The 110,083-nt window shown below is 70.3% G+C and carries 113 protein-coding genes, 2 tRNA genes and 3 pseudogenes (1 of these 118 cut by a window edge); 25 read left to right on the top strand and 93 right to left on the bottom strand.

What is annotated here, in order from left to right; all coding sequences use genetic code 11:
* From ABH941_RS13405 to ABH941_RS13370, 8 genes are all read right to left on the bottom strand, one after another.
* Positions 1-1,422: the 5' portion of an ABC transporter substrate-binding protein gene (locus ABH941_RS13405; RefSeq protein WP_370129231.1), read on the bottom strand. The gene continues 318 nt to the left of window position 1, outside the view; 1,422 of the gene's 1,740 nt are visible here — the first part of the coding sequence; its start codon is at positions 1,420-1,422; the stop codon falls past the left edge of the window.
* A 298-nt stretch (positions 1,423-1,720) separates the two neighbouring features.
* A complete protein-coding gene (locus ABH941_RS13400) occupies positions 1,721-2,782 on the bottom strand; it encodes an ABC transporter ATP-binding protein (RefSeq protein ID WP_370129230.1) in 1,062 nt (353 codons plus the stop codon).
* Positions 2,779-3,939: an ABC transporter ATP-binding protein gene (locus ABH941_RS13395; RefSeq protein ID WP_370129228.1), complete on the bottom strand. Its 1,161-nt coding sequence runs from the start codon at positions 3,937-3,939 to the stop codon at positions 2,779-2,781. Before ABH941_RS13395 ends, ABH941_RS13400 begins: the two co-directional genes overlap by 4 nt.
* Positions 3,936-5,021 (bottom strand): ABC transporter permease, encoded by a 1,086-nt coding sequence (locus ABH941_RS13390; protein WP_370129227.1) that lies wholly within the window; start codon positions 5,019-5,021, stop codon positions 3,936-3,938. Before ABH941_RS13390 ends, ABH941_RS13395 begins: the two co-directional genes overlap by 4 nt.
* Positions 5,022-5,024: 3 nt before the next feature.
* Positions 5,025-6,014, bottom strand: coding sequence for an ABC transporter permease (locus tag ABH941_RS13385; protein WP_370129226.1), 990 nt, complete (start codon positions 6,012-6,014; stop codon positions 5,025-5,027).
* Between the two features lie 12 nt (positions 6,015-6,026).
* The gene (locus tag ABH941_RS13380) at positions 6,027-7,157 is read right to left on the bottom strand and encodes a LacI family DNA-binding transcriptional regulator (protein WP_370129225.1); all 1,131 of its coding nucleotides are present in this window, start codon (positions 7,155-7,157) and stop codon (positions 6,027-6,029) included.
* 461 nt (positions 7,158-7,618) lie between these two features.
* Positions 7,619-7,912 (bottom strand): hypothetical protein, encoded by a 294-nt coding sequence (locus tag ABH941_RS13375; RefSeq protein WP_370129224.1) that lies wholly within the window; start codon positions 7,910-7,912, stop codon positions 7,619-7,621.
* 211 nt (positions 7,913-8,123) lie between these two features.
* On the bottom strand, positions 8,124-9,611 hold the full coding sequence (locus ABH941_RS13370) for a glycoside hydrolase family 1 protein (RefSeq protein WP_370129223.1): 1,488 nt from the start codon (positions 9,609-9,611) through the stop codon (positions 8,124-8,126).
* A gap of 346 nt (positions 9,612-9,957) precedes the next feature.
* Here ABH941_RS13370 and ABH941_RS13365 point away from each other — a divergent pair, with 346 nt between their 5' ends.
* Complete coding sequence (locus tag ABH941_RS13365; protein WP_370129222.1) at positions 9,958-11,001, top strand: LacI family DNA-binding transcriptional regulator; 1,044 nt, start codon at positions 9,958-9,960, stop codon at positions 10,999-11,001.
* Between the two features lie 137 nt (positions 11,002-11,138).
* Positions 11,139-12,107 (top strand): slipin family protein, encoded by a 969-nt coding sequence (locus ABH941_RS13360; RefSeq protein WP_370129221.1) that lies wholly within the window; start codon positions 11,139-11,141, stop codon positions 12,105-12,107.
* A gap of 660 nt (positions 12,108-12,767) precedes the next feature.
* Here ABH941_RS13360 and ABH941_RS13355 read toward each other — a convergent pair.
* Both ABH941_RS13355 and ABH941_RS13350 read right to left on the bottom strand, forming a co-directional pair.
* Positions 12,768-13,067 carry a hypothetical protein gene (locus ABH941_RS13355; protein ID WP_370129220.1) on the bottom strand — a complete coding sequence of 100 codons (300 nt, stop codon included), beginning with the start codon at positions 13,065-13,067 and terminating at the stop codon, positions 12,768-12,770.
* The gene (locus ABH941_RS13350; protein ID WP_370129219.1) at positions 13,064-13,318 is read right to left on the bottom strand and encodes a hypothetical protein; all 255 of its coding nucleotides are present in this window, start codon (positions 13,316-13,318) and stop codon (positions 13,064-13,066) included. Before ABH941_RS13350 ends, ABH941_RS13355 begins: the two co-directional genes overlap by 4 nt.
* An 88-nt stretch (positions 13,319-13,406) precedes the next feature.
* Here ABH941_RS13350 and ABH941_RS13345 point away from each other — a divergent pair, with 88 nt between their 5' ends.
* On the top strand, positions 13,407-14,177 hold the full coding sequence (locus tag ABH941_RS13345) for a GntR family transcriptional regulator (RefSeq protein WP_370129218.1): 771 nt from the start codon (positions 13,407-13,409) through the stop codon (positions 14,175-14,177).
* A 48-nt stretch (positions 14,178-14,225) separates the two neighbouring features.
* Here ABH941_RS13345 and ABH941_RS13340 read toward each other — a convergent pair whose 3' ends face one another.
* The 12 genes from ABH941_RS13340 to ABH941_RS13285 all read right to left on the bottom strand — a co-directional run bounded on the left by ABH941_RS13340 (position 14,226) and on the right by ABH941_RS13285 (position 25,660).
* Positions 14,226-14,498, bottom strand: a complete 273-nt coding sequence (locus ABH941_RS13340) for a hypothetical protein (protein ID WP_370129217.1) — start codon at positions 14,496-14,498, stop codon at positions 14,226-14,228.
* Complete coding sequence (locus tag ABH941_RS13335) at positions 14,498-14,824, bottom strand: hypothetical protein (protein WP_370129216.1); 327 nt, start codon at positions 14,822-14,824, stop codon at positions 14,498-14,500. The genes ABH941_RS13340 and ABH941_RS13335 overlap by 1 nt, the downstream gene beginning before the upstream one ends.
* A gap of 37 nt (positions 14,825-14,861) precedes the next feature.
* Complete coding sequence (locus tag ABH941_RS13330) at positions 14,862-15,704, bottom strand: hypothetical protein (protein WP_370129215.1); 843 nt, start codon at positions 15,702-15,704, stop codon at positions 14,862-14,864.
* Between the two features lie 2 nt (positions 15,705-15,706).
* Positions 15,707-16,492, bottom strand: a complete 786-nt coding sequence (locus ABH941_RS13325; RefSeq protein ID WP_370129214.1) for a hypothetical protein — start codon at positions 16,490-16,492, stop codon at positions 15,707-15,709.
* 66 nt (positions 16,493-16,558) lie between these two features.
* Complete coding sequence (locus ABH941_RS13320) at positions 16,559-17,014, bottom strand: hypothetical protein (RefSeq protein ID WP_370129213.1); 456 nt, start codon at positions 17,012-17,014, stop codon at positions 16,559-16,561.
* A gap of 78 nt (positions 17,015-17,092) precedes the next feature.
* On the bottom strand, positions 17,093-20,305 hold the full coding sequence (locus ABH941_RS13315) for a hypothetical protein (protein WP_370129211.1): 3,213 nt from the start codon (positions 20,303-20,305) through the stop codon (positions 17,093-17,095).
* Positions 20,306-20,307: 2 nt separating this feature from the next.
* On the bottom strand, positions 20,308-23,763 hold the full coding sequence (locus ABH941_RS13310) for a hypothetical protein (protein ID WP_370129209.1): 3,456 nt from the start codon (positions 23,761-23,763) through the stop codon (positions 20,308-20,310).
* A 21-nt stretch (positions 23,764-23,784) separates the two neighbouring features.
* Positions 23,785-23,907 carry a hypothetical protein gene (locus tag ABH941_RS13305; protein ID WP_370129207.1) on the bottom strand — a complete coding sequence of 41 codons (123 nt, stop codon included), beginning with the start codon at positions 23,905-23,907 and terminating at the stop codon, positions 23,785-23,787.
* An 11-nt stretch (positions 23,908-23,918) separates the two neighbouring features.
* Positions 23,919-24,371, bottom strand: coding sequence for a hypothetical protein (locus ABH941_RS13300; RefSeq protein ID WP_370129206.1), 453 nt, complete (start codon positions 24,369-24,371; stop codon positions 23,919-23,921).
* Positions 24,368-24,814, bottom strand: coding sequence for a phage tail tube protein (locus ABH941_RS13295; RefSeq protein ID WP_370129205.1), 447 nt, complete (start codon positions 24,812-24,814; stop codon positions 24,368-24,370). The genes ABH941_RS13300 and ABH941_RS13295 overlap by 4 nt, the downstream gene beginning before the upstream one ends.
* A 65-nt stretch (positions 24,815-24,879) precedes the next feature.
* Positions 24,880-25,299, bottom strand: a complete 420-nt coding sequence (locus ABH941_RS13290; protein WP_370129203.1) for a minor capsid protein — start codon at positions 25,297-25,299, stop codon at positions 24,880-24,882.
* Positions 25,292-25,660 carry a hypothetical protein gene (locus ABH941_RS13285; protein ID WP_370129202.1) on the bottom strand — a complete coding sequence of 123 codons (369 nt, stop codon included), beginning with the start codon at positions 25,658-25,660 and terminating at the stop codon, positions 25,292-25,294. The genes ABH941_RS13290 and ABH941_RS13285 overlap by 8 nt, the downstream gene beginning before the upstream one ends.
* Before the next feature lie 77 nt (positions 25,661-25,737).
* On the opposite strand from ABH941_RS13285, the gene ABH941_RS13280 reads away from it, so the two are divergent.
* On the top strand, positions 25,738-26,166 hold the full coding sequence (locus ABH941_RS13280) for a hypothetical protein (protein ID WP_370129201.1): 429 nt from the start codon (positions 25,738-25,740) through the stop codon (positions 26,164-26,166).
* A 13-nt stretch (positions 26,167-26,179) separates the two neighbouring features.
* On the opposite strand, the gene ABH941_RS13275 is transcribed toward ABH941_RS13280, so the two are convergent.
* The 7 genes from ABH941_RS13275 to ABH941_RS13245 are packed head-to-tail and all read right to left on the bottom strand — an operon-like array spanning position 26,180 to position 30,022.
* Positions 26,180-26,500 (bottom strand): hypothetical protein, encoded by a 321-nt coding sequence (locus ABH941_RS13275; protein ID WP_370129200.1) that lies wholly within the window; start codon positions 26,498-26,500, stop codon positions 26,180-26,182.
* Positions 26,497-26,919: a hypothetical protein gene (locus tag ABH941_RS13270; RefSeq protein WP_370129199.1), complete on the bottom strand. Its 423-nt coding sequence runs from the start codon at positions 26,917-26,919 to the stop codon at positions 26,497-26,499. Before ABH941_RS13270 ends, ABH941_RS13275 begins: the two co-directional genes overlap by 4 nt.
* Before the next feature lie 14 nt (positions 26,920-26,933).
* On the bottom strand, positions 26,934-27,446 hold the full coding sequence (locus ABH941_RS13265) for a hypothetical protein (RefSeq protein WP_370129197.1): 513 nt from the start codon (positions 27,444-27,446) through the stop codon (positions 26,934-26,936).
* A 10-nt stretch (positions 27,447-27,456) separates the two neighbouring features.
* The gene (locus tag ABH941_RS13260; RefSeq protein WP_370129196.1) at positions 27,457-28,023 is read right to left on the bottom strand and encodes a hypothetical protein; all 567 of its coding nucleotides are present in this window, start codon (positions 28,021-28,023) and stop codon (positions 27,457-27,459) included.
* Positions 28,020-28,310, bottom strand: coding sequence for a hypothetical protein (locus ABH941_RS13255; RefSeq protein WP_370129195.1), 291 nt, complete (start codon positions 28,308-28,310; stop codon positions 28,020-28,022). Before ABH941_RS13255 ends, ABH941_RS13260 begins: the two co-directional genes overlap by 4 nt.
* 7 nt (positions 28,311-28,317) lie before the next feature.
* Positions 28,318-29,337 carry a major capsid protein gene (locus tag ABH941_RS13250; protein WP_370129194.1) on the bottom strand — a complete coding sequence of 340 codons (1,020 nt, stop codon included), beginning with the start codon at positions 29,335-29,337 and terminating at the stop codon, positions 28,318-28,320.
* A gap of 19 nt (positions 29,338-29,356) precedes the next feature.
* On the bottom strand, positions 29,357-30,022 hold the full coding sequence (locus ABH941_RS13245; RefSeq protein WP_370129192.1) for a hypothetical protein: 666 nt from the start codon (positions 30,020-30,022) through the stop codon (positions 29,357-29,359).
* Between the two features lie 102 nt (positions 30,023-30,124).
* On the opposite strand from ABH941_RS13245, the gene ABH941_RS13240 reads away from it, so the two are divergent.
* Together ABH941_RS13240 and ABH941_RS13235 are read left to right on the top strand one after the other, a co-directional pair.
* Positions 30,125-30,337, top strand: a complete 213-nt coding sequence (locus ABH941_RS13240; protein WP_370129191.1) for a hypothetical protein — start codon at positions 30,125-30,127, stop codon at positions 30,335-30,337.
* Positions 30,338-30,346: 9 nt separating this feature from the next.
* The gene (locus tag ABH941_RS13235; protein ID WP_370129190.1) at positions 30,347-30,538 is read left to right on the top strand and encodes a hypothetical protein; all 192 of its coding nucleotides are present in this window, start codon (positions 30,347-30,349) and stop codon (positions 30,536-30,538) included.
* Here ABH941_RS13235 and ABH941_RS13230 read toward each other — a convergent pair.
* From ABH941_RS13230 to ABH941_RS13210, 5 genes are read right to left on the bottom strand one after another with little or no spacing between them, the layout of a single operon-like run.
* Positions 30,535-31,656, bottom strand: coding sequence for a phage minor capsid protein (locus tag ABH941_RS13230; RefSeq protein ID WP_370129189.1), 1,122 nt, complete (start codon positions 31,654-31,656; stop codon positions 30,535-30,537). The genes ABH941_RS13235 and ABH941_RS13230 overlap by 4 nt on opposite strands.
* Before the next feature lie 36 nt (positions 31,657-31,692).
* The gene (locus ABH941_RS13225) at positions 31,693-33,294 is read right to left on the bottom strand and encodes a phage portal protein (RefSeq protein WP_370129188.1); all 1,602 of its coding nucleotides are present in this window, start codon (positions 33,292-33,294) and stop codon (positions 31,693-31,695) included.
* Positions 33,275-33,505, bottom strand: a complete 231-nt coding sequence (locus tag ABH941_RS13220; RefSeq protein WP_370129187.1) for a hypothetical protein — start codon at positions 33,503-33,505, stop codon at positions 33,275-33,277. Before ABH941_RS13220 ends, ABH941_RS13225 begins: the two co-directional genes overlap by 20 nt.
* Positions 33,505-34,791, bottom strand: a complete 1,287-nt coding sequence (locus ABH941_RS13215) for a PBSX family phage terminase large subunit (protein ID WP_370129185.1) — start codon at positions 34,789-34,791, stop codon at positions 33,505-33,507. Before ABH941_RS13215 ends, ABH941_RS13220 begins: the two co-directional genes overlap by 1 nt.
* Complete coding sequence (locus ABH941_RS13210; RefSeq protein ID WP_370129184.1) at positions 34,778-35,281, bottom strand: helix-turn-helix domain-containing protein; 504 nt, start codon at positions 35,279-35,281, stop codon at positions 34,778-34,780. The genes ABH941_RS13215 and ABH941_RS13210 overlap by 14 nt, the downstream gene beginning before the upstream one ends.
* Positions 35,282-35,371: 90 nt before the next feature.
* On the opposite strand from ABH941_RS13210, the gene ABH941_RS13205 reads away from it, so the two are divergent.
* The gene (locus ABH941_RS13205) at positions 35,372-35,734 is read left to right on the top strand and encodes a hypothetical protein (protein WP_370129183.1); all 363 of its coding nucleotides are present in this window, start codon (positions 35,372-35,374) and stop codon (positions 35,732-35,734) included.
* Between the two features lie 597 nt (positions 35,735-36,331).
* Here ABH941_RS13205 and ABH941_RS13200 read toward each other — a convergent pair.
* The 5 genes from ABH941_RS13200 to ABH941_RS13180 are packed head-to-tail and all read right to left on the bottom strand — an operon-like array spanning position 36,332 to position 38,342.
* Entirely contained in the window at positions 36,332-36,946 is a 615-nt protein-coding gene (locus tag ABH941_RS13200; protein ID WP_370129182.1) for a hypothetical protein, read from the bottom strand.
* The gene (locus ABH941_RS13195) at positions 36,939-37,475 is read right to left on the bottom strand and encodes a hypothetical protein (RefSeq protein ID WP_370129181.1); all 537 of its coding nucleotides are present in this window, start codon (positions 37,473-37,475) and stop codon (positions 36,939-36,941) included. Before ABH941_RS13195 ends, ABH941_RS13200 begins: the two co-directional genes overlap by 8 nt.
* Entirely contained in the window at positions 37,472-37,627 is a 156-nt protein-coding gene (locus ABH941_RS13190) for a hypothetical protein (protein WP_370129180.1), read from the bottom strand. The genes ABH941_RS13195 and ABH941_RS13190 overlap by 4 nt, the downstream gene beginning before the upstream one ends.
* The gene (locus tag ABH941_RS13185; protein WP_370129179.1) at positions 37,624-37,800 is read right to left on the bottom strand and encodes a hypothetical protein; all 177 of its coding nucleotides are present in this window, start codon (positions 37,798-37,800) and stop codon (positions 37,624-37,626) included. The genes ABH941_RS13190 and ABH941_RS13185 overlap by 4 nt, the downstream gene beginning before the upstream one ends.
* On the bottom strand, positions 37,797-38,342 hold the full coding sequence (locus ABH941_RS13180; protein WP_370129178.1) for a hypothetical protein: 546 nt from the start codon (positions 38,340-38,342) through the stop codon (positions 37,797-37,799). The genes ABH941_RS13185 and ABH941_RS13180 overlap by 4 nt, the downstream gene beginning before the upstream one ends.
* 145 nt (positions 38,343-38,487) lie before the next feature.
* Between ABH941_RS13180 and ABH941_RS13175 the strand changes: the two genes are divergently transcribed.
* On the top strand, positions 38,488-38,745 hold the full coding sequence (locus tag ABH941_RS13175) for a hypothetical protein (protein WP_370129177.1): 258 nt from the start codon (positions 38,488-38,490) through the stop codon (positions 38,743-38,745).
* Positions 38,746-38,876: 131 nt separating this feature from the next.
* Entirely contained in the window at positions 38,877-39,203 is a 327-nt protein-coding gene (locus ABH941_RS13170) for a hypothetical protein (protein WP_370129176.1), read from the top strand.
* A 16-nt stretch (positions 39,204-39,219) separates the two neighbouring features.
* Here the strand turns inward: ABH941_RS13170 and ABH941_RS13165 are convergent, their stop codons facing one another.
* The 22 genes from ABH941_RS13165 to ABH941_RS13060 form a co-directional block, all read right to left on the bottom strand.
* Positions 39,220-39,963: a hypothetical protein gene (locus ABH941_RS13165; protein ID WP_370129175.1), complete on the bottom strand. Its 744-nt coding sequence runs from the start codon at positions 39,961-39,963 to the stop codon at positions 39,220-39,222.
* A 226-nt stretch (positions 39,964-40,189) separates the two neighbouring features.
* Positions 40,190-40,351: a hypothetical protein gene (locus ABH941_RS13160; protein ID WP_370129173.1), complete on the bottom strand. Its 162-nt coding sequence runs from the start codon at positions 40,349-40,351 to the stop codon at positions 40,190-40,192.
* Positions 40,352-40,354: 3 nt separating this feature from the next.
* Positions 40,355-40,933, bottom strand: a complete 579-nt coding sequence (locus tag ABH941_RS13155; RefSeq protein ID WP_370129171.1) for a hypothetical protein — start codon at positions 40,931-40,933, stop codon at positions 40,355-40,357.
* A 31-nt stretch (positions 40,934-40,964) separates the two neighbouring features.
* The gene (locus ABH941_RS13150; protein WP_370129169.1) at positions 40,965-41,234 is read right to left on the bottom strand and encodes a hypothetical protein; all 270 of its coding nucleotides are present in this window, start codon (positions 41,232-41,234) and stop codon (positions 40,965-40,967) included.
* Complete coding sequence (locus tag ABH941_RS13145; RefSeq protein WP_370129167.1) at positions 41,227-41,505, bottom strand: hypothetical protein; 279 nt, start codon at positions 41,503-41,505, stop codon at positions 41,227-41,229. The genes ABH941_RS13150 and ABH941_RS13145 overlap by 8 nt, the downstream gene beginning before the upstream one ends.
* Positions 41,505-41,882 (bottom strand): hypothetical protein, encoded by a 378-nt coding sequence (locus ABH941_RS13140; protein WP_370129165.1) that lies wholly within the window; start codon positions 41,880-41,882, stop codon positions 41,505-41,507. Before ABH941_RS13140 ends, ABH941_RS13145 begins: the two co-directional genes overlap by 1 nt.
* A complete protein-coding gene (locus ABH941_RS13135; RefSeq protein WP_370129163.1) occupies positions 41,875-42,285 on the bottom strand; it encodes a hypothetical protein in 411 nt (136 codons plus the stop codon). The genes ABH941_RS13140 and ABH941_RS13135 overlap by 8 nt, the downstream gene beginning before the upstream one ends.
* Positions 42,286-42,288: 3 nt before the next feature.
* Complete coding sequence (locus ABH941_RS13130; RefSeq protein WP_370129161.1) at positions 42,289-42,504, bottom strand: hypothetical protein; 216 nt, start codon at positions 42,502-42,504, stop codon at positions 42,289-42,291.
* Positions 42,505-42,605: 101 nt separating this feature from the next.
* On the bottom strand, positions 42,606-43,079 hold the full coding sequence (gene ssb, locus ABH941_RS13125) for a single-stranded DNA-binding protein (protein WP_370129159.1): 474 nt from the start codon (positions 43,077-43,079) through the stop codon (positions 42,606-42,608).
* Between the two features lie 23 nt (positions 43,080-43,102).
* Positions 43,103-43,288 carry a hypothetical protein gene (locus tag ABH941_RS13120; protein WP_370129157.1) on the bottom strand — a complete coding sequence of 62 codons (186 nt, stop codon included), beginning with the start codon at positions 43,286-43,288 and terminating at the stop codon, positions 43,103-43,105.
* Positions 43,285-44,607 (bottom strand): AAA family ATPase, encoded by a 1,323-nt coding sequence (locus ABH941_RS13115; RefSeq protein WP_370129155.1) that lies wholly within the window; start codon positions 44,605-44,607, stop codon positions 43,285-43,287. Before ABH941_RS13115 ends, ABH941_RS13120 begins: the two co-directional genes overlap by 4 nt.
* Positions 44,607-45,452: a hypothetical protein gene (locus ABH941_RS13110; protein ID WP_370129153.1), complete on the bottom strand. Its 846-nt coding sequence runs from the start codon at positions 45,450-45,452 to the stop codon at positions 44,607-44,609. The genes ABH941_RS13115 and ABH941_RS13110 overlap by 1 nt, the downstream gene beginning before the upstream one ends.
* An 83-nt stretch (positions 45,453-45,535) precedes the next feature.
* Positions 45,536-45,772, bottom strand: a complete 237-nt coding sequence (locus tag ABH941_RS13105; protein WP_370129151.1) for a hypothetical protein — start codon at positions 45,770-45,772, stop codon at positions 45,536-45,538.
* Positions 45,773-45,822: 50 nt separating this feature from the next.
* Positions 45,823-46,182, bottom strand: coding sequence for a hypothetical protein (locus ABH941_RS13100; protein ID WP_370129149.1), 360 nt, complete (start codon positions 46,180-46,182; stop codon positions 45,823-45,825).
* Positions 46,179-47,651 (bottom strand): UvrD-helicase domain-containing protein, encoded by a 1,473-nt coding sequence (locus ABH941_RS13095; RefSeq protein ID WP_370129147.1) that lies wholly within the window; start codon positions 47,649-47,651, stop codon positions 46,179-46,181. The genes ABH941_RS13100 and ABH941_RS13095 overlap by 4 nt, the downstream gene beginning before the upstream one ends.
* Before the next feature lie 73 nt (positions 47,652-47,724).
* Positions 47,725-48,912, bottom strand: coding sequence for an AAA family ATPase (locus tag ABH941_RS13090; RefSeq protein ID WP_370129145.1), 1,188 nt, complete (start codon positions 48,910-48,912; stop codon positions 47,725-47,727).
* A gap of 60 nt (positions 48,913-48,972) precedes the next feature.
* Complete coding sequence (locus tag ABH941_RS13085; RefSeq protein WP_370129143.1) at positions 48,973-49,878, bottom strand: hypothetical protein; 906 nt, start codon at positions 49,876-49,878, stop codon at positions 48,973-48,975.
* Positions 49,878-50,222, bottom strand: coding sequence for a hypothetical protein (locus tag ABH941_RS13080; protein WP_370129141.1), 345 nt, complete (start codon positions 50,220-50,222; stop codon positions 49,878-49,880). The genes ABH941_RS13085 and ABH941_RS13080 overlap by 1 nt, the downstream gene beginning before the upstream one ends.
* Entirely contained in the window at positions 50,219-50,410 is a 192-nt protein-coding gene (locus ABH941_RS13075; RefSeq protein WP_370129139.1) for a hypothetical protein, read from the bottom strand. Before ABH941_RS13075 ends, ABH941_RS13080 begins: the two co-directional genes overlap by 4 nt.
* Positions 50,407-50,844, bottom strand: a complete 438-nt coding sequence (locus tag ABH941_RS13070) for a hypothetical protein (RefSeq protein WP_370129137.1) — start codon at positions 50,842-50,844, stop codon at positions 50,407-50,409. Before ABH941_RS13070 ends, ABH941_RS13075 begins: the two co-directional genes overlap by 4 nt.
* Positions 50,845-50,920: 76 nt before the next feature.
* Positions 50,921-51,178, bottom strand: coding sequence for a DNA-binding protein (locus tag ABH941_RS13065; RefSeq protein ID WP_370129135.1), 258 nt, complete (start codon positions 51,176-51,178; stop codon positions 50,921-50,923).
* Positions 51,175-51,462, bottom strand: coding sequence for a helix-turn-helix domain-containing protein (locus tag ABH941_RS13060; RefSeq protein WP_370129133.1), 288 nt, complete (start codon positions 51,460-51,462; stop codon positions 51,175-51,177). Before ABH941_RS13060 ends, ABH941_RS13065 begins: the two co-directional genes overlap by 4 nt.
* Before the next feature lie 283 nt (positions 51,463-51,745).
* Between ABH941_RS13060 and ABH941_RS13055 the strand changes: the two genes are divergently transcribed.
* Complete coding sequence (locus tag ABH941_RS13055; protein ID WP_370129131.1) at positions 51,746-52,186, top strand: XRE family transcriptional regulator; 441 nt, start codon at positions 51,746-51,748, stop codon at positions 52,184-52,186.
* A 372-nt stretch (positions 52,187-52,558) separates the two neighbouring features.
* Here the strand turns inward: ABH941_RS13055 and ABH941_RS13050 are convergent, their stop codons facing one another.
* The 4 genes and pseudogenes from ABH941_RS13050 to ABH941_RS13035 form a co-directional block, all read right to left on the bottom strand.
* Entirely contained in the window at positions 52,559-53,842 is a 1,284-nt protein-coding gene (locus ABH941_RS13050; protein WP_370129129.1) for a tyrosine-type recombinase/integrase, read from the bottom strand.
* A 107-nt stretch (positions 53,843-53,949) separates the two neighbouring features.
* A tRNA-His gene (locus tag ABH941_RS13045) sits at positions 53,950-54,025 on the bottom strand.
* Positions 54,026-54,167: 142 nt separating this feature from the next.
* Positions 54,168-54,770 carry an oligoribonuclease gene (orn, locus tag ABH941_RS13040; RefSeq protein ID WP_370129127.1) on the bottom strand — a complete coding sequence of 201 codons (603 nt, stop codon included), beginning with the start codon at positions 54,768-54,770 and terminating at the stop codon, positions 54,168-54,170.
* A 757-nt stretch (positions 54,771-55,527) separates the two neighbouring features.
* Positions 55,528-56,485 (bottom strand): annotated as a pseudogene (locus tag ABH941_RS13035) (GlxA family transcriptional regulator); the annotation flags it as partial.
* Between the two features lie 763 nt (positions 56,486-57,248).
* Here ABH941_RS13035 and ABH941_RS13030 point away from each other — a divergent pair.
* The gene (locus tag ABH941_RS13030) at positions 57,249-58,103 is read left to right on the top strand and encodes a GNAT family N-acetyltransferase (protein WP_370129124.1); all 855 of its coding nucleotides are present in this window, start codon (positions 57,249-57,251) and stop codon (positions 58,101-58,103) included.
* Here ABH941_RS13030 and ABH941_RS13025 read toward each other — a convergent pair.
* Positions 58,019-58,804 carry an HAD family hydrolase gene (locus ABH941_RS13025; protein WP_370129122.1) on the bottom strand — a complete coding sequence of 262 codons (786 nt, stop codon included), beginning with the start codon at positions 58,802-58,804 and terminating at the stop codon, positions 58,019-58,021. The two genes, ABH941_RS13030 and ABH941_RS13025, sit on opposite strands and share 85 nt — an antisense overlap.
* Positions 58,805-59,436: 632 nt before the next feature.
* Here ABH941_RS13025 and ABH941_RS13020 point away from each other — a divergent pair.
* Positions 59,437-59,904 carry a universal stress protein gene (locus tag ABH941_RS13020; RefSeq protein WP_051724919.1) on the top strand — a complete coding sequence of 156 codons (468 nt, stop codon included), beginning with the start codon at positions 59,437-59,439 and terminating at the stop codon, positions 59,902-59,904.
* A 76-nt stretch (positions 59,905-59,980) separates the two neighbouring features.
* Here ABH941_RS13020 and ABH941_RS13015 read toward each other — a convergent pair whose 3' ends face one another.
* Genes ABH941_RS13015 through ABH941_RS13000 form a run of 4 tightly spaced genes read right to left on the bottom strand, consistent with a single transcriptional unit; the run spans position 59,981 to position 66,036 of the window.
* Positions 59,981-61,168: an acyl-CoA dehydrogenase family protein gene (locus ABH941_RS13015; RefSeq protein WP_134004783.1), complete on the bottom strand. Its 1,188-nt coding sequence runs from the start codon at positions 61,166-61,168 to the stop codon at positions 59,981-59,983.
* A 43-nt stretch (positions 61,169-61,211) separates the two neighbouring features.
* A complete protein-coding gene (locus ABH941_RS13010; protein WP_370129484.1) occupies positions 61,212-62,192 on the bottom strand; it encodes a hydroxymethylglutaryl-CoA lyase in 981 nt (326 codons plus the stop codon).
* Between the two features lie 14 nt (positions 62,193-62,206).
* Positions 62,207-64,348: a biotin carboxylase N-terminal domain-containing protein gene (locus ABH941_RS13005; RefSeq protein WP_370129119.1), complete on the bottom strand. Its 2,142-nt coding sequence runs from the start codon at positions 64,346-64,348 to the stop codon at positions 62,207-62,209.
* Positions 64,349-64,377: 29 nt separating this feature from the next.
* On the bottom strand, positions 64,378-66,036 hold the full coding sequence (locus ABH941_RS13000) for a carboxyl transferase domain-containing protein (RefSeq protein ID WP_370129117.1): 1,659 nt from the start codon (positions 66,034-66,036) through the stop codon (positions 64,378-64,380).
* A 95-nt stretch (positions 66,037-66,131) separates the two neighbouring features.
* Here ABH941_RS13000 and ABH941_RS12995 point away from each other — a divergent pair, with 95 nt between their 5' ends.
* From ABH941_RS12995 to ABH941_RS12980, 4 genes are all read left to right on the top strand, one after another.
* Positions 66,132-66,731, top strand: coding sequence for a TetR/AcrR family transcriptional regulator (locus ABH941_RS12995; RefSeq protein WP_370129115.1), 600 nt, complete (start codon positions 66,132-66,134; stop codon positions 66,729-66,731).
* Between the two features lie 141 nt (positions 66,732-66,872).
* On the top strand, positions 66,873-70,838 hold the full coding sequence (locus tag ABH941_RS12990) for an ABC transporter ATP-binding protein (protein ID WP_370129113.1): 3,966 nt from the start codon (positions 66,873-66,875) through the stop codon (positions 70,836-70,838).
* A gap of 180 nt (positions 70,839-71,018) precedes the next feature.
* The gene (locus tag ABH941_RS12985; protein ID WP_370129110.1) at positions 71,019-72,596 is read left to right on the top strand and encodes a restriction endonuclease; all 1,578 of its coding nucleotides are present in this window, start codon (positions 71,019-71,021) and stop codon (positions 72,594-72,596) included.
* A 25-nt stretch (positions 72,597-72,621) separates the two neighbouring features.
* Positions 72,622-73,080 (top strand): DUF6278 family protein, encoded by a 459-nt coding sequence (locus ABH941_RS12980; RefSeq protein WP_370129108.1) that lies wholly within the window; start codon positions 72,622-72,624, stop codon positions 73,078-73,080.
* 6 nt (positions 73,081-73,086) lie between these two features.
* Here the strand turns inward: ABH941_RS12980 and ABH941_RS12975 are convergent, their stop codons facing one another.
* Positions 73,087-74,019: a hypothetical protein gene (locus ABH941_RS12975; protein WP_370129106.1), complete on the bottom strand. Its 933-nt coding sequence runs from the start codon at positions 74,017-74,019 to the stop codon at positions 73,087-73,089.
* A gap of 329 nt (positions 74,020-74,348) precedes the next feature.
* On the opposite strand from ABH941_RS12975, the gene ABH941_RS12970 reads away from it, so the two are divergent.
* The gene (locus ABH941_RS12970; protein ID WP_370129104.1) at positions 74,349-75,137 is read left to right on the top strand and encodes a ZIP family metal transporter; all 789 of its coding nucleotides are present in this window, start codon (positions 74,349-74,351) and stop codon (positions 75,135-75,137) included.
* On the opposite strand, the gene ABH941_RS12965 is transcribed toward ABH941_RS12970, so the two are convergent.
* Both ABH941_RS12965 and ABH941_RS12960 read right to left on the bottom strand, forming a co-directional pair.
* Positions 75,134-76,087 (bottom strand): LysR substrate-binding domain-containing protein, encoded by a 954-nt coding sequence (locus ABH941_RS12965; protein WP_370129102.1) that lies wholly within the window; start codon positions 76,085-76,087, stop codon positions 75,134-75,136. The two genes, ABH941_RS12970 and ABH941_RS12965, sit on opposite strands and share 4 nt — an antisense overlap.
* A 68-nt stretch (positions 76,088-76,155) precedes the next feature.
* Complete coding sequence (locus ABH941_RS12960) at positions 76,156-76,944, bottom strand: serine protease (RefSeq protein WP_370129100.1); 789 nt, start codon at positions 76,942-76,944, stop codon at positions 76,156-76,158.
* Positions 76,945-77,094: 150 nt separating this feature from the next.
* On the opposite strand from ABH941_RS12960, the gene ABH941_RS12955 reads away from it, so the two are divergent.
* A complete protein-coding gene (locus ABH941_RS12955; RefSeq protein WP_370129098.1) occupies positions 77,095-78,069 on the top strand; it encodes an EamA family transporter in 975 nt (324 codons plus the stop codon).
* A 76-nt stretch (positions 78,070-78,145) separates the two neighbouring features.
* Here ABH941_RS12955 and ABH941_RS12950 read toward each other — a convergent pair.
* From ABH941_RS12950 to ABH941_RS12935, 4 genes and pseudogenes are all read right to left on the bottom strand, one after another.
* Positions 78,146-78,406 (bottom strand): annotated as a pseudogene (locus ABH941_RS12950) (MarR family winged helix-turn-helix transcriptional regulator); the annotation flags it as partial.
* A 119-nt stretch (positions 78,407-78,525) separates the two neighbouring features.
* Entirely contained in the window at positions 78,526-78,981 is a 456-nt protein-coding gene (locus tag ABH941_RS12945) for an N-acetyltransferase family protein (RefSeq protein WP_370129096.1), read from the bottom strand.
* Positions 78,982-79,037: 56 nt separating this feature from the next.
* On the bottom strand, positions 79,038-79,526 hold the full coding sequence (locus ABH941_RS12940) for a glutathione peroxidase (RefSeq protein ID WP_134004817.1): 489 nt from the start codon (positions 79,524-79,526) through the stop codon (positions 79,038-79,040).
* A 99-nt stretch (positions 79,527-79,625) separates the two neighbouring features.
* On the bottom strand, positions 79,626-80,408 hold the full coding sequence (locus ABH941_RS12935) for a VOC family protein (RefSeq protein WP_370129093.1): 783 nt from the start codon (positions 80,406-80,408) through the stop codon (positions 79,626-79,628).
* Between the two features lie 185 nt (positions 80,409-80,593).
* Between ABH941_RS12935 and ABH941_RS12930 the strand changes: the two genes are divergently transcribed.
* Entirely contained in the window at positions 80,594-82,825 is a 2,232-nt protein-coding gene (locus ABH941_RS12930; RefSeq protein WP_370129092.1) for an ATP-dependent RecD-like DNA helicase, read from the top strand.
* Positions 82,826-82,990: 165 nt separating this feature from the next.
* Positions 82,991-84,280 carry a citrate synthase gene (locus tag ABH941_RS12925; protein WP_370129090.1) on the top strand — a complete coding sequence of 430 codons (1,290 nt, stop codon included), beginning with the start codon at positions 82,991-82,993 and terminating at the stop codon, positions 84,278-84,280.
* 250 nt (positions 84,281-84,530) lie between these two features.
* Here the strand turns inward: ABH941_RS12925 and ABH941_RS12920 are convergent, their stop codons facing one another.
* The 3 genes from ABH941_RS12920 to ABH941_RS12910 all read right to left on the bottom strand — a co-directional run bounded on the left by ABH941_RS12920 (position 84,531) and on the right by ABH941_RS12910 (position 88,062).
* Positions 84,531-86,837, bottom strand: a complete 2,307-nt coding sequence (locus tag ABH941_RS12920) for a heavy metal translocating P-type ATPase (RefSeq protein ID WP_370129088.1) — start codon at positions 86,835-86,837, stop codon at positions 84,531-84,533.
* A 24-nt stretch (positions 86,838-86,861) separates the two neighbouring features.
* Positions 86,862-87,074 carry a heavy-metal-associated domain-containing protein gene (locus ABH941_RS12915; protein ID WP_370129087.1) on the bottom strand — a complete coding sequence of 71 codons (213 nt, stop codon included), beginning with the start codon at positions 87,072-87,074 and terminating at the stop codon, positions 86,862-86,864.
* Positions 87,075-87,261: 187 nt separating this feature from the next.
* The gene (locus ABH941_RS12910; protein ID WP_370129086.1) at positions 87,262-88,062 is read right to left on the bottom strand and encodes an SGNH/GDSL hydrolase family protein; all 801 of its coding nucleotides are present in this window, start codon (positions 88,060-88,062) and stop codon (positions 87,262-87,264) included.
* A gap of 149 nt (positions 88,063-88,211) precedes the next feature.
* Between ABH941_RS12910 and ABH941_RS12905 the strand changes: the two genes are divergently transcribed.
* The 3 genes from ABH941_RS12905 to ABH941_RS12895 all read left to right on the top strand — a co-directional run bounded on the left by ABH941_RS12905 (position 88,212) and on the right by ABH941_RS12895 (position 90,905).
* A complete protein-coding gene (locus ABH941_RS12905; RefSeq protein ID WP_370129085.1) occupies positions 88,212-89,399 on the top strand; it encodes a PP2C family protein-serine/threonine phosphatase in 1,188 nt (395 codons plus the stop codon).
* 58 nt (positions 89,400-89,457) lie between these two features.
* Positions 89,458-89,727 (top strand): GlsB/YeaQ/YmgE family stress response membrane protein, encoded by a 270-nt coding sequence (locus ABH941_RS12900; protein WP_370129084.1) that lies wholly within the window; start codon positions 89,458-89,460, stop codon positions 89,725-89,727.
* 89 nt (positions 89,728-89,816) lie between these two features.
* Entirely contained in the window at positions 89,817-90,905 is a 1,089-nt protein-coding gene (locus tag ABH941_RS12895) for a hypothetical protein (protein WP_370129083.1), read from the top strand.
* A 252-nt stretch (positions 90,906-91,157) separates the two neighbouring features.
* Here ABH941_RS12895 and ABH941_RS12890 read toward each other — a convergent pair whose 3' ends face one another.
* Both ABH941_RS12890 and ABH941_RS12885 read right to left on the bottom strand, forming a co-directional pair.
* Positions 91,158-92,126 carry an aldo/keto reductase gene (locus tag ABH941_RS12890; protein WP_370129082.1) on the bottom strand — a complete coding sequence of 323 codons (969 nt, stop codon included), beginning with the start codon at positions 92,124-92,126 and terminating at the stop codon, positions 91,158-91,160.
* 82 nt (positions 92,127-92,208) lie between these two features.
* Complete coding sequence (locus ABH941_RS12885) at positions 92,209-93,207, bottom strand: hypothetical protein (protein WP_370129080.1); 999 nt, start codon at positions 93,205-93,207, stop codon at positions 92,209-92,211.
* A gap of 146 nt (positions 93,208-93,353) precedes the next feature.
* On the opposite strand from ABH941_RS12885, the gene ABH941_RS12880 reads away from it, so the two are divergent.
* Positions 93,354-93,806 (top strand): MarR family winged helix-turn-helix transcriptional regulator, encoded by a 453-nt coding sequence (locus ABH941_RS12880; protein WP_370129079.1) that lies wholly within the window; start codon positions 93,354-93,356, stop codon positions 93,804-93,806.
* A 153-nt stretch (positions 93,807-93,959) separates the two neighbouring features.
* On the opposite strand, the gene hrpA is transcribed toward ABH941_RS12880, so the two are convergent.
* From hrpA to ABH941_RS12835, 9 genes are all read right to left on the bottom strand, one after another.
* Positions 93,960-98,165 carry an ATP-dependent RNA helicase HrpA gene (gene hrpA / locus ABH941_RS12875; RefSeq protein ID WP_370129078.1) on the bottom strand — a complete coding sequence of 1,402 codons (4,206 nt, stop codon included), beginning with the start codon at positions 98,163-98,165 and terminating at the stop codon, positions 93,960-93,962.
* Between the two features lie 29 nt (positions 98,166-98,194).
* On the bottom strand, positions 98,195-98,680 hold the full coding sequence (locus ABH941_RS12870) for a GNAT family N-acetyltransferase (protein WP_370129077.1): 486 nt from the start codon (positions 98,678-98,680) through the stop codon (positions 98,195-98,197).
* A gap of 44 nt (positions 98,681-98,724) precedes the next feature.
* Positions 98,725-99,705: a zinc-binding alcohol dehydrogenase family protein gene (locus ABH941_RS12865; protein WP_370129075.1), complete on the bottom strand. Its 981-nt coding sequence runs from the start codon at positions 99,703-99,705 to the stop codon at positions 98,725-98,727.
* A 111-nt stretch (positions 99,706-99,816) separates the two neighbouring features.
* Positions 99,817-101,619: a bifunctional 3'-5' exonuclease/DNA polymerase gene (locus ABH941_RS12860; protein WP_370129483.1), complete on the bottom strand. Its 1,803-nt coding sequence runs from the start codon at positions 101,617-101,619 to the stop codon at positions 99,817-99,819.
* Positions 101,620-101,777: 158 nt separating this feature from the next.
* On the bottom strand, positions 101,778-102,926 hold the full coding sequence (locus tag ABH941_RS12855; protein ID WP_370129074.1) for a MerR family DNA-binding transcriptional regulator: 1,149 nt from the start codon (positions 102,924-102,926) through the stop codon (positions 101,778-101,780).
* A 73-nt stretch (positions 102,927-102,999) separates the two neighbouring features.
* Positions 103,000-103,662, bottom strand: a complete 663-nt coding sequence (locus ABH941_RS12850; RefSeq protein WP_370129072.1) for a hypothetical protein — start codon at positions 103,660-103,662, stop codon at positions 103,000-103,002.
* The gene (locus tag ABH941_RS12845) at positions 103,659-104,081 is read right to left on the bottom strand and encodes an acyl-CoA thioesterase (RefSeq protein ID WP_370129070.1); all 423 of its coding nucleotides are present in this window, start codon (positions 104,079-104,081) and stop codon (positions 103,659-103,661) included. Before ABH941_RS12845 ends, ABH941_RS12850 begins: the two co-directional genes overlap by 4 nt.
* Before the next feature lie 100 nt (positions 104,082-104,181).
* Positions 104,182-105,846 (bottom strand): energy-dependent translational throttle protein EttA, encoded by a 1,665-nt coding sequence (gene ettA / locus ABH941_RS12840; RefSeq protein ID WP_134004853.1) that lies wholly within the window; start codon positions 105,844-105,846, stop codon positions 104,182-104,184.
* A gap of 89 nt (positions 105,847-105,935) precedes the next feature.
* Positions 105,936-106,472 carry a single-stranded DNA-binding protein gene (locus ABH941_RS12835; protein WP_370129069.1) on the bottom strand — a complete coding sequence of 179 codons (537 nt, stop codon included), beginning with the start codon at positions 106,470-106,472 and terminating at the stop codon, positions 105,936-105,938.
* A 448-nt stretch (positions 106,473-106,920) separates the two neighbouring features.
* Here ABH941_RS12835 and ABH941_RS12830 point away from each other — a divergent pair.
* Positions 106,921-106,996: transfer RNA gene (locus tag ABH941_RS12830), tRNA-Arg, on the top strand.
* A gap of 961 nt (positions 106,997-107,957) precedes the next feature.
* Here ABH941_RS12830 and ABH941_RS12825 read toward each other — a convergent pair.
* Positions 107,958-108,761, bottom strand: a pseudogene (locus ABH941_RS12825) (recombinase family protein); the annotation flags it as partial.
* 102 nt (positions 108,762-108,863) lie between these two features.
* Positions 108,864-109,715: a replication-relaxation family protein gene (locus ABH941_RS12820; RefSeq protein ID WP_370129067.1), complete on the bottom strand. Its 852-nt coding sequence runs from the start codon at positions 109,713-109,715 to the stop codon at positions 108,864-108,866.
* Positions 109,716-110,083: the final 368 nt, after the last annotated feature.

Below are 110,083 nucleotides of genomic sequence, written 5' to 3'. Positions count from 1 at the left end.
CAGGATGAACTGCAGCCGCTGGAAGGCGGTGACGCCCTGACCCCAGTGCAGGGCGGCGTCGTACTTCCCGGTGGTGATCGCGGCGTTCCAGGTGTCGTAGGTGAAGGCGCCGTTGTCGTTGATGTCAAAGCCCTGTGCGTTCAGGCCCTTGACCATCGCCTGGGCGTCGCACCAGTAGTCGCTGAAGGAGTTCGGGTCGATGATGGTGAACTTGATCGTCTTGCCGCCCTTGGTCCACTTCCCGCCGGTCTTGGTGTAGCCGTCGGCGGTGAGCAGGGAGGTGACCGTGGCCGTGTCGGCGTTCGCCTTGAGGTCGTTGGTCGTGGCCGAGGAGACCGAGGCCTGGTCGGGACCGGTGGCGATCAGCCCGCCCGAGGAGGTGGCCGGGTTCTCGTAGTTGGTCTCGCACTGGGTGGCCAGGGACTGCCGGTCCAGCGCGGCGCTGATCGCCTTGCGCACCTGCAGGTCGGCCAGGGCGGGAGCGGTGCCGCTCTTCTCGTTGAGCAGCAGCGAGACCGTGTTCCCGGCCGGGAAGTACGGAGCGGTGCTCTGGAAGAGGTGGTTGTGGGCCGCGTCCTTGGCGACGAAGACGTTCTGGACGTTGTTGATGTCGTTGCCGGCGAGGTCGATCTGGCCGGAGGCCAGGGCCAGGGTCGCGGCGTCGTTGGTGGCGTAGGCCGGGAAGGAGATCTCCTGGACCTTCGGTGCGCCGCCCCAGTAGCTGGGGTTCGCCTTGAAGGTGACGTTCTGGGAGCTGAACTTGTCGACCAGGTAGGGGCCGGTGCCGATGGCCTGCGCCGAGGTGATCTGCGCGGTGGCCGGGTTGCTGATGCTGGACCACAGGTGCTGCGGCACGACGACCTGGTTGCCGATGGCGACGAAGTTGGACGCCTGCGGGGTGGAGAAGTTCATCACCAGCGTGTTCGGGTCCGGCGTGGTCATGCTGGTGGTGGCGGGAACGCCACCGGTGTTGGCGGCAGCGGTCTTCTGCAGCAGGTCGAAGGTGAACTTGACGTCTGCCGAGCTGAACGCCTGCCCGTCACTCCACTTGACTCCGGACTGGAGCGTGATGGTGAGGGTCTTGTTGCCGTTGGACCAGGCGTAGCTCTTGCCGAGCCACGGGATCGGCGCCTGGTCGGACTTGAGGCTGTTGAACATGAACAGCGGTTCGTAGGTCAGCGAGACGGCGTTCTCGTTGGCGCCGAAGGCGTTGCCGTCGAACGGGTTGAAGTCCTCGTCGAAGGACGGGACCGGCTTGTCCTCGACGACCAGCGTCTTGGCCTTGGCGGAGCCCGTGCTGCTGCCGGAGGCGCTGTTGCTGCTCCCCCCGGAGCCGGTGGCGCCGGAGCTGGTGCAGGCGGTGAGGCCCAGGCCCACGACGGCCACCAGGGCCAGGCCCTTGATGGTGGTGTTGCGACTCATTGCGTACGCTCCTTGTGTCCGGCCGACGAGGTATCGGCCAGTGGTGAGCGGCCATGACGTCTTCCGCCATGGCGTGACGGGTCTTGTTCTGGGTGGTTCCGAGCGAGATCGCGTGTGTTGCTGCTGTTGCCTGGTACGGCGGTTCGGGCGTGGTCCCGGGCGAGTTGCACCTCGTCCGGGATCTGGCCCGACGGCGCCGGGGCGGAAGGTGGGCCCCGGCGCCGGCCGGGTCTGGCTGGGTCTCCCATGTCGTCGACTCCTCGTTGAGTACGAACTACGAACCTGGTCAGGTTCTGGGTCAGTCGGCGGCGGTGTCCGCCGGGGCCGGGGGCGCGTGCTCGGGGCTGTGCAGCCAGCAGGCGGCCACCTGGTCGGTGGCGACCGGCAGCGGCGGCGGCGCGGCCTCCTTGCAGATCGCCATGGCGAAGGGGCAGCGCGGGTGGAACCGGCAGCCGCTCGGCGGGTTCACCAGGCTCGGCGGGGCGCCGCGGCCGCGCAGCACCGGCGGCTCGGTCCTGGCCGGGTCGGGTGCGGCGCTCAGCAGCAGCTGGGTGTACGGGTGCGCGGGCGAGTCGGTGATCTGCGTGGCCGGCCCGGACTCGACGACCTGCCCGGCGTACATCACCAGTGCGGTGTCGGCCAGATAGCGGGCCGAGGCGATGTCGTGGGTGACGTAGAGGATGGCCAGGCGCTCGCGTTCGCGCAGCTCGTCCAGCAGGTTGAGGACGCCCAGGCGGATCGAGACGTCCAGCATGGAGACGGGCTCGTCGGCGAGCAGCACCCGGGGCTCGACCGCGAGGCCGCGGGCGATGGCGACGCGCTGCCGCTGGCCGCCGGAGAGCTCGTGCGGGTACGTGTCGATGAAGCGCTCGGCCGGGCTGAGCGAGACCCGCTCCAGCAGCAGCCGGGCCTTGGTGTCCAGGTCGTCCCGGCTCGCCCGCTTGTGCAGCTTCAGCGGCCGTTCCAGGTGGTAGCGGACGCTGTGCACGGCGTTCAGCGAGGAGAAGGGGTCCTGCAGCACCAGGTGCACCAGCCGGGTGTACTCCCGGCGGGCCCTGGCGCTCCGGCCCACCGGCACGCCGTCCAGCAGCAGTTCGCCGGAGGTCGGGGCGATCAGCTGGGTGAGCAGCCGGGCCAGGGTCGACTTCCCGGAGCCGGACTCGCCGACCACGGCGGTGACCGTGGCCTCGGGAAGGGCCAGCGAGATGTCCTCCACGGCGTGGACGACCTGGCGGCTGCGGCCCGGTCCGAACTGGTGCACCGGGAAGTGCTTGGTGAGGTGCCGGGCCTCCAGGGCGGGAGTGCCGGGGCGCTTCGGCCCGTGGACGACGGTGGTCGCGTCGCTGAGGGTGGGCGTCACTGGTCGCTCCCATGGGTGTCGTCGGTGCCGGGGACGCCGTTGTCGGCCAGGGTGCGCCGCAGCGGTGCGGGCGGCTCCTGGAGTCCGTCCTGCAACCAGCAGGCGGCGACCCGGGATTGGCCGTCCGGACGGCCCGCGTCGGCTGCGGGCGGCACCAGTTGCGGTATCTCGGTGCGGCAGCGGTCCAGGGCGTAGGGGCAGCGCGGGTGGAAGGCGCAGCCGCCGGGAAGGGCGGTGAGCGAGGGCGGTGAACCGGGGATGCCCTCCATCCGGACCTTGTCGCCGTGCAGCGCCGGGAAGGAGTTGAGCAGGCCCAGGCTGTAGGGGTGCCGCGGGGCGTGGAACAGCTCGTCCGCGCCGGCGCGCTCGACGATCCGCCCCGCGTACATGATGGCGATGGAGTCCGCGAGCTCGATCAGCAGGGACAGGTCGTGGGTGATGAAGACGATGGCGAAGCCCAGCCGCTCCCGGAGCTGCATCAGCTCCTCCAGGATCTCCCGCTGGGTGACCACGTCCAGGGCCGTGGTCGGCTCGTCCATGATCACCACCTGCGGTTCCAGGGCCAGCGCCATCGCGATCATCACCCGCTGCCGCATCCCGCCGGAGAGCTCGTGCGGGTAGCTGCGGAGCCGGTCGGCGCTGATGCCGACCATGCGCAGCAGCTCCACCGCCCGCTCCCGGCGCTCGGCCGGGCTCATCTGCCTGCGGTGCGCCTTGAGCACATCGGTGAGCTGGGCGTCGATCCTGGCGACCGGGTTGAGCGCGTGCATCGCGCTCTGGAACACCACGGCCAGCTGCGACCAGCGGATCTGACGGAGCTTCGCCATGTCGGCGGCGAGCAGGTCGACGATCTCGGTGCCGGCCGGCACCACCTCGTTGGGCGCGGCCTGCGGGCGGTTGTGGAACAGCACGTCGCCGCCGCTGATCACCCCGGGGGCGCGCAGCAGCCGGGTCAGGCCGTAGGCCAGGGTGGACTTGCCGGAGCCGCTCTCGCCGGCCAGGCCGAGCACCTCACCCCGGCGCAGGGTCAGCGTCGCGTCGGTGACGGCGCGGACGGCGTTGGGGCCGACGCCGTAGTCGATGCAGAGGTCGCGGACCTCAAGGACGATGTCGGCCGTCGCGGCACGCGGTGCCGGGACTGCGGTGGGCGCGCTCACTGGGACGTTCCTTCCGAGGCGGCGGCGACGGGGGTGGGGAGGCCGGCCGAACCGGCGGCGGCGCGGTGTGCGGGTCCCGGGTCGGCGGGCCCGGCCGTGCGCAGCACCGGGGTCAGCCCGAGGGTGTACTTCACGCCCTTGCGGTTGTCGCGGGCCGAACGCAGCCGGGGGTTGATGATCTCGTCGATGCCGAAGTTGAGCAGGGCCAGGGCGATGCCGACCAGGGCCACGCAGGCGGCCGGCGGGACGTACCACCACCAGTAGCCGCCGAGGATCGCGCTGTCCTGCTGGGCGGTGTTGAGCATGGTGCCCCAGGTGGACGTGGCCGGGCTGATGACGCCCAGCCAGGACAGCGAGACATAGGTCCCGATGCCGTAGATCACCGTGAAGATGAACGAGGAGGCGAGGATCGGCAGCAGGTTCGGCAGGATCTCGAAGACGATGATCCTCGGCTTGCGCTCGCCGATCACCCGGGCCGAGTCCACGTAGTCCTGGTTGCGCAGGGCCATGGTCTGCGCCCTGAGCACCCGGGCCCCCCAGGCCCAGGCGGTGAGGGCGATGACGGTGCCGATCAGCAGCGGGTTGTCGGTGTCCGCGGGCGGCAGTGGCGTCATCACCACCATCAGGATCAGCAGCCCGGGCAGGGCCAGGAAGATGTTGGACAGGATCGAGAGGACCTCGTCCACCCAGCCGCCGACATAACCGGCGGTGACCCCGATCAGCACCGACAGGAAGGTGGCGAGCAGGCCGGCCACAAAGGCGATCAGCAGGGTGTCCCGCCCGCCGGCCAGCACCTGCGAGAGGATGTCGTGCTGCTGCTGGTCGGTGCCGAGGAGGAACTTCCCGGACGGCGGCAGCGGGGTGCTGCTGGTGGAGTTGGCCTGCCAGTCGGCGGTGTGCGGCGCGATCATCGGGCCGAAGACCGCGATCAGTGCGAAGACGAAGAGGATCGTGGCGCCGACGACGACCTTGGGCGTCAGCGGTATTCGGGAGCCGCGCCGGGCACGGGCCGGCTTGACGGCGTCGACGGGCCCCGGGGCGCCGGGGGCGCCCGGTCCGGAGGTCACGGTGGGAGCAGCCATCGGTCAGGCCTCCTTGCGGGCACGCGGGTCGAGGATCACATAGGCGATGTCCGCCAGGAGGTTGGCCGCGAGCACCGTGAAGGTGACCACCAGCAGGATTCCCTGCATCAGCGGGTAGTCGGCGTCGAGGACGGCCAGGTAGACCTGGTAGCCGATACCGGGGTAGGAGAACACGATCTCGGTGACGATCGAGCCGGTGACCACCAGGCTGATCGACAGGGCGAAGTTGGAGATGGTCGGCAGGATCGCGTTGCGGGCCGCGACCGCGATCACCTTCCACCGGGGCAGCCCCTTGGCCGCCGCGACCAGGACGTAGTCCTCGTCCATGGTGGTGATCATCATATTGCGCATGCCGATGATCCAGCCGGCGATGGAGGCCAGCGCGACCGTCGCGGCCGGCAGTACCCCGTGCTCCACCACGCTGGTGACGAACGGCCCGTTCCAACCCTGCGTCAGATTGGAGTTGCGGCCGGTGTCGTAGCCGTTGGCATAGGGGAAGAGCTTCCAGTAGAAGCCCCCGGTGATCAGCAGCAGCGAGGCCAGGATGAAGTAGGGGACCGCCTGGAAGAAGGTCGCCGTCGGCAGCAGCGCGTCCAGCAGACCGCTGCGGCGCCAGCCGACGACGATCCCCAGCAGGGTGCCGAGCAGGAAGGCCACGACGGTGGCCGAACCGACCAGTCCGATGGTCCAGGGCAGGTCCTTGCTCAGGATCTGGGTGACGGCCACGGACTTGGACGTGGAGTGCCCCAGGTCGCCCTGGAACAGATGGCCCAGGTAGGTCATGTACTGCGAGAAGGTGCTCTGCTTGCTGTTCAGCCCGTACTGGTCGGCCAGGGCCTGCAGTTGCTGCGGGGTGATGGTGGTGGTCTGCATCTTCGCGAGCAGCGCCTGCAGGGCGTTGCCCGGGAGCATCCGGGGGAGGAAGAAGTTCAGCGTGACGGCGGCGAACGCGGCCAGCACGTAGAAGCCGAGTCGGCGCAGGATGGTGGTCATCGTCGGCTCCTCTCAGGAGATCTGGCGCCACACGGCGGGACGGGAGTCGGGCGGGCAGCCGCAGCTCTCGCGGCGGACCAGGCGGGTCGGCAGGACGAAGTCCTGCGGAGTGTTGCTGTCCTGTACGGCATCGCTGTCTTGGGGGGCATCGGCAGAGATCATGCTGTGGAGGACCTCGAAGGCTTTGGCGCCGATCTCCTGGATGGGCTGGCGCACGGTGGTCAGCTGGGGTCGGAGGTGTCGGGCGAAGGGCAGGTCGTCGAAGCCGGTCACGGCGACGTCCCCGGGGACGTCGAGGCCGTGCTCGGCGAGGGCGTAGATGACGCCCAGCGCGGTCTGGTCGTTGGCGCAGGCGATGGCGCGCGGCAGGGTCGCCCCCAGGGCGATCAGGCCCCGGACGATCTGCACACCGCTGCCGGCCGAGTAGTCGCCCTGCCAGGCGGGGCCGGTCAGGCACTCGCCGCCCAGCGCGTGGACCTCGGAGGCGAAGGAACGGCCGCGGACGATGTTGTCCGGGCTGTCGGCGTGGCCGGCGATGTAGGCCAGCCGCCGGTAGCCGTGGTCCTGCACCAGATGGCGCGCCATCTCCCGCATGCTGGTGGCGCTGTCACCGCGGACGTTGGAGACCGGTCCGCCCTCGGCGCCGGCCAGGGTGACCACCGGCACGGTGCGGGCGATGCTCGCGATCCCGGCGGGGGAGAGCACCTGGTCGTGCAGGATCAGCCCGTCGCACTTGCCTGCGATGGTCAAGATCCGGTTGGGCAGGGTGTGTTCGTCGATGTTCACCGAACTCACCAGGAGGTCGTATCCGCGACGCTGCGCCACGATCTCGATACCCCGGTTGATCTGGTCGCCGAACAGCAGGCTCTCGGACTCGTCCTCGAACATGCCGCCGTCGTCGGTGCCGTACACCCGGCGGAAGACCACGCCGACCACCTGCTTGAGCCGGCTGCTCAGGGCGCGGGCGGCTCCGTCCGGGACGAAGCCCAGCTCGCTGATGGCCTTGAGGACCCGGTCGCGGGTGGCCGGACGCGGATTGTCACGCCCGTTGAGGACCCGGGACACGGACGCGATGGAGACCCCGGCACGACGGGCGACATCGTAGATCGTCGGCGTCGCGCCGGAGCTGGGTCGTGCGTCCATCGGGGCTGTCCTCTGGTTCCTGGGGGTGTGACCGGGGGGCTGGCGTAAGCGCTTACTGGAAATGTTCTGGGTTGACCGTAGGGCGGGGGTGGAGCTGCCGCAAGAGTGGATGTCGCTGCCGTTACGTTGATGTGACTTTTCTTCAGGAAGTGTGGCCACTGCTGGTCTTCTGTGTTCATCAAATGAACAGACGGGACGGGTTTTCCGGTGCCGGACTGAGCTGGCCCGGCGTCACATACAGGGCCTTGACCAGCTTCGATCGTCGATATGCGAGCTTTGTTGCGCCATTTCGAACGATCCCTGCCCGTTGAAGCCATGAAGATCCGAGCCGATTCCCGCGACTCGTTCGACATGCCTGGGCGGACTCCCTGCCCGGCTGTGCACGAAGCACGGCCGCGTTGCTCCGATGCGTCTGGAAGCGCTTACTGAAGCGATCAGCAGCACTGGCCGGAGGGCATGCCTCAGTGCCCGCGCGGCAGACCCCGGTGCTTGTAGACGGCGATGCCGGTGAGCACGAGTCCCAGCGCGATCGGGACGACCCCGGGCGTGCCGTCGCCGGGATCGGCGGCGTCCTCACTGGCCGGCGGATGCGGTCGGGCCGGGCGCGCGGGGGTGGCGACGTGGCCACCGGCCGGACCGGTGTCGGACATTGCGGGGCCGGAGAGGGTGGACAGCCCGCCGAGCCAGCACAACAGCAGAGCGGTGGTTGCCGCGCAGCGGCGCAGGAGCGTTCGCGGTCCGCGGGAGAGCTGCATGGTCGGTCGGACTCCCCGGGAAGGCTGCGTCGGACAGGAGTGCGCGCCGCTGTCGACACGCCCACCGGTGCAACGACCGTCCCCGCCGGGCGTTACTGCCCGTCGGGGCACGGCGTCCTGGGGCACGGCGTCTTCGGGAACGCCGTCTTGGGGAACGCCGTCGTGGGCGGCACCGACCCTCGGCGGTGCCGCCCACGCATCCCGGTCGGGGTCAGGGTTCCGATCGGGAGATCGCGCCGCGCCGGATCGTCTCCGTGTACCAGTGGGCACTGGCCTTGGGGATCCGGCGCTGGGTGGAGTAGTCGACGTACACCGCGCCGAAGCGCTTGCCGTAGCCGTACGCCCACTCGAAGTTGTCCATCAGCGACCACAGGAAGTAGCCGCGGATGTCGGCGCCGTCCCTGATGGCGGCGTGGATCGCGGCCAGATGGCCATGGATGTAGGCGATCCGCTCCGGGTCGCGGACCTCGCCCTCGGGGTTGACGTAGTCGTCGAAGGCGGCGCCGTTCTCGGTGATCATCAGCGGGAGCCCGGGGTGGTCCCGGGTCAGTCCGGTCAGCAGGTCGTAGAGGCCGGACGGGTCGATGCTCCAGTTCATCGCGGTGAGCCGGCCCGGGGGCTGGTGGAACATCACGTCCTCGGAGCCGGGCCAGGGCGAGTGCGCGCTGATGCCGTGGCCGTCGTTGCGCGCGTGCCTGGACGAGCCCTGGTCCCCGCTGGCGGAGACCACCGTCGGGTTGTAGTAGTTCACCCCGAGGACGTCGATCGGCGCGGAGATCGCGGCGAGGTCGCCGGGGCGCACCAGTTCGTCCCAGTCCACCAGGTGCCCGGTGTCCTGGCGCAGGTCGGCCGGGTAGGCGCCGTCCAGGATCGGACCGAGGAAGACCCGGTTGCCCACGGCGTCGATCCGCCGGGCCGCGTCCAGGTCGCGGTCGCTGCCGGTGAGCGGGCGGACGGCGTGCAGATTGAGGGTGATCGACAGGTGCGCGTTCGAGGCCGCGGGCAGGGCGGAGCGCAGCGCGGCGACGGCTCGGCCGTGGGCCAGGTTGAGGTGGTGCGCGGCGCGCAGTGCGTCGGTCGGGTCGGTGCGCCCCGGCGCGTGCACCCCTGAGCCGTAGCCCAGGTAGGCGCTGCACCAGGGCTCGTTGAGCGTGGTCCAGTGCCGGACCCGGTCGCCGAGGGCGTCGCCGAGCAGGGTCGCGTACTCGCCGAAACGCTCGGCGGTGTCCCGGGCCGGCCAGCCGCCCGCGTCCTCCAGTTCCTGGGGCAGGTCCCAGTGGTAGAGGGTGGCGACCGGGGTGATCCCGGCGGCGAGCAGTTCGTCGGTGAGTCTGCGGTAGAAGTCGAGTCCGCGTTCGACCGCGGGGCCGCGTCCGGTGGGCTGGACCCGGGACCAGGACACCGAGAAGCGGTAGGAGTTGAGGCCCAGCCGGCTCATCAGGGCGACGTCGTCGCGGTAGCGGTGGTAGTGGTCTGCGGCGATGTCGCCGGTGTCGCCGTTGCGGACCCGGCCGGGGGTGTGACTGTAGGTGTCCCAGATGGAAGGGGTCCGGCCGTCCTCGGCCGCCGCTCCCTCGATCTGGTAGGCGGCGGTCGCGGCGCCCCAGAGGAATCCGCTCGGGAAGTGGAGTAGTCCGTCGTCTGCGCTGACGGGCCCGGTACGGGGCGAGGCAGCGGGGAGGGGGTGGACTGCGGTCATGCGGGAGCGCTCCCAGGGGTAGGTGCGGTTCGCGAGGGGAGTACGAGGCGCTGTCGGAATCTGCCGGGCCCTCGTGGGCGTCGGAGCTCAACTGCGGTCCAGTTGCGGGCGAGGATGCAAGCGCGGGCGCCGATGCGGGAGGTACGGCCAGGATGGTGCAACAGCCTGGGAGCGCTCCCATTGCTCTGTCGACATGGTCGTGCTTGGATGAGGGAGTGTCAAGCAGTTGGGACAAAGGCCGCTGCGCGACCGGGACGTCGGCCTCCGCTCCCGTCCTCAGGGACTGATTCCGTGCGAGCTCAGGGACTAGTGTGCGACGCGAACAGAGCGGAACGGAGGACGCACCATGACCCACGTCGGCGAGAGGCCCGCGCGCCGGGGACCGGCCAGGCCCACCCTGGAGGCCGTCGCCCAGCTGGCCGGTGTCGGCCGCGGCACCGTCTCCCGCGTGGTGAACGGTGCCCCCGGGGTCAGCGACCAGGCCCGCGCCGTCGTCGAGCGCGCCATCGCCGAGCTCGGCTACGTACCCAACCGGGCCGCCCGGACCCTGGTCACCAGCCGCACCGACGCGATCGCCCTGGTCATCCCGGAGACCGAGACCAGGCTCGCCTCCGAGCCCTTCTTCGCCGAGATCATCCGCGGTGTCGCCAGCGAACTCTCGGACACCGAGATGCAGTTGCTGCTCATCCTGGTCCGCACCGCGCAGGAGCGCGAACGGCTCGCCGCCTATCTCAGCGGCCACCGGGTGGACGGCGTGCTGATGGTCTCGGTGCACTCCGAGGACCCGCTGGTCGACCTGCTCGAACGCACCGGCCTGCCGGCCGTCCTCGGCGGCCGGCGCTCCGAACTGGAGTCGCTGAGCTACGTCAACCCGGACAACTTCGGCGGCGCCTGGGCCGCGGTGCGGCACCTGGCCGGCCTCGGCCGCACCCGGATCGCCACCATCACCGGGCCGCTGGACATGGAAGGGGCGCGCAGCCGTCTGGACGGTTACCGGCGGGCCCTGGAGGAGGCGGGCCTGCCGGAGGACGAGACGCTGCTCGGGCAGGGCGACTACAGCGAGGAGTCCGGCGCTCGCGCGATGCAGCAGCTGCTGGACCGCCGACCGGAGCTGGACGCGGTGTTCGGGGCCTCGGACCTGATGGCCGCCGGAGCCATGCGGGTGCTGCGCCAGTCCGGTCGGCGCATCCCTGAGGACGTGGCCGTGGTCGGCTTCGACGACTCGGCGGTGGCCCGGCACACCGATCCGGCGATGACCACCGTGCGCCAGCCCAGCGAGGAGATGGGCCGGGCCATGGCCAGGCTGCTGCTGGAGGAGATCGCGGCCCCGAGCAGGACGCACCGGCAGATCATCCTGACCACCGAACTGATCCGCCGCGAGTCCGCCTGAACGCGGGCGCGGCCCTTGTCCTGCACGGCTCCGCGGGCACTGCTGCGGTCGGCCTGTTCCGGCCGGGACGACCGGCGAGTAGCGTGGAGTGTGGCTCTCTGTGAGCGCCTTCCTCTTGTCGACATGGGGTGACCGCGATGATCGTGGTGGATGTACTGCTCGGTGTGCTCGGGGCAGGGGCGCTGTGGCTGGCCACCGGCGTCCGGGTGGTTCAGCAGGTCGAACGAGGGGTCGTCTTCCGTTTCGGGCGGGTCCGCCGGGCGATCCGGCAGCCCGGGATCACCCTGCTGGTGCCGGTCGCCGACCGGCTCCGCAAGGTCAACGTCCAGATCATCACGATGCCGATCCCGGCCCAGGAGGGGATCACCCGGGACAACGTCACCGTGCGGGTCGACGCGGTCGTCTACTTCAAGGTCGAGGACCCGATCCTGGCCACGGTCAACGTACAGAACTACACCTTCGCCATGTCCCAGGTGGCACAGACCTCGCTGCGCTCGATCATCGGCAAGAGCGAGCTGGACGACCTGCTCACCAACCGCGAGCCGTTGAACCAGGGCCTGGAACTGATGATCGACAGCCCGGCCGCGGGCTGGGGCATCCACATCGACCGGGTGGAGATCAAGGACGTGGCGCTCCCCGAGTCGATGAAGCGCTCGATGTCACGGCAGGCCGAGGCGGAACGTGAGCGCAGGGCACGCATCATCACAGCCGACGGCGAGTTCCAGGCGTCCCGGAAGCTGTCCGACGCGGCAGCGATCATGAGCAGCACCCCGGCCGCCCTGCAACTGCGTCTGCTGCAGACGGTGGTGGAGGTCGCCGCGGAGAAGAACTCCACTCTGGTGCTGCCCTTCCCGGTGGAGCTGCTCCGCTTTCTGGACGGCGCGACTCCCGACTCCTCCAAGTCCCCGCCGCTGGTCTCCGAGGCCGCGAGGGCGGCCGCCGCCGCAGCGGCAGCCCTGGTGGAGAAGGATCTGACGGAGCAACTGAACGGCAGTGTGCCGCCGGTGCCGGAGATCCCGGAGGCCGACGTGGCGGATCTGGAGCTGGAGAGCGGTCACCCGTTCGCGAGCGGTGAGCCGCAGGAGCCGCAGTCCAAGGACAACTGACGGCCCGTAGGAGTGAGAAAAACCGCAGCCCCTGACCTCTTGCGAGGTCAGGGGCTGCGGCCCATGGGGTGAGTGACGGGACTTGAACCCGAAGTTTGAACATATCTTGACCTGCGGAAACGTCCCTATCAGGGCATGAGCATCCGACGTGATCCGATGTCATCCTCTGTCGGGCGATGTCCTCAGTCAGATGTGTGGTCGGCGGCCACACGCTCCGCCGAGTCGCGGATGTCTTCCCCGGCACTCGCGATATACGGACCGAGCCCCTACCGGGTGAGGGTAGAGGCTCGGCCTGCGCACCGCGGTGTCGCCCGGGGGGGAGGACTACCGAGGCACGCGCTCGGGGCCGCGGCGGTGCGGCGGGGTGGAGCGGGCCAGCGGTCAACGGATGACGAGCGACGTCCGGGCGGGCTCGGGTCTAGGAGCGCTCCCACTGCGGCGGCGGCACGGGGTCACTCGCATATGAATTCGAACATACGAGCGATCATAGAGGCGGCCCTCCGCTTCGGGGTAGTGCGCCTTGGGTGATCGTCTCAAGAGTTTCCGTGTATTGCGCAAGCTTTTCTCAAGACGACCCCATGTCCCCTGTGTCGAGGCCAAGTTGGCTGTGAGACGGCTATGAATCGGCGCACAGGGGCGAACGCGAGCATCACGCGCACCTCACTCGCGCGCCCCCTCGCGAAGCGCCCGCAGCAGCCTGGCTGCATCCCCCTTCGCGATGATCGCGCCGACCTCCTGCGCGACCGCCGGCCGATCCAACTCCGCCTGCAGGCGCCAGCCCATGCAGCGGCGGCAGTAGCGCGACACCGGGGCGTTCGGATAGCCCTCGTCCTCCACCTCCGTCACGCGTCCATCGGCCGGCTGATAGGCGGCCGGGCAGATGTGACAGGTGCCCTCGATCCATATCAGGGCGTTCAGCTGCTGCAGCACCTCAGGGGAGAGGTATCTGCTGTCGGTCATGACTGCCCCTTCGGTTCTTGGACTTCGGCCCACAGCACGACAGCACCGGTCTCACCGCCGCTGCCCCAGTCATCGCCGCGCTGGACCACCGCCAGGGCGGCTCGGAACGCCGCGATGGTGCACTCCTCGGGGATGGGGGCGGAGATGCGCACCCGAGCCGGTCCGACCGTTTCCACGTCCGGCTCGACCCCTGCGGCGCCCTCGATCGCGGCACGTAACCGATCAGCGCGCGCACTGAGCTGCATCTCCACCCCCTGCTAGCACGGTGTAACTGTGCCAATACAGTAACCCCAGGGTCGATACTCTGTCATCACCACCAGGCCGTGCTAGGGAGTACGAGTGACCGACGCAGAGACGACCCCGCCGTACCTCCAGGTCGCCGACGCGCTGCGCAGCCGGATTGCTACCGGCGCACTCCCACCCGGCGCGCGCCTCCCCTCCCTCACCGAGATCACCGCAGAGACCGGCTACAGCGGCACCGTCGGACAGCGCGCCTACGCTGTGCTCGTAGACGAAGGCCTCGTCATCTCCCGTGCCGGGTCAGGGCACTTCGTCCGCAGCCAGGAGCCGCCGACGGTCATGTTCCGTCGCCAGCGCGTCCAGCCCGGTGAGGGCTCGCCCGTCGCGCAGCTGCTCGCTGAGCAGGGAGTGGAGGGCACCTGGCGGCACGAGAGTTCGACCGCCCGCGCCGATGAGTCTGTGGCAGCGCGCCTCGAAATCCCTGTCGGCGACGGCGTCATGCACACCCGATACACCTACCTGGCCAACGGCGAGCCGGTGCAGCTCGCCGAATCCTGGGAGCCGCTGGACGTAACTGGTGCCTCACTGGTCGCGCTGCCCGAGGCTGGCCCCTATGCCGGCATTGGCGTCGCTGACCGCATGGCCGTGATCGGCATCAACGTCGGGGTGCCGGTCGAACGGGTCCGTGCCCGCGCAGCCACCCGGGCCGAGGCCCAGCAGCTCGGCTGTCCGCCAGCCGCGCCCGTGCTGGCCATCGATCGCACGTACTTCGACCAGGCCACGGCGCGCCCGGTGGAGGTCGCCGACATCGTGCTGCTCGGCTCCAGGTGGGTCAGCGAGTACGGCCACCGCCCCGCACCGCAGGCATGACGAATCGCCCCCGCCCGGCCGAAGCCAGACGGGGGCGAGGGGTTGAACTCATCGGCCGGTCGACTGCCACCACACCGACACCAGGCCGCCGATCCCGCACAGTGCCCCAAGGGCAGGCAGAGGCCATCGGGCCCGCTTCAGCGACTCGACATCGGACCGGAGCGGCGCCAGCTCCGTACTGGTCACCGCTGCCTGCTCCAGCGTGCGGAGGCGCTGCTCATGGTCGGCCAGGCCAGCCCCAGCGCTGTCGAGCTTCGTCTCAACCCTGGTGAGTACGACCAGGAGATCAACAGTGGTGGGCGCCTGGGCTGGCGTCCCCATCAGGCCGAACCGGCGGGCGCGGCCGGCTGGCGTGACCAGAACGCCTGAAGCCTGGCGCTGAGCCCGACGGGCTTCCAGAGTCCGAAGTGGCTGAGCACACCGGTGCCGAAGGTAACCACGGAGAGGATGGCCGCCGTGCCGAGGCGGAAGCCGCTCGGGTGATCGGCCACCTCCAGAACGAAGCCGTTCGCAGTGGAGAGCGCGAGCAGGAGCACGGCCTTGATGCCGGAGCTGGTCACCTTCGTGGTGACCAGGCCGACCAGGACCGGCAGGATCACCGCGGTGACCAGGCCGAGCCAGTATGCGAGATCAAGAGTGGGCTGCATGGGACATCCGATCATCCAGAAGGAGTTGGGGCGGCGGTCAGTGGACGGTGAAGCCGTGCTTACTGCCGAGCTTGATCAGGCTCGCGCTGCCGGGGATACCGTTGGCGTCGGCACCGGAGTAGCCACAGCGCCGCTGCCACGCCGCATAGGCGGACACCGTCAGGCTGCCGAAGCTGCCGTCCACCCACTGGCTGGCGAGTAGCACCTCGGCCTGGAGCGCCTTCTCGACCGGCAGGCAGTCGGCGCGGTGCAGCGCGGACCCCTGCGGCGCGGCCGGGTCGTGCTTCGCCGCGGCGATGACGTTGGCCAGCGACACGCTGACGGTCGGGGACGGTGCGGGCGACCAACGCCAGGACGTCACTGCGGTGCCGCCGCGAGGGTCCTTGGGGTCGGCGGTCGGCGGGCACTGGCCGTCCGGGAACCGCGGCGCCATGTAGCCGGTCACGTAGGAGTCCGCCCGGGCGTGGGAGTGCGACCAGACGCCGTTGCCCTGGCCGTTGTCGACCGCGCCGGTCTCCAGCGAGTTGCCGCCCTTGGTGTAGACGTTGGTGGCGTCGAAGCCGATGACGATCTCGGTGTGCGCGCCGTTGCCGAAGTCCACCAGGGCGCCGATACTCGGGTACTCGCTCCACTGGCCGTGCGCCTTGGCCCAGTCCGCCATGACCCCGACGCTGGCGGTCTTGGGCACGATGGCGTCCAGGCCGACGTCGTGGAACATGTCCCAGTCGAACTCCATGCACCAGGACACGCCGTCCCAGCCGTACTCCTTGCCGAACTGCGTGCGGTTGTCCCAGCCTTCGCCGGACACCCACGTCTCGTAGATGCGCTCAGGGATCGACTCGACGTGGTCGACCAGGGTGCGCCACTGTGCAGTGGTCATGATCAGCTCTCCGTTCCGGCGCCGAGGCGGCGGCCGGTCACGGCCCGGTACGCCGCCGCAAGGGCGGTCGCGTCCAGGCCCAGCTTGTTCTTGCCGGTGTGCGGGTCGAAGTCGTCAGCGCTGACGATGACCCACGCCTCGCTGAAGTACTTACGGAAGAACTCCCAGCTCATCGCCTGCACGGCACCCCACGTGACGGCCTTGAGCCCGTCCGCGTCGTAGCCCCCGACAGTGACGCAGTGCCCGCCCTCGATCGGCGACCCCGGCGCCACGGTCCACGGCTCGCCAGCGTTGAACTGCTGCATGGCGGACTCCGGCACCTCGAACCCGCAGTACAGCTGACCGAAGGCGCTGATGGCCCGCTCGACCTCCACCTTGGACCGGACGTTGACCTTGGCGAACGCGAGCGGCTTCTCGCCGAGGAAGCCGAGCTTCTGCCAGGTCTCCAGCACGGTCTGGCAGACCGCGCCCTGATCCGAGTTGGGGTCGCCCGGCCGGTAGCCGAAGTTCTCGTAGAACGAGACGACCTCGGCCGTGGTCACCTCCAGCAGGGTGCCCTGGTTGGACCAGACGTCGCCGATGCGCTTGTGGCCGACGCCGGCCACCGTGCAGTCGCCGAGCTGGTCGTTGCCGAGCATCCCCCAGCCATACGGCGGTACGTCGGACAGCCAGTCCGAACTTGCGGGCGGGGGCGGCAGCTTGCTGTCGAGGACGTCGGCGAGCTTGATGTGGGGGCGGTTGTCGTCGTGCGGGCGACGGCCGCCGCGGAACGTGATGGGCTGACGCATGGTGCTCCCTCTTGTGGCTGGGCATGAAAAAACCCCAGGCCATTCGGTCCGGGGCGGCGGGTGGTCTTAGTTGCTTTCCCACCTGGCTTCGAAGGTGGTGAAAGCGGGCACGGTATTCAGCGGAGTGGTGCCGGAATTCTGGTCGACGTAGGCCTCTACGTAATCCGTGGTCCCGTTGAAATACACCATCGGCGCGACTACTTGAATGACGGTATTGAAGGCCGATCCGGAAGTCGCAACGCTGACCTGTTTGATGATGTTTGCCGACCCGTTACGGCAGATCTCCGCCATCCGGGCCCCGGTCGCATTGGGGACGAAACCCGCGGTCACCGTGATGCTGTAGTAGCCAGCCCGCTGCGGCGTGAGCCGCGTCGGCTGGCCAGACGCCCACATGCCCGTCGTGTCCAGGGTCGGCGTCGGCCAAATCAGGGCGGTGACTGCACTACTGGTGAGACCCTGCACAGCGGTTTGCGTGAGTGATGCGGCAGGCCGGGCCAGCAGAAAATTGATGGCCGTGACCATCACATTGAGGAGCGAAGCCAGAATTCGCTGACCGGCAGACCAGGCACTCGCTGGCGAAATTGAACTCATGAGTCCCCGTCAGTAGGAGGTAATGGCGGGCTGATAGAGGCGCACATCGGTGCCTGCGGCCTGCGGCTTGACGATTCCGTTGACCGCCCGGGTCACATCCATCTGCTGTGGGCTCGTCGCGTTGGTGCTGGTGGGCACCAGGCGGATCGCGGAGACATAGGCGATGGCCGACGATGCGGGCGTGCTGCCGAAGCGGAACCGCGGTCCGGCCTGCGACGTGGAAGCCGGGGCCGTGAGGACCTGCTGCAGCATCGTCCAGGTGCCGGCGGCAACCACCGTGGCGGAACCCAGACCGCTGGACAGGAACACGCCGCTGGCGTCGTACCAGTCGACGCACGCGCGCAGGTCAGACCAGCCGCCAGGACTCAGGACCCAGCAGGACGCCGTATAGGTCGCGCCTGGAGTCAGCGAGCCGACACCCGTCAGCGCTCCACCGACTCCGCCCGACGCCGAGGTGCCGTTCGGCGTCACCAGCAGCGACGCCACTGCGCGGGAGACCGGCGGCACGAACGCCGTCGTCCGGGCGATCGTCGCGTTGCTCGGCGACCAGCCCGAAGCATCCGTGAGCAGGAACGGGTTGCCGCTCAGGTTGTGGCCGACGGTCGTCACGGTCATCTGCTCGCCACCGACCATCACATCGAACGGCAACTCCGTCGGATCCGTCGTCCAGAGCAGCCCGGAAGGCGTCGCCACAGACATCGAGGTGGCCGCCGCCGTGATGCCCGACTGCAGGGTGCTGCCGTCCGTATCCCCGCGCCCCAGCAGCAGATCGTCAAGTACTCCCACGATCCACGGGCCGGACGGAGTGGCGTTGAAGACCATGTCCCAGGTGATCGAGCCGACGGTCTCCGAGTAGCCAAGCACCTGCTGGGAGATCGCACCAACGCCCTCCCAAGACGGGAGATTGGTGATGGCGAGGCCGTCCCAGCAGTCCAGCGACGCCGCCTGAGCCTGCTGAGTAGCCCCCAGGCGCTGCATGTTGACCGGCACACTCGGATACCGGGACTCATCCCACGTACCCAGGTGCACAAGCCATCCGGCGGCGTCCAGGGCCTGCGCATCCGTGAACAGGCTCAAGGTCTTCGAGTCGTCATACGGCCCGACCCCGGCGAACGGCGGCGCGATCGACAGGGGCCCGGTCTTCTGCTGCACCCGCGCCCAACTGCCGCCGCTGCGCGTCACGGTCATGTCGTTCTTCAGATTCGCGTCGTCGTCGGTGGGTTCCAGTGGCGGCGCGATACCGGGCTGCGTGTAGTCGAGCGTCAGCGCGGCAGCCTGGTTGTAGGCCGTGGAGCAGCTGCGGTACGCCAGGCCGATCTGTTCGCGCTGCTCGTACAGGATCCCCATGTCGGCGTCGGCCGCGGCCTGGAGGAGCGACATGAAGTTGTCGATGCCCTGCGGACCGAGTGCTGCGCTGGCGCCGGGGGCGCTGGTGGCCAGCATCGGGATCTGTTCCTCGGCGCAGAGCCGTGCGATCCGGTCCACAGCCTGCTCGCCGGCCCAGCCGACGATGGCGCTGTTGGAGTTGGTGTAGGCGTCCGAGCTGCTGGCGATGGACAGGTGGCCCACCGCGGTGTCGCCGAGCGCGGCATCCTCGGCGACACGGACCGTCGTCGCCACCCCGAGGGTGGCGCTGGCCAGCGTGCCCGTGAACACCGAGCCGTTGGTGACACCGAGGGTCGACGTGGCGATGTTGATCGCGTACAGGGACCAGTCGACGCCGCCTGTGCTGTTGTTCGACAGCCGCAGGTCGAGCAGCAGCTGAGTGCCGTTGACGACGCCGTAGGAGACGCCGCCAGTGTCCGTGAGCAGGGTGCCGATGCTGGAGTAGGCCCGCAGGTACAGCAGTCCAGCCGTGTCCAGCAGGATCGTCCACAGGGCCGCTGTGCCCCTGTTGGTGATGCTCAGGAGACGCTGCACGCCTGGTACTCCCGCCGAGGCGGCGCACAGGAACATTCGGGCGTAGATCGTGCCGGTATCCGTGTAGGTCGGCACGGTGCCGGTCAGGACGCCGGTGTTCATGGTGGGCAGGGCATCGGATGCGGCCCAGCCGGTGTACTGCGCCGGCGAGATCGCCCCCGCGATGGTCATTGCCGGGGCTCCGGGCAGGGCGGACGCAATGCTGGTGGCCTGGGCGCCATCCTCCATCGGCCAGTACGCCACCACCTGGGTACGGCTCGGTGCCGTCATATCGCGGCAGACCGCCGAGCGCAGGGGTGTTGAGCCCTGGCGGAGGCGCCGCAGGATGCCGGCACCCGCCACGGGCACCCACACGTCCGTGCCGGACGCCACCCAGCGCGAGGGCCACTCCGCCACCTCGGCGACCACGCGGGTCATGCGGGTGGTGATCTCGCCCCAGCCGCCGATCGTCCACGGCAGGCCGGAGCCGTCCGTGAACGAGGTCGTGCCCGCGGCCTGCGCGCTGAAGATCGGGTTGGCGACCAGGGTGCCGGCGATGCCGTTGCGCACCTCGGCGCCGTAGACGTCACCGATGTAGGGCGTCGTGCTGAGGGAGGAGTCGCTGTTGCCGATGCGCAGGTTGGCCGTTCCGGCGAACACCGAGGTTGTGCCGCCGGTGGTAACGGAGGTGCTGGCGAGCGTCCACGGGCCGGCGAGGGACGTGGCCCAGTAGAGCGAGGCCGTCCAGCCGCCGGAGCCGTTGTTGACCTGCAGAGTGACTCGGACTGCGGCGTGGCGGGGCATCGTCGCCGGCAGGGCGAGCTGCACGCCGTTGCTGGCCACGCCGTCCGTGGACCAGTTGAGGATGAGCGACCCGTTGCCAAGGGTCAGCTGCCAGCAGCGCTGACTGGCGTTCCGGTTCCAGCGGGACATGAGCATGGTGTGGCCGGAGGTGTACCACTGTCCGGCCAACTCGCAGCGCAGGTCCAGGTCACCGGTGATGTGCAGCGCTGCGGTGTCGGGTGTGGATGCGCCGTCGGCCGCCCCGCCGGGCAGGTGCAGGCGGAGGTCGGTCGACGGAAGCGAAACCCGCATCTGGCTGTTGCGCCCGAACTGCCCGAAGTAGGGCCCCACCGGGTTCTTCGGCGAGTACTTGCCGAGCTTGTTGCGGATGGACAGGGCCAGCCGTGCGGGGTCCGTGGTGGATCCCTGCGCGGACTGGCCCCGGCTGATGGCGATGAGGTCGCGCAGCAGGATGTCGTTGGTGATGTCCACCCAGGCGCTGCCGACGGCCAGTTCGACCTTGACGGGGATGGTGCCCATGCTCATCCCCTCCCGGCCACGCCGAGGGCCGCTTGGACGTTGCCCCCCAGGCTCTTGACCGTCTTGCGGATGGGGTCGAGCACGATCTCGCCGAGCACCTTGTCGCCGATGGACAGGTGGACGTGCATCGGCTGCGACGCAGCGGCCGAGCCGCCGGACCGGGCGACGTTGCCACCCACCGAGCCGCCGCGGCCCAGCAGACCCGGCGTCAGACCCGGCAGGCCCGCGGTGATGCCGCCGAGCTGCTTGTGCAGCGCGGGTACCTGCGAGTCGATGCCGGCCATGAAGCCGCGCAGCACCAAGGCGCCATTGGCGGACAGGATCTTGGCGTCTGTGGCTGGCGGACCCTTCCAGCTCGGCAGCAGGTTCGTCAGTGACGACAGGGTGTTCTTGACGTCATCGAATCCTTGCTCGATCCCGTGGATGAAGCCCTTGATGATGGAGCCGCCAGCCCCCAGCAGCAGGCTGCCGAGGTCGCCGAGGGCGTGCAGCAGCATGGACGGCAGGTTGCGCATCCACGTGATCGCGGGCTGCATCCACGCCACGATTCGCGCCGGGAGGGCAACGAAGATGCTGGCCAGGAAGCTGATCCAACCGGAGATGGCTTGCTTGACGTAGCCGAGGGCCTGCGAGAAGTGGCCTTGCAGGAGCGCGGCCAGGGCCGAAATCGCGGGAATGATCACACCCGAGATGTATTTGGCCAGGGTGCCGGACAAGATCGTCGCCAGCTTGCCGACGATGCCGATGACCGGCGTGATGATCGGGACCAGCACGGACAGGCCCTTGCCGATCAGCACGGCCAGCTGCTGAATCACTGGGGCCACGGCCACGAGCAGCGCGGCGAACGTCCCGGACAGGATGCCCAGACTGGGGGACAGGGCGACGACCAGCTGAGTCAGCACGGGGAGCAGGGCGCCGGTCAGCGTCGTGATGATCGTCACCAGGGGCGTGATGATCGTCGGCAGCTGGGCCAGGATCGGCGCCAGCAACGACATGAGCGCGCCGCCCAAGGCCGCTACCAGCGGGGCCAGTTGACGGAAGATCGTTCCGACTCCGGCGAGAATCGGGGTCAGCCCAGCAGCCAGCAGGCCGATCAGGCGACCGGCTATCGGCAGCAACGGGGCTACAGCGACTAGGAGTTGACCCACGGCCTGAGCCGCAGCCAGCAGCACCGGACCCAGGGCGGCGATGATCGGCGACAGCCCGGCACCCAGTGCGGCGATCAGCGTCTGGACCGGTGGACCCAGGGCAGTGAGCACCGGTGCGATGACGCCGAGGGCGGACATGAGCAGCGGAGCAGCCTGCGTGGCCAGCGCGTTCATCACGCCGAACAACGCCTTGAGCGCGGACAGGACGGCCGGGCTGGCGAAGGCCTTCGCCAGGGTGCCGCTGATCGTCTTGAGGACGTCCAGGAACGAGCCGCCGCTCGCCGAGGTCGCCTTGAAGACGCTCATGAGGATCGAGCCGACGTTGACGCCGACGCTGATCAGTTCCTTGATCAGTGACACGGCATCGCTGATCGCGGTCTGGAGACCGCCCGAGGCGAACGCCTTGCCCAGGGATGCGCCGATCGAGGCCGCGCCGGAGGCCACCGAGGCGGTGAGCTTCTGGAACGTCGGCCCGGCCGCGGCAGCCAGCTGCCCGAAGGCCGTGACTACCAGGCCGGGGATGCCGACCAGGTTATGCAGGCCGGCCGAAGCGCTGCCCATGGCCTGTCCCAGGACACCGGAGCTGGCCAGGTTCCGGGCAGCGCTGAGGACGCCGAGGCCCATGGCGTTCATGGCCCCGGCGGAGGAGACGAGGTTGGCGCGCAGGACGGGCAGTACGGACGTGGCTGTCGAGGCCAGGGCCCCCGCCAGGCCGAGGAACAGGCGCTGCTGGACGTCCAACTGGAGGCTGTGCCAGGCCGGTTTGAGGGCGATGACCTCGCGCACGAACGCCTGCGCCGACGGGGCCAACTTGGACATGGCGGTCGCGAGCGCGTTGGCAGCCCCGCCGCTGCTGATCATGGACTGCCGAAGGGCTTCCTGGGCCTTCTGAATCGACTCCAGGCCCTGCTGTGCCGTGCGGGCCATGGCCTGCTGCGCGAGCTGCACAGCCTGGACCTGGTCCCGGATGTTCTGCTGCGACTTGGCAACCTGGGACTGCGCGGAGACCACTGCGGCCGAGCCGTTCACCCCGGCCTTGTTCGCCGCCGCAGTGTCCGACTGGAGCCGCTGGACCGTGATGCCCTGCTCTTTCAGGTGCTGCTGGGCCTGGTCGTAGGCGAGCTGGTCCTTCTGGATCTGCTCGGCGGTGACCGCGCCGCCCTTCATCCGGTCGCCGTTGAGCTGGGCGAGCGCGTCCTGGACGTCCAGGACGGCCTGACGCTGTGCCTGCTGGGCGTCGATCAGGTTGTTGTTCTGGTCCTGGAGATCACGCGCCGCCTGCACCCGGGCGGCGTTGAGGGCCTTCTGGGCCTGCGTCGCCTGGATCTGGGCATCGGTCAGGGCGCGTTCGGCGCTGGTGACCGTGCGCGCCGCCGCGGCGTTGGCGACGGCAGCCTGCGCGGTTGCGTCCCGGACGGCGCGCTGGGCGTCCGCGAGCTTCTGGGCGGAGTTGGCTGCGGCTCCGGCGGAGCTGCTGGTGTCGGCGAAGGCGGCCTTGAGCGCCGAGCCGATACCCGCTGCGCCGATCTTGATGGCGGCCCCGGCCTGGGCGACCGCCAGCACCGCCGTGGTCGCAACCGCAGCCGCGGGGACGATGTTGACCAGTGCGCTGATCAGGCCAGCGATCGCAGGCGTCGCGCCCACGATCATGCCGGTCATCGAGGTGGCCATGCCGCCGACGGCGGAGAGCGCACTGGCCAGCATCCCGAGGGCTGAGGACGCCCTGCCCGGCCCGTCGTTGTTGCCGACGTCACGCTCAGCCGCAGCAACAGCCACCAGGCCGGCGACGGCCGTTGGAGCGTTGGTGTTGATCTGGACGTTGGCGCGGGCGTGGTCGAGGTCGGCGACCGCGCGCCGAGTCGTCTCCAGGGTCACCAGCGCGTCGGCCGCGTTGGTCTGCACCCGGATGTCCGGGTGCGAGTCAACGAGGGACTGGAGTCCGGCGCGGATCTCCGTGATCTCCCGGTCGACGCCCTCCACCGGGGCGTCGACGTCGATCGTGGCGGACAGCCGCCGGATGCGGTCCACCAGCCGGGCCACGTCGGCATCGGCGGGGCGGCTGTTGGCGTCGACCGCGATCTGCGGGTGCAGATCGGCCAGCGACGCATCCAGGTTGGTGCGGATGCCGGCGCCGATGGCCTGCCCGATCTGGGCCGACTGCCGGATGACATCGCCCTGCGTGTTCCGCAGGGTCCCGTTGATGTCGCGCCGCAACCCGGCGACCGCCAGCTCTGCCCGGGAGATGCCGGCCGCGGCCCCGCTGTCGTCCAGGTCGAACGTGGCCACCAATTCGCCGACGGTCATGCTCATTGCCGACCACCACCTCTCTGGTCAGCTGTGCAATGCGCCCGCGATCTTGTCGGGGTCGTCCACGACGGAGATTTCGTCCCCGGCCATCTGCCGCCAGACGGAGTCAGCGGACAGCCCGCCGAGCAGCACGTAGAAGCTCCGCACGGATAGGGCGGCTATCGCCTTCGGCGCGAGCCGGTACTCCCGGCGGAAGTCCGCTTCGACTGCCCACCACCAGCGCCGGACCGCCCGTTCTGTGCGGCTCGCCTCTGCTCCCGGTTCGGCGCTTGTGGGTTTCCCTCGGCCCGCTGCATGAGTTCGTATGCCTCGCGGAACGTCAGGTCGTGGCCCTTGGCCCGGGCGATGCCCCAACCGAGGGCGGTCAGGAAGCCGCGGGCGGTCATCCCTCCGTCCAACCACTGCTGGTAGACGTCCTCGCCGAACAACTCGTTGACCAGGACGGCGACGTCTTCCTCGCGGTCGGAGTCCTGGAACCGCTTCAGGCGCTGTTCGAAGTCCATGGACACGTCGACAGGCACGCGGACGGTCACGCCAGCGATGACCTCGGTCTCTGCCGAGCCCTGGACCTCGGCCCAGAACGCATCCCAGGACTGGTGCTGCTCGGTCACGGGCGGACCGCCGTGCCGGACGCACCGGTGCGCTTCAGGGTCACGGACCACGACACCTTGTCGTTGTCGCCGCCACCCTCGTCACCCATGGCGGCGGTCGCCTGCCACACCACGTAGTTGGCATCGCCCGGAGCGGCGAACCGGAATGTGCCGATCGAGGCGTCGCCGACCTGGTCGGCCAGGGTCTCGACCAGCAGCTGACCCGGGTCGAGCGCCCCGGTCGCCGGGTCCTTGAGGCGGAAGCCCTGCAGCTTCATGTTCTTGCCGCGCTGCATGATCTCCGACTCTTCGTTGCCCTGGCTGGCAAAAGTCGTGAGATCGGTCTCCTTCATGTCCGTGCCCCGGGTGAAGGTGTTCAGCCCGTTGATCTGCACGTATGTACCGCCAACGGGGTCGAGCATCTGGAAAATGACGTCGCGCGCGTTGTACTTGGTAGCGGCCATGGGGGTTCCTCCGGGCATGGCTCATGGCCCGTCCGCGTACGCGGCAGGCTCGGGGTGATCGGGGGTCAGACGCGGTGCGCGGTGATCGAGCGGATCTCCAGCGCGTAGTTCGTCACGTGCTCGAACCGGCGCTGGTCGTCCTGGCCCATCAGCGTCGGCGTCTGGATCGCATTGCAGGACAGCAGCAGCGTGCCGTCCGGCAACGTCAGTGGGCCGAGGCCCTGCAGCTCGTTGTAGAGGGCGGTCGCCCGAGTGCGGGAAGTGCGCGGGTCAATGTCCCCACGCACCCTGACCTGCAAGTTGGTGTAGTCGTAGCCGAGGCGGCTGTCGGGCTGCTGGCCGCCGTACAGCGACAGCACCACGGCAGAGTCCGGGGCCGCCGGCATCGTCTCGATGAAGCAGTCCCCAGTGACGCCGGTCGGCTCGTACTCGACCAGGCCTGCGGCCATGAGGTGCTGCGCGAGGCCGTCCAGGAGATCAGCCAAGGCGACCCCCGAGGAATCCCTCGCGCCTGATCGTCTCGGCGACGATGGCGAGCATGACCGCGCGCTCGGTATTGAGCGGCTGCTCAAGGTACTTGGCCTGCCTGCCGGGCAGGTGCTTCCAGGTCAGCTCTTCGTGCTGGCGGACGGCATACACGGTGTCGTAGGAGATGGTGCCGGCGGCGTTGGTGCCGTCCATGGTGACCTTGCCGGATCGCTCCAGCGTGCCCTCATCGAGCGGGACCAGCTTGTTGGCCACACCTAGGGTGTGCTCCAGGGCGAGCTGCACGCCGTGCGCCGACGCGCGCTTCGTACTCCGCAGCCACGCGCGGCCCTGCCAGTTGAAGCTGCCGGACTGGGTCACCAGGCGCCTCCTCAAGGGTCCTTCTGGGTGGTCTACTAATGGGTCTGTCCCTCGATGGAAATTGGAGAAGCATGGACATGCGCGATGAGGCCAGGCTGATGCTCACCCAGAACCTGGCAGCGAGGGCTGAGGCCATCGACAGCTACCTGCAACCCGGCGAGACACTACTCGCAAGTAGCGCAGGCGATCTCCATCGTGTGGCACCTCCGCTGGCAGATGACGCGACCACCGAAGAGGTCCTTGACAGCATCTTTATTCCTGACGGTGACTTCGTCCTCACCGATGCGAGGCTCATATATCGGGACTCTCGAAGCAACGTCGCAGTGATGCCCCTTGAGTCTGTGACCCGATGGCACCAAAAGGTGTCGCGGGCCTACAACCCATCAAGGCGCATTCTCGACATCGACTTTCATTTGTCTGACGGCAGGGTGTACCTCGTTGTCACTGGAAAGGTATTTGCCAAGCAGATCCGCAAGGCAGGGAAAATACGTCGATCCTTCTGGTAGGCGCACCATTGGCCTATTGCAGCTGGAGTTCCAGGTGATCCGGTGTGCCGAGGTTTCCGCCGTCGCGGCGCAGGGCGTTGATGACCGCGGTCACCGTGCCGTCCGCCAGCGTGATCCGGGACAGGGCCGGGGCGTTGGTGCCGAGCGCGCAGATCGCCTGCGAGCTGGACGTCACCTGTGTCCCGTTCGGGCCGGCCACGCGCTTGGTCTGCTCATCCACGAAAGCGGGCACCCCGGGCACCGCCGGGCCGTACTTGGGCCCATAGGCGCTGTCACCCAAGTACGGCTCGATGGTGATCCGATGCTGCAGCAGCGTCTTCGGGAAGCGGCTCACCAGCGAGCCACCCCCAGGCGGAAGACGTGCGGTGACAGCTCGGCCGAGAGCAGCACGTCCCCGACCTCCGGCGCGATCTCCCGGGCGGCCGACGCCGAGGCACCGACCGCGGTGGGGGAGCGCCGCTGGAGCTTGACGGAGCCGATCTGGACGTCGTCCCAACCGGCGCCCAGCGCGCCCTTACTGTCGCCGAGTTCATCCCACCAGTCGACCTGCGCGCACACGGCGTCGCGCATGGCTGCGGCGACGTCCGGGTCCGTCGGCAGGCCGGTGATGGGGTCGACGTCGTAGACGTACAGCCGGAACAGGTCGGCGTCCAACAGGCGTGATGCCCGCTGGAGCAGGTTGTCCGCGCTGTCCGGTGCAGCGCTGCCGGTGTAATTGACCAGGTCCGTGGCGGTGGCGTAGACGCGGGCCATGGGGGCACCTCCCGTCAGACGCTGGCGCCGATGAGCACTACGTCGTAGGTGACCGGGGTGCCTGCACCGCCGTTGAGGACGTGCAGCAGGTCGGCCGTTGACGGGGTGACCGCATAGGCGGTGACGTCCGGTGCGATCAGGGCGAAGGTGCCGCCGGGGCGGACGGTAACCGTGTGCGTCGCGGCCCCGCACCAGCTCACGAACCCGTTCGCCGCTGCGTTGCCCACCACCACGTTGTTGGTATTGGCCGCACTCGCACGGAAGATCATCGCCTTGATGCGGGCGAAGGTGATCGTGGCGCCAAAGGCATCGGTGAGGGTCCCAGCGAGGTCGAGATCCTCCGCGGCGGAGAGCGCCAGCGTCCGCGTGGCGGCGTACATCTTGTCGGCCTGGTTCGCGCCGGTGCCGGAGCCGAGCGGCGTGATCTGCGAGAAGGCCAGCCCAGCCTGCGGGGTGGCCAGGCCGGACGGCCCGAACAGCGTGGCCATCGCCGCGACGGTGAGCTGAAGGTTGGACAGAGAAGGCATGACGGTCCTCTCAGGTCGCGACGACCAGCGGGACCTGCCGCTGGAAGGCCGGGGAGGCGACGGTGGCGGGCGCGGTGGTCGTCAGGGCGGATCCGGACGTCTGCGCGAGGTTGACCTCGCCGGTCAGGAACGGCCGCGCACCGGTGGCGCCGACCAGGGTGGGCACGGTGGCTGCGGCGACCATGATGTCGACCAGGTACAGGCCGCTGGCGGTGATCTTCACCGGGGTGGCCAGGGCCAGGGTCTTCACGGTGTCCGCAGCCCACGCGGCGGCACCCTGGTCCGCGGTCTGGCCCAGCAGGGTCGACCCGGCCGGGTTGTGGAGCGCGAACCAGCTGTGCGTGGGGGTCACGGCCGCGGTCCCGCCGGAGATGGCCGTCAGGTTGGAGACGGTGTCCCCGGCGTTGAGCCACAGCGGCACCGTGGTCATCACGCCGGAGGTCAGCGCTGCGACGTCGTCACCGGTGCGCGGCAGGTTGGCCCGGTGGAACACGTTGTCCGGGTCGGGGCGGTCGATGACGTTGAGGTAGCCGAGGGCGTTGCGGACTACGCCGCGGTATGCGCCGAGGGTCGTCACTTGGATGCTCCCTTCGCGGGGTCGGACGGGGTGGCGGCGGCGAGCTGGGCCTTGAGGTCGGCGTTCTCGGCCTCCAGTTCGGTGACGCGCGCGGCGTCGCCCGCACCGACGGTCTCCTCTGCGGGGAGGTCGGCGATGTCCTCCACCAAGTAGCCCTGACCGCGGAAGTAGATCAGCGCGGCGTCGTTGTCGTCGTCGCTGACGAAGGCGTGGCCCTTGACGAAGCTGATGGCGCCGACGTCGCCGGTGAATCCGGGAACGGGCGTGGTGACTCGGAATGTGGTCATGGTCGCCTCACTGGACCTTGACGCCGCGGAGTACGGCGCTGCTCTTGGTGTTCTTCAGGACGGCTGCCAGGGGGCCGATCTCGACCTCGCCGGACTTCACGGCTCCGGCGACGGTCCAGTTCGGCAGCCAGGTGCGGACCAGGCTGCGGCCGGCCACAGCGGCGCCGTGGAAGGCGTCCAGGCCGAAGGTGACGGCGTAGATGTCGGTCAGGCCACCGGAGGTGATGGGGATGATCGGCGAGGATCCGTCGTAGCGGTCACCGATGTCGACCAGCACCCAGTCGCCGTACATCTCGATCTGACGGCCGAGGTCGTCCTTGGCGTTGGTGTAGAGCGCGGCCCAGCGGGCGAGCGCACGCACGCGCGTGATGCTCTTGGTGTTGCCGATGATGGCCTTGCGGCCGGGCGGCAGGGATCCGGGGGCGCCCTGGTCGCCGGAGCCGGTGTGCGACGGGACGACGGTGGACAGCAAGTCGTCGAACTCGTCCAGGCGGGAGTTGGCCAGGGCCTGGGTGTTGACGGTGGCCGCGGTCCAGTCCGCGCTGCCGGAGACGTACCCGGCGGACTTCTCGGTGGTGGAGCCGACCAGGGCCTTGGACAGGCCGTCGAAGCCGGTCGCGTCCACGGCCGTGTCGCCGAGGATGATCTCCTGGCCCAGGCGGACCGGGATGGTGGTGAGGAGCTGCTGCATCTGGAACGTCAGCTCGTTGGTGGCCGCAGAACCGAGGTCGGCAAGGACGCGGTCCAGGCTGAAAGCCCCGCCGAAGGGCTTCAGGTCGACGGTGTAACGCTGCCGCGCGGCCTGGTTGGTCGGGAACTCCTGGTTGTACGTACGGAAGGCGGCCGGGGCCGCAGCGGTCAGCCGGGTGTAGCCGTAGGTGAGGGATCCTCCGCCCGTGCCCGGCGTCACGACGTCGTCCCAAACCATCTGGTCGAACAGCCAGCTGTAGCGACGCAGGTTGTCGATGACGGCGTAGTCGATGTCGTTCTGCGAGTTGATCTGTGCCTGCGCAAGGGTTACGGGCATCGGATCCTCCGAACTGGCCTTACTGGCCGTAGTGGGCGCCGAGTGCGGCGCCAAGTGAGGTTGGTCGGGTGCGCTGCCCATCGGGGCCGCCGGGGATCGGCGGACCGGATGCGCCGGGGGCCGCGGCTGCGGCTGCGAGCTTGGGGTTTGCCTTGACGGCGTCGTTGATGGCCTTGGTCACCGCGGCGGTGTCCTTGGGGTCGACGTCGGCGAGGGCGTTGAGGAAGGTCCGGGAGTCGAGCAGGGCTTCGGGGTCGGCTCCGGCCTTGGCGGCTGAGCGGAAGACGGCGAGCTCAACCGCGGCGGTGCGTGCCTCTGCCTCGGCGGCCGTGCGGCCTTCTGCCTTGGCTGCGGCAACTGCCTTCTCCTGCTCGGTCATCGCGGCCTGCTGGATCTTCTCCAGCTCGGTCTTCGCGGTGCCGTTCTCCTTGGCCCTGGCCTCCCACTTGCGGGCTTCGGCCTTCCAGTCGGTGCTGTCGGGCGCCGGTGGAGTCGGCGGGGTGACGACCGGAGGCGTGGGTACCGGCGGGGTGATGACTGGCGGAGCGACCGGCGGGGTGACGACCGGGGTGGGCTCCGGTGGTGTCGCGCCGCCCGCGATGGCGTGGATCGGTGCGCCGTTGCGGCGGTAGCCGAGCACGGTCATCGCGGCGTGGGTCGCCAGAGGGTGCTTGTAGTGCTGCATGGTGGTTCTCCCGTGCGGGTTTCCCGGCGTGCCCGTGCGGGCGGTGCCGGACGTCGGTGGGGTCGGCGCGCGGAGGGCCGGAAGCGGATCTACCGTCGAGATATGGCGATCTCAGATGAGGAAAAACAGCTGATCGATGCAACGAGGATGGAGATCCTCAGGGGGATCCAGGCCGCCGCGAAGAGCGTCAACGGAGCGGAGGGCGAGAGTGCGAAGGCGTTTGCCGACGCCTACATCACCCTCTCGGGGCGGGGCGCACCGGGGCGGGGCGCAGTACCCAGCGCCAGCAGCCGGGCCGATCCACGGGAAGGATGAGTCGCGGGTATGAACACTGACGAGCTGCTGGAACGCATCAAGGGCGCCCAAGCGAAGGCCGACGAGCGAGCCGCAACCGTTGACGAGCAGATCGATGACCTACCCGAAGGCAGCAACCCAGGTGCGAGAGTGGGCCTAGGGATTGCGCGCGACATGTATCGGGTGGTCTCCGAAATACTCAGCGAGATCGTTAAGGACTAGCGTGCGGCGCCGATCTGCTCGCGCTGCGACTTGCGCCGGAGGCCGGTCTCGGCGGTGAGCTGCCGGATCCTGGCCTGATAGGCGCGGACCTTCGCGTTGGCCTTGGCCCGTGAGCTGTCGTCCATGGCGACGGCGCTGCGACGCTTCCAGGCGCGCACCTGGCGCTCCAGGCGCCGCTGCTCCTGGGTGTCCTCGTAGGTCGCGCCCTGCGGGTGCGGCGGGGACTGCGGCCGGGTGGTGACGCCGGGCAGGTAGGCGGACAGCGAGTGCCGACAGTTGGGATGGAACAGCCCGCTCGCGCGCGCCTCGGTGAGGCTGCCAGCGACGTGAACAGGCACGGTAGGCGGCGGCCGGAACAGCCTGCTCGGCGCGGCGATGTCCGGGAGCCGCAGCGTCTGCGGGCCGTCGGCGCCGTTGATCACAAGGATTTCGCCCTCCCACGGGCGGCACAGCGGGCACTCCAACGGCGAATCGGACACGATGACCAGCTGTTGCCCGATGGCGAGCAGACTGTCCGTGTGGCCCTCGATCGCGGCGCGGCCCGTGATCGTGCGCACGGCCATCTCGGCGTAGCTGGCCATCTCCCAGTTGCGGCCGGCGGAATCCGTGAAGCCGGAGATGCCCTGATCGGCGAACTGGTCGAGCGCCCGCTGACTCGCCTGCCGTCGGGTGAGGCCACCGAGCAGCACAGACGATGAGGCGCGGTTGATGACGTTGCGGTAGGCGTCGGTGACGGCCCGGGTGATGCGCGCGTACACCGGGCGCGTATCGGCGACCGCCGACGCGGCCAGCCGGTCCACCGTGCTGGCGTTCGGCAACGCTCGGGCGGCCGCATGGCGGAGGCCCTCCGGGAGCGCGCCGAGCTCGGCCACAGCCGCCTGCCCGCCACGCCGGTACGCCTCCGCCACAGCTCGACCAATCGCGCCGTCCGCATCCTGCATCAGGGCATTGGAGACCTCCTCCACCGCAGCCCGAAGGTTGCCGATCGCAGCGAACTTGAGCTCGGCCCAGTGCGGTGAATCGATGCCGGCCGCGAGCGCCCGCCGGAGCTTCTCCAGGAGCGCCAGCTCGGCATCCTCGTACAGCACGGCGACCGCGCGTGCGAGGTCGTAGGCCATGTCTGGGCTGGCGGGCATCGACTCGCCCCCTACCGGTCAGTCGTCCTGCGCGTCCGCTGTGGGGTTGGCGGGGGCGGGCGGCGCGTTCGGATCCGGCGGCGCGTTGGGGCCGGGCGGGAACGGCGTCGGGCCCTCGTTGCCGATCTGCGTCGGGTCGGACAGCGTCACCGTCTTCTCGTCCTTGATGCGCAGCACCTCGGCGGCAACGTCGTCGTCATCCCAGTCCGGATTGACCAGGCGCACCCGGGTCTCGATGCTCGCGGCCTCGGCCATGGCCAACAGGTTCGCAGTGGTCGCCATGGTCTGCGGATCCTCGGAAATCGAATCCTGGAACGCGATGTCGGGCAGATCCGGGTCGATGCCGGTCTTGAAGAGGAACCGCTCGACCACGAGCAGGGCCTCGGCGATGTTGCGGATCGCCGAGCCCCAGTACAGGGCCTTGCGGGACCGGGTGACCATGGAGCGGCGCTCGCGCGAGCGGATCTCCGTCGCGGTGATGGCCTGGCCGTCGGCAGCCTCGCCGAAGGTGGCGGCGCTGTATCCGGCTTGCCGGACGATCTGTTCGACCAGGGCCTTGGCGGTGTCGGAGTGCTCCTGGACACGGATGGCGAACTGGTTGATCGTCAGGCCGGATCCGCTGTCGGTGGGTCGCACCAGCATGTCGAGCCCGGCGTAGATCTCGCGGTCCTCGTCCCAGCTCGCGCCCTTGCCGGGGCCGTGCGACTGGAGGTAGCTGTTCGGGGTGATCACGCGGCCCTTGCCGAGCCGGATGTCCCGCAGCCACGAGCTGTACGTCTCGTCCAGGGCGTCCATCATGCCGGTGACGCCCTGGAAATCACTCTGGCCCCAGTAGGCCATGGAGGGGATGTGCCGCCAGCCGCGGGCCGGGCGGACGTTGGGGACGTACTCGGCGGTCATCACCCCGGCGGGCAGGGTGATGACGGGCTGGAGGTTCTTCGTCTCCTGGTAGTCCGTCAGGCGCTTGGGCTTGCCGAGCTGGCTGGGGCTGCCGACGTAGACGCCGTGCAGGATGAAGCCGGGCTCGCGGCATTCCAGGTGCCGAACGACGGTCGCGCCGTCGATGCTGAGGATGCGCCAGAAGATGACGCTGACCAGGTCGCCGTAAGAGAACGTCGGCACAGCGCAGTCCGCGTGAACGATGTCGATCCAGCAGTTCCGGCGGAGCTTGTCGTCCCAGACGACGCGCATGTAGGCGCCGCCGAGGCCGGCGCAGACTTCCCCGCCTTCCAGCAGGGTGGCCTGGAGGCCGTTGTTCATGAGGTCTTCGAGGCGCTGCTGTGCCTTGGTGTTCTTGGTCTTCTCGACCGACAGCTTGGGCGGTTCGGAGAACAGCAGGTCGGCGCTGGTGCGGGCGACGTCGCCCGCCAGCGGGATGTGCAGCTTGGTGCGCTTCTCGCCGAAGGGTGTGGGCTGGCCCCACCACCAGCGGGCGAAGCGGCCGAGGACGCCGTTGCGGTACTGCGACGGCCGGTCCTGGGGGCCGCGGGTGCCGCGCAGGTAGTAGCGCTCTTGGAGGATGTCGGGGTCACCGGAGTACCAGGCGGACCAGTCCTTGAGGTCGGTCTCTGCGGCGCCGTCGATTGGCGGCCAGAGCATGTCACTCGTGGGCAGGGGCATCGTTCACCCCCTGCTCAATGTGGGCGGCTGCGGAGCGCAGGAGCGCGGCCAGTTGCGGCCGAACGTCATCAGAGCGGGCACTGACGCTGATGGTGTACCGATCGCCGGGGACCGGGGTGGCGTCCACGTCGATCTCCAGGTGACCGATCTCGTATTCGATCTCGCTGACCCGGAGGTGCACGGGCACTCGGATCGGTCCAACTGCGGCCATCAGGCGGCCACCTCCAGGTGAGGGATGTAGGGCCGCCAGAGGGCCTCGGTGGTGCGGGTGCCGTAGCGCAGGGCGTCGCAGCTGTGGTCGTCCTTCTTGATCGGCTTGTCCTCGCCCTTTTCGGCTGCAGCGTCGTCCCACGAGTAGCCGGGCAGCTCATCGATGAGCCCGGTGCACGACTCGTGGACGTGCAGCCGGTCCGCGGCGAACAGTGAGGCCACGCCGCGGATGCCGTCGATCACGGAGTTGTCGGCGGGGGTGACGTTGCCGACCTGGTCACGGAACAGCTGCTCGATGAACGATGCGGCCGAGGGGTCGACCACGGTCCATTCCGGCTGCACGCCGATGATGTTGGTCTGCGGGTGCGGCGTGCCGGCCAGCCAGCGGCGCCGGGCCTGGCTGTACTCGGCGTCCGTCATCTGGCGGCGCGCCTGCCGGGAGTCGTGCCGGTACTCGCTGACCACGTACAGCCGCTGGACGTCGTCCGCCCCGGTGCCGAGTCCGATCAGTAGGTCGGAGAAGGGGTTGACGGTGCCGTAGTCGATCGCGTCGCACAGCCACCGGTCGATGCGCGGCAACTGCTGCACGACGTGGCGTTTCTCGTCGAACGCCTCGTAGATGGCGCCTTCGGATTGGACCCAGTGGCCGAGGATGTACCGCCGGTACCAGAGCCCGGTGTAGGCGCGCTTCATGCGGGCGACGTACTCGGCGGGGAGCGCCGGATTGTCGTCCAGGGTGAAATGCCAGGTGCGGATTCCCAGCTCAAGTGCCCTGTTGAGCCAGTCCTTTTTGACCCAGTGGGCGGGGTTGTCGGGGTTGGTCGTGGCAAAGATCTTTGCGCCTGCGATGGACTGCCGGTCGACCAGCCTGCTGAAGAAGTCCTTCGGCATGAGGGTCAGCTCGTCCACGTAGGCGCCGGCGCCGGTGAGGCCGCGGAGCCTGCCCTCGGCGCGGGCGTCGTTGGCGGTGATGACTTCGATCTGCCGGCCGAGGATGCTGGCGACGCTGGAGCCGCGGGTGTAGCTGACCAGCTTGGCCACCTGGGGGCCGACGACGGCCGGATCCATCAACGGGCCGAAGACGTTGCGCGAGACCGTGTCGTAGGTGCGGCCGGTGACGGTGAGATCGCCGCCGCGCGGTGCGGTGGCCACGTACATGAGCCACCGGAGCAGCGAAGAGATCGTCTTGCCGGAGCGGACCGAGCCTTCCCAGATGTTCAGCCATGCGTCGGCCTGCGCGATGGACTGTGCTTGCTTCGGGGAGAGCAGCCCCTCAGCCGTCGCCATGGTCGGCCCGCAGCCGGTCGAGCAGACCGCCGAGCAGCGAGCCGACGGCGTCGGCGCCGTTCTCGTCCTTGACCGGCTCCAGCTTCAGCGAGCGGTCGACCGCCGTTGCGACGGTGGACATGATCGCGCGCTTGTCGCTGAACGGCGGCTCCGGGTGGATTACCTGCTCGTAGGTGTTCTCCTTGCCGCCGAAGGCGTAGACCTTGGCTGGCTTCCAGAGTTGCTCGCGGAGGCGTTCGGCGTCGGACTGGAGGTCGAGGGCGAGCTTGGCGCGACGGGCGGCGAGGTCGGTGAGCTTGGCCTCGGTGGCTGCGGCGACCTCGGGTCCGCGCTCGAAGGTGAGGCCCTTGGCGGCGACCACCTTGGAGACGGTCTCGCCGGAGCGGCCCACGGCGCGGGCGATGGCGTTGCGGCTCTCGCCTGCTCCGTGGCGGCGGAGGATCTCGGTGCGGTCGGCTTCGGTGACGGGGCGCGGCTTCGGTCGGGGCATCGGTCACCTCCGATCGGCTGACGTGCTGACCTGCAGTCGGTAGCGTGGCGAGACTGCCGTCAGTGGGGCGGCCGATCGGTGGGGGTGCCGATGAGCAAGTCGAGCTTGCCTGAGGACGCGGCGAAGGCGTTGCGCGATGGCAACAACGTCTTCGTGTGCCGGATCAACCAGGGCGTGTTCCAGATGAGCGGAAACACCGCGCTGTACGGGATCGCGGAGGTGATGGACAAGATCCAGCGCGCGGGGTGGGTGCTGGACAAGGTGTCGTGGGTCGAGGACCGGCGCGATCACCCGTCGGCGTTCTGTGTGTTCCAGCGGGCGCAGCAGCAGCCGGTTATGCCGCCTCCGCAGTACGCGCACGGGACGGTGCCGCAGCAGCAATGGCAACCGCAGCCGCCTGCGCCGCAGGGCTGGTCCCAGCAGCCGCAGCCGCAGGGATGGGAGCCACGCTGACGAGTCGTCCGGCTTTGCTGCGGGTCTTCGCCTCGGCGCGGGCGGCGGTGAGCTGGCGGTAGAGCGGCCGGCCGCGTTCGTCCAGGCCGTCAGCGGTGATGTGGCCACGCCTCCGCCACTGGCGGACCGCGGCGGTGGTGACGCGGCAGAGGTCGGCGACTTCGCGAGTTGAGAGCATGCCGTCCGTGGCCATGGTCACCTCCGTGGAGATCGGCTGCGGCGCGGGCAGGGTGCGTGCTCCTGCGCCGTCCGGACGCTGCATCGGCGGTCCGCGCCGCAGCCGGGTATGCGAAAGGCCCGACCGGTGTGGTCGGGCCTTTGTGACGTGGGCGCACTGGTGGTGCTGGCAGCAGCGTGACACAACACATGATCACACGCAAGCACATAGGTGCTAGCAGGTCAGCACGGCGTGCAGGCGTGCCCATAGTTCGGGTCGTACCAGAACCCGCAGTCGGGGCACTGGGCGCGATTCTCCAAGTTGTGCAGCGCGGCGGCGAGACGTCGAAGAGTCGTCAGCATCGGGGCAGTCCTCGGGTAGTTGAGAGGGGTAGTTGACCCGGTAGTTCACGGGGTAGTTCTAGGGCTGACCTGCGACGACTACCAGTCCTGGAGGAGCTCGTCTGGGACGACCGGGGGAGGGGTCTCGGCGGCACTCGCAGGGAGGTCCGAGAGGTGGATGCCGATGCGGGTCTTGCCGGAGGCCTTGAGGGAGTCGCGCACGGGCACGCCGTGAGCCTCAACCCAGCGGCGGAACTCGGACAGGTCCATTTCGAGGTCGCCGTCGAGGGACCAGACGGCGTGCAGCTGGTCGAGGTGGACGCCCTGCCGCTCTCCGGCGAGGTGCCGCACGCTGTCGATGAGGAGCTGCCGGATCTCGGCCGGGCTCGGCATCGGGCGCGCGGTGACCGGCTGCGCGGCATCCTCGGCCTGCTCATCCTCGGCGGCCTCGGGCAACTCCGTCTCCTCCAGCCGCGCCTTGGCGTGGCCGTAGCAGAGCAGGGCGATGATCTCCGCCGCGCCGACCCACGGCCAGTGCGTGCCGAGGGCGTAGGCGGACCAGAGGCCGAAGGCGGTCGTAAGGCTGCGGCTGACCATCCTGCCGAGGCGTCTGCGGCCGTCCTCCTTCTCCCAGATCCAGCGCACACGCCCGGCTGTCTGCCGGGTGCCGATGAAGGCCCGGGTGACGGTCTGCTCCCAGTCGTCGTCAGCCATGGCCGATCACGATCCAGTTCCCGCCGATGTTGAAGATCGGAGCGATGATCACGCCTGCGATGCCGGCGAGTCCGGCGGTCGGGCCGAGAGTGACGCCTGCGATGTAGCCGCAGACCATCTCGACCTTGATCCGCCAGCCGTGGCACCACCACCAGATCAGGCAGGCGACCAGCAGCACGACCAGGAGCACGGCGCCGCCCTGGCTGAGCATCTGGATGCCCTGGCGGGTGACGCCGGGCGAGTTGGCTCCGGCGAGGGTGCTGAGCAGTTGGTCGCCGAAGCGGTTGCTGCTCTTGGCGACTCCTTCGGCGGTCTTGCCCATGAGTCCGCCAGTGGCGAGCGCGGACAGGGTGCCGAGAGTCATGGTCCACAAGAACGGACCGAGGGGTGCGATCTTGCGCTTGCCGCCCTCGCCGCCCTTCCCTGCACCCGACTTGCGGCCGTGCTTGCGGTACCAGAACACGCCGCGTCCGGCGACCATGAGCAGGCCGACCAGGACGGAGCCGGCGGTGACGTAGTGGCTGCTCATCCCAGCACCTCCCAGACGAGCAGGCCGATGATGCCGACGTAGAACCAGCCGACCAGGGTCCAGCGCGCGGCCTCGCGGATGCGAGGCACGGTGATGCTGACGGTGATGCCGGCCCCGGCGATGATCCAGGCGCAGATCAGGTCGCGGATCACAGGACACCGCCGAGGCCGAGCGAGATGAGGCCGGTGAAGTACCAGCCGGCGAGGACGTAGTCCAGGAAGTGCAGCGTGCGGCTGTAGTCGTCAGGGTGCAGGCCGAGGGTGCCGGCGGTGACGAGCGTGACCGCGCCGACCGCGCACCACAGCTCGAACGCGGTGTTGGTCACGGCTGCTGGCCTCCGCCCTGGCCGAAGCCGAACGGCTGTTGCGCGGGCTGTTGCGGCTGTTGCGCCTGCGTCTTCGCTCGCTCGCGGGAGAGGATGGCGCGGACGCTGCCGGGGGTGAGGTCGAGCTGGTGGTGCGCCGCGATGTGCTGGGCGATGTCGCGGGCTGTTGCGCTGTCGCTGAGCACGGTTGTTGCGGCGAGGACGGCGGCGGTTGCGGTGAGGGGTTGCGGGTCGGTTGCGGGGTGTGCGGGCGTGGGCGCAGCGGGCGCAACAGTGGGCGCAACAAGCGGGCCAGGAGCGGTCTGTGCAGCGGCCTGCGGGGCGTTGGCGAGGGCGTCAAGTTGCGCCTGCACCCACGCGTCGGCCAGCACCGCAACATCGTCCAAGGCGGTGGCGAAGGCCTGCGCTGCCGGGTCGAGGCTGAGCCGGTCTGCGACGTGCCGGGCGAGGATGCCGAGGGTGTGTGCGGAGAGCACGTCCGACTCGGGGGCGCGTGCCGGTGGGCTGTCTGTGCTGGTGGGGTGAGCGTCGGTACGCTCCATGGGTCTGTCCTTCGTGGCTTAGCGGCTGGAGGACGGGCTGGCCCCGGTCGGCGTTGCGAGCGCCGCCGGGGCCACTTCATCGGTGCAGGTTCGAGCGTAGCCACCTTGTTGCCACTCGGCAACAAGGTGCGGGAGGATGACCGGAGTGGCTGACGAGGAAAGGGAGCCGGAGTTGATCTCGCTGCGGGCGGCTGCGCGTCGGCTGGTTGCCGAGGGCCTGGTGGAGCACATCTCGCATCAGCGGCTGTCCAAGATCGCGGGCAGCGATCCGGCATTCCCTGCGCTGATCCGGGTCGGCTCGTCCGCGGCGGTCGACTGGCACGCCCTGGGTGACTACTGGCGATCCCGAGTCACGCAGCCAGGCCGGCGTACGGATCTCGAAGTCGAGGGTGGATCCGGGTAGCGTTCGAGCGCAGTGCGGCCCCGGGTCGGACCGAACCGGGGCCGCTGTCGTGCTTCCGCATGCGTCATCGGCCGCGCGGCGAGACGATGATGATGCGGCTACAGGCGCTGATGCTTGGAAGGAGCTCTCCTATGGATGAGATCACCTTGATCAGCTTGTGTGACTTCTTCGATGAATACGGGTATGGCAGAAGCGGTGCTGCCTACAGCGCCGTAAACCGTCGAATTCGCAAAGGAGACTACCCGGTATATGCCCGCACATCGCACATGCGCTTCATTGAGCCAGCAGTGGCGAAGCAGATAGTTAAGGAAGTCCCGCCTCTAGTTGATCAAGAGGTCTATCGGCAAGAGGTCGAAGCGGTGGAGCATTTGGATGGGCGTACTGACTCCCCTGCTCTGATTGACGCGATGCGGGAACTGCTGGATCAATTCGCACCGCCTAAGTCAAAGGGCGAGTAGCTCAGTCCTTGGGGGGTCATGGCTTCGCCGTCGTACCAGGGGCGCCGGCCGGGCGGCGGGGGATATACCCGACGCCGGTCACTGCGTCCGAGGCTGCCGATATGCGGAATGTGTCGTACTGCCAGGAGTCGTGAGCAAGGCCGTCCCCAGGCCGGTTTGCCGCCAGGTGCTCTTGTAGGTGGCGAACGAAGACCGGTTCCGTCTTGCCGTCGACTACGGAGGACACCGGATGGATTTCTACCATGGCCAGGTTGGCGGGTAGGGCCGGGTCGTTCCACATGGTGTTCAGGACATAGGCCAGGTGTCGGAGCAGCAGGCGAATCGTGTCACGATCGAAGTCGACGTCTGCCGGGATGAAGGACGCCCCATGCCCGGCGAAGTTCCGCAGATGCACATAGTCGTCGGGGGATCGTGGCAACGGCGCAGTCTTCGGGTTGCCATGGGCCTTGAGGTATCGCACGCCCTTATGGAGAACTGAGGTGGGGCCGATATATCCCGGTTCGCCTTCCTCGCAGCGTGCGCCGTTGACGACTCGACCGAGCAGTTCGGTGGCGTCCAGGGCGAGGAAGAGTGCCGCGAGGAAGTATTCCTCCTCGAAGTTGAGCCCTGCGGCCTGCATGAACTCGCGCATCGCACCGCAGATGTAGGAAGCCTTGCACTGGTAGGGATCCAGCTCAACGGCGGTGGCGGCCTTGTCCCACTCCGGGATCTCGTGGGTGAGCTGGGCAGTGTGCTGTGTGAGTAAGGGGCGGTAGTCCATGCGGCCATGCTCTGGCTGGCGTCGGGTCGGGGCAAGGGAAGCGACCAACCTTCGATGAGATCGGCCGACCTTCGTTGGCTTCGGGTGCTCACCATGCAGGGTATTCGAATACTTGTGCGATGTCGTAGCCGGGTCGTACGGTCATGGTGCGGCCCGTGGCTGGCCTGGCGGCGCGGGCGCGGAACGGTGGGCCGGTCCGACACACGGGACCGGCCCACCGTCACGCTCAGATCATCATCGCGCCGATGGCCTGGTACTTCGGCTCGTCCACGATGGCTCGGACGCGCTCGCGCAGCTCGGTGTACAGCGCCTCGTGGTCTTCGTCCTCGGGTGAGTTGTGGCTGCTGAGCGAGACGCTGATCTCGGTGTGATAGTTGGTCCAGCCCATGGGTCAGGCTCCGATCTTGTCGGCGTAGAGCGCTGCTCGCCGGTCGTAGTCGGCGACGGTCATGGTGGCGCCGCAGTTGCTGCACGAGACGTCGCGGCCAGCCATCGCCTCCAGGGCGTACAGGGTGCAGCGCGGGCAGGGCAGCTCCAGGGGCTGCCGGTGGGCGTGCAGGTGCGCTGCGGCTTCCAGCTGGCCGTGCAGGCGCCCGATGTCACGGGCGAGTTCGCGGCTCCAGGTGTTGCCACTGGTGGCCGGCCACCGCTCCAGCAGCACCTCGCAGGCGGCCGAGATGTTGCGGTACCGGCGGCCGGTGACGACGCGGCACCAGCCGTTGAGGACGGCAACGGCGGGCATGGGGCCGTCCTGGTCGCCGTTGTGGTCCAGGTCGGCGAGGTAGTCGCCGGGGCCGAGCAGGTTGAGCACGCGCTCGTTGACGGGTGCGGGTGCGTGCAGCCTGGCGGTGTGGATCGAGCCGTACCGCACGGTGGTGGACGGTGCGAGGTCGAGCCAGGCGTAGGCGCACAGTTCGGGGATGGCGGAGAGCTGCTGGCGGAGGCGGTCGGCGGTGAGGCGGTCGAGCATCGGCGTACTCCCGGGCGTGCGGCGGGACGGGTCAGTTGGTGACGAAGGCGTGGCAGCCGCAGCCGGAGGCGCAGCAGCGACCGATGAGCTGCCAGTGCCGGAACCTGGCGTGATCGCAGCAGGCACCGATCTGCTCCTGGGCTTCGCGCTGCTGCTTGGCCTGCATGCCGCCGAGGCTGCGGCGTGCGGCAGCGAGGGATCGGATGCCGGCGCGCAGCATCACGGCCTCTTCGGCGAGCAGGCTGCCGGTTTCGGCGCGGTCGACCAGGTGCAGCAGCTGCTCCTCCGACAGGTCAGCCACGGTCGGTCTCCTTGCAGTGGTGGCACATGGCGGGCAGTAGGTCGTGCAGGCAGCGGAGGTCGAACGCTGCGGCGAGGCGGCGCAGCGCGGCCTTTGCCGCAGTGGTATCGGCGGTGACCGTGACGGTCAGATCGGGCGGCTGCTCGGCGTCGAGCGGCTGTGCGGATCGGTCGAGGCCGAGGCTGCGCAGCAGCTGCATGTCGTCGGCCGGCCTCGGTGGCAGGCCGTTGCGGCGGCGCAGCTGCTCAGACCACGGCAGGGGGTCAGGCATCAGCGACCGCCCTTCATCGCGCGGCGCAGCGGGCTGAGCAACGCGTCGTGGAAGTCGATGGCCACCGTCACCGTGGTGGCGCGGCCGTGGGCTTCGGCGAGGTGCTGCTCCATCTCCTGGGCGACGTAGTCGGGGTCTGAGGATCGGATCTCCAGCGGGCACGCGCAGCAGAGGCGGCCGTGGGCGGCGTAGGTGCTGGTGTCGGTCCACAGCGGCTTGTCGGCGAGCTGGTACGGGATCGGCTGGTCGATCGCGGACTGCTGCGGCGGCTGGACGGCGCGAAGCTCGGCGGTGACGTCGGCGAGCAGTTGCTCGATGGCGGCGCCGGTCATCTGGCTGGCGAGGATGCCGCGCAGCCGGTGCAGGGCGTCAGCCACGGCGGTTTCCCTTCTGCTTCGGTCCGTGCGGCGATTGCCACGCCGGACGGTCGGCGGCGGCCGGCGGAGTGATGATCTCGGCGTACTGGGTCGCTTGCTTCATGGCGGCGGTGAAGGCCTGCACGAACTGCTGGAGCACGGGCTGCACGGCTTGCCATAGCTGGGCCCACTGCTCGGCGAACAGGCTGAGCACAGCAGGGCCGACGAAGGCGGTGTGCTCGCCCTGAATGCCCTCGGCGACCTGGTCGACGGCGAGCGTGGCCTGGTTCTCGGTGAGGCCGTGACGCTCGATCAGGCGGGCGATGATGGCCAGCCGGGTCGGATTGGTGAGGCGCTCGCGCTCAGCGCGCTCGGCCTTGAGGCGGCCGAGCACCTCGGCGGCGGATCGGGTTTCGCTGTCCACGGGTCAGGGCTCCAGGTTGTTGGTGTCGGTGGTGAGTTGCCGCCAGGCGTCTTCCTCGAAGGCGTCCAGCGGGTTGGCAGGCCGTGTGATGGCAGCCCGCGCGGCGGCCACACGCACGGCCCGCTCGGCTTCCCAACGCCGGTCATCACGCCGCTCCAGCAGCAGCCCGCCGACCACCAGGGCAGCGACGACGACGCAGAGCAGCAGGTACGCGATCACAGCGGCCTCCAGCGGGCGTGTGCGGGACGATCACGGGGTGGGGGTCGCCAGGCATCTCTTCGGGCGCACGAGACGCCTGGCGACCGGTTGCGGGCGGACCGCTAGAACGGCGGCTCTTCGTTACTGGCGGGTACGGACCACGGGTCGTCCTGCGGCTGCGGTGCCTGCTGCTGCCGCGTCTGCTGCTGTGCGGGCTGCCGGTTCTGCTGGGTCTGCTGCTGTCCGCCGTTGCCGCCGGAGCGGTCGGCCTTGGCGACCCGGGCAGTGGCGTAGGCGAGGCTGGGGCCGATGGAGCGGATGTTCAGCGCGGGCTGCTGGTGCTTGACGCCGTCCTTCTCCCAGGACTCGGTGCGGAGTTCACCGGTGACGATGACCTCCATGCCGCGCTGGAGGGTCTCGGCGATGTTCTCGGCGAGTTCGCGCCAGGCGGTGCCGCGGACCCAGAAGGTGTCTCCGTCTTCCCACTGCTGGGTCTGGGGGTTCTGCCGGCGGCTGTTGAAGGCGAGGCGTACTTGGCAGAGGGTGTTGCCGCTCTGGGTGACGCGCAGTTCGGGGTCGGCCACGAGTCGGGCCATTCCGGTAATGGTGGGCAGGGGCATCAGGTTGGGTCCTTGATCCAGAGGTGGATGAGTTCGTAGCCCGCGGCGTAGACCGCGAGGTAGTTGGGCGAGTCCCAGATGAGGAACTCGCGGCCTTCGAGTAGGCGGGTCGAGACGCGGACTTCGCCTGCGGCGGCCCTGGGGCCGATGCGGGGCCCGTAGCGGGCGCGGACCGGGGCGGTCATGCGACGGCGCCGGTGGCGGAGTAGCCGCTGTATGGGTCGGCGTCGATGGGGGTGTAGGGGCGCCAGGGCCATGAGCCGTCGAAGCCGGAGCGGAGCCAGGTCGGCCACGCGCGTTCGTCTCGGGCGCCGCGCCAGGAGATGACGCGCCGGGCTCGTTCGTCTCGGGCCGACCGCTCGTCTTCGACGGGGCGCAGGCCGAGGCCGAATTCGGGCCAGCGGAGCCAGAGGGAGCTGCCGACGGGGCGGAGTGCGCGGGGGCCGAAGCCGTTGCCCTGCGGGCTGTGGGCTTCCAGCGAGATGGCGCAGTGGGCGGTCGCCCTGGCCTCGTCCAGCACGACGGTGACCTTGCGCGCGTGCTCCTCAGAGTTGGCGTCGCCGTTGTGGAGCCGGTAGACGGGGCCGATGACGAGCAGGTCGGGCATGACCTCTTCGACTCGGCGCATGAGCCAGGCGCGGCCGTCGGGTCGGGTGAGGTCGACGCCTTCGGGCCGGACGTCGATGTGGAGTTGTCCGCGCTTGACGGGTGAGCGGCGGCGTTCTGCGATGTTCATCAACTCGCGGTAGTGGCGGCGGGTCTGGCGGCTGGAGTTCTCGCAGTCCAGGACCAGTACTTTCTGCGGGCCGAGGGCGTTGGCGTCGAAGGAGAACGGCATGGCGCCGGAGGCCGCGGCGATGGCGAGCTGGCGTTGGAGGACGGATTTGCCTCCGCCTTCGCCTGCGGTCCAAATGATGCGGTCTCCGTGCTCCAAGAGACCGGGGAGAACCCAGTCGTGGGCTTCGTCATTGACGGCGAGGAAGTCGTGCACATCGAGGACGGGGGAGTCTTCGGCGGCGCGTCCTGCGTCGCGGACTTCGCGGACGCGACTGACGGCGAGCTCGGCGAGGTCGGCCGGGTCGCCTTCGGGGTCGTAGCCCATGGCGGCGATCTCGCTGCCGGCGTGGATGAGCTGGCGGCGCAGGGCGAGGGAGTGGATACGGGAGGCGAGCCAGTCGGCTCCGGCGGTGACTCCACCGGTGATGCGCCCGTGGACGTAGGCGGGACCGCCAGCGCGTTGGAGTAGGCCGGCCTGCTGGAGTCGGGCGGTGGCGCTGATGGGGGTGACGGGCTGGCCTGCGTCGGCGAGGGCGGTGACGGCCTGGAAGATCAACGCGTTGGCGGGGTGGTAGAAGTCGGCGGCCTGGAGGCGCGTGTCCAGGAGTACGCGCCGGGGGTTGCGGGCGACAAAGACGGCACCCAGGAAGGCGGATTCGGCGGTGAGGTCGTGGGGCAGTGACGGGCCGGTGGGTACGTCGTCCTGGTACTCGGGAAGCTCGTCCATCAGAAGACTCCTTGATCTGCGGGGTCCGACCACCGCTGCGGCTGGTTGGTCTTGGGCGGCTGGAACGAGGAGGGGAGGTCGGCGTCGTCGTAGCGCTCGCCGTTGAGCCATGTGGACGGGTAGGGGATCCACTGCTTGTCGGTGCCGGCCGACTGCCAGGCGGAGGCGTGGGATTCGGCGGCGGCGACGATGGCGGCCGGTTCGGCACCGCGCTTGAGGGCGGCGGTCCACGCTTTCCGCGCGTTGCCCTTGCCGACCTTCTTCGGGTAGGCCGTCCAGAAGTCGGCGAAGAGGTCGCCGTCGGTGGGGGCGGGGGCCGCGGGTGGTGCTGGAGAGATAGATGTATTAGGGAGTAGAGGAGTAGGGGTCCCGTCCAGCGGGACACTGACGTCCCGTCCAGCGGGACACTGAGAATCGTCAGTGTCCTGTGGTGCGGGACTCTGAGAATCGGTCAGTGTCCCGGATTCCGGGACACTGAAACGTCCCTTAGCGTCCCGCTCAGCGGGACTCTGAAAGTCGTAAGTGTCCCGTGCGCCGGGACTCTGAGCGGTCTCAGTAGCGTCCCGTCCAGCGGGACACTGAATGACGTACTTGGCCGTGGAGTGACGCTGTCCGGCGGTCAACTTCTTGATCATTCCCTTGGCGGTCAGGGTCTTCAGCACCTCGTACAGCTGTGTGCGGGACAGGTCGGCGCGGCGGCGGATCTTCGGGTCCTGGACGCTGCTCCAGGTGATCGCGGTGTCGTCGTTCGCGTCCTCCGCCAGCACACCCAGGAGCAGGCGCTCCCGGTGCGAGAGAGTCGTCGGGGCGTTGTCGAGCACCGCGACGAACAGGCGGATTCCCACGTGCAGCCCTTCAGTGGTTGGTGCGGTTGCTTGTGGTCGGCGCCCGGGCGGTCGCTGGTCGATGCGCCCGGGCGCCGACGGTCTTATGCGGACTGGGCCGTGAGCTCGGCGTACAGCTCCTTGCAGGCGTCGCAGTCGCAGGTGCGCGGGGTGTTCACGGCGTCGCCGATGTGCGTGCCGGGCTCGCGCACGGTCTCGACCGGGCGGGCCTTGATGTCGAACGTCGGCCGCACTACCGGCTTGGGCGACTTGCGGCAGGAACCGCCGCATCCGTGGGCACCGCCGCGGCAGCCCTTGCCGCGCTCGTGGTGGATGTCCATGTGGCCGCACCTGCACAGGTGTCCGATGTAGGCCATGAGTTGATCTCCGATCAGGTGAGGGCGAAGAGGTCGAGCTGCTCGCCGGCCGGGACTGGCCTGCCCTCCGGCGGCGGCCGGTGGCAGAAGCAGTTGCAGTAGGTGCGGCACTCGCGATCGGCGAGGTAAACCCTGGGCAGGCTGAAACCGCCGTTGATCCGGCCCGAGGCGGGGAACGGGCCCCAGCCGCGGCCGATGACGGTCTCCGGGTCGAATCCGCCCCACGCTTGCCACTGCTCGTGTCCGCAGCGGTGGTGCTCGCCGCGGCGGCAGCAACTGCTCGTGATCTGGCACGGGCACTGTTCCGGCTGCGCCGGGATCTGCCGGGGCGCGAGGACATGAGCACAGACCCAGGCCGCCTGCTCGGGCGTCATGCGCTCACCGCATTGACGGTGTCGATCCACGCCAGCGCGGAGTTGTCGAGGCGCTCGCGGGCGCGGGTGACGGCGACGTAGGCGAGCCGGGCCTCTTCGCGGCGCAGGATGATCAGGCCCGTCTTGGGGTCGGGCTTGGGTGCCCGGAAGTCGCCGTGAATCTTGACGCTCGGCCACTCGCGGCCCTTGGACCGGTGCGCAGTGGAGACGACCAGCTCGGCCTGCTGCTCGGAGGCGAGGCTGTCCGCCGCGGCGATGATGTCCTCGGTGCCGTAGTCGTCAATCAGCTTCACCAGCACCCGCAGCGAGCCGTCTTCCTCCTCGGCGTACTGGCGGACCATGTCCCAGCTGGAGAACGCCAGCAGCTCGGGATGGTCGGTCGGGCGACCGCCCTGGAGCGCCTCGGCAGCCCAGGCGAGGCGCTTGATCTCGCTGCTGCCGCCGACCAGGGCAACCTTGCGGCCGGCGGCGAGCTGCTCCAGGACGATGCCCATGGCCCCGGCATTGGTGCGGCACAGGATGGCGTCGGGCTGCTCGACCGGGCCGACCTCCGAGGCGCACTGGTCCCAGCCCGTGAGCCGCAGCGGGGTGCCGACCTTGTGCAGCCATCGGTTGGCCTCGGTGGCGATGGCCGGGCCGAAGCGGAAGGACTGCGACAGCATACGAACTTCTGCCTCGAGATCGCGCTCGAAACGCGACAGAGCGTCCTTCGCGCCACGCCACTCGTAGATCTGCTGCGCGGAGTCGCCGACGGCGATCCGCTGAGCGTGGTCCTGCGCGAGCAGCACCTTGGCCAGGACGTCGTTGGTGTCCTGCGCCTCGTCCAGCAGGATCACGTCGGACTCGATGCGCGGCTCGGAGAGGGCCCAGATCTTGAGGTAGTAGTCGTGGGTGTGCTTGAGGACGCCGTCCGGGTTGAGCACGTCCTTCCAGGCGGCCCGGGCCACCGGGAGTACCAGGGCGACCAGTTGGTCTCGGGCGGGCGAGTGCGACAGCCCGTCGTACTGCTTGACGTGCTTGTGGCTGACCTCGGCGTCGTCGGAGTGGCAGAAGCCTTCGAGCGCGTCGAGCGCGCACCGCATGATCACCTTGCTGGACATGGCTTTGGTGTCGCCGTGGTCCGTGATGATGCGGGGCAGCGACTCGAAGCCGAGGATGCGGTCGACGCCCAGGGCCTTGGCGGCGTCCAGGGCGGTCTGCCGGGGCCGCTGGATACGCGGCAGGTACCGCGGGTCGAACGCGAGGCCGTGACCGGTCTTGGCGACCACGTTGGTCGGGAAGCTGCGGGCGGCGTCGGCGGCGGTGGCCTTGTTGTAAGCGAGGTAGAGCATGCGGCGCCGCGGGTCGCTCTTGCCGATCATCTTCAGCGTGCTGGACTTGCCGCATCCGGCGCCGGCCTGAAGAACCATGTCCAAGCCATCGCCGTAGGTGTCGATGGCGTCCTGCTGCTCGGGTGTGGGGTCGGGCATGGTGCACCTCCTTCCTGAGGTGGGCGGGCCCGCGCGCCGGGGGAGGTGAGCGCGGGCCCGCGATTCGGATGGCTCAGGCGGAGGCGGCGAGCGCCGGGGTGTCCTGGAGGTGGTTGATGAGCTGCTGGATCTCGGCGTACGTCAGCTCGTTGCGGGATTCGATCGGCCGGCCGATGACGCCGGTGACGTACTCCAGAACCTCGGCGCGCTCTGTCAGCCCGGCCTTCTTCAGCAGGGCGTGCATCATGCGCATCTGCGGCGCGGTCGCCATGGACGGCTGCTGCGGCGCGGCCTCGGGCGCCTGCGGCTCCGGAGCGGGCGGGGCCGGCTGCGCGGGCGCAGGCGTCGGGACCGCGGGCGCGGCTGCCGGGGCACTGGGCCGCAGCAGGGAGCCGAACTCCTTGATGAGGTCGCCGAGCGGAACCATCTGCTTCGTCAGCGGGTGCTCGACCGCGGCGGCGTGCAGGCCACGCTGACCGGCGCGGGCGAACAGGTCCAGGGCGCCTGCGTAGGTCAGATCGTCGGCCATCAGCCCCTGGAGGATGATCTCCACCGGGTCCACACCCTGGCCGAGCTGCTCAAGGATGATCTCGGCCAGTTCCTCGCCGGGGTGGTGGATCGTCAGGTTCTCCAGCGGCGGGTACCGGGTCTTGGTGACGGTGCCGGTGCCCTCCACCATGTCGAGGATGAGGCCGAGCTCGTACTCGGCGCCCTCGCGCTGGATGGCCTTCACGCCGACCTTCGTGACCTTCTTGCCCTCGATCACGTAGTCGCCCTTGGTACGCATCGTGGCGATGAGGTGGCCCTTGAAGTTGAGCAGGGCGTCCAACATGTCCTGCTCAATGGGGTTTCCCGTGCGCCAGCCGCCGAAGCTGCCCCCGGCGCCCGGGGCGCGGCCAGCGGTCTCCACGATCTCCAGAAGGCCGCCCTTGCCGTTCCAGAAGTGCGACCAGGAGTCCACGATGAGGACGGCGATCCCTGCCTGCTCGGCGACCTTGACGGCCTCGATGAGGGTGCGGGGGTCGTGGGTGTCCATGGGCATGTGGCCGAACACGTGGCCGCCGAGCTCGGGCTTGCTGGGCACGGGGGCGTAGGTGAGTGCGGAGCCGCGCTCGGTGTCGATGACGCCGATGGTGCCGCCCCTGGCGAGACCTTCGGCGATGCAGAGGGCGGACTTGGTCTTGCCGGATCCGGCGGGGCCCTGGAGGCCGATACGGGCGCGGGCCTGCTCGCGGGTGGCGGGGGCGAAGGAGAGAGTCATGTTCTGTCCGTTCGGTGGGCCGGGCGGCGGGTGGTCAGCCGCCCGGCAAGTGAGCGATGGTCAGGTGGCGTCGTCGGCGATGAGGCGCTTGACCTCGGGCCAGCGCGCGGACACGGCGGTGAGCAACTCGCGCTCGTGTTCCATGGCTGCGAGGTCCCGCTCCCACTGGTCGTCGTCCCGCCACGACCGGATTTCGGTCTCCAGCAGGCCGTCGAGCATCGTCGGCTCCAGGGCGTCCAGCTCCCAGCTGCTGCGGCCGAACAGGCTGATGTAGCCCGTGGCGCGGGAGTCCGTCAGCTTTGCCGGGTTGGGCGGCGGGTTGTACTGCTCGACCTGCGGCATGTTCAGGGCGATCCGGCGCACCTCAGCCGTGCTGCCGAAGAGGTTCAGTCGGTCCTGGATGTCCCGGGTCATGTCGACTCCGGACGGGTCGTGGTCGCCTAGGTGCACGACGATCGGCTTCTGCCCATGGTGCTCGTACCGCGACAGCCGCATCGCAGCGCTCCACAGCTCGGACTGGGAGGTATAGCCGCGGCAGGAGAAGTAGTTGACGTCATTGCGCTGGCAGACGCCCGTGATGACGCCGACCAGCGCGTCCTTCTCGATCCACACCTCCACCCGGTTGGGCTGGTTGGCCCAGAGCTCCGTGCGGTAGCCGTGGGCCACGGACCGGATGATCTGCTCGGGGTTGGTCCAGTGGGAGAGGCCGCGCAGGTTGCGGGTGCGGTCGACGATGTGGTCCCAGTCGAGTTCCCCTGCGAGGCGGGCGTCGTTGATGACGCTGCCCAGCCGCTTGTACTCGGTCTGCTTGTTGGCGATGTAGCCGCGGGCGACGAACTGGTAGTAGAGCTGCCTCAGGGTCAGGTCGAAGCCCTGCGCGGCGTACTCACGGCAGATGTCGTCCGCGGTGCGGATCAGGTCGAGATGGGCCGAGCTGAAGGTCTTCGGGAGGTAGGGGATGCGCATCAGCGAGCCACGCCTTCCTGGTCGGTGGTGGGCCGCTGAAGCTGCTTCAGCTGCTGGCGGAGCTCCTTGTTCTGGAGCCGCGCCGTCTCTGCCTCGGCGAACAACCTGCGGATCAGCGCGTCCGGGTTGGCGAGGGCGGCCGGGAGGCGGCGGAGGGTCAGTTCGGCCACCAGCGCGCGGTGCCGCCAGCCACGGTATGCGGCCTCGCACTCGCCGAGCCGCTGGCGCAGGGCGACCACCTCGGTGAGCAGCTGCTCGGCCGTCGGACCGGTCGGTGCGGCGGGCGCCGACGGGACCGGCGGCACGAAGGCGTGCTTCCGAGAGCGGATCGTGGGCAGGCTCATCGCGGCATCTCCGTACCGGTGCGGGGGGCGGCGTGTCGGCCCATGGACACCGGGGGCCGGACGGGGTGCGGGTGCCCGGCGGCGGGACCGTTGATGGTCTCGGCGGCACGGGCGAAGTAGTGCTCACTGACGCCGAGGATCACGAAGATCACCAGGACCACGGCGGCGAGAGCCAGCAGCGCGATCACAGGACGTCGCCGTTGCACTGACCGGTGCAGGTGCAGCGGTGGTCCACGTCGACCTCCACGGCCACCGGGACGCCGCCCACCACGCACGTCGCGCGCAGCTTGATCCGCGACCCGTAGTCCCTGGTCTCCGTGATCTCCGCTCCGAGGGCCTTGGCCCACTCGTTCAAGCGCTGCCGCTTCTCGTGGGTCGGCGAGTCGTAGTCGCGGGCCAGGGTGCCGTTGAGTGTGGCCGGCGTGGTCGGTCCGGCGCTGTTGAAGAACCAGTAGCCGATCGGGTGCAGCGGCAGCCCCTCGATCCGGACGTACACCTCGGTCATGGCCGCGGCCAACTTCGCGTAGGTCTCGGAGGCGATGGCGTTTGCCTCGATTCGCCGGGCCAGGACCGCGTCTGCGGTCGGAGTCTTGCGTCGGGCGACTTCGGTACTCTGGGACATGCGTCCCCTCCTTGCTGGTTGTGAGGTGGGCGGGCCGATCCGGGTGCGACCGGGTCGGCCTTCTGTACGTCAGGGGTCAGGCGTTGGCTGCGCTGCGATGCCGGGCCGGTGCGGGCTTCAGATCCAGCAGCAGCCCGGGAAGGCCGGCCACGGGCGGCACCTCGTCGGAGGCCGGGCGCACGCGGTGCATTTCCCGGATCTCCTCCAGGTCCGCGTCCGAGAAGCGGACGTACGACCCGAACTCGGTGTGCGGCAGCTCGGCCTTGTGCTTCGCCAGCCAGCTCTCTGGGATGTTGAGCTCGATCGCGGCCTCGGCGTAGGTGTGCATCCTCATGCGCTCACCGCGCTGACCAGCGGCTTTGCATGCGCGGCGTGGGTCGGTGGCGCAAAAAGCACCAAGACACCAACGCCCAAGCGGTCGCATATGCCATGAGCAACGTCCATCGGCACCGACTGCTGCACTCCGGAGAGCAGCTGGCCGATGGTCTGGTGAGGGATGCCGACCGCGTCGGCGAGCTCGCGGTGGCTGACCGACTGGCCGGTGCTGGTGCGCTGCATGAGCCTGCGCAGCAGGTCAGCATCGACAAGTCGATAGCGAGGCGAGGGAGTGGCAAGCAAGGCCGTCCACCTCCGTAGTCATGGTGACCACTTTTGCGGTCAACAAGAGCCTGCCACATCCATAGGCACTCTGTCCATAAAAGTGGTCAGCCGAAAGGTGAGAGGTGGTCTGGATCGAGACAAGAGTGCCGCGCGCCCTGTTGTGCGCTGTCTACATCGGTAGACACTCTGTCTATAACGGCGAACATGTCACGCCCGTGAGCAGCAAAGGGACGGCTGTGACGTGTGATGCCTATGGACACGCGTGTTTGCAATGAGTGGGAGAGGCGGCAGGATGTCCCTCATGGCTGAGCAGGCAACTCGAACCGATCTGTCCGATCTCGTCCGCACTCGGCGGATCGAGCTCGGCCTCAGCGGGCGCGCCCTCCACAGGCGGTGCATCCGCCCCGGCGACAGTGAGCCCGCCTTCGGGCACGAGTGGCTGCGGAAGCTGGAGGCGGCCGACCCCTCGGTGAAGACGCCTCGCTTGCCCTACCTGGAGGGGCTGGCCGAGGGTCTGCAAATCCCGCTCCCGGTTGTGCAGCATGCCGCGGTAGCCCAGTTCATGGGCATTGAGCCACAGCGGGACGCTATCTGGTCCCGGGACCGCTCGATCGCCGTGACCGTGGCCCGCATGGAGCAGCTCTCGGAAGCGGACCGCGCGGAGCTCGCGGAGCTCGCGGAGGTGTATACCCGGAGAAAACTGCCGGCACTCCAGGATCAGACAGAACCGGACTCTCAGTAATACTTTTGTGTGCGCTCTAGCCACAATCTCATCACATCGGCATCATGGATGATCCGCCCGGGGGGGCGATCCGCAACACCTGTCACACCGTCACATCCAGCCTCATTGGGGCATTTGTGGCATGCGCCGGGTGGTGTCCTGGGGGCGAGCTATGCCTATCGCGCGGTCCATTGCTGTTGACCACCTGCCCGGTGATCGTGCCGTCGCAGCAGTTCATCGAGAGGACGGCGAAACGATTTTCCTCATCGCGAAGGACAGACCGGCGGAGGAAGTGGCAGCCGACCTCTCGGAGCTGATGCAGCAGGGCATCGACTCGGGCCAGTGGACCCAGAACTGGAGCGGCTTCACACCGCCCCAGCTCCAACGGGCCAGTTAGCCGGCACTCGCCGCGGGGGCCGCCAGTTGCAGCGTCGTAGGTGCAGGCGTTGCGAGGGCGGCCTCCAGCGCGTCGGCCACGTCATCATCGAGGTGCACCAGCAAGTGCCCGTAGCGGTCCACTGTGGTCGTAATGCTCTCGTGGCCAAGCCGCTGCTGGATCTTGGGCAGGGGAATGTTCGCCGCGATCAGCCAGCTCACGTGCGTGTGCCGGATGTCGTGGATGCGCGGCGCCTTCGCGAAACCCTTCTCCTTCGCCCGCGCGACAGCCACAGCCCACCTGCGCAGGTAGAAGTTGCTGTGCCGCCAGGCGTTCCCGGCCGCCGTGGTGAGGAGGTAGTCCTCTCCCTTCTTGCCGATCATCAGCCGCCGAACAAGGGCAAGCAGCGACGGGTTCAGCTTCAACGTCCTGCGGGCCTTCTTCGTCTTCGGCGGCCCCAACTCCATGGTGTTGTCCTCCATCCGCTTCCAGGCACGCTGGATGCGGATGGTGCCCGCTCGGAGGTCGACGTCGCGGTACTGGAGGGCGGTGGCCTCGCCCCAGCGCATCCCGGTACCGATCAGGACGTCGGCGAGGTCGAGCGAGTCACCATCGCAGATGAGCGCGAGCTCGGCACGCAGCCGCTGCCACTCGGCTTCCTCAAGGAACACCATCTCGTCCTCGGTGCCGTCGTCCTTGCGGGGGAGTGTCGTGCCCCGAAACGGGTTGTCGGCGCGCAGCTGCTTGGGCTTCGCCTCCACGGCGGCTTGCGCAATGCTGTAGAGCAGCCCGTGCCTGTTGGCGATGCTCTTGGGCGATGCGGGCTTCCGGAGCCACTTCTCGGGGTCGTCGGGGTCGCGCAGGCCCTTCTCTTCGGCGCGTACCCAGTCCGCCGCGTCGTCCTCGTTGATGTTGAGGACGGAGGGCGCCTCGGTGGAGCCGTCCTCTCGCGTGTGGAGGAGGACGCCGTTGACGTGCAGGCGCATGTCGCGGTGGTAGTCGTGGCGGCTGCGTTCGTCAATGCCGTTGAGACGGTCGATGTAGCGGGCTCCCCAGTCGCTCCAGAGGCGATCGGCGGGGGCGTCGGGCTCGGCCTTCTGCTCAACGAAGCCTCGGCCGCGGACCCACCCCTCGGGCCACTGCTGGCCGGCCAGGTCGACCAGGCCCCGGAAGACCTCGGCGGCCGTAGGGTCGTTGAACTTCTCGCTCTGCTCGGCTCCGTCGCGGGCGCCGCCGGTGCGCCAGCGGACGACGTAGGCGGTGGTGTTGTCCTTGCGGGGACGCTCTCGGATGCTCGCCATGGGGGGACGATAGGCCGATTTAAAGATCATGTGTGGCCCGTGTGTGGCCACGGATCTGACAATAGATCAAGGGTCTGACCTAGTTGCAGGTCAGACCCTTGATCAGATGGGGTGAGTGACGGGACTTGAACCCGCGACACCCGGGATCACAACCCGGTGCTCTGCCAGCTGAGCTACACCCACCATCCGCCAGTCGCTTGTCGCGCTGACGGAGATAACTCTACAGGATCCGACCGAGTGCTCACGACCGCCTTTCGGCGTGGCTGCGACCCTGTTGCGGTCGGCGTCTCGGCTGGTCAGGCCGGGGTGTGCGAAGGCGGCGAGGCTAGGCCGGGGGCAGTTCGTAGCGGGCGGCGATGGCGCGGGCCGCGTCGGTGTCGGGGCCCGGCGCCGGGACGAAGACGGCCTCGCGGTAGAACTTCAGCTCCGCGATGCTCTCCCTGATATCCGCCAGGGCGCGGTGGTTCCCCTGCTTCTTGGGGCTGTTGTAGTAGGTCCGCGGGTACCAGCGCCGGGCCAGTTCCTTGATCGAGGAGACGTCGACGATCCGGTAGTGCAGGTGGCTCTCCAGCGCGGACATGTCCCGGGCGAGGAAGCCGCGGTCCGTCGACACGGAGTTTCCGCACAGCGGAGCCTTGCCGGCCTCCGGCACATGCTCGCGCACATAGGCGAGCACCTGGGCCTCGGCCTCGGCGAGGGTGACGCCCTGCTCCAGCTCGTCCAGCAGGCCGGAGGAGGTGTGCATGGCGCGCACGACGTCGGGCATGTTGGCGACCGCCTCGGCCGGGGGACGGACGACGATGTCGACCCCTTCGCCCAGAATGTTGAGCTCGGAGTCGGTGACCAGGGCGGCGACCTCGACCAGCGCGTCGGTCTCGAGGCTGAGCCCTGTCATCTCGCAGTCGATCCAGACCATGCGATCGTTCACGTGCCTTCACCGTCCTGGTGGGAGTGCGCCTGTGCCAGGACCGGGCGGTCCCGCAGGATCGATCATCTGCCGGATCACGCCCAAAGCAAACCCGGCACGGCCCCCTCGGGTCGGTCCTGGGACCGAGCGGGCCGGGAGCCGGGCTGTGAAGCGTATCGCGGGCAGGCCGCCGGGGGCCGTGATCGGCCCCCGGACGCCTCCGGTCCTCAGTCCGAGGCGCGCTGCTGCGCCGCGACCCTGGCTGTGGTGACAGGCCCGCCGGTGACAGGCCCGCCGGTGACAGGCCCGCCGTTGGCGGGACCGCCGTTCCCAGGCCCGCCGCTCCCGCGCCCGCCGTTTGCACCTCCGCCGTCCGGACGCCCGCGTGCGGGCAGGACGCCGGGGGGAGCGGTCGTGGGCCCGGCGCCTGGCCCGGCCGTGGGGCCGCCGTGCGATCCGTCACGGGGCTCCGGTACGGCGGACTCGCGGCGGCCCCGCGCACCCGCCTCCGTTCGGCCGTCCTCCGCTGCTGCGTGGTCGGTCGCGTCCGGGCGTCCGCCCCGGGGCCGGGCGCCCACCCGGCCGGTGCGGGACGCACGGGACTGGCCGGGAACCCGTCCCTGGTCGCCGCGGGCGTCCGGGACCCCCGGGTTCCCGCCCTGCCCGGGCGGCGGTGTCGCGACCGGGTTCCCGCCCTCCTCGGTGGTGAAGGGCGGCAGCCCGGACAGTCCGCCCAGCCCCGCCGCGATGACCGAGGGCGCCGAGGCTCCGTCGGCCGCACCGGGCTGTGGGCGACGTGCCCTGAACGCAGTCCGGTAGACGGCCGGGGACATGCCCAGCTGCCGACGGAAGTGGCCGCGCAGCGCCACCGGGGAGCGGAAGCCGCAGCGCCTGGCCACCTCGTCCACGGAGGCCTCGGTGGTCTCCAGCAGCCGCTGCGCCTGCAGCACCCGCTGGGAGATCAGCCACTGGAGTGGAGCGCTCCCGGTGAGCGAGCGGAACCGGCGGTCGAAGGTGCGCCGGCTCATATAGGCGCGGGCGGCCAGAGCCTCGACGTCGAACTGCTTGGAGAGGTTGTCCAGGGCCCAGGTCACCACCTCGGCGAGCGGGTCGTTGCCGATTTCCTCAGGTAAAGAACGGTCGATGTACTGGGCCTGCCCTCCGGAGCGGCGTGCGGGCACGACCAGCCGACGGGCCAGGGCGGCCGCGGCCTCGGCGCCGTGGTCGGTCCGCACCACATGCAGGCAGAGGTCGATCCCGGCGGCGGTGCCGGCGCTGGTGAGCACGTCGCCGTCGTCGATGAACAGCTCCCTCGGGTCGACCTGGACCTGCGGATAGCGCTTGGCGAGGGTGGGCGCGTACATCCAGTGGGTGGTGGCGGGCCGTCCGTCGAGCAGTCCTGCCGCCGCGAGGACGAAGGCGCCGGTGCAGAGACCGATGATGCGGGCGCCCTCCTGGTGGGCCTTGCGCAGAGCGGCGAGCGCCTCGGGAGGCGGGAGTTGGGCGGCGGAGCGCCAGGCGGGGACGACCACCGTGCCGGCCCTGGCGAGGGACTCCAGGCCGTGCGGCGCGGTCATGGTCAGTCCGCCGGTGGTGGCCAGCGGGCCGTCCTCGCCGGCGCAGACCAGCAGCCGGTAGCGGGGGACGCCGGCGTCCTGGCGATCGACGCCGAAGACCGAGAGCGGGATGGAGCTCTCGAAGATCGGGGCGCCGCTGAAGAGCAACACGGCGACGATCTCGGGGCGGCGCCGCCCGGAGAGCTTGCGGGCCGCTCCGGCCGGGGCCGGGGGCTCGCCGCCGGTGCCGCCCGGCGGGGTTGTTTCGGCGCCCGCGCCCACGGCACTGCCGCGGGCAGGGGTGGAGACCGAGCCGTCCGCTGACGCGGCGTTCCTGCTGACCCTGCTCAAGGCGCTCCGGCCCCCCTCGGTCGTGTGTCTGCCCGACGTGGCGGATGTGTCTTGCGGAGTCCCCGGTCGACCTCCGGGGCTGCCGTCCGCACGGTCCACGTCTGCGACGTCATGGTTGTCCGGTCCTGTGCTGCATTGCGCGGCCCCCCGCTCTTGCCAAGATCGAATCTACTGGGTCCAGGGTTGCTGGTGCGACAAGTTCACCATCCGACGCTATGTCGATAAGGCAATTTGGCGTGAAGCATTCGATCACCGAGGGTGGCATCCGCCGGGCCCCCGGGGAAGAGGGCGTGTCAGGCACTGGCCAGTTGTCGCACGGCCGCCTGCCCGCCCTGGGAGATTCCGCTGCTCAGTCGGTACGTCTGGGCTGCGACGAAGCGCAATCCGGATGGGGCGTCCTGAAGTTGACCGAAAAACAGCCATCGGGAGCACGAGAGGGTGCACGGAGGTGCGCGGGGCGCGCATGGGGCGCATGGATCGGGGCCAACGGCGCCCAATGCGCGGCGAAACCGCCGAACCGGCCGAACCGGAAGGCCAACGGCCCGGCGGCGGGGGTGATCCGGAGCGAAGCGGCGGCGGATAGCATCGGCCGATGGAGCCACGGACTCGCCTCGAACTGGCCAATGACAATGCGGCCGGGCAGTGGCTGGCACTCGCCGGCGTCGAGGGCTGGGAGGCCCGTAGCGCTCCCGGCTGGACCGCGGTCCGCTGCGAAGGCGGCAGCGGCAACGCCCACCAGGTCCAGATCACCAGGGCCCCCGCCGACGCGGCCGCGCTGACCGAGGAACTCGTCGCGCTGTTCCGTGGCTGGAACACCCGCTGGCTCTCCCTGGTCGACCCCTACGGAGCGGTCGACCTCTCCCGCTTCGGATGCGAGCGGGCCCTGCCGACACCGGTGATGGTCCGGGATCCGGGGCCGGTGCCGCCCCGAGCGGGACGGCGCCGGCCGGGCCCGGTGGCGGGCTCCACGGCGGGCCCTGCGGCGCATCCCGGGGCGGGCCCGGCCTCGGCCCCGGCGACCGAGGTGGTCGAGGCCCGGCGGGAGAGCGAACTGGCGGACGTGGAACGGGTGGTGGTCGAAGGCTTCCCGGTCGCCGCGCGGATGCCCTGGCGGCGCGGGGAGACCTTTCCCGCGGGCTGGAACGCCCTCGGCGGACGCCGTTCCTGGCTGGTCCGGCTCCGGGGGGAGCCGGCCGGGGCCTGCGTGTCCTGGGACGACGGCAGCTCGGTGGGGGTGTACTGGGTGGCCGTGCTGCCCGAGCACCGATCCCGGGGGATCGCCAGGGAGTTGATGGCGACGGTCCTGCTGGCCCACGCCGACCGCCCGGCGGTGCTGAGCGCGACGCTGCTGGGCGAGCCGCTCTACCGCCGACTGGGCTTCGTCGAGCAGGGGGTGGCCACGTGGTGGCGGTACCCGGGGACGGGACCGGGCGCGCCCCGGGAGTAGCCGCGGGGATAGCGCCCCCGGTCGGGTCGGTGCAGGTCCTCCTCGGCCAGGACGAGGGCGACGGCCTCGGGCAGGTTGCGGGCCGTGAGGGTGGGACGGTAGCCGGTCTCGCCCCAGGGCCGCCCGTGGTCGATCCAGACGCTGCGCATGCCGGACACCGCGGCCCCGGCGATGTCGGCCGGGGCGTGGTCCCCGATCATCCACGCGGAGGCCGTCCAGTCGGCCGCGGTGTCCACCCCGCAGCGCTCGGCGGCCAGATGGAAGATGCGGGGGTCCGGCTTGGCGCAGCCCACCTCTTCCGAGATGGTGCAGCCGTCCACGAGTTCGGCCAGCCCGGTTCGTTCGATCTTGGCGAGCTGCGGCTCGGTCGCCCCGTTGGAGACAATGCCGAGCACCCATCCCGCGGTCCGGGCCAGGCGAAGGGCCTCCAGGTGGTCGGCCGGGCAGGCGATCAGTTCGGTGACGGTGATCCGGTAGTCCTCCAACAGGTCGTCGATCGATTCGGCGAGACCGTAGCGGTCCGCCGCCGCCCGCATCAGGATGGGACGGTCCAGGTAGCCGCCGCAGTCCAGGGTGGTGAACCAGCGGAGATCACCCGGCGGTAACGCCCGCTCCATCAGGAAGCGTGCGGCCCAGCCCTGGAATGCCTGATTTCGGTTGACCAGGGTGTTGTCGAGGTCGAAGAGCAGCAGGGGCGACATGAGCGGATCGTCTCAGCCCGTTGGCATATGCACGAGGCATATTGATCCGACTGACCGAAAAACGGTTGCCAAAGTCGGGCCGCCCGGTATGGCGGACTCATCCCACCCCGCACACACCGTTGCACAAGCGCGGCTCCTCAGGCATGCTCCATGCACGCCCAGGGCGCAGCGCGGACGTGCTGTAGCGCTGCGGCGGCGCGAACGCCTCCCGCGTGCGCGTCCGCCGTCAGCGGTAACTGCACGATCCATGCGCTCCGTGTCTGGGCGCGGACAGATTGTCGCCGTACCCTGGAGGGAAGAGGTCACGCAAGCCACCACTCGGCCTATTCCGATCAGGCAGTTCTGATACAGGACGCGGCACGCAGTGATGGTCTCCCCGGTCCCACAGCCCCTGGGTGTGACCATGCACCACACCCCCGTATCCCACCTCGCCGAAACGACCATACGTCATGGCCGGTTACGACCTTCCAGAGCCAAGTGAAGGCAACCCGGCGGCGCGCCCCACAGGGCCGGCGCCGCAGCAACCTCGGCTGCCCTGGACCAAGTCGAAGTCGCCGAAGTCGGAGCCATCGAAGAGCCCGGCGCCGAATTCCCTGCCCACGCCCGCGTCCCCGACGGGATCCACATCCTCCATGCCCAGTTTCGAATTGCAGTCGCAGACCGTCCGCCCCTGCGATCCGGCATTCCTGCACGGAGTCGTCGTCGGTTTCGACGGCTCCGTCTCCAGCGAGCGCGCCCTGGCCTACGCCGTGGGCATGGCCCGGCGTTCCCGTGTCGGCCTGGTGATCGTGCATGTGGCCAACCGCCTTCCCGCCACGGTGTGGGCGGGTTGTGAGCCCCCTGTCTTCGTCGACGTCCCGGACCACCGCACCGAGGTGCTCGGCCTGGAGCTCGCCTGCTCGGACTTCCTGGGCGACGTCCCCTGGGTGCTGGTGGAGCGCGGTGGGGACATCTGCCACGAACTGGAGGAGGTGGCCCGGGAGTACGCCGCCGACGCCATCGTGGTCGGCGGGACCCATGGCTTCCTGGGCAGGCTGTTCGGTTCCGTGGCCGGCCGGCTGGCGCGGCGCGCCAACAGGCCGGTCGTCGTCATCCCCTGAAGGCCTTCAGGGAGGCATCAGGGCCGTCCGGCGGCCCTGATGGGCACCGGTGCGTCCGGCAGGGGGCGCCGGCGGCTCAGGGACGGCTGTCCTCCATGCCCAACTCGCGGGCGATGAGCATGCGCTGGACCTCGGAGGTCCCCTCGCCGATCTCCAGGATCTTGCTGTCGCGCCAGAAGCGGGCGACGGGGTACTCGTTCATGAAGCCGTAGCCGCCGTGGATCTGGGTGGCCTCGCGGGCATTGGTGACCGCGGCTTCGGAGGAGTGGAGTTTGGCGATCGCTGCCTCCTTCTTGAAGCGCTCGCCGCACAGCAGCCGGGAGGCCGCGTGGTGCCAGGCCAGCCGCGAGGTGTGGGCGCGCATCTCCATGTCGGCGATCTTGAACTGGATGGCCTGGTTGGCGCCGATGGGCTTGCCGAAGGCCCGCCGCTGGGCCGCGTAGCTCAGTGACTCGTCGACGCAGCCCTGGGCCAGACCGGTGGCCAGGGCGGCGATGGCGATGCGGCCCTCGTCGAGGATGCGAAGGAACTGGGCGTAGCCGCGGCCTGCCTCCCCGAGCAGGTTGGCGGCCGGGACACGGCAGTCCGCGAAGGACAACTCCCTGGTGTCCGAGGCGTTCCAGCCGACCTTTGAGTACTTCTTGGATGCCGAGAACCCCGGGGTCCCGGTGGGCACGATGATGGTGGAGATCTCGCGCCGTGGCGAGCCGTCGGGGTTCTTTTCGCTCGAAAGGGTGAGGGCGGCGACGGTGACCAGCCCGGTGATCTCGGTACCGGCGTTGGTGATGAAGCACTTGGAGCCGTTGATGACCCACTCGTCGGTGTCGGCGTCGTAGCGCGCCGTGGTCCGAGTGGCCCCGGCGTCCGACCCGCCCTCGGGCTCGGTCAGCCCGAACGCGCCCAGCATCTCGCCCGAGCACAGCCGGGGCAGCCAGGTGCGCTTCTGCTCCTCCGTGCCGTAGCGGTGGATCGGCATGGCGCCGAGCGAGACCGCCGCCTCCAGGGTGATCGCCACCGAGGAGTCCACCCTGGCCAGCTCCTCCAGGACCAGGCAGAGCGCCAGGTAGTCGCCGCCCATGCCGCCGTACTCCTCCGGGAAGGGCAGCCCGAACAGGCCCATCCGCCCCATCTCGGCGACGATCTCGTAGGGGAACTCGTTGTGCTCGTAGTACTCGCCGATCTTCGGCGCGATGACGTCATGGGCGAACTCGGCGACGGTTCGCCGTAGTTCCTCGTGCTCGGGGGCGAGGCGGTGGTCGAGCATCGTGGTCTCCTGAGGGTGTGGAGGGGCTCGCGAGGGGGCGGGGTCAGCCGGTGAGGGCGCGGACGGCGCGGGAGGGGCTGGGGCGGCCCAGCTCTCCGGCGAGCCAGGCGCTGGTGGCGGCCAGGGCGTCGAGGTCGACGCCGGTCTCGATGCCGAGTCCGTGCAGCATCCAGACCAGGTCCTCGGTGGCGAGGTTGCCGGTCGCGCTCTTGGCGTAGGGGCAGCCGCCCAGGCCGCCGGCCGAGGCGTCCACGGTGCGGACCCCGGCCTGCAGCGCGGCCAGGGTGTTGGCCAGGGCCTGCCCGTAGGTGTCGTGGAAGTGCACGGCCAGCCGCTCGGGGCCGACGCCGCGGGCGGCGAACGCCGCCAGCAGGGCCGCGACCTGGCCCGGGGTGCCGGTGCCGATGGTGTCGCCGAGGCTCAGTTCGGCGCTGCCGAGGTCCAGCAGCGCGCAGCCCACCGAGACCACCTGGTCGACCGGCACCGGACCCTCCCAGGGGTCGCCGAAGGCCATCGACACATAGCTGCGGACCGGGATTCCCGCCTCCGTCGCGCGGCGGATCACCGGTGCGAACATCTCCAGCGACTCCGCGACGGTGCGGTTGAGGTTGCGCCGGGCGAAGCTCTCGGTGGCGCTGGCGAAGACCGCGATGTCGCCGACCCGGTTCGCCAGCGCGCGGTCCAGGCCGCGCTCGTTGGGCACCAGCACCGGCAGCCGCAGCCCGGGATACTTCCCGGGCAGCTCCGCCAGCTGCGGGAACAGCTCCTCGGCGTCGGCCAGTTGGGGCACCCACTTCGGGTGCACGAAGCTCGCCGCCTCGATGGTGCGCAGGCCGGCGGCGGCGAGCCTGGCGATGAACTCGGCCTTGACGGCGACCGGCAGGGCGGTCTTCTCGTTCTGCAGTCCGTCGCGCGGGCCGACCTCGTGGATCCGCACGCTCGCGGGCAGCCCGCCGAGCGGCGCCCGGTCGGGCAGGCCCAGCTGGCTGACGGTGGGCTCGGCGGGCTCCGGCTGCGTGGTCATCGGCTCCGGCGTGGTCATCGCACATCCTCCTCGATCGCTTCGCTCCCGGAAGGGCCGCTCCCGGTCGGCGTGATGACGGCGAGCAGCTCGTCCATGGCGACCGTGCCGCCCGCGACGACCCGCAACTGTTCGACCGTGCCGTCATAGGGGGCGGTGATGACGTGCTCCATCTTCATCGCCTCCAGGATCATCAGCGGCTGACCCTTGGTCACCAGGTCGCCGACGGCGGCCTTGACGACGGTGACGGTGCCGGGCATGGGCGCGTTCAGCGCCGCGGCGCCGGCGCCCGGGCCGCCCAGGGCGAGCTGCTCCAGCGGGTCGTATGGGCGCACGGCCCAGCTGTCGCCGTCCCTGGCCAGCCAGTACGTGCTCCCGCCGTCGGGGTGCCGGTCGACGGCATGGGTGAATCCGCGGGTGACCCCGCCGAGCGAGAGCAGCAGCCGGTCGCCGTCCCGTACGGCACGTGCGGTGAACGCGGCCCGCTCCGGCAGTCGGACCTCGAACCGGCCGTCGTGGACGGGGCGGACCAGGACCGTCACCGGTTCGGCTCCGGTGATTCTCAGGTGGTGCGGCGTCCAGGCGGGTCGGCTGCCGGTGCGCCAGCCGGAGGGCAGCGAGAAGGGGTCGACCCAGCCGTCCGCGCCCGGCACCGGCTCCAGCGCCGCCTGCCGGGCCAGCGCGGTGGCGACCAGGGCCTCGGCGTCGGGCTCCAGGGCCTCTGCGTCGGGCTCCAGGACCCCGGGGCCGGGCTCCGCTCCCGGATTGTCAGTGGCCGCTGCTACGGTCAGTTCCGGGTGGCGCTCGACCAGGCCGGTGTCGAGGCGACCCGCGACCACATCGGGATGCGTGAGCAGCCGGCGCAGATAGCCGGCGTTGGTGATGACTCCGAGCACGCAGGTTTCGGCGAGGGCGGCGCGCAGCCGTCGCAGGGCCGTGTCGCGGTCGGGGCCATGGACGATGATTTTGGCAAGCATGGGGTCGTAGCTGCTGCTGACGGTGGTTCCGAGGGCGAGACCGGAGTCGACCCGGACGCCTTCGCCCGAGGGTTCCCGCAGCAGCAGTACCCGGCCGCCGGTGGGCAGGAAGCCCCGGGCGGGGTCCTCGGCGCAGATCCGCGCCTCCACGGCATGGCCCTGGAAGGCGACGGACTCCTGTGTGAAGGCGAGCGCTTCGCCCGCGGCGACGCGGAGCTGCTGCTCGACCAGGTCGATCCGGGCGCCGTCGACGGTGACGGCGAGCTCGGTGACCGGGTGCTCCACCTGGAGCCTGGTGTTCATCTCCATGAAGAAGTAGGAGGAGGGATCGTCCCCGGGGACGATGAACTCCACGGTGCCCGCCCCCGCGTAGTCGCAGGCCCGCGCCGCCCGTACGGCGGCCTCGCCCATGGCGGCGCGCAGTTCGGGGGTGAGCAGCACGGAAGGGGATTCCTCGATCAGTTTCTGATGGCGCCGCTGCAGGCTGCACTCGCGTTCGCCGAGGTGGACGGTGTTTCCGTGGGTGTCGGCCAGCAGTTGGATCTCGATGTGCCGGGGCCGGTCGATCCAGCGCTCCACCAGGAGGGTGTCGTCGCCGAAGGAGGTGCGGGCCTCGCGGCGGGCGGCGGCGATCTCCTCGGGGAGCGCGGCGTCCTCGCGGACCAGGCGCATGCCCTTGCCGCCGCCGCCGGCCGAGGGCTTGAGCAGCACCGGGAGGCCGATCTCCCGGGCCGCGGCGAGCAGTTCGCCGTCGTCCAGGGCGTCGCCCTCGCTGCCGGGGACCACCGGTACCCCGGCGGCCTGGACCGCCGCCTTGGCGTGGATCTTGTCACCCATCAGCGAGATGGAGGAGGGAGAGGGGCCGATGAAGACCAGCCCGGCCTCGGCGCAGGCCAGGGCGAAGCCGGCGTTCTCGGCGAGGAAGCCGTAGCCGGGGTGCACCGCCTGGGCGCCGGTGCGGCGGGCCGCGGCGAGGATGCGTTCGACATGGAGGTAGCTCTCGGCCGCCGCCGCACTGTCGGCGGGGCCGAGCAGCACCGCGGTGTCGGCGGCCCGGACGTGCGGGGCGTCGGCGTCCGCGCCGCTGTGCACCGCGACCGAGCGCACACCGAGGCGCCGCAGGGTACGGATGACGCGGACCGCGATCTCGCCGCGGTTGGCGACCAGCACGCTGTCGAACATGGGGGTGATCCTCCGTCGGAAGCTGTCTGTCACATGCGAAAGACGCCGTAGGGGCGCGGCTCCGGCAGCGGGGCGTTGGCGCAGGCGCTGAGGGCCAGACCGAGCACGGTCCTGGTGTCCAGCGGGTCGATGATGCCGTCGTCCCAGAGCCGGGCGGTGGCGTAGTAGGCGTTGCCCTGCTGCTCGTACTGGTCCCGGACCGGGCGGCGGAACTCCTCCTCCGCCTCGGTCGACCACTCCTCGCCGCGCAGCTCCAGCTGGTCCCTCCGGACGGTGGCGAGGACCGAGGCGGCCTGCTCGCCGCCCATGACCGAGATCTTGGCCCCCGGCCACATCCACAGGAAGCGGGGTGAGTAGGCCCGGCCGCACATCGAGTAGTTGCCGGCGCCGTAGGAGCCGCCGATCACCACGGTCAGTTTGGGGACCCTGGTCCCGGCCACGGCGGTGACCATCTTGGCGCCGTGCTTGGCGATGCCCCCGGCCTCGTACTGCCGTCCGACCATGAAGCCGGAGATGTTCTGCAGGAAGACCAGCGGGATGCCGCGCTGGTCGCACAGTTCGATGAAGTGGGCGCCCTTCATCGCCGACTCGGCGAAGAGGATGCCGTTGTTGGCGACGACGCCGACCGGATGGCCGTGCAGCCGGGCGAAGCCGGTGACCAGGGTGGGCCCGTACTCGGCCTTGAACTCGGCGAAGCGGCTGCCGTCGACCACGCGGGCGATCACCTCGCGGACGTCGTAGGGGGTGCGCGGGTCGGCGGGCACCGCCCCGTAGAGCGCCCCGGGGTCGACCGCCGGCTCCTCGACCGGGCGCACCGGCCAGGGGCGCGCCGCGCGCGGGCCCAGGCCGGCGATCATGGTGCGCAGCATCGCCAGCGCATGGGCGTCGTTCTCGGCCAGCTGGTCGGTCACGCCCGAGGTCCGGGCGTGCAGTTCGCCGCCGCCCAGCTCCTCCGCGGTGACCACCTCCCCGGTGGCGGCCTTCACCAGCGGGGGACCGCCGAGGAAGATGGTGCCCTGATTGCGGACGATCACGGCCTGGTCGCTCATGGCCGGGACATAGGCGCCGCCCGCGGTACAGGAGCCCAGCACGGCCGCGAGCTGCGGGATGCCCGCCGCGGACAGCCGGGCCTGGTTGTAGAAGATCCGGCCGAAGTGGTCCCGGTCCGGGAACACCTCGTCCTGCATCGGCAGGAAGGCGCCGCCTGAGTCCACCAGGTAGACGCAGGGGAGCCGATTGTCCTGGGCGACCTCCTGGGCGCGCAGGTGCTTCTTCACCGTCATGGGGTAGTAGGTGCCGCCCTTGACCGTGGCGTCGTTGGCGACGACCACCACCTCCCGCCCGGCCACCCGTCCCACGCCGGTGATCAGCCCCGCAGCGGGGGCGTCGCCGCCGTAGAGGCCGTCGGCGGCCAGCGGGGAGAGCTCCAGGAAGGGCGATCCCGGGTCGAGCAGGGTGTCCACGCGTTCGCGCGGCAGCAGCTTGCCGCGTGCGGTGTGGCGGTCCCTGGCCCGGGCGCCGCCGCCCTCGGCCGCGCTCGCGATCCGGGTCCGCAGCTCGGCGACCAGCGCCTGCTGGGCCTGGGCGTTGGCGCGGAACGTCTCGGACGACGGGTCCACCGCGGTGCCGAGAACCGGCGCCGGAGCGGTGGCCCCCGGCACGGTCGCCGATGCGGTCGCGGGTGTCATGGCCACGAGCTCCTCTGCTCACCAGCGCTTGTTAACGACTGTTAACAGCACTGGCCAGGTTAACCACCGATAACCCCGCTGTCTAGGATGGTGGGATGCCGACACCCCCGAGCCCTGTCGAGAACCCGCGCCGCCAACAGATCCGGCGCGAGGCCGCCCGCCTGTTCGCCGCGCGCGGCTTCCTCGGGGTCGGCGTCGACGAGATCGGCCGCGCCGTCGGCATCTCGGGTCCCGGGCTCTACCGGCACTTCGCCGGCAAGGACGCCATGCTCGCGGACCTGCTCGTCGGCATCAGCGAACGACTGCTGGACGAGGGCCGCCGCCGGGTCGACGAGGCCGTGGACGCCCCGGCCGCCCTGGACGCGCTGCTTCAGGGCCATATCGACTTCGCCCTGGACGAGAGCGCGCTGATCACCCTGCACGACCGGGAACTGCTGCACCTCCCGGACGAGGAGCGCCACCGGGTCCGCAGCCTCCAGCGCCAGTACGTCGAACTCTGGGTCGGCGTCGCCCGCGACAGCTTCCCCGGGCTCGGCGCGGACGCCCGCGCCGCCGTCCACGCCGTCTTCGGCCTGCTCAACTCCACGCCCCACAGCGCGGCCGGCCAGAGCGGCGACCTGGCGGACCGCAGTGCGATGGCCGCCCTGCTGCACCGCCTGGCGCTGGGCGCGCTGGGTGCGGCGGCGGGGTCCTGACCGGCCGTCAGGCCGGCGAACGGCCTCGGGGAACAGACGGCGGGCCGAAGATGCTGTCAGTACCAGCAGTGGCCGTCGCGATCGGATGGTCTGCCGAAACTTGGTGGACGACCCACCGCCATACAGTTAGCATCGCTAAATATGCCCAAGGCTCAAAAGTCTCCTGCCGTTGAAGCGGCTGCCCCGGCCGAACCGATAGCCACCGGCTGGCTGCGGCGGCTCAGCTCGTACTGCTGGCGCTACCGGCGCAATGTGCTGCTCTCCTTCGGCGCCTCGCTGCTGGGGATGGGCGTCAGCGCGCTGGTCCCGCTGATCCCCCGTCTGATCATCGACGACGTGATCACCACCCACACCAAGCCGCTGACCCCCTGGGCGTTCGCCCTGGTCGGCGCGGCCGTGCTGGTCTTCCTGCTGACCCTGGTGCGCCGCTACTGGGGCGGCCAGCTGGCGCTGGACGTGCAGCACGACCTGCGCCAGGACCTGTTCGACTCGCTCTCGCGGCTGGACGGCACCCGGCAGGACAGCCTGAACACCGGGCAGGTGGTCGGACGGGCCACCTCCGACCTGCAGATGATCCAGGGCCTGCTGTCGATGCTGCCGATGATGACCGGCAACCTCCTGCTCTTCATCCTGTCGATCGTGGTGATGCTGTTCCTGTCGCCGCTGCTCACCCTGATCGCCCTGGCCATGGCCCCGGCCCTGTGGTGGTTCGCCACCCTCAGCCGGAAGAAGCTCTTCCCCGCGACCTGGACCGCGCAGCAGGAGGCGGGCGCGGTCGCCGGAGCCGTCGACGGCGCGGTCTCGGGAGTGCGGGTGGTCAAGGGCTTCGGTCAGGAGGAACAGGAGCTGAACCGGCTGGAGCGGGCCAGCCGCCGGCTGTTCGCGATGCGGCTGCGCAGCATCAGGCTCAGCGCCCGCTACAGCCCGGCCATGCAGGCCATCCCCGCGCTCGGGCAGGTCGGGGTGCTCGCGCTCGGCGGCTGGCTGGCGGTGCGCGGCGAGGTCACGCTGGGAACCTTCGTCGCCTTCTCCACCTATGTCGCACAGATGACCGCCCCGGTACGGACGCTGACCATGCTGCTCACCGTGGGCCAGCAGGCCCGCGCCAGCGTGGAGCGGGTGTTCCAGCTCATCGACGAACGCCCGGTGGTCACCGAGCGCCCGGACGCCGTCGAGCTGGACCCCACCGAGATCGAGGCTGCCGCGATCGGGGCAGCGGTCGGCGGCGGAGCCGCCGACACCACCCCCGCGCTCGCCTTCGAGCACGTCGACTTCGGCTACGACGACTCCGCCGAGCCCGTCCTGCAGGACCTCAGTCTCGCCCTCGCCCCCGGCGAGACGGTGGCCCTGGTCGGGGCCTCCGGCTCGGGCAAGTCCACGGTCGGCATGCTGGTCCCGCGTTTCTACGACGCCACCGCCGGCCGGGTCCTGGTGCACGGCCACGACGTACGCGACCTGACGCTGCGTTCCCTGCGCTCCGCCATCGGCATTGTGCCCGAGGACAGTTTCCTGTTCTCCGAGTCGGTGCACACCAACATCGCCTACGGGCGCCCCGACGCGACCCGCGACGAGGTCGAGTCCGCCGCCCGCGCCGCCCAGGCGGACGGCTTCATCGGCGAGCTGCCCGACGGCTATGACACCGTCGTCGGCGAGCAGGGCCTCACCCTCTCCGGCGGCCAGCGCCAGCGGGTCGCCCTGGCCCGGGCGATCCTCGCCGACCCCCGCATCCTGTTGCTGGACGACGCCACCTCGGCCGTCGACGCCCAGGTGGAAGCCGAGATCCACGAAGCCCTGCGGACCGTGATGAACGGCCGCACCACTCTGCTCATCGCACACCGCCGATCCACGCTGCAACTGGCCGACCGCATCGCGGTGCTGGACCACGGACGCCTGGTCGACATCGGCACCCATGAGGAGCTGGACACCCGCTGTCCGCTCTACCGCTCGCTGCTCACCGACCCCGACGCGCTGGCCGGCGACATTCGCTCGGCCGATCCGGTCGCGAGCCTGCTCGCCGACGCGGCTGGTGCCGACGGCGCCGGAGCCGCCGGGGCCACTCCTGAGCTGTGGGACCGCGAGCGCTTCCCCGAGCCCGACGCCGACGCACTCGGCCGCGGTGACACGGGGCAGGCCGGCACCGGTCACGGCGGCGGCCCGGCCGGGATGCACGGGGCCATGGGCGGCATGCCCGCCACCCCCGAACTGCTCGCCAGGGTGGCCGCGCTGCCCCCGGCCGACGGCCTCCCGGACATCGACCTCGACGAGGCCCGGCGTCCCGACCCGCAGTTCAACCTCCGCCGGATGCTCGCCCCCTTCCGCAGGCCGCTGCTGCTCGCCCTGCTGCTGGTCGCCCTGGACGCAGTGGCCTCCCTCTCGCTGCCGATCCTGATCCGCCACGGCATCGACGCGGGCGTCACCAAGGCGGCCTGGGGAGCGGTCGCCGCCGCCTCGCTGACCGCCCTCGCCATCGTCCTGCTGGACTGGGTGGTGCAGGCCACCGAGACGCAGGTCAGCGGACGCACCGGTGAGCGCGTCCTGTACTCGCTGCGGATCAGGATCTTCGCCCATCTGCAGCGCCTCGGCCTGGACTACTACGAGCGCGAGCTCGGCGGCCGGATCATGACCCGGATGACCACCGACGTGGACGCCCTCAGCTCCTTCCTGCAGACCGGCGTGGTCACCGCCGTAGTCAGCCTGCTGACCTTCTTCGGGATCTTCGTCGTGCTGCTGGTCCTGGACGTGCAGCTGGCGCTGTACGTCTTCGCCGTCCTGCCGATCCTGGTCGTCGCCACCCTGGTGTTCCGCAGGAAGTCCTCGGCCACCTACAAGCTGGCCCGGGAGAAGGTCAGCACGGTCAACGCCGACCTCCAGGAGAACGTCGCCGGTATGCGCATCGTGCAGGCTTTCCTGCGCGAGGACCGCAACCGGGCCCGCTTCGCCGAGCGCAGCAGCGACTACCGCACCACCAGGATCAGGGCGCAGCTCTACATCTCGCTCTACTTCCCCTTCGTCCAGTTCCTGTCCAGCGTCGCCGCCGCGCTGGTCCTGATCGCCGGGGCGCACCGGGTGAGCGCCGGGACGCTCACCACCGGGGCGCTGGTCGCCTACCTGCTCTACATCGACCTGTTCTTCTCGCCGGTGCAGCAGCTCTCGCAGGTGTTCGACGGCTACCAGCAGGCAGCGGTCGGGCTCAGCCGGATCCGCGAGCTGTTGCGCACGCCGACCTCGACCCCGCAGGCAGCGGACCCGAGGCCGGTCGGGCGACTGCGCGGGGACATCCACTTCGACGACGTCCACTTCAGCTACACCAGTCTGGACGCCGGCACCGACAATGCCGCGAAAGGTGCCGCGAACGATGCCGCCGAGCCGAGTGGCAGGCGCCGCAAGCCCGAGGTCATCGCCGGCCTCAATCTGCACATCCCCGCAGGCCAGAACGTCGCCCTCGTCGGTGAGACCGGTGCGGGCAAGTCCACGGTGGTCAAACTGCTGGCCCGGTTCTACGACGTCACCGGCGGCGCGGTTCGGGTGGACGGGACCGATCTGCGCACGCTCGACCTGGCCGGCTACCGGCACCGGCTCGGCGTGGTCCCGCAGGAGGCGTATCTCTTCGCCGGGACGGTCCGCGACGCCATCGCCTACGGCCGTCCCGAGGCCGGCGACGCCGAGGTGGAGGCCGCGGCGCGCGCGGTCGGCGCGCACCAGATGATCGCCGGACTCTCCGGCGGCTATCTGCACCGGGTCAGCGAGCGGGGCCGCAACCTCTCCGCCGGGCAGCGCCAACTCATCGCCCTGGCCCGGGCGGAGCTGGTCGACCCCGACCTGCTGCTGCTCGACGAGGCGACCGCGGCGCTCGACCTGGCCACCGAGGCGACCGTCAACCGGGCCGCCGACCGGCTGGCCCAGCGCGAGAACGGCCACGGCCGCAGAACCACGATCGTCATCGCGCACCGGCTGAGCACCGCGGCCCGGGCCGACCGGGTGGTGGTGCTGGACCACGGCAAGGTGGTGGAGGACGGGCCGCACGACGAACTGCTCGCGCTGGACGGGGCGTACGCCCGGCTGTGGCGCGCATTCGCGGGCGAGGAGGAGCCCGCGCCGGCGCACTGACGGCTGCTGGTCCCACCCCGGTGGGGGCCATCGGCAGCGCCCTGCTGCTGGCCTCGGCCGCCGCCGACCTGACGCCCGACCGACTCTCCGCGCTGATCGCCGAGTACCTGGACGAGGAGGACACTGTGGACGGCGCTGCGGACCCGGCTTCGACGGTGTTCCCCCGGGGAGGAGAGGTGGATGGACGAGGACGACGAGGGGCCGCTCACGCCCTTGGACCAGTTGCTGCGACCGGCCGAGGTGGCGATTGACTCGATGAACAGCCTGGCCGATGAGATGCTAGGCCCCTTGCGTGAACGGGGATCGGGGCACGGGGGAGCGGCGATGGCGTCGAGCGGTCAGGGCGGACAGGGCGGTCAGGGGGCGAACGGATTGCCGGGCCGTCCCGGCGGCGGGGTGGCAGGCGGCGGGCGGGCGTATCTGGCCCAGCAGTACACCGAGGTCGCCGAGGACGCCGAGCAGCGCCTGGAGGAACTGCTCGCGCTGGCGGCCGAGCCGTCCCCGGCCGTCGACTTCGACGCGCTGCGCCGCAGTTACGAGCCGCGCCCGCTGCCCGCGGAAGCCCTGGTCGAGCCCCCGCGCTGGGCCGACTACGCCCCGGACCCGGGTCAGGTCAGCTCCGCGGCGCCCGGACGGCCCCTGCTCAGCGGCCCGTACCAGCAGCGCCTCGCCGACGCCAGGCTGAAGCACCAGCGCGCCCTGCGCGAGTACCGGCACCAGGAACGGGACCTGCGTGCGCAGGCCGAGCAGGCCCGGCTCGCCCATGAGCAGGAGGAGCAGCAGCGCGCCCGTAGCGTGCGCGAGTACAACGAGCGCCTGGAGGGCTACCGCAAGTCCTACCAGGAGGGCCACCCCGCCGCCGTCGAGTCGGTGCTGGAGCGGGCGCTCGCAGCGGCCGGGCGGCTGCCCGGCCTGGAGGTCCCGGCCCGGGTCAGTTACCGCGAGCTGACCCGGACCGCCGTGGTCGACCTGGTGCTGCCCGGGCCCGCCGTGGTGCCGGCGGCGCTCCGGTTCCAGGTGGCGCCGGACGGCGGCGTGGAGGCCGTGCCCCGGCCCCGGCGGGAGTGCCTGGCCCGCTACCGGCAGTTGACGGCCCGTCTGGTGCTGCGTGCGCTGGACGCGCTGCTGGCCGCCGACACCGAGTCCCGGCTGGACGGAATCGTCGTCAACGGTCGCGCGGTGACGGCGGAGGCGGGGGAGTCCTGCCTGGTCACCGTGGACGCCCGGCGCGAGGACCTGTTCGCGGGATCACTGCTGCCCGACACCGACGCCGAGGCCGTCGACCGGCTGAAGGCGCTGACCTGTGTGCTCTCCGCGGACCCGTTCGCCCCGGTACCGGTGCCGCCGTTCGCCATCGGCCGCTCCGGCCCGCCGGCTCCGGAGGAGCTATCGCCGGGGGAGTTCGCCGCGCTGATCGCCGAGCTGTTCGAGCAGATGGGGCTGGAGGAGTGGGAGCCGAAGCTGCGCGGGAAGGACGGACTGCTGGCCTTCGCCCAGGGTGACGGCCGCGGGTTCAGCGCGGACACCCATGTGGTGTTCGCGGCGCGCCGGCCGATGACGGTGGGGGCCGACGCGGTGCGGGACGTGGCCGAGGTGATCGCGGACGAGGGGGCCGGCGGCGGGGTCTGGGCCACCACCGGGAGCTTCGAGGCGGACGCCGTGCTCGCGGCCGCGGCCTGCCCCGAGCTCCGGCTGATCGACGGCGGCGAGCTCCGCGCCCTGGTCCGCGCGCATCTCGGCGCGGAGCTGGGCGGCTGAACCGCCTTACTGTCACTCTGTAGCCATGGGTTTCGCTTTTCTGGACCGCTGGCGCACGCGGCACCACCCTGATGCGGGAACCGCCGGTCCGTCCGGCGTGCCCAACCCCTCCACCCCTAATCCCGGCACGCTGGACGAGATGCTGTCCGAGTGCGTGATGCTGCGTGAGCAGGCCTTCGACGCCGGACTGGTGCTGGACGACTCGGCTGCCTCGCTCCAGGCGCTGGACCAGCTGATGCCCGGATGGCGGGACGACCCGGACCCGGAGACCGCCGAGGGGCTGGGCCATGACGCCGGTCTGTACCTCGGCACCGTGATCGTCCGCAGCATCGCCGGCGCCCGCTGGCAGCAGCTGCCCGACGGCCGACCCGTGGTGGTGCTGAACAGCGGACGCGAGCTGGACGTGGTGGCGATGGGACAGGGCTGGGCCACCGAGGGTTCGCCCGAGCTCTCCGCCGTCTACACGGAGCTCGACAGCGGCTGACTCCTGCTACCCGCCGTTGCGCAGCGATGTCGCGCAGGCGACCTGGACCGGGGAGTTCGGGTTGTGGACGGTGATGAACGCCGTCGTCGCGGCCGGGCACTGGTTGTCGCGGGAGACCAGGCCGATGATCCGGTAGTCGGGCCGGTCGGTTCCGGTGGCGTCGCATGCGGTCTCCTGCTGGGAGCCGCCGCCGGTGTCCTTCATGCAGTCGCCGACGACGATCCCGAAGCCGCCCCCGCCGCCCGGGTCCCCGGGATGCGGCGGGTGCAGGTTCCGCAGGCAGGCGATGCCGGTGACCTGGGCCTTCGGCTTGCGCGCGGCGGATCCGGCACCGGCACCGCCCGTCGCGATGCTGGTGATCTGCAGGGCGAAGTCGGTTCCGCTCGGGCAGGAGGTGGCGGGGGTTCCCGGTGTCAGCCGCTGGATCACCACGGCGGAGGCGTTCCCGGCGCCGCAGTCGGCCGCGCTGTAGGAGGCGCCTGCGGACCCGGTGACGGCCGCGACGCAGGCGCCGACCGGGAGGAAGACCGCGGGGGCGGAGGAGGCCGAGGCGGACGGGATGGCGGCGGCCGCGCCCGTGAGCCGGGCGCCGTGTGAGCCGACGCCCGTGGGCCTGTACACCGAGGAGGCGCTCGGTGACGGATGCGCGCCGGGCGTGTGCTGTCCGGAGGCCGCGCCTGAGGCCGACGCGCGCCCGCTCGCGCTGCCGTGCGCCGGGGTGGTCCGGCCGGGCCAGGTCGACGGCCCCTGCGGCACCAGTCTCACCTCGACCGGGGACGAACGCGCTCGGGCGCCGTCGACGTGGCCGACCGCGCAACCGGCGCCGACCGCCAGCAGCGCCGTGGCCAGGGCCAGGAGCAGACCCGGCGTCAGGAACGGCCTGCCCGGGCGCGTTCGCCGTCGTTCCCGCCGCGCTTCCCCTCGCGCACGTATGACCACGGCCCCGCCCCCCTGCGGCTGATGCCCACGGACAGAGTACGCAGCGCCGTACGGTCCGGTAAGTGCGTCGGCGGTGACCCGTCCGGCGCAGTTCGGGGCGCGTGGAGGTACGGGGTCGCGCACGATTGCGGTGAGGGCGCGGGTTGGGCCTCTCCTGAGGGCGGCGGCGACTGGGCAGGGCGCCGCCGCCCTTACCCCTGCGCGGACGCAGTTCCCGGTCCAGGTACGATCCTACTAACGATAAGCATTATCATTACCGCTAGCTGGGAACGACGCACGGGACCGCCCGCTTGCGCGCAGCGGGACGCGATGAGAGCGAGCGTGCGGGAATGCCGGTTCTGGTGGCCGCTGGGGCCTTCCTGATGACGTTGCTGGGCGGCCTGGTCGCCGGGAAGGTCGGCGACAAACGCCACCTGGTGCTGGGCCTCGCCGCCGGACTGATGCTCGGCGTCGTCGGCTTCGACCTGCTGCCCGAGGCGCTGGACGCGGCCTCGAGTCGCCTCTGGGGCGTCCCGCAGGGCCTGCTGATGTTCGTCCTGGGCTTCCTGGTGCTGCATGTCGTGGAGCGCTCGGTGGCGATCCACCGGGCCCACGAGGCCGAGTACGCGGAGCACCGCCACGGGCACCAGCAGGGAGCCGTGCCGGCGCCGTCCGACTTCTCCGGACACAGCCACGGCCGGAGCGAGAAGCTGGGTCTCGCCGCCGCCTCCGCGCTCTGCCTGCACAGTGTCATGGACGGCTTCGCCATCGGCGCGGCCTTCCAGGTCGACGGCTCCTTCGGGACGGTGGTCGCCATCGCGGTGATCGCCCACGACTTCGCGGACGGCTTCAACACCTACACCATCACCCGGCTCTACGGGAACGACCGGCGACGGGCGCTGATCCTGCTGGGCTGCGACGCGCTGGCCCCGGTGCTCGGCGCGGGGATCACCCTGCTGTTCACCATCCCCGAGCATGTCGTCGGCCTCTACCTGGGCTTCTTCTCGGGCTTCCTGATGTACCTGGCGACCTCGGACATCCTTCCCGAGGCGCACAGCCCGCACCCCTCGCGCTCCACGCTGCTCTGCACCATCGCCGGCGTCGCCTTCATGTGGCTGGTCATCGGCATGGCCAGCTAGGCGGGCGCCGAACCGGTCCGGGACCGCGGCGGCCTCGGGTCCGGGGCCGAGTCCCGCTGCGGCCAGTGCTCCTTGAGGGCGTCCAGCGCGGCGGCGATAGCGGGACGGCGGGAGGCGTGCTCCCGCCAGAGTGCGAACACCCGCCGGCTGGGCGCGGGGTGCACCGGACGCGCCACCACTGTGCGCGGCAGCGCCCCGCGGCCGAGGCGGGGGACCAGGCCCAGGCCGAGCCCCGCCGCGATGAGCGCGATCTGGGTCTCGAACTCGGCGACGTGGTACCGGATGTCCGGCTCCTGGCCGGCCTCGCGCATGGTCCGCACCAGCCAGTCGTGGCAGATGTTGCCGGCCGGGACGCTCACCCAGGGGCGCCCCGCCATGTCCTCCACCGTCAGCAGCGGCAGCGCGGCCAGCGGATCGTCGGCCGGGAGCAGCACATCCACCGGATCATCGCCCAGCGTCATCCTGGCGACCCCTTCCGGCACCGCGAGCGGTGTGTTGGGCCAGTCCTGCACCACGGCCAGGTCGACCTCGCCGCGGGCGACCAGGTCGGCCATCAGATAGGGGTCGCTCTCCAGCAGGCTGAGTGACAGGTCCGGGTGCCGGGCCGAGAGTTCGGCGAGCACACCGGGGAGCAGGCCGCGGGCCGCGGTGGCGAAGGCCGCCATCGACAGCCGACCGGAGACCTGGCCCCGGCGCTGCTCCAGGCTGACCTCGGCCTGCTCCACCAGGGCCAGGACCTGGCGGGCGGCGCCCACCAGCTCCTGGGCGGCGTCGGTGAGCACCACGCCCCGGCCGCGCTTCTCCAGCAGTTCGGTCCTGGTCTCCCGCTCCAGCTTGGTGATCTGCTGGGACACCGCGGAGGGGGTGTAGCCGAGGGCGGCCGCCGCCGCGCCGACCGAGCCGTGCACCGCGACCGCGTGCAGCGCCCGCAGGCGCCCGAGATCCATCATGCGGACGAGCCTATGCGCATCCGCTGCGCGCCGGTCAGCCCCGACTCCCGGATCAGCCCTCTCCCGGATCAGCCCTGGATCACCGCGGCCCGGTAGACGGCGGCGATGGCGGCGCCGAAGTACGGCGAGTAGGAGATGTCGTCGGTCAGCCCGCCCTCCTGGTAACCGCCGATGACGCCGACCACGGTGCCGCGCCCCGCCCCGCTCGGACCGACCCTGGTCAGCAGCGGGCCCCCGCTGGTACCCCCGGGCAGGCCGGGGCAGTCGAACTCCTGCTGGCCGGCGCCGCGGGCCCGTAGCCTGCTCCCGCAGTGGACCGGACGCTCCGTTCGGCGCGGATAGCCCACCGCGACGGCGGACGCGTTGCGCGGGGTGCCGAAGCCGATGGCCTCCGCGCCGACCGCGTCCTGGATCCGCCTGCCGCCGGCCCCGGCGCCCGGACGGGTCGTCAGGAAGGCCACGTCGTAGTCCGGGTCGCCGTGCCTGGACCACCGGACGTCCGCGGTCACCCGGCTCACCGACCACTGCCCGTAGGGGTGGATCCCGTCGTGGTAGCCGGGGACGAAGACCATGCCGTTCCTGACTCTGCCGCTGCCGGCGGACACCGCGCAGTGGGCCGCCGTGACCAGCAGGTCGTGCCCGGGGCTGTCGACGACCGAGGCCGTGCAGTAGTGCCCGCGGAGGGCGCCGCCTGCCGAATTGAACAGGGCGCCCACCCGGGGCACGCCCCCGAAGGCGACGGAGGCGGGCAGGGCGACGGCCGCGGCCGTGGCCGGGGCGGCGAGGGCTGCGGCCGCTATGGCGGTGGCGAGCACGCCCACGAGCGGTGCGAGCAGCACAGGGAAACGATGCGTCATATGACCGTATTGTTCTGATGCGTTCGGCAGGCCGCCACCGTCCGAGTGCAGTCGGGTGACGCGTCATCAGCTGACTCTTCAGCATTGCTAAGGGGAACGCTGAAGAACTATTTGCTGGTGCTCAACGATTACCGGGGCCAGGATCACGTCATGCCACTCCGTCATCTCGCCCTGGCCGTCGCCGTCGCCGCCGTGTGGGGCGTCAACTTCGTCGTCATCGACGTGGGCCTGGCCCACTTCCCCCCGCTGCTGTTCTCGGCGCTGCGGTTCACCGTGGCGGCGGTGCCCGCGGTCTTCTTCGTCGGCCGGCCCCGGGTGCCGTGGCGCTGGGTGCTGGCGGTCGGGGTGGTGCTCGGGGTGGTGAAGTTCGGGCTGCTGTTCATCGGGATGCACGCCGGGATGCCCGCCGGGCTCAGCTCGCTGGTGCTGCAGAGCCAGGCGGTGTTCACCGCCGCCTTCGCCGCGCTGCTGCTGGGGGAGCGGCCGGGACGACGGCGGCTGATCGGTCTCGGCGTCGGGGTGGCGGGCATCGTCCTGGCCGCCGTCGACCAGGGCTCCGCCGGCGGGGGCTCCGGGTCGATGCGGGCCTTCGTCCTGGTGCTGGCCGCCGCTGTGGCCTGGGGGCTGTCCAATGTGCTCACCCGTAAGGCGGCGCCGCCGGACCTGTTCCGCTGGATGGTCTGGGTCAGCGTGGTGCCCCCGCTCCCGCTGCTGGGCCTGTCACTGCTGTTCGAGGGTCGCGCGGCCGACCTCGCCGCACTGCGGTCGCTGAGCCCGGGTGGTGTCGGCGCGCTGCTCTACGTGGCCTGGGGCGCCACCCTGTTCGGCTTCGGCGCCTGGGGCTATCTGATCCGGCATCACGAGCTGACGGTGGTGGCCCCGTTCTCGCTGCTGGTGCCGGTCTTCGGGATGTCCTCGTCCTGGCTGCTGCTCGGTGAGCCGATCACACCGGCGGCGGGCGCGGCGGCGCTGCTGGTGATCGTCGGCATCGGGCTGGCCTCGTTCACTCCGGGCCGGGCTGCCCGTGCCCGTGCCCGTGATGGTGCGAACGCGGGTGCGCCAGCTCGTACGCCTCGTCCGTCGCCTGGAGCAGTCGCAGCAGCGCGGTCCGGTCGTCCGGACTGATCGGTGCGAAGTACTCCCGGGCGACCTCCCGGCGGACCTCGCCGATCCGGGCGACCATCCGCTCGCCCTCCTCGGTGAGCCGCAGCAGGATCGCTCGCCGGTCGTCGGGATCCTGCACCCGTCCGACCAGGCCCGCCGTCTCCAGCGCGTCCACGACGGTGGTGACCGAACGGGGGGCGATGTGCAGCCGCTCGGCGAGCTGGTTCAGCCGGATCATCTGCCCGCCGTGCTGGGCGCCCCGGGCCAGTACGTCCAGCGCGCGCCCCTGCGAGGGGGTGATACCGAAGGGCGCCAGCCGGTTGAAGGTGCCCCGCCTGATCCGCTTGGCCGCGCGCATGACGGCGTCCGCGAGGTCGACCTCGGCAGATACGTGGTTCGGGGCGGCCACGGGGTCTCCTGCGGGTCCGGAGGACATATAGAGAGTCAGGCTCATATTTTCCGCAAGGACTGCCTGAGTCAACTCAGCGCCAGCTTGAAGCCCACGTGCGAACCGGTGAAGCCCAGCCGCTCGTAGAAGCGGTGGGCGTCCACCCGGCTCGCGTCGGAGGTCAGCTGGACCAGGCTCGCGCCCAGCCGGCGGGACTCCTCGACGGCGTGCTCCATCAGCAGGGTGCCGAGCCCCCGCCCCCGTTCGGTGGAACGGACCCGCACCGCCTCGACGACGGTACGGGTCGCCCCCGCGCGGGAGAGCCCGGGGATCACCGTCAGCTGCAGCGTCCCGACCACCTCGCCCTTGCGCTCGGCGACCAGCAGGTGCTGGTTGGGATCGGCCGCGAGCCGGTCGAAGGCGGCCAGATACGGCTCCAGGTCGTCGGGCGTCTCCCGGCCCGTGCCCAGCGAGTCGGCGGCGAGCAGCGCCACGATCGCCGGAATGTCCTCGACCACGGCTGCCCTGAAGAGATGGTCTGTCATGATCAGCAGCTTAGGCCCGCTCCCGGACCCGGTCGGGAGCGGGTCGGGCCGACAGGTCAGGCCGACAGCTGCGCCTCGATCGCGGCGACCACCTCGGGGGCCTCGGGCTCGGTGCGCGGGCGGAACCGGCCGACGACCTCGCCCTGCGGGGAGAGCAGGAACTTCTCGAAGTTCCACTGCACGTCCCCGGCCTCGCCGTCGGCGTCGGGCGTCTGCGTCAGCTCGGTGTAGAGCGGGTGCCGCGCCTCGCCGTTGACGTCGATCTTCTCCAGCAGCGGGAAGGAGACCCCGTAGGTGGTGGAGCAGAAGGTCTGGATCTCCTCGGCGCTGCCCGGCTCCTGTCCGGCGAACTGGTTGCAGGGCACCCCGAGCACGGTGAAGTCCCGCTCGCCGTACTGCTGCTGGAGCCGCTCCAGACCCGAGTACTGCGGCGTCAGGCCGCACTTGGAGGCGACGTTCACCAGCAGGACGGCCTTGCCCTTGTAGGCGTCGAGGGTGGTCGCCTCGCCGGACAGGGTGTGCAGCGGGATGTCGTACAGGCTCATGCGGGACCTCCGTGATGGGGCGGCACTGTCGTGTCTCGGTGACAACACTGCCCCATCACGCCGTCTTCCCGTCCGCCCGGGGTCCCTTCCCCGTGCGGCTCAGCCCTGCTGGGCCGGCGCCTCGGTGGCGATCACCGAGAAGCGGGCGCCGAGCGGGTCGGTCAGCTGGGCCATCCGGCCGATGCCGGGCATGGTCTGCGGGCCCATCAGCGCGCTCGCACCCAGGGCGGTCGCCTTGGCGAAGGTGGCGTCGCAGTCCGCCACCTCGAAGTAGGGGTTCCACAGCACGGCCGGGAACTGGGCGTCCGCCATGATGCCGGCGAAGCCGGTGGGCGCGCTGCCGGGCAGCGAGACGACGTTGTAGACCATGTCCGGGCCGATCGGGTTGGGCGTGACGGTCCACCCCAGGACGGATTCGTAGAAGGCGATCGCGACCGGGCCGTCGTGGGTCTGCAGCTCGACCCAGGACACGCTGCCCGGGACGTCGACGACCTGGAAGCCGGAGTGCTCCAACGGCTGCCAGACGGCGAACTTGGCTCCGGTGGGGTCGGTGTACTGGGCCATCCGGCCGAAGGTCATGACGTCCATCACCGGCATCCGGACCGTCCCGCCGGCCATCTCGACGGACTTGCTGGTGGTCTCGACGTCGGCGGTGCCGAAGTAGGGGGTCCAGGCGCCTTCGGAGCCGGGCTCCATGTTCGGACCGAGGCCGCCGATCATCCGTCCGTCGAGCTCGAAGAAGATGTAGCCGCCGCTGTCCGGGCCCGCCGAACGCGCGGTCCAGCCGAACAGGTCGGTGTAGAAGGCGCTGCTCGCGTCGGTGTCGTTGCTGCCGAGGTCGAGCCAGGTGGGCGCGCCGGGGGCGTTCGAGGTGCTGAGCATGGTGTGCTCCTGCGGGGTTGAGTCGGGGGGTGTCGCGTGCTCACAGTCTTGCGCGCGGCACTGACAATGCGGGCCTTCAGGGCGGCAGGATCGAAAAGAAATTATTTCGGTCATTTTCGATCACGTTCGATAATCGCAAAGACCGCACTCCGGCGCCTGTCGGACCCCGGCTGTACGGTTCCCCCATGCCCGACCGGAACCCCGCTCCGCCGATCCAACTCGCCGAGGTCACCGGTGTGCTGGAGCGGATCACCTATGCCAACGAGGAGACCGGCTACACCGTGGCCCGGGTCGACACCGGCCGCGGCGCCGGGGACCTGCTCACCGTCGTCGGCGCGCTGCTCGGCGCCCAGCCCGGGGAGAGCCTGCGGCTGCACGGCCGCTGGGGCAGCCACCCCCAGTACGGCAAGCAGTTCACCGTCGAGAACTACACCACCGTGCTCCCGGCCACGGTCCAGGGCATTCGCCGCTACCTGGGCTCCGGGCTGATCAAGGGCATCGGTCCACGGCTGGCCGACCGGATCGTGGAGCACTTCGGCACCGAGACCCTGGAGATCATCGAGCAGAGCCCGGCCCGGCTGGTCGAGGTCCCCAAGCTCGGCCCCAAGCGGACCAAACTGATCGCCGCCGCCTGGGAGGAGCAGAAGGCGATCAAGGAGGTCATGATCTTCCTGCAGGGCGTCGGCGTCTCCACCTCCCTCGCCGTCCGCATCTACAAGAACTACGGTGACGACTCGATCCGGGTGGTCCGGGAGGAGCCCTACAAGCTGGCCGCCGACGTCTGGGGCATCGGCTTCCTCACCGCCGACCGGATCGCCCAGGCCGTCGGCATCCCGCACGACAGCCCGCAGCGGGTCAAGGCGGGGCTGCAGCACGCGCTGTCGCAGAGCGCCGACCAGGGCAACTGCTTCCTCCCGGAGGAGCGGCTGATCTCGGACGCGGTGAAGCTGCTGGCGGTGGAGGTCGGCCTGGTCATCGAGTGCCTGGCCGGCCTGGTCGCGGAGGAGGGCGTGGTCCGCGAGCAGGTGCCGTCGGACGAGGGCGTCGGCGAGAGCCTGACCGCGGTCTACCTGGTGCCCTTCCACCGCGCCGAGATCTCGCTGGCCAACCAGCTGCTGCGGCTGCTCAAGGGCCCGGAGGACCGGCTCTCCTCCTTCGCCGACGTGGACTGGGGCAGGGCCCTGGCCTGGCTGCGGACGCAGACCGGCGCCGACCTCGCCCCCGAGCAGGAGCAGTCGGTCAGGCTGGCCCTCACCGAGAAGGTCGCGGTGCTCACCGGGGGCCCCGGCTGCGGCAAGTCCTTCACCGTCCGCTCCATCGTGACCCTCGCGCTGGCGCGCAAGGCCAAGGTGGTGCTGGCGGCCCCCACCGGGCGGGCCGCCAAGCGGCTGGCCGAGCTGACCGGCTGCGAGGCGTCCACCGTGCACCGGCTGCTGGAGCTGAGGCCGGGCGGGGACGCCGCCTACGACCGGGACCGGCCGCTCGACGCCGACCTGGTGGTCGTGGACGAGGCCTCGATGCTGGACCTGCTGCTGGCCAACAAGCTGGCCAAGGCCGTCGCCCCTGGCGCGCACCTGCTGCTGGTCGGCGACGTCGACCAGCTGCCCTCGGTCGGCGCCGGGGAGGTGCTGCGGGACCTGCTGGCCCCCGGCAGCCCGGTCCCCGCGGTCCGGCTGACCCGGATCTTCCGCCAGGCGCAGCAGTCCGGCGTGGTCACCAACGCCCACCGGATCAACGAGGGCGTCCCGCCGATCACCGAGGGCATGGCCGACTTCTTCCTCTTCGCCGAGGAGGACACCGAGCTCGCCGCCGGGCTCACCGTCGACGTGGTCGCCCGCCGGATCCCGGCCCGTTTCGGCCTGGACCCGCGCCGCGACGTCCAGGTCCTCGCCCCGATGCACCGCGGCCCGGCCGGCGCGGGCAATCTCAACACCCTGCTGCAGGCCGCGGTCACCCCCTCCCGTCCGGACCTGCCCGAGCGCCGCTTCGGCGGCCGGACCTTCCGGGTCGGCGACAAGGTCACCCAGATCCGCAACAACTACGAGAAGGGCGCCAACGGGGTCTTCAACGGCACGGTCGGGGTGGTCACCGCGCTCAACCTGGAGGAGCAGCGGCTCACCGTGGTCACCGACGAGGACGAGGAGGTGCCCTACGACTTCGACGAGCTGGACGAGCTGGCGCACGCCTACGCGGTGACGATCCACCGTTCGCAGGGCAGTGAATATCCCTGCGTGGTGATCCCGGTCACCACCAGCGCCTGGATGATGCTGCAGCGGAACCTGCTCTACACCGCCGTCACCCGGGCGAAGCAACTGGTGGTGCTGGTGGGATCGCGCCGGGCCCTGGCCCAGGCGGTGCGGGCCGTTTCCGCTGGTCGCAGGCATACCGCGCTGGATCACCGGCTCCGCACAGGCTGATCCGACGGTCGTCCTGCTGTCGAGTATTGAACGCACAGCGGCCTGATCTTTGTGGTGTTCAGCTCTTTTTGGGCACCCTGGCTGCACGTTTGTCAGGCAAATGGTGGACAGTGTTATGAGTCAGGGCACCCCTTGAAGAGGTTCATTTCGCTGGTGAGGGAAGACGTGAGCGACAACTCTGTAGTACTCAGCTACCACGGCGACGAGTACGAGTACCCGGTGGTGGACGCCACCGTCGGCAACGCAGGCTTCGACATCTCGAAGCTGCTCAGCCAGACCGGCCTGACCACGCTGGACAACGGCTTCGGCAACACCGCGGCCTGTAAGTCGGCGATCACGTACATCGACGGCGACAAGGGGATCCTGCGCTACCGCGGGTACCCCATCGAGCAGCTCGCCGAGCAGGGCACCTTCCTGGAGACGGCGCACCTGCTGATCAAGGGCGAGCTCCCGACCGCCGACGAGCTGTCCACGTTCCAGCGGGAGGTGTCCCAGCACACTCTGCTGCACGAGGACGTCAAACGGTTCTACCAGGGCTTCCCGCGCGACGCGCACCCGATGGCGATGCTGTCGTCGGTGGTCAGCGCGCTGTCCACGTTCTACCAGGACAGCCACAACCCGTTCGACGCCGAACAGCGCGAGCTGTCGGCCATAAGGCTGATCGCCAAGCTCCCCACCATCGCGGCCTACGCCTTCAAGAAGGCCCAGGGCCACCCCTTCGTCTATCCGCGCAACGACCTCGGCTACGTCGAGAACTTCCTGCGGATGACCTTCGCGGTGCCGGCCGAGGACTACGAGCTGAACCCGGTCGTCGTCAGCGCCCTGGAGAAGCTGCTGATCCTGCACGCGGACCACGAGCAGAACTGCTCCACCTCCACCGTCCGCCTGGTCGGCTCCTCGCAGGCCAACCTGTTCGCCTCCATCTCGGCCGGCATCAACGCGCTCTGGGGGCCGCTGCACGGCGGCGCCAACCAGGCCGTGCTGGAGATGCTCACCGCGATCAAGAACGACGGCGGCGACGTCGACGCCTTCATCCGCAAGGTGAAGAACAAGGAAGACGGCGTGAAGCTGATGGGCTTCGGGCACCGCGTCTACAAGAGCTTCGACCCGCGCGCCCAGATCATCAAGAGCGCCGCCCACGACGTCCTGGCCCAGCTGGGCAAGGCCGACGAGCTGCTGGACATCGCGCTGAAGCTGGAGGAGCACGCGCTCACCGACGACTACTTCGTCTCGCGCAAGCTCTACCCCAACGTGGACTTCTACACCGGCCTGATCTACCGCGCGATGGGCTTCCCGACCAGCATGTTCACCGTGCTGTTCGCCATGGGCCGGCTGCCCGGCTGGATCGCCCACTGGCAGGAGATGATCACGGACCCGACCAGCAAGATCGGCCGTCCGCGCCAGATCTACACCGGCATCGAGACCCGCGACTACATCCCCGTCCTGGAGCGCTGACCGCCCACCGCGGGCGTCGGCTCCGGAGGCCGGAGACGCGCACGGCGCGGACCGTAGGGGGAGGCCGCTCAACCACCCCCCGGCCGCGCCGTGCGCCTGTCGGCCACCCAGCGACGGAGGCCGACGTACGGGGTCCGCCGGAACCCCGATTCACGTGTTGTAACACACAACAGGGGGCCTGAAGTTACGCCGGTCCCCTGTGACTCCGCTCTCATGGCGCAGAGTAGTGGTGACGTGACGTCAAACCTGGTCAGTCGCGCTGCCCCTGGAAGCTTCGCAGCCGCAGGCTGTTGCTCACCACGAAAACCGAGGAGAAGGCCATGGCCGCTCCGGCGATCATGGGGTTGAGCAGCCCGAACGCCGCCAACGGCAGTGCGGCCACGTTGTAGCCGAAAGCCCAGAACAGGTTCCCCCTGATGGTGCCGAGGGTCCGCCGGGACAGCCGGATCGCGTCTGCGGCCGCCCGCAGGTCGCCGCGGACCAGAGTGAGATCGGCCGCCTCGATCGCCGCGTCGGTGCCGGTGCCCATCGCCAGCCCGAGGTCCGCCCGGGCGAGTGCGGCCGCGTCGTTCACCCCGTCGCCGACCATGGCGACGGTGCGGCCCTCGGCCTGGAGCCGGGCCACCACCGCGGCCTTGTCCTCCGGCAGTACCTCGGCGATCACCCGGTCCTGGTCGATGCCGACCTCCCGGGCCACGCTCGCCGCCACGGCCCGGTTGTCACCGGTCAGCAGCACCGGCGTCAGGCCCAGGGCCCGGAGCCGGCGCACCGCCTCGGCGCTGGTCGGCCTGACCGCGTCGGCGACCACCAGGACGGCCCGTACGGCCCCGTCCCAGCCCACGGTGACGGCGGTGAGGCCGGACTCCTCGGCGGCGTCCCTGGCGGCCCGCAGCGGCTCGGAAAGCGACTCTCCAGGACTGTGCTCCTGGACGAAGCCCTCCCGGCCGGCCACCACCCGGTATCCCTCCACCAGGCCCTGGACGCCCAGCCCGGCGGTGTTCCGGAAGTCCTCGACCGGCGGCAGCACACCGCTCGGCTCGGCGGCGGCCGCGGCCTCCGCGACGGCCCGGGCGATCGGGTGCTCGGAGGCGTGCTCCAGCGCCCCGGCCAGCCGCAGCGCCTGGGTCCGGCCGACGCCCTCGGCGGTGTGCACCGAGCGCAGCGCCATCTGACCGGTCGTCACCGTGCCGGTCTTGTCCAGGACCACGGTGTCCACCGCCCGGGTGGACTCCAGTACCTCGGGACCCCTGATCAGGATGCCCAGCTGGGCGCCTCGCCCGGTCCCCACCATCAGCGCGGTGGGGGTGGCCAGGCCCAGCGCGCAGGGGCAGGCGATGATCAGCACCGCCACCGCGGCGGTGAACGCCTCAGCGGCATTGCCGCTGACGGCCAGCCAGCCGAGCAGCGTGGCAACGGAGATGACCAGCACCACCGGGACGAACACGGCGGAGATCCGGTCGGCCAGCCGCTGGGCCGCGGCCTTGCCGTTCTGCGCCTCCTCGACCAGCCGGGCCATCCGGGCCAGCCGGGTGTCGGCCCCCACGCCGGTGGCCCGGACCACCAGCCGCCCACCGCAGTTGACGGTGGCTCCGGTGACCGGGTCGCCGGGGGAGACCTCGGTGGGGACCGACTCGCCGGTCAGCAGCGAGGTGTCCACGGCGGAGCTGCCCTCGGCCACCACGCCGTCGGTGGCGATCTTCTCCCCGGGACGGACCACGACGAGGTCGCCGACGGCGAGCGCGGAGACCGGAACCCGTACCTCGCGGCCGTCGCGCAGCACCGCGGCGTCCTTGGCGCCCAGCGACAGCAGTGCCTGCAGCGCGGCCCCGGCCCGGCGCTTCGCCCTGGCCTCCAGGTAGCGGCCGAGCAGGATGAAGGCGGTCACCCCGGCCGCGGTCTCCAGGTACAGCGTCGAGGAGGCGTCCCCCGCGCCGACCTCCAGGCTGAAGCCGTGGGTCATCCCCGGCATCCCGGCGGTGCCGAGGAACAGCGCCCAGGTGGACCAGCCGAAGGCGGCCAGGGTGCCGAGCGAGACCAGGGTGTCCATGGTCGCGGCGCCGTGGCGCAGATTGGTCCAGGCGGCGCGGTGGAACGGCCACCCCCCGTACGCCGCCACGGGTCCGGTGAGCGCGAAGGAGAGCCACTGCCAGTAGCGGAACTGCAGCGCGGGGACCATGGCCAGCAGCACCACCGGCACGCTGAGGACGACGGTGACCAGCAGCCGCTGCCGCAGCGCGGCGAGCCCGTCGGGGACGACGGCGTCGGCCGAGTCGGGCTCGGGTTCGGGCTGCGGGGCCTCGGCGGTGTAGCCGGTGCGCTCGACGGTGGCGATCAGGTCGTCGATGCCCAGCCCGGGGGCATAGCTGACGCTCGCCCTCTCGGTGGCGTAGTTGACGGTGGCCTCCACGCCGTCCATGCGGTTGAGCTTCTTCTCGATCCGTGCGGCGCAGGAGGCACAGGTCATCCCGCCGATGGACAGCTCGATCCGGGAACGGGGAGCGTCGTCGGCGACGGTGCGGGCGTCCGGCACGCCGGTGCCGGGAGTCGCGGTGCTCACGGTGCGTCAGTCCCTGACCGGCACTCAGGCCCGGCCGACCAGCTGGTAGCCCGCCTCGTCGACGGCGCTGCGCACGTCCTCGTCGGCGAGGGGCTGCTCGGAGGCGACGGTGACGGTCCCGGCCTTGGCGTCCGCGCTGACCTCGATGACCCCGGGCAGGGCGCTGAGCTCCTCGCTCACCGACTTCTCGCAGTGGCCGCAGCTCATGCCCGAGACGGTGAAGACGGCAGTGGACATGTGTTCCTCCATGAGTCGGTGCGTTGCTCTCCGGCGTATTCAACACCATACCCCTAGGGGGTATTTCAGCGCAGGGCCGGAAGATTCGAAGATCCGGGAAATCGCGGCCTTCCGGTACAGAGGGTAACCAGAGGGGCGCGATGCGTTCGCTTCTCCCCCGGGAAACGCCGCCGCGCGGGCCTGCGGATCAGCCGAGCGGCAGCAGGTCGGGGCGCTTGGCCGAGACGGCGTCCCCCGAGGACTCCCCGCGCAGCCGGCGGCCGACCCAGGGGAGCAGGTGCTCGCGGGCCCAGTGCAGGTTCTCCCGGCGCAGTTCGGCCGGGGTGTGCGGCGGCGTCGCCGGCCAGGGGGCGTCCGGGGCCTCGATCGTGTCCAGGCCGAGGGCGCGGGCGGCCAGCAGGGCGACCCGCTGGTGGCCCTCGGGCGAGAGGTGCAGTCGGTCCTCGCTCCAGGCCGGCCGGTCCCGCAGTGCCCGCAGCGCCCAGATGTCGGTGACGGCGAGGTCGTTGCGGTCGGCGATGGCGCGCAGATGGGCGTTGTAGGTGGCGATCTTGCCGCGCAGGTGCTTGAGCACGGGTGTGTCGCGGGTGTCGAAGCCGGTGCAGATGAGCACGGTGCCGGCGGACTCGCGCAGCCGCACGGCCGCCGCCTCGAAGCGTTCGGCGACCTCGTCCGGGTCGCTGCCGGGCCGCAGGATGTCATTGCCGCCCGCCGTGAAACTGACCAGGTCCGGGTGCAGCTGCTCGATCCGGGGCACCTGCTCGTCGACGATCTGGTCCAGCAGCCGGCCGCGCACCGCGAGGTTGGCGTAGCGGAAGTCGTACGGACCCTCGGCGGTCCGCGGACGGCGCTCGGCGAGCAGACGGGCCAGCCGGTCGGCCCAGCCGGCGAATCCGCCGTCCGGATCGGGGTCGTTGAGGCCTTCGGTGAAGCTGTCCCCGAGGGCGACGTAGGAGGTGAACGCGGGAGTATCGGTCTGCGCAGCCATGGCGAAAATACTTCACCAGCTGAAGTGAGCTACGCCACCGTAGGTGTGCCTTGACGGTGGTGATTAGGGCCACGCAAGGGGCGGGAATATGCCGATCGACGCGTGAGAGCTTTGTCATTGTTTATCCGATATTCAGGTAGATTCGCAGTGTGACAGGGGATCAGGCGGACCGGACCGAGCTGCGCGGCGACGTGGGGACCTATGCGCTCGGCTACGACGCGGCGGCGCTGCTGAAGGCCAGCCTGTGGGTGCGGCTGCTGGCTCCCTGTCTGGTGATGACGCTGGTCTCGGTGCTGGACGTGCTGGCCGGCAAGAACACCTACCTCGCCTCGCTGCTGTCCGTGGTCCCCCCGCTGTCCGCGCTCACCCTGTACCCCCTGGAGCTGGTGCTGACCAGCGGTCTCGGCATGGTGCTGCTGGTGGCCCTGAGCCGCTACGACGGACTCGACCAGCCGTACGATCGGCGGCTCTTCTACGGCACCCTGGTCTCGTACGTCGCCCTGTCCGCCGCCAGCGTCTTCATCTCGCACTTCCGCATCGTCCGGACCCGGCACCTGGTCGCCATGAGCACCGTGGCCGAGGCCGCCCAGCTCGCACTGTTGCGCCCGCCGGGACCGACCGTCGGCGACATCCGTCTGGCCGCGCGCTATGTCTCGGCCGCCGACTCGGCGAAGATCGGCGGAGACCTCTACGGGGTGCTGGAGACCCCGTACGGAGTACGCGCCATCATCGGCGACGTGCGCGGCAAGGGGCTCGCCGCGGTGCAGTCGGCCGCCGTGGTGCTGGGCGCCTTCCGCGAGGCCGCGTACGACGAGGCGGAGCTGACCGGGGTCGCCCGGCGGCTGGAGGCCAGCGTGATGCGGCATGTGCCCCCCGGGGAGTTCATCACCGCGATGCTGGTCGGCTTCGGCGAACGCGACGCCGTCGAGCTGCTGCACTGCGGACACGTTCCGCCGCTGCTGGTCTCCCGGGACGGCATCGCGCGACTGCTGAACCCCCCGGACCCCTGGGTGCCGCTGGGGCTCGCCCACCTCGCCTCCGGCGGCCCGCAGCCCTGGTCCGTCCCCTTCGTCGGGGGCGATGTGCTGGTGCTCTGCACGGACGGGGTGGTGGAGGCCCGACACAAGGGCGCCGGGATGTTCTACCCGCTCGCTGACCGCGCCCCCGCGCTGGTGTCCGACAGCGGCGCCGACGTGGAGGCGGCCGTCGCCCGGATCTACGCCGACCTGCTCCGGCACGCCGGCGGATCACTGCGGGACGACGCCGCGCTGCTGCTGCTGGCCAGGGACGCGTTGCCGCTCCCGCCGGTCCTGTCACCCGGACGGTCCGCGCCGTAGTGCGAGGTCAACCCCCGGGTCCGACACTTGGGCGACAGGCGATCAAGGAGGAGTCGACATGTTCCAGCTCATCTGGATCATCATCGTGGGCGCCGTGCTGGGCGTCCTGGCGAAGATGCTTCTCCCCGGCAAGCAGGCCATCCCGTTCTGGCTGACCGTGATCTGCGGCATGGCCGGCGCGCTGCTCGGCAATCTGCTCGCCTCCTGGATCGGAGTGCGCCACACCAGCGGCATCGACTGGATCCGGCACCTGCTGCAGCTCGTCGGCGCCCTGGTCGTCGTCGGCGCGGGCGCGTCGTTCTGGCCCCAGGCGAAGTCCAGGAGCTGACCCCCGCGCTCTCCCCGGGCCCCTGGCAGGCCGACTGACGGCCTGCCAGGGGCCCGGCCGTTCTCATCCGTTCGGCCTACACTGGCGCGATGTCGACAGCAGAGTCCATGGCGGGGACGTCGCTGCGTCGATCCTGGCTGGTCGCCACGCTGCTGCTGACCCTCGGCCCGCTGCTCGGTGCGGTGCTGGCGGCGCCGCGGGCGGGCGCCTCGCCGAGCGCGGGGCTCGGGCTGCTGCTGTTCATAGGTTCCTCGGTCCATGTCGCCGGCACCGGCTGGTTCTACACGGTGCCCGAGGTGCGGCGGCACCTGCGGGCCAACCCCGGCCGCTACCTGGTCGCGCCGGCTGCCCTCATCGCGGCGACGGCCGTGCTCGCGGCGGTGGTCCCGGCGCGGGCGTTCGTGCTGGTCCTGATGACGTTCTTCGGCTGGCAGTTCTTCCACTTCCAGAGGCAGAACCTGGGCCTGTCCGCGCTCGCCTCCAGCGCCTACGGCTGCGGGCCGCTGCGGCCGGGTGAGCGGCTGGCCGTCAACGGCACCGGGATCGCCGGGATCGCGGGGCTGCTCAGCCACCCCGCGCTGCTCCAGCTCTCCGGTGCGCCGGGGCTCGGAGCGCTCTTCCCGATCGCGGCGGCGGCCTACGCGCTGGGCGTGGGCTACGGTGCACTCCAGCTCGTGCGCCGCCCGCGCGCCCAGCGGCCGGCGCCGGTCAGCGCGGTGTACCTGACCTCGTTGGGCTTCTTCCTGCCGGTCTTCCTGTTCGACTCGCCGTACGCGGCGGTGGCCGGACTCACCGCGGCCCACGGCTACCAGTACCTGCTGATCATGGCCCTGGTGGCGGGCGGCGGACCGGGTGGCCGCCAGTCCCGGTCGATTGCGCTGGCCGTGCTGCTGAACATCGGTCTGATCCTGGGACTGGCCCTGAACCTGGCCTCGCACCTGCACACCGGCCCGGCGCCGGCGCGGGCGGTGTACGGCGCGTATCTGGGCGTGGTGATGGCGCACTTCGTCGTCGACGCCGGACTGTGGCGGCTGCGGGACGAGTTCCCCCGTCGGTTCCTCGCCCCGCGACTGCCGTACCTGCTGTCAGGGCGCCCCGCCGCAGCCCCCGACGGCGGAGGCGACCGGCGAGACCAGCAGCACCACGGCGACGGCCACGCCCGCGAGGCCCAGCAGTGACAGCAGCAGGGCCAGACCGGTCCGGTTCCGACGAGGCTCGGCCCTGGCCGGAACGGCGTCCTGCGGTGTCCCGTGGGGGTGCAACTTCAGTTGGACCATGGCGATCTGCCTCCTCGTCAGTCGGGTGCCGACGCCCCCTGTGCGAGTGTGACGTGGTCGGCCGCGACCGGGTTCCGCCCGGAGGCGGAGTCCCGATCACGGCTCAGCCACGGGCCGGTAACGGTGGATCAGGTAATGGTGGATCAGCCCGGCTCAGTAGCGGCTGCCCGACGGGGCCGGGAGGGCGTCCAGCTGCGCCAGTTCCTCCGGCGTCAGCTCGACCGAGGCGGCGCCGGCGTTGTCGGCCAGGTACTTCGGGGTCTTCGTCCCGGGGATCGGCACCACGTACTGGCCCTGGGCGATCACCCAGGCCAGCGCGGTCTGGGCCGGCGTCGCCCCGCGGCGCTCGGCGATCGCGCGGACGGCGTCGACCAGGGCCTGGTTGGCGGCCAGCGCGTCCTCCTGGAAGCGGGGCAGGGTGCGGCGCCAGTCGTCCGCGGGCAGGTCGTCGGCGCTGCCGATGCTGCCGGTGAGGAAGCCGCGGCCGAGCGGGGAGAACGGCAGGAAGCCGATGCCCTCGCTCTCGCAGTACGGCAGTACCTCAGCCAGGGGATCGCGGGTCCACAGCGACAGTTCGGACTGGACCGAGGCCACCGGGTGAACGGCCTGCGCCCGGCGGATCTCGTCCACCGAGACCTCGGACAGGCCGAGCCGCAGCACCTTGCCGGCGGCCACCGCCTCCGCCATCGCGCCCCAGGTCTCCTCGATCGGGACCTCCGGGTCGATCCGGTGCAGCTGGTACAGGTCGATCCGGTCGGTGCCGAGACGCCGCAGGCTGGCGTCGACGGCCTGCCGGATGTGCTCGGGCCGTCCGTTGCGGACCAGCTGCCCGCCGCTCGCCAGGTCGGCACCGTCGAAGGTCAGCCCGACCTTGGTGGCCAGCACGACCCCGTCGCGCAGTCCGGCGCCGAGGGCCCGGCCGACCAGTTCCTCGTTGGTGAACGGGCCGTAGACGTCGGCGGTGTCGATCAGGGTCACCCCGAGGTCGACGGCCTCGCGGATCACGGCGATCGAGGTCGCGTCGTCGCGGCCGGCCGGGTCGTAGGCGTGGGTCATCCCCATGCAGCCGAGTCCGACGGCTCCGACCAGGGGGCCCCTGCTGCCGAGTGAGGTGGTACGCATGGCTGTTGCTCTCCTCGTCCGGATGTTCCTGCTCGGTACAGGCTCCACCCTGCCGGTTGGAGTGGACTCGAAGTCAAGCTCCTCAGCGTGTCCGGAGGACCGGGCGCGGGAGGCGGGTGGGGAACAGACGGTCGGTCAGCGGGACGAAGCCGTCGTTGTTGCTCCCGAAGTCGTACGCGGCGAAGCGCAGCCCCGCGGCCTGGACGATCGTCGCCATTTCCATCATGGGTTGCTGGACATAACCCAGGCGGCGCAGCAGGAAGCCGTCGGCGTCCAGGAGCAGCACGGTGCTGCTGCCGGACCACTGAGGCAGATAGTCGGGGTTGCCCGTGGTGTTCTCGCTGTACCGGACGATCTCGGTGACCGGACGGCGGGTCCGGAGGCGTCGGGCGCCGGGGAGGGGCGCAGGTGTGGGTCCGGGGCGCCCCGGACCGGGCGGGGCGAGGCGGAGGACGCGGAAGCGGGAGCGGTTGCCGTAGTAGAGGTGGACGCCGTCCCAGCGGAAGCCGTCCCGGAGGGTCATCACCTTCCCCGGGGGCCTGGTGGCCCGCTTCGCCGAGCGTTTCGAGGGCTCTCCACCGGGGTGCGCGAGCAGCGGCTCGATCCGTCCGGCCGCGCCCTGGTCCGGGTCGAAGGCGGGAGGTGACGAGGTGTATCCCCAGGCTTCGCGGACCGCCTCCGAGGCTCTGGCCACCCGCGCCATACGGCGCAGCCCGGCGGGCCAGGCCAGCCAGAGGTAGGGCTCCAGCAGCGAGGGCAGCGGCGCGAGCAGGAGCAGCAGCGGACTCAGGTGCGGAGCCGCGATCACCGCGGTGACCAGCAGCAGCCCGGCTCTGGCGGCGATCCGGCGGTGACGGCTGCGGAACCGCTGGGCCGGGTGCTCCTCGCGCTCGGGCGCCCGCCACACCGGCAGGGTGAGCCCGAGCACCAGCAGGATCCCGCCGGGGGCCCGGTCTCCGGCAGCCAGCAGTGCGCAGCCTGAGCCCGCCGCCGACAGTCGCAGCAGCCAGCGCCTCGGTCTGGCCACCCTGCGCCAGCTGCGGCTGAGCGCCGCTGTGGTCTGACTGGTGATGTTGGTCATGGTCGATCCCCCGCGGCGTGGTTGCGCAGAGGAGAGTACGCGCCGGGGCCGCGGCGGCGAACAGAGGGTCGGCGATCGGCGTGGTCGGGGTTGCCGGAGCACCTGAATCATTGATGATGTCAAGTTGTTGCAGTACCCTCGACGGCATGAATCGCACCGCCGCGGAGTCCGCTGTCACTGTTCTGACCAAGGCCGACCTCATCGAGGAGTTCGCCGCCATCGGGGCTGCCTACTACCAGGACTTCGCCGCGGTCGCCGCGCGTCACGGACTGACGTCCGTGCAGGCCAAGGCGCTCGCGGTGCTGGTGCGCCGACCGCTGCCGATGCGCGGCATCGCCGAGCAGCTGGTCTGCGACGCGTCCAACGTCACCGGCCTGGTCGACCGGCTGGAGGCGCATGGGCTGGTCCGGCGCGAGGTGGGGGCGAGCGACCGGCGGATCAAGATCGTGGCCGCGACGGAGGCCGGGGAGGCCGCGATTCGCGCTGTGCGCGCGGACATGCAGGCCACGCATGAGGCGCTGGACCTGCTCAGCGACGAGGAGCGCAGGGTGCTGCACGAACTGCTGACGCGGTTGCGGCCGGTTCTTGAGCAGGGCTGAGCGTGGGCTTTCGGGTGCGGGTTGTGCATGGTTGTTCGCGCAGTTCCCCGCGCCCCTGGGGGTCTGCAACTGGCTCAGTTGCACTTGCTAGGGGCGCGGGGAACTGCGCGAACAACCATCTACGGTCCGCAGCCGAAAATCCGTCGGACGTGCCTACCTGAGGGCGTCGATCGCCTTGAGGATGCGCTGTTCGGAGACCGTGTAGGGGGTTCCCAAGGGCTGGGCCCACAGGCTGACGCGTAGTTCCTCGATCATCCAGCGGATCTGCAGCACGCCCTCCTCGTCGCGGCGGTCCGGCGGCAGCTGGGCCAGTAGGTCGGCGTAGGCGTCCTGCAAGCGGATCACCGCCACCGTGCGGTCCCGGTCGCGGTGCGGATCGTCCGGGAGCTTGACCAGTCGGCGTTCGATCGCCTTGAGGTAGCGCAGCAGGTCCGGCAGCCGGCGCTGCCCGGTCTGTGCGACGAAGCCGGGGTGGATCAGCTCGGTCAGCTGGGCCCGGACGTCGGTGAGGCCGGTGAGCACCGCCAGGCTGTTGCTGATGCCCTTGAGCCGCTCCGTCACCCGGTGGTTCACCGCCAGGATGTTGGCGACCTTGACCACGGTGTCGGCGGTGACGTCGTAGAGCTCGGCGCGGACCGAGTCCCGCAGCCGCTTGTACGACTCCTCGTCCCAGGCCGGGCCGCCCGCGTCGGCGATCAGCCGGTCCGCGGCGGCGGTCAGGCAGTCCGCGAACAGGGCGTCGGTGCTGCCGTGCGGATTGGCCGCCAGCGCCAGCTTGGCGCCGTTGCCGAGCCGCGACTGGATCGAGTTGACCGGGGAGCTCACCCCGAGCAGCAGCAGCCTGCGGGTGCCGGCCAGCATCGCCCGCTGCTGGGCCCGGGGCGTGTCCAGCAGCCGTACCGACACCGAGTCGCCGTCGTCGACCAGGGCGGGGAAGCCCTTGACGGTCTGCGCGCCGCGCTTCTGCTCGAAGGTGTACGGGAGCTCGCCGATGGTCCAGTCGGTCAGTCCGCGCTTCTCCAGGCCGCCGGCGGCCTCGGCGATCGCCGCCTGGGTACGGCTGCGCAGGTCGAGCTTGAGCGCCTCCAGGTCCTTGGACTCGGCCAGCTTGCGGTTCTTCTCGTCCACCACCCGGAAGGTGATCCGCAGATGGTCCGGGACCGCCTCGTAGTTCCAGCTCTCGCGCGGGACCGCGATGCCGCGCAGCGCGTGCAGCTGCCACTCCAGCAGCTCCACCAGCGGCTTGTCCTCGGTGGAGGGGGTCGACGGGTCGAGGTTCGCCAGGCCGCGCATCAGGTGCTTGGCGTAGTCGGGGGCCGGGACGAAGTTGCGGCGCAGCGCCTTGGGGAGCGAGCGGATCAGCGCGGTGACCAGGTCCTCGCGCAGCCCCGGAATCTGCCAGTCGAAGCCGATCGGCCGTACCTGGTTGAGCAGCGTCAGCGGGATGTGGACGGTCACGCCGTCCGCCTCCGCGCCGGGCTCGAACTGGTAGGTGAGCGGGAGTGCGATGTCGCCCTGGTGCCAGACCGAGGGGTAGTCGCGCTCGGTGACCGTCGCAGCGTTGTCGTTGACCAGCAGGTCCGGGGTGAAGGTCAGCAGGTCGGGGCGGGTGCGGTGGGTCTTCTTCCACCAGCTGTCGAAGTGCGCCCCGGACACCACCTCGGAGCCGATCCGCTGGTCGTAGAAGTCGAACAGGGTCTCCTCGTCGACCAGGATGTCGCGACGGCGGGCCCGGTTCTCCAGCTCCTCGACCTCGTCCAGCAGTTTGCGGTTGTCGTGGAAGAAGCGGTGGTGGGTGCGCCACTCGCCCTCGACCAGGGCCCGGCGGATGAACAGCTCCCGGGAGAGCTCGGGGTCGATGGAGCCGTAGCCGACCTTGCGCTGGGCGACCAGGGTCACCCCGTAGAGGGTGACCTTCTCGAAGGCGACGATCTGGCCCCGGTCCTTCTCCCAGTGCGGCTCGCTGTAGCTGCGTTTGAGCAGGTGGGCGGCCTGCTCCTCGATCCACTCGGGCTCGACCTTGGCGGCGATGCGGGCCCAGAGGCGGGAGGTCTCGACCAGCTCGGCGGCGATCACCCAGCGGGGGGTCTTCTTGAACAACGCCGAGCCCGGGAAGATCGCGAACTTGGCGCTGCGGGCGCCGAAGTACTCCTGCTTCTCCGCGTCCTTGAGGCCGATGTGGGAGAGCAGCCCGGCCAGCAGCGAGCGGTGCACGGCGTCGCCGTCCACCTCGTCGGCGGGGTGGCCGAGCTCGATCTCCAGCGACCTGGCCACCTGGCGCAGCTGCGCGTCGATGTCCTGCCACTCGCGTATCCGCAGGTAGTTCAGGAACTCCGACTTGCACATCCGGCGGAACTGGCTGGAGGACAGCGTCTTCTGCTGGTCCTTCAGATAGCGCCAGAGATTGAGGTAGGTGAGGAAGTCCGAAGTCGGGTCGGTGAAGCGGGCGTGCAGCTGGTCGGCGTGCGCCCGCTTCTCCACCGGACGCTCGCGCGGGTCCTGGATGGACAGCGCGGCGGTGATCACCATGACCTCGCGGACCACGCCGTGCTTCTCCGCCTCCAGCACCATCCGGGCCAGCCGGGGGTCCACCGGCAGCGCGGAGAGCTTGCGGCCGACGGGAGTGAGGGTGTTGACCCGGCCGCTGGTCTCCAGCGCGCCCAGCTCTTGGAGCAGGTCCACGCCGTCCTTGACGTTGCGGCGGTCCGGGGGCTCCAGGAACGGGAAGGCGCCGATGTCGCCCAGGCCGGCCGCGGTCATCTGCAGGATGACCGAGGCCAGGTTGGTGCGCAGGATCTCCGGGTCGGTGAACTCGGGACGGGAGAGGAAGTCCTCCTCCGAGTACAGCCGGATGCAGATGCCGTCGGAGGTACGGCCGCAGCGGCCCTTCCGCTGGTTGGCGCTGGCCTGCGAGACCGCCTCGATCGGCAGCCGCTGGACCTTGGTGCGGTGGCTGTAGCGGGAGATGCGCGCGGTGCCGGGGTCGATGACGTAGCGGATGCCGGGGACGGTGAGCGAGGTCTCGGCGACATTGGTGGCCAGCACGATGCGGCGGCCGTTGTGCGGCTGGAAGACCCGGTGCTGCTCGGCGGAGGAGAGCCGGGCGTAGAGGGGCACCACCTCGGTGAACCTCAGGTTCTGTTTCTCCAGCGCGTCGGCGGTGTCGCGGATCTCACGTTCGCCGGAGAGGAAGACCAGGATGTCGCCCTGGCCCTCGCGGCTGAGCTCGTCCACGGCGTCGCAGATCGCCTGGACCTGGTCGCGGTCGCGGTCCGGACCGTCCTCGGCGTCCTCGTCGCCCTCCTCGATCACCGGGCGGTAGCGGACCTCGACGGGATAGGTGCGGCCGGAGACCTCGATGATCGGGGCGTCCTCGCCGCTGCGCGGGTCGGCGAAGTGGTGCGCGAAACGCTCCGGGTCGATGGTCGCCGAGGTGATGACCAGCTTGAGGTCGGGGCGCTTGGGCAGCAGCTGCTTGAGGTAGCCCAGGATGAAGTCGATGTTGAGGCTGCGCTCGTGCGCCTCGTCGATGATCAGGGTGTCGTACTGGCGCAGCAGTCGGTCGTTCTGGATCTCGGCGAGCAGGATGCCGTCGGTCATCACCTTGACGGCGGTCTCGGGCCCCACCTGGTCGGTGAAGCGGACCTTCCAGCCGACGGTCCGGCCCAGCTCGGTGTGCAGTTCCTCGGCCACGCGTTCGGCGACGGTGCGGGCGGCGATCCGACGGGGCTGGGTGTGGCCGATCAGGCCGCGGACGCCGCGGCCGAGTTCCAGGCAGATCTTGGGGATCTGGGTGGTCTTCCCGGAGCCGGTCTCACCGGCGATGATGACGACCTGGTTGTCCCTGATCGCGTCGAGGATGTCCGCGCGGCGGGCGCTGACCGGCAGCGACTCCGGGTACGTCGGGGTCGGGACCGAGGCGCGGCGGTTGGCCACGCGCAGCTCGGCGGCGTCGATCTCGGCGGCCAGGGTGGCCTGGGCGCGTTCCCGCTTCTCGGGTTCGCGCAGCTTGCGCAGGCCCTCCAGGCGGCGGCCCAGCCGCTCCTCGTCGCGGAGGGTCAGTGTGGGGAGCTTGGCGACCAGTTCGGCGAGCGCGCCGGTCGAAGGCGCGCTGTCCCGGCGCGCTTCGGCGTCCCTGCGCGGGGCGTTGGGCTCCCTGCGCGGGGCGCCTCCGCCTTCGCCCCGGCGCCCTCCACCACGCGAGCGCCCACCGCGAGCACGGCGCGCGGGCGTGTCTGCGGGCGCGCCCACAGGGGCGTGCACGGGGGTGTCGGGATGTGCGGAATCGCCGGCCGGAGCGGCGGTGAAGGGGGCGACTGCGGAGGAGTCGACGGCGGCGGAGCTCTGCGGGGTACCCATTACGCCTCCAGCCTACGCAAGCGGCCCCCTCACCTGTCGACCCGATATCGGCGCAGCCCGTCCGGGTCCTCCTCGGCGCGGGTGAAGCCGCTGCGGGCCAGCACCCGCTGGGAGGCGGTGTTGTCGGGTGTGGTGAGGGCCAGCACGCTGCGGACGGCGGGGTGGGCGAAGGCGAAGGACGTGAGCGCGTGCACGGCCTCGGTGGCGTGTCCGGCCCCACGGGCCTCCGGGACCAGGTCGTAGCCGATCTCCACGGTCCCGTCGGCATGGGGCGGTCCGTGGAAGCCGATGCTGCCGATGGCGTAGCCGTCGTCGCGCCGGGTGATCGCGTACAGCCCCCACGGCGGCCGGTGCCAGCCCACCTCGTCGGCGCGGGCGACCGCACCCGCCATCGCCCGGGTCCCCTCGCCGGGGCCGTCCCCGAGCCACCACCAGCCGCCGCCGCCCCCGTAGGCGAGGTCCAGCGCCGCCGTGGGGCGGACGGCGGGGAGGTGAAGTCGCTGGGTGCTGATCACCCGACCCAGTATGGTCCGTGTGCGGAACCGGTACGGGTCGCCGGTCAGTGGCCGCTGACGCGGAGTAGCAGCTTGCCGGTGCTCCTGCGGCTCTCGACCAGGCGGTGCGCCTCGGGGGCCTGCTCCAGCGGGAACTCGGCGGTGACCGGAAGCCGCACGCCGTCGGCGGCCGCGAGGCCGAAGGCGGCCTCGGTGAGGTCGCGCAGGCCCTGCGGGTCGGCGGCGGCCAGGCCGAGGATGCTGAACGCGGAGACCGACAGCGCCTTGGGGGCGAGGTCGGCGAAGCCGGCGCTCCAGGGCTCGGCGTCGCCGGCGTTGCCGTAGGAGACGGCGCGTCCGTAGCGGGCGAGCGAGGCCACGCCGCGCCGCCAGGTGTCGCCGCCGACCGGGTCGAGCAGCAGGTCGACGCCGCGTCCACCGGTGGCCCGGGCGAGCTGCTCGTCGAAGTCGGCGCCGGTGAAGACCTCGTCGTAGCCGAAGCCCAGGGCGTACTTGGCCTTGTCGGGGTGCGACACCACGCCGTAGACCCTGGCCGCCCCGGCGAGCCGGGCGACCTGCCCGAGGGCTGTGCCGACGCCGCCCGCCGCGCCCTGGACCAGGACCGTCTCGCCGGCACGGAGCCGTCCGGCGCGGTGCACCAGGGCGTAGGCGGTGGGCAGGACGGAGGGCAGGGTCGCGGCGTCGCGCAGATCGAGCCCGGCCGGAACGGGGAAGGTGCGGGCGGCGTCGGCGACGACCGACTCGGCGTAGCCGCCGGTGTCCAGGAGGGCGGCGACCGGCTGGCCCGGCCGGAACCCGGTCACGCCGGCGCCGATGGCCCGGACCAGTCCGGACACCTCCAAGCCCGGCACGAAGGGCAGGCCGGTGACCCGGTAGCCGATCGAACGGGCCTTGATCTCGGCGAAGTTGATCCCGGCGTAGGCGGTGTCGATCAGGACCTGACCCGGTCCCGGCCGGGGCACCGGAACCTCACGCAGGGTCAGCACCTCCGGCGCACCGAACTGTTCGACGACGACTGCGCGCATGGCATACCCCCCGGAGGACGAAGCAAGGTGTTCGATGAATAACGAACAGTGGTGAGTGTACGCGTTTGATCGAACACTTCAAGGTGTGTCCGGCTGGTGGGCCGGTCCGCTTCAGTCCTCGTCGTCCGGGTCGTCGTCGCTGCCGCCCTTGGCCTCCAGGTAGCTGACGGCCACATGGGTGTCCAGCGGGAAGTGCACCGGGGTCGCGCCGAACACCAGGCGGCGGGCCTCCTCGCCGGCCTCGGCCACGGCCGCGCGAACGGCGTCGGCGAGCTGCGCCGGGGTGTGCACGATCACCTCGTCGTGCTGGAAGAAGACCAGCCGCGGATGGTCGCCCGGGACGTCCACCGGGATTGCCGCGAGCCGCCGGCGCAGGCCGGCGATCAGGGCCAGGGCCCAGTCGGCGGCGCTGGCCTGGATCACGAAGTTGCGGGTGAAGCGCCCGCGCGAGCGGGCGTCACGCGCGGCGCTTCCGCCGACGGCGCCTGCGCCTGCGCCGGTCCCTGTTCCGGTTCCGGCTCCGGTTCCGTCGAGGTCGCCCTCGTCGGTGGTGAAGGCGCCCGCGGTGTGGTCCAGCCAGTCGGCCGAGGGCGGCGGGCAGACCCGGCCCAGCTGGGAGCGGACCACCCCGCCCGCCTCGCCGGTCCGCGCCGCCGACTCCACCAGGCCCATGGCCTGCGGGAAGCGTCGCCGCAGCACCGCGACCAGCTGGCCGGTCTCGCCGGTGGTCTGCCCGTACATCGCGCCCAGCAGGCCCAGCTTGGCGCGGGCCCGGTCGCCGTTGAACGCCTCGGCCGCGAGCCCCGCGTAGAGGTCCCCGGCGGCGCCGGCGCGGATCATGCCGGGGTCGTTGGACATGGCCGCCAGCACCCGTGGCTCCAACTGCCCGGCGTCCGCCACCACCAGCCGCCAGCCGGGGTCGGCGACCACGGCGCCGCGCAGGATGCGCGGGATCTGCAGCGCCCCGCCGCCGCGGCTGGCCCAGCGGCCCGACACCACGCCGCCGACCACGTACTCGGGGCGGAACCGGCCGTCGCGGACCCAGGCCTCGCGCCAGGCCCAGCCGTGCGCGGCATGGATCCTGGACAGCTCCTTGTAGCGCAGCAGCAGCGGGGCGGCCGGGTGGTCCAGCTCGCGCAGCACCCAGTTGCGGGTGGAGGTCAGGCTGACGCCCTGCTCGGCGAAGGCCCGCAGCACCTGGCCGGGCGAGTCCGGGTTGAAGGGCCTTCCCCCGAAGAGCTTGTGTCCGCCGAGGGCCTCATGGAGGTCCTGGGCCAGTGCCGCCAGCTTGGCGGGCTGGGTGCCGCCGCGCGGACGCGGACCCAGCAGGTCGTACAGCAGGTCGTCATGGACCCGGGCACTCCACGGCAGCCCGTCGAAGCCCATCTCGGCGGCGACCAGGCCGCCTGCGGACTCGGCGGCGCAGAGCAGCCGGATGCGGCCCGGGTCGGCGCTCGCGGCGATCCGGCGCTGCTGCTCGGCGTGCACCGCGACCAGGGCCTGCAGCGGGTCGGTGCCCGGGGGCAGTCGGCTGCGGTCCGGGGCGAACAGCGAGTCCTGGTCGCCGTCGGAGCCGACCGCACCCTCCGGCAGGTCGGCCGGCACCGGCAGGCCGTGCAGCCGGGCCCAGGCCGCACCGAGGGAACGCGGCTGCCCGTAGCGGTCCTCCTGGCCGAGCAGCAGCGGCTCGACCAGTTTCACGTCATGGCAGCGGGCGAGCCGGCCCCCCGGCAGCAGACCCCCGAGCAGCTGACTCTCCGACAGCAGGGGCAGCAGCCGCCCGTACACCTCGTCCGTCGCGGCCCACACCCAGCGCGGGGACTCGGCGGCCTCCTGCTCGGCCATCGCGGCGGCGAGGTCCGGCACCCGCACCGGGCCGCCCAGCGGGGTCCCGCTCTCGTCCAGCGGCTGCATCCGCCCGCCGGGGCCGTCCGGCTCCGCCGTCACCGCGACCCGCTGCGCCGCCACCTGCCGTCCTCTCGCTCGCGACGACCGTCCGGTCGTTCAGCCGTCCGGTCGTCCGGTCGTCGTCTGCGGAACGTACCACCGGGGACCGACAGAACCGGGCGACCTCACTCGTCGTCGAGGCGCACCGGCATCAGCACGGAGAAGCAACCTGCTTCCGCGCCGTCGGGGAGCCGGACCGCGAGCGGGGCGACCGGTCCGCCCAGTTCCAGGACCAGTTGGTCGCGGGCGGTGGCGGCGAGGGCGTCCAGCAGGAACTCCCGGTTGACGGCGAAGTGATCGGCGGGCCGGTCCTGCCGGTTCACGACGGTGAGGGCGCCCTCCGGCGAGACGCCGAGGACGGCGATGTCGAAGTCCCCGCCGTCCTGCTCGCGCCGACGGCTGTGGACGTCGGCCGTGGCCAGCGCCGCGCGCAGGGCGGGCACGTCCACCAGGACCCTGCGGCCGGGCGACAGCCGGGTGAGCCTGCGGTAGTCGGGGAAGTCATGGTCCAGAACCGTACCCCCGGCCTGGCTGCCACCCGCCTCCAGGGAGATCCGGTCCTGGTCGAGGGTCAGCACGGCTTCACCCCCGGACCCGAGCAGGGCGCGGGCGGCGTCGACCAGGGCGGCCGGGACCAGGACCTGCTTCGCCGCCGGGGACGTACCGTCCGCAAGGGGGACCTGGGCCAGGGCGAGTCGGTAGCGGTCGGTGGCCACCAGGCGCAGGGCCCGCTCCTCCGGGTCGACGTCGAAGCAGACCCCGCCGAGCATGGGCAGTTCCGGATCGGTGCTCACGGCGAAGCGGACGGCGTCCACGGCGGCGGCGAGCGCTTCGGCGTCCAGCGCCAGGCGGACGGGGGCGGTGTTGCCGGTGTTGTCGGTGATGCCTGTGCTTCCGGTGTCGGACATGTGATGCTCCCTCAGGGCGAGTAGGTCTCGGACTGCGGAGAGCTCACGGCGGGCGTCGTCCAGGCCGTTCTGCAGACGCAGCAGATGCGCGTCCAGCAGCTTGCCGACCAGGGCGGTGTCCTCGCCGGCCCATCCGGCGAGGATCAGCCGCAGGTCGGCCAGCGGTACGCCGACCCGGCGCAGCCGGGCCTCGGCGCGCTGCTCGGGTCCGTACCACCGGTAGCCGCTGCCCGGATCCACCTGGACCGGGAGGAGGACTCCCGCTCCGTCGTAGAACCGCAGGGCGCTGACGGTCAGTCCGCTGGCCCGGGCCATCTCGCCGATGCTGAGCAGGTGCTGCTGGGGCTTGCCCGTTGTGCTCTCCACGGCGATGACCCTGCCGGCTCGACCAGGTCGAGGGTCAAGCGGCGGCATCGGTGACGCGTCGAATCGGTCGATGTCAGCGGGTCGGCGACAGGCCGAGCCCGGCGCCCAGGGCGGGGGCCCTGCGGACGATCACCGCGCCGCGCGGGGCGGTGATCCGCAGCCAGGCCGGGTGCCGGTACAGGGCGACCGTCCGGGACTGCCGGAGCAGGCCGACCAGGTGGGCGGCGTGGACGGCGCGCATGGTCAGCCCACTCGGGTGGACCTGCCGGGACCAGATCGACTCGGCCAGCGCGTCGGGGTCGGCGCCCTCCTGGCGGAACTCGGTGATCGCCGCCTGGACGGCGGCGTCCAGCAGCGCGGCGTCGAGGTCGGCGACATGCTCCCAGGAGGTGCGCGGCGGCAGCAGCCCGGCCCAGGAGGGGCCGGTGACCGACGGGGGCAGTACCAGGTCGGCGGCGTCGCCGGTGTCGTCACCGATGCCGTCCAGCAACTGCCCTGCCGAGACGGTCGTGTCCAGCGCCGACTGCGCCTCAGCCTGCGTCTCCAGCGGCACGGTGCGGACGACCAGCGGCCCGCTCTCGCCGAGCGGCAGCCGGCCGAAGACGGCCAGCGCCCCGTTGGCGGTCTGCAGCCGGACGGCGGCTGCCTTGTCGTACCTGAGCAGCCTGGTGAGGAAGGCGCCCAGTGCGGGTGCCTCCCGGGGGTCGGCGAACCGGATCGCTGTCACTGTGGTCACGCGGCTACCGCTGCGGTTTCCAGGTAGTCGAAGAGGAAGGCGCGCTCGCCGGGGGTGAGCCGGCGCGGGCGGGCCGCCGCCAGGTCGTAGGGGACCACGATCGTGGAGGCGCGGACATAGACGGTCTCCTCGTCCTTGATCTCGTAGGCGACCGTGAAGGAGGCGTTGCCGAGCTTGGTCAGCCAGGTCTCGATGGTGACCGGTTCCGGCCGGTAGACCAGCGGACGGAGATAGTCGACCTCGTGCCGCGCCACCACGGAACCCTCGGAGAACGCCTTCTCGCCCGCCTCTCCTGCGTTGGTGAAGGTGAAGTCGATCCGCGCCTCCTCCAGGTAGCGCAGAAAGACCACGTTGTTGACATGCCCGAATGCGTCCATGTCGGACCAGCGCAACGGACAGGCGTATATGTGGCGAGGCACGGTAGGTCTCCAGAGCGGGGCGGATGGCGCCGGGGAAGGCCTGGCTCGGTACTGCCTGCCAAGCCTGCCCCGGCGGTATTGCGGGCAGGTGTCGCCGGAGTCAGCCGCGGGTGAGCTTCTTGTACGTGGCACGGTGCGGACGGGCCGCGTCGGCGCCCAGGCGATCGATCTTGTTCTTCTCGTAGGACTCGAAGTTGCCCTCGAACCAGTACCACTTGGAGTCGCCCTCGTAGGCGAGGATGTGGGTGGCGACCCTGTCGAGGAACCACCGGTCGTGGGAGATGACCACGGCGCAGCCGGGGAACTCCAGCAGCGCGTTCTCCAGCGAGCCGAGGGTCTCCACGTCCAGGTCGTTGGTGGGCTCGTCGAGCAGCAGCAGGTTTCCGCCCACCTTCAGGGTAAGCGCCAGGTTGAGCCGGTTGCGCTCACCGCCGGAGAGGATGCCCGCGGGCTTCTGCTGGTCCGGGCCCTTGAAGCCGAACGCCGAGACATAGGCGCGGGACGGCATCTCGACCTGGCCGACGTTGATGTAGTCCAGCTCGTCGGAGACGACGGCCCACAGCGTCTTCTTGGGGTCGATGTTGGCACGGCTCTGGTCGACGTAGGAGACCTTGACGGTGTCACCGATGCGGACCGTGCCGGAGTCGGGCTGCTCCAGGCCGAGCAGCATCTTGAACAGCGTGGTCTTGCCGGCGCCGTTGGGACCGATGATGCCGACGATGCCGTTGCGGGGCAGGGTGAAGCTCAGGTCGTCGACGAGCATCTTGTCGCCGAACGACTTGGAGAGGTTGTTGACCTCCACCACGACGCTGCCCAGACGCGGGCCCGGCGGGATCTGGATCTCCTCGAAGTCCAGCTTCCGCATCTTGTCGGCCTCGGCCGCCATCTCCTCGTAGCGGGCGAGGCGGGCCTTGGACTTGGCCTGACGGCCCTTGGCGTTGGAGCGGACCCACTCCAGCTCCTCCTTGAGGCGCTTGGCGCGCTTCGCGTCCTTCTGGCCCTCGACCTTGAGACGGGTCGACTTGGTCTCCAGATAGGTGGAGTAGTTGCCCTCGTAGGGGAAGGCACGGCCGCGGTCCAGCTCAAGGATCCACTGGGCGACGTTGTCGAGGAAGTACCGGTCGTGGGTGACGGCGACGACGGTGCCGGCGTACTTCTCCAGGTGCTGCTCCAGCCACTGGACCGACTCGGCGTCCAGGTGGTTGGTGGGCTCGTCGAGCAGCAGCAGGTCGGGGGCCTCCAGCAGCAGTTTGCAGAGCGCGACGCGGCGCTTCTCACCACCGGAGAGGTTGTTCACCGGCCAGTCGCCGGGGGGGCAGCCCAGGGCGTCCATGGCCTGCTCCAGCTGGGCGTCCAGATCCCAGGCGTTGGCGTGGTCGAGCTCCTCCTGGAGCGTGCCCATCTCTTCGAGCAGCGCGTCCGAGTAGTCCGTCGCCATCAGCTCGGCGATCTCGTTGAAGCGGTCGAGCTTCCCCTTGATCTCGCGGACGCCGTCCTCGACGTTCTCCAGGACGGTCTTGCTCTCGTCCAGCGGGGGCTCCTGCAGCAGCATGCCGACGCTGTAACCGGGGGAGAGGAACGCGTCGCCGTTGGACGGCTGCTCCAGTCCGGCCATGATCTTCAGCACGGTGGACTTGCCCGCGCCGTTGGGGCCCACGACGCCGATCTTCGCGCCAGGCAGGAAGCTGAGCGTCACGTCGTCAAGGATGACCTTGTCGCCGTGAGCCTTCCGTGCCTTGCGCATGGTGTAGATGTACTCAGCCAAGGTGAACCGTCCGGCGTCGTAGGGGGTTGGTTACAGCCTTCCATTGTGCCGCACCCGGGGCGGGCCCCCGAACCCCGGTGAGTCAGGGCTCACACTCCCCGCTCACCGTCCGCCGGCGAAGCGGCGCCGACCAGTACCGGAGTGGCGGTCGACGGAGCGGCGGCCTGCAGCCGCGGGTCGGTCGCGGGCCCACCGCCGGGGGAGTCCTCGGTCGGCTCCGTGGTCCGCGTCGAGGCCTTGGCCACCAGCTCTGGCCGTGCCCGCACGGTGCGTCGGAACGCCGAGGTGCCCCGGGAGAGGTCGTGGCCCATCGCCGTGGCCTCGATCTCGGCGGCGTAGCCCCGTGGCTTCCCCTCCCCGTTGTCCCACTCCCGGACCCGCATTCTTCCGGTCACCAGCAGCGGATCCCCCCGGCCCACCGAGGCCAGCACGTTCTCGGCCAGCCATCTCCAGGACCAGACCGTGTAGAAGCTGGTGTCCCCGTCCACCCAGATCTCCCGCTGCTTGTCGAACCGCCGGTCCGTGGCCGCCAGCCGGAAGCTCGCCACCGGCACCCCACTCGCCGTGGTCGCGTACCGCACCTCCGAGGCCACGTGGCCCACGACCGTCACCAAAGTGCTGTTCATCGCGCCGTTCCCCTGTCCCGTGTGCTGATGTACGGAACTAGCCTGGAGGAGAAAGGCGACCCGGAGCGGCGCCGGGCGCAGAACTGTGGACAACCCTGGGGGTGTGGAAAAGGCCCTCACTCGATCGGGTGTAGTTGCCGACTGGTACCCCTGTGTGACGGCGGTGGTGACGATGTTCTCTCGATTGACCGTGTCCGTACACGCTCGGTAACCGGCTCCGACCATAACGGCTGAGGCAGCAGCGCCGTAACGAGTGGACAACAGCCCGCCCTCTGGGCTCCCGCACCGCTGCGCCCAAGGATCTCACCTGCGATTATCAGACCGCCCAAGCGGGGGGTTACGGCCTGTACCACCCCGCCGGCACACCAGGTGCAGAGCCAACCGGCCCTTATCCTGTCCCACGGCAGGACCCAGCCCGGCCCACCAACCCCGGCGTCTGTCCCGCCCCGCCCCCATAGCTCAGTGGATAGAGCAGGTGCCTTCTAAGCACTTGGCCGCAGGTTCGAGTCCTGCTGGGGGCACCACAGTAGTACGACTGGAATTGCTGACCTCGTAACTGCCGCCCAGTAGGGCGGCAAGTGCCGGGTCCCAGGCAGCACCCTCCCCCACCTGGGGGAGGGTGCTGTTTTTGTGTGTGGCCTGGCCACTGGGGCGCTGCTGTGTCCCCTCAAGGTTGCCTGCGCCAGTCAGGGGTTCAGCCTGGGCCGCCAGGGCTCGTTGCTGTTGTACCTGGTGCAGTGTGCCGAAGGGCTCCTTGAAGTCGTGGGTGACCCGCAGCTCGCCGTCCACCTCTTCGTGGATGTACAGAGCGTGGAAGAGAGCCTGGTTCAGCATGCGTCGCTGCTGGTCGTCGCAGCGTAGGTAGAGCGCATGGGGATCGCGGAGCAGCTCCAAGCACGTTCCGATCAGAAGGAAGGCACTGCTGAGGTCCTGGCCAGTTTCTTCCCGACGTGCAGTTAGGCGTTCCCGCTCGCGCTCAAGGTCGTGGAGCTTGGATCGGATCTTGGCCTGCGGGAGGGTGCCGTCGGCAGCTAGGTCGATCAGGTTGGTTTCCTTGATGTCCAGCGCCCGAAGCTGCTTGGTGAGCTGCTGGTGCAGTTGGGTGGCGAGGGCCTGTTCCTGCTCCACGATGGCCGTCAGCTCGGACTGCATGGCAGCGATGAACTCTGAACTGAACCGGATGGTGGCGTAGTGCGCTTCGACAGCGGCCTCGGCGCGTCCCATGGGCACGTAGCGCAGCTCGCAGGTGTGCTCGTAGCGGCCGGTGCAGAAGAAGTACTGGTACACCGAGCCAAAGCGGTTGGTTGCGTTTTGGATGATCATGCGGCGGCGTTCGACGTGGCGGCGGTGACACGACCCGCAAAACAGTGAGCCCTTGAGGTAGTGGTGGTGGATGCGCCGCAATTCCTGCGCCTGAGACCGGGAGTTGGCGATGTCCTGGACCCGGTCGAAGAGATCGTTGTCGATGAGGGCCTCATGACGTCCCTTGTATTTCTGTCCGTCCCACGTGACCCACCCGATGTAATACTCGTCCCTCAGCATGACGGACAGCTTGTTGATCGAAATCTGACGCTCGGTGGGGTACCGGCCATAGCGCGGCATGCGCAGGCCCCGCTCGGAGAGCTCGTCCACCAAATCGGCCAGCGTGAACGCACCGGTGGCGTACAGCTCGAAGGCCAAGCGGATCAGGGGTCCGCGTACCGGGTCGATGATGACCGTACGGATCTCGCGGTCATCGATGCGCTCCATGACGTTGAGGTAGCCGACCGGGGCCCGGCTGACGGTGCCTCCATTTTTGGCCTTCTGGCCCATTTTGTAGGAGATGTCCGCACCACTCTGAGCCGAGGAATACTCGTTGATCACGGCCAGCATGCCGTGCAGCATGCGGCCGGTCGGCGTGTCATCGATGTTCTTCTCGACAGCGGAGATCAGCTTCACGCCGAGCTTCTCCAGCGTGGCCACCATGAGGGCGTCATCCAGCCGGTTCCGGGCGAACCGGCTCAGCATGTAGACGATGACGTAGCGCACGTTGGGGTGCTCCCGCAGGTAGGCGATCATCTGCTGGAACTCCGGCCGCTGGTCGATGGTGCGGGCACTGCGCCCAGGGTCAACGAACTCGCCGGCCTTCGGTGAGCCCAGTTCGCGTCCTCGCTCCTCGATTTTCAGCCGTTGGGCCGGAATCGATACGCCTTCGGGATCGCGATCTGTATTGACCTGGTCTTTGGTGGAGACCCGCAGGTAGGCAACGTAATCGTTCCCGGTAACGCGCTGGGCAATTTTCTGCTTCATGCTCAATTCTCTTCCTTTCCTTGCTTTCTGGCATTTTTGGTAGTCCCATAGTAACTCCGAATTAGGGAATTGCCGATGGCTATTTTGGCTGGCCCAGCCCTTTTAGGGCTGGGCTTGGCCACTACGGGCCATAAAGACCGTGAAGTCGCCAGCCGTTATGACCTGGAAGGCTTTGGCGGTCACCAGTTCCCGCAAGCGCGGTTCGGCAATCAAAGCCGCCTCGATCGCGGCCCGGCGTTTGTCGCCTGGCACCACCCAGACCACGGCTGGGAACAACCCGTGCTCCTGTTGGTGGATGCCGCTGGCCGCGTACTGCTGGTACTGCAGCGCCTTGCGGATGATCACAGGAGCGTGCTCGCTGGCCAGGTCGGCCTCGATGAACCAGTGATGCTCAAAGTCACCGCCGGCTGTGACGGCGAACAAGTCCGGCTTGAGCCACTGGCGAGCGCCGTGCGGTCCGAGGAAGATGCGCCAGCATTCTGGTTCAGCCTCCAGGCTCAGCAGCTCGATCACTCCGGTGCGAGCCAGCTCGTAGAGCTGAATGGCCAGATCAGCGACGGCCAGCGTGTGGGCGACGAACGTCGATGACGGCTCGCCGTAGCGCTTACGCGCCGGATCACCGTGCCGCGCCCGCATCAGGCGCTCGCCGCTCGCACCAAGGTGCCAGGTGATGGCCTTGCTCCCGGCTCGCACACCCCCTATCCGCCGAGGCAACCGGGCGATGAAGCGGCGGGACTCCAGTCGGGTCAGCACGCGGATGGTGGAGACGGCGGCGGCCATCTCGCTCGCATGGGTCTTGCCGCTCACCGCTTCCTGTGGCTCCCCGGCGATCGGGAAGTGCAGGCGTCGGATGAGGGCGGTGGTCAGCACTCTGTGGGTGCGGAGGGCTTCAAGGATGGATAGGTCACGTTCGGAAAGTGATTCAAGCATGGTCATGATGTCGTTGTTCTTCATAATTCTCCCTTCTTCTGAAACTTAGGTTTTTCCATGTGGCGATTTTTCTTTCTTTGGAGCATCGCCAGATGTTCTGGTCAGTACAGTTGTTCTGTTGGTTGTTGCAGGCTTCGGCGACGAGCGGCCGGGGCCCGGGGGTGCGGATGAGGCGACTGGAAATGCAGTGGAGTCCCATCCCACACGTCTGCCGAAACAGGTACCGAGCTGCGCAGACGCGGCGATCGACTGCAACATGGATAGAGGGGCGAGGACAGCACGTCCAGCCCGAGGCTTAGAGTGTGTCTCATGTGGTCGCTTTCGCCAGCTTTTTGTAGCAGGTCAGTGCGGCGGCGAGGCCGAGGAAGGCGAGGAAGTGGCTGCTCTCGCGT

Source organism: Streptacidiphilus sp. EB103A (assembly GCF_041261405.1).
In the GTDB taxonomy this organism is placed as follows: Bacteria; Actinomycetota; Actinomycetes; order Streptomycetales; family Streptomycetaceae; genus Streptacidiphilus.
Note: the sequence above shows the minus strand (reverse complement) of the source record. Positions and strands in the feature narration are given on the sequence as shown.

Bases quoted from the DNA above. Each gene is read 5' to 3' on its own strand.
- ABH941_RS13390 (WP_370129227.1), bottom strand. From the start codon at position 5,021: ATGGCTGCTCCCACCGTGACCTCCGGACCGGGCGCCCCCGGCGCCCCG.
- ABH941_RS13385 (WP_370129226.1), bottom strand. From the start codon at position 6,014: ATGACCACCATCCTGCGCCGACTCGGCTTCTACGTGCTGGCCGCGTTC.
- ABH941_RS13380 (WP_370129225.1), bottom strand. From the start codon at position 7,157: ATGGACGCACGACCCAGCTCCGGCGCGACGCCGACGATCTACGATGTC.
- ABH941_RS13375 (WP_370129224.1), bottom strand. From the start codon at position 7,912: ATGCAGCTCTCCCGCGGACCGCGAACGCTCCTGCGCCGCTGCGCGGCA.
- ABH941_RS13370 (WP_370129223.1), bottom strand. From the start codon at position 9,611: ATGACCGCAGTCCACCCCCTCCCCGCTGCCTCGCCCCGTACCGGGCCC.
- ABH941_RS13365 (WP_370129222.1), top strand. From the start codon at position 9,958: ATGACCCACGTCGGCGAGAGGCCCGCGCGCCGGGGACCGGCCAGGCCC.
- ABH941_RS13360 (WP_370129221.1), top strand. From the start codon at position 11,139: ATGATCGTGGTGGATGTACTGCTCGGTGTGCTCGGGGCAGGGGCGCTG.
- ABH941_RS13355 (WP_370129220.1), bottom strand. From the start codon at position 13,067: ATGACCGACAGCAGATACCTCTCCCCTGAGGTGCTGCAGCAGCTGAAC.
- ABH941_RS13340 (WP_370129217.1), bottom strand. From the start codon at position 14,498: ATGGGGACGCCAGCCCAGGCGCCCACCACTGTTGATCTCCTGGTCGTA.
- ABH941_RS13335 (WP_370129216.1), bottom strand. From the start codon at position 14,824: ATGCAGCCCACTCTTGATCTCGCATACTGGCTCGGCCTGGTCACCGCG.
- ABH941_RS13330 (WP_370129215.1), bottom strand. From the start codon at position 15,704: ATGACCACTGCACAGTGGCGCACCCTGGTCGACCACGTCGAGTCGATC.
- ABH941_RS13325 (WP_370129214.1), bottom strand. From the start codon at position 16,492: ATGCGTCAGCCCATCACGTTCCGCGGCGGCCGTCGCCCGCACGACGAC.
- ABH941_RS13320 (WP_370129213.1), bottom strand. From the start codon at position 17,014: ATGGTCACGGCCATCAATTTTCTGCTGGCCCGGCCTGCCGCATCACTC.
- ABH941_RS13315 (WP_370129211.1), bottom strand. From the start codon at position 20,305: ATGGGCACCATCCCCGTCAAGGTCGAACTGGCCGTCGGCAGCGCCTGG.
- ABH941_RS13310 (WP_370129209.1), bottom strand. From the start codon at position 23,763: ATGAGCATGACCGTCGGCGAATTGGTGGCCACGTTCGACCTGGACGAC.
- ABH941_RS13295 (WP_370129205.1), bottom strand. From the start codon at position 24,814: ATGGCCGCTACCAAGTACAACGCGCGCGACGTCATTTTCCAGATGCTC.
- ABH941_RS13280 (WP_370129201.1), top strand. From the start codon at position 25,738: ATGCGCGATGAGGCCAGGCTGATGCTCACCCAGAACCTGGCAGCGAGG.
- ABH941_RS13270 (WP_370129199.1), bottom strand. From the start codon at position 26,919: ATGGCCCGCGTCTACGCCACCGCCACGGACCTGGTCAATTACACCGGC.
- ABH941_RS13265 (WP_370129197.1), bottom strand. From the start codon at position 27,446: ATGCCTTCTCTGTCCAACCTTCAGCTCACCGTCGCGGCGATGGCCACG.
- ABH941_RS13255 (WP_370129195.1), bottom strand. From the start codon at position 28,310: ATGACCACATTCCGAGTCACCACGCCCGTTCCCGGATTCACCGGCGAC.
- ABH941_RS13250 (WP_370129194.1), bottom strand. From the start codon at position 29,337: ATGCCCGTAACCCTTGCGCAGGCACAGATCAACTCGCAGAACGACATC.
- ABH941_RS13245 (WP_370129192.1), bottom strand. From the start codon at position 30,022: ATGCAGCACTACAAGCACCCTCTGGCGACCCACGCCGCGATGACCGTG.
- ABH941_RS13240 (WP_370129191.1), top strand. From the start codon at position 30,125: ATGGCGATCTCAGATGAGGAAAAACAGCTGATCGATGCAACGAGGATG.
- ABH941_RS13235 (WP_370129190.1), top strand. From the start codon at position 30,347: ATGAACACTGACGAGCTGCTGGAACGCATCAAGGGCGCCCAAGCGAAG.
- ABH941_RS13230 (WP_370129189.1), bottom strand. From the start codon at position 31,656: ATGGCCTACGACCTCGCACGCGCGGTCGCCGTGCTGTACGAGGATGCC.
- ABH941_RS13225 (WP_370129188.1), bottom strand. From the start codon at position 33,294: ATGCCCCTGCCCACGAGTGACATGCTCTGGCCGCCAATCGACGGCGCC.
- ABH941_RS13220 (WP_370129187.1), bottom strand. From the start codon at position 33,505: ATGGCCGCAGTTGGACCGATCCGAGTGCCCGTGCACCTCCGGGTCAGC.
- ABH941_RS13215 (WP_370129185.1), bottom strand. From the start codon at position 34,791: ATGGCGACGGCTGAGGGGCTGCTCTCCCCGAAGCAAGCACAGTCCATC.
- ABH941_RS13210 (WP_370129184.1), bottom strand. From the start codon at position 35,281: ATGCCCCGACCGAAGCCGCGCCCCGTCACCGAAGCCGACCGCACCGAG.
- ABH941_RS13205 (WP_370129183.1), top strand. From the start codon at position 35,372: ATGAGCAAGTCGAGCTTGCCTGAGGACGCGGCGAAGGCGTTGCGCGAT.
- ABH941_RS13200 (WP_370129182.1), bottom strand. From the start codon at position 36,946: ATGGCTGACGACGACTGGGAGCAGACCGTCACCCGGGCCTTCATCGGC.
- ABH941_RS13195 (WP_370129181.1), bottom strand. From the start codon at position 37,475: ATGAGCAGCCACTACGTCACCGCCGGCTCCGTCCTGGTCGGCCTGCTC.
- ABH941_RS13180 (WP_370129178.1), bottom strand. From the start codon at position 38,342: ATGGAGCGTACCGACGCTCACCCCACCAGCACAGACAGCCCACCGGCA.
- ABH941_RS13170 (WP_370129176.1), top strand. From the start codon at position 38,877: ATGGATGAGATCACCTTGATCAGCTTGTGTGACTTCTTCGATGAATAC.
- ABH941_RS13165 (WP_370129175.1), bottom strand. From the start codon at position 39,963: ATGGACTACCGCCCCTTACTCACACAGCACACTGCCCAGCTCACCCAC.
- ABH941_RS13160 (WP_370129173.1), bottom strand. From the start codon at position 40,351: ATGGGCTGGACCAACTATCACACCGAGATCAGCGTCTCGCTCAGCAGC.
- ABH941_RS13155 (WP_370129171.1), bottom strand. From the start codon at position 40,933: ATGCTCGACCGCCTCACCGCCGACCGCCTCCGCCAGCAGCTCTCCGCC.
- ABH941_RS13145 (WP_370129167.1), bottom strand. From the start codon at position 41,505: ATGCCTGACCCCCTGCCGTGGTCTGAGCAGCTGCGCCGCCGCAACGGC.
- ssb (WP_370129159.1), bottom strand. From the start codon at position 43,079: ATGGCCCGACTCGTGGCCGACCCCGAACTGCGCGTCACCCAGAGCGGC.
- ABH941_RS13120 (WP_370129157.1), bottom strand. From the start codon at position 43,288: ATGACCGCCCCGGTCCGCGCCCGCTACGGGCCCCGCATCGGCCCCAGG.
- ABH941_RS13115 (WP_370129155.1), bottom strand. From the start codon at position 44,607: ATGGACGAGCTTCCCGAGTACCAGGACGACGTACCCACCGGCCCGTCA.
- ABH941_RS13105 (WP_370129151.1), bottom strand. From the start codon at position 45,772: ATGGACATCCACCACGAGCGCGGCAAGGGCTGCCGCGGCGGTGCCCAC.
- ABH941_RS13100 (WP_370129149.1), bottom strand. From the start codon at position 46,182: ATGACGCCCGAGCAGGCGGCCTGGGTCTGTGCTCATGTCCTCGCGCCC.
- ABH941_RS13095 (WP_370129147.1), bottom strand. From the start codon at position 47,651: ATGCCCGACCCCACACCCGAGCAGCAGGACGCCATCGACACCTACGGC.
- ABH941_RS13090 (WP_370129145.1), bottom strand. From the start codon at position 48,912: ATGACTCTCTCCTTCGCCCCCGCCACCCGCGAGCAGGCCCGCGCCCGT.
- ABH941_RS13085 (WP_370129143.1), bottom strand. From the start codon at position 49,878: ATGCGCATCCCCTACCTCCCGAAGACCTTCAGCTCGGCCCATCTCGAC.
- ABH941_RS13080 (WP_370129141.1), bottom strand. From the start codon at position 50,222: ATGAGCCTGCCCACGATCCGCTCTCGGAAGCACGCCTTCGTGCCGCCG.
- ABH941_RS13070 (WP_370129137.1), bottom strand. From the start codon at position 50,844: ATGTCCCAGAGTACCGAAGTCGCCCGACGCAAGACTCCGACCGCAGAC.
- ABH941_RS13065 (WP_370129135.1), bottom strand. From the start codon at position 51,178: ATGAGGATGCACACCTACGCCGAGGCCGCGATCGAGCTCAACATCCCA.
- ABH941_RS13055 (WP_370129131.1), top strand. From the start codon at position 51,746: ATGGCTGAGCAGGCAACTCGAACCGATCTGTCCGATCTCGTCCGCACT.
- ABH941_RS13050 (WP_370129129.1), bottom strand. From the start codon at position 53,842: ATGGCGAGCATCCGAGAGCGTCCCCGCAAGGACAACACCACCGCCTAC.
- ABH941_RS13030 (WP_370129124.1), top strand. From the start codon at position 57,249: ATGGAGCCACGGACTCGCCTCGAACTGGCCAATGACAATGCGGCCGGG.
- ABH941_RS13025 (WP_370129122.1), bottom strand. From the start codon at position 58,804: ATGTCGCCCCTGCTGCTCTTCGACCTCGACAACACCCTGGTCAACCGA.
- ABH941_RS13020 (WP_051724919.1), top strand. From the start codon at position 59,437: ATGCCCAGTTTCGAATTGCAGTCGCAGACCGTCCGCCCCTGCGATCCG.
- ABH941_RS13015 (WP_134004783.1), bottom strand. From the start codon at position 61,168: ATGCTCGACCACCGCCTCGCCCCCGAGCACGAGGAACTACGGCGAACC.
- ABH941_RS13010 (WP_370129484.1), bottom strand. From the start codon at position 62,192: ATGACCACGCAGCCGGAGCCCGCCGAGCCCACCGTCAGCCAGCTGGGC.
- ABH941_RS13005 (WP_370129119.1), bottom strand. From the start codon at position 64,348: ATGTTCGACAGCGTGCTGGTCGCCAACCGCGGCGAGATCGCGGTCCGC.
- ABH941_RS13000 (WP_370129117.1), bottom strand. From the start codon at position 66,036: ATGACACCCGCGACCGCATCGGCGACCGTGCCGGGGGCCACCGCTCCG.
- ABH941_RS12995 (WP_370129115.1), top strand. From the start codon at position 66,132: ATGCCGACACCCCCGAGCCCTGTCGAGAACCCGCGCCGCCAACAGATC.
- ABH941_RS12990 (WP_370129113.1), top strand. From the start codon at position 66,873: ATGCCCAAGGCTCAAAAGTCTCCTGCCGTTGAAGCGGCTGCCCCGGCC.
- ABH941_RS12985 (WP_370129110.1), top strand. From the start codon at position 71,019: ATGGACGAGGACGACGAGGGGCCGCTCACGCCCTTGGACCAGTTGCTG.
- ABH941_RS12980 (WP_370129108.1), top strand. From the start codon at position 72,622: ATGGGTTTCGCTTTTCTGGACCGCTGGCGCACGCGGCACCACCCTGAT.
- ABH941_RS12970 (WP_370129104.1), top strand. From the start codon at position 74,349: ATGCCGGTTCTGGTGGCCGCTGGGGCCTTCCTGATGACGTTGCTGGGC.
- ABH941_RS12965 (WP_370129102.1), bottom strand. From the start codon at position 76,087: ATGATGGATCTCGGGCGCCTGCGGGCGCTGCACGCGGTCGCGGTGCAC.
- ABH941_RS12960 (WP_370129100.1), bottom strand. From the start codon at position 76,944: ATGACGCATCGTTTCCCTGTGCTGCTCGCACCGCTCGTGGGCGTGCTC.
- ABH941_RS12955 (WP_370129098.1), top strand. From the start codon at position 77,095: ATGCCACTCCGTCATCTCGCCCTGGCCGTCGCCGTCGCCGCCGTGTGG.
- ABH941_RS12945 (WP_370129096.1), bottom strand. From the start codon at position 78,981: ATGACAGACCATCTCTTCAGGGCAGCCGTGGTCGAGGACATTCCGGCG.
- ABH941_RS12940 (WP_134004817.1), bottom strand. From the start codon at position 79,526: ATGAGCCTGTACGACATCCCGCTGCACACCCTGTCCGGCGAGGCGACC.
- ABH941_RS12935 (WP_370129093.1), bottom strand. From the start codon at position 80,408: ATGCTCAGCACCTCGAACGCCCCCGGCGCGCCCACCTGGCTCGACCTC.
- ABH941_RS12930 (WP_370129092.1), top strand. From the start codon at position 80,594: ATGCCCGACCGGAACCCCGCTCCGCCGATCCAACTCGCCGAGGTCACC.
- ABH941_RS12915 (WP_370129087.1), bottom strand. From the start codon at position 87,074: ATGTCCACTGCCGTCTTCACCGTCTCGGGCATGAGCTGCGGCCACTGC.
- ABH941_RS12910 (WP_370129086.1), bottom strand. From the start codon at position 88,062: ATGGCTGCGCAGACCGATACTCCCGCGTTCACCTCCTACGTCGCCCTC.
- ABH941_RS12900 (WP_370129084.1), top strand. From the start codon at position 89,458: ATGTTCCAGCTCATCTGGATCATCATCGTGGGCGCCGTGCTGGGCGTC.
- ABH941_RS12895 (WP_370129083.1), top strand. From the start codon at position 89,817: ATGTCGACAGCAGAGTCCATGGCGGGGACGTCGCTGCGTCGATCCTGG.
- ABH941_RS12890 (WP_370129082.1), bottom strand. From the start codon at position 92,126: ATGCGTACCACCTCACTCGGCAGCAGGGGCCCCCTGGTCGGAGCCGTC.
- ABH941_RS12885 (WP_370129080.1), bottom strand. From the start codon at position 93,207: ATGACCAACATCACCAGTCAGACCACAGCGGCGCTCAGCCGCAGCTGG.
- ABH941_RS12880 (WP_370129079.1), top strand. From the start codon at position 93,354: ATGAATCGCACCGCCGCGGAGTCCGCTGTCACTGTTCTGACCAAGGCC.
- hrpA (WP_370129078.1), bottom strand. From the start codon at position 98,165: ATGGGTACCCCGCAGAGCTCCGCCGCCGTCGACTCCTCCGCAGTCGCC.
- ABH941_RS12865 (WP_370129075.1), bottom strand. From the start codon at position 99,705: ATGCGCGCAGTCGTCGTCGAACAGTTCGGTGCGCCGGAGGTGCTGACC.
- ABH941_RS12860 (WP_370129483.1), bottom strand. From the start codon at position 101,619: ATGCAGCCGCTGGACGAGAGCGGGACCCCGCTGGGCGGCCCGGTGCGG.
- ABH941_RS12835 (WP_370129069.1), bottom strand. From the start codon at position 106,472: ATGAACAGCACTTTGGTGACGGTCGTGGGCCACGTGGCCTCGGAGGTG.
- ABH941_RS12820 (WP_370129067.1), bottom strand. From the start codon at position 109,715: ATGAAGAACAACGACATCATGACCATGCTTGAATCACTTTCCGAACGT.